General features: G+C 57.2%; 113 protein-coding genes, 1 tRNA gene and 1 pseudogene (1 of these 115 cut by a window edge). 59 read left to right on the top strand and 56 right to left on the bottom strand.

Translation table 11 applies throughout. The features are described from left to right. Window positions 1-78: the 3' portion of a DUF484 family protein gene (locus HKX44_RS00575; protein WP_276149361.1), read on the top strand. Its footprint begins 630 nt before the window's first position; only the last 78 of its 708 coding nucleotides appear in the window; its start codon lies beyond the left edge, outside the window; it ends in the stop codon at window positions 76-78. A 23-nt stretch (window positions 79-101) separates the two neighbouring features. Continuing rightward, window positions 102-1,025, top strand: a complete 924-nt coding sequence (locus HKX44_RS00570; RefSeq protein ID WP_276150768.1) for a tyrosine recombinase XerC — start codon at window positions 102-104, stop codon at window positions 1,023-1,025. 54 nt (window positions 1,026-1,079) lie between these two features. Here the strand turns inward: HKX44_RS00570 and meaB are convergent, their stop codons facing one another. Continuing rightward, window positions 1,080-2,051: a methylmalonyl Co-A mutase-associated GTPase MeaB gene (gene meaB / locus HKX44_RS00565; protein ID WP_276149359.1), complete on the bottom strand. Its 972-nt coding sequence runs from the start codon at window positions 2,049-2,051 to the stop codon at window positions 1,080-1,082. A gap of 82 nt (window positions 2,052-2,133) precedes the next feature. Between meaB and hrpB the strand changes: the two genes are divergently transcribed. After that, on the top strand, window positions 2,134-4,548 hold the full coding sequence (hrpB, locus tag HKX44_RS00560; protein WP_276149358.1) for an ATP-dependent helicase HrpB: 2,415 nt from the start codon (window positions 2,134-2,136) through the stop codon (window positions 4,546-4,548). 131 nt (window positions 4,549-4,679) lie between these two features. Here the strand turns inward: hrpB and HKX44_RS00555 are convergent, their stop codons facing one another. Both HKX44_RS00555 and HKX44_RS00550 read right to left on the bottom strand, forming a co-directional pair. Further along, complete coding sequence (locus HKX44_RS00555) at window positions 4,680-5,369, bottom strand: anti-sigma factor (protein WP_276149357.1); 690 nt, start codon at window positions 5,367-5,369, stop codon at window positions 4,680-4,682. Then, complete coding sequence (locus HKX44_RS00550; RefSeq protein WP_276149356.1) at window positions 5,366-5,911, bottom strand: sigma-70 family RNA polymerase sigma factor; 546 nt, start codon at window positions 5,909-5,911, stop codon at window positions 5,366-5,368. The genes HKX44_RS00555 and HKX44_RS00550 overlap by 4 nt, the downstream gene beginning before the upstream one ends. Before the next feature lie 213 nt (window positions 5,912-6,124). On the opposite strand from HKX44_RS00550, the gene HKX44_RS00545 reads away from it, so the two are divergent. The 7 genes from HKX44_RS00545 (at window position 6,125) to HKX44_RS00515 (ending at window position 12,358) form a co-directional block, all read left to right on the top strand. Continuing rightward, window positions 6,125-7,327: an FAD-binding oxidoreductase gene (locus HKX44_RS00545; protein WP_276149355.1), complete on the top strand. Its 1,203-nt coding sequence runs from the start codon at window positions 6,125-6,127 to the stop codon at window positions 7,325-7,327. Window positions 7,328-7,354: 27 nt separating this feature from the next. Beyond that, window positions 7,355-8,191, top strand: coding sequence for an NAD(P)-dependent oxidoreductase (locus HKX44_RS00540; RefSeq protein WP_276150767.1), 837 nt, complete (start codon window positions 7,355-7,357; stop codon window positions 8,189-8,191). A 229-nt stretch (window positions 8,192-8,420) separates the two neighbouring features. Beyond that, window positions 8,421-8,996 (top strand): deaminase, encoded by a 576-nt coding sequence (locus HKX44_RS00535; protein WP_276149354.1) that lies wholly within the window; start codon window positions 8,421-8,423, stop codon window positions 8,994-8,996. Next, window positions 8,993-9,430: a hypothetical protein gene (locus tag HKX44_RS00530; protein ID WP_276149353.1), complete on the top strand. Its 438-nt coding sequence runs from the start codon at window positions 8,993-8,995 to the stop codon at window positions 9,428-9,430. The genes HKX44_RS00535 and HKX44_RS00530 overlap by 4 nt, the downstream gene beginning before the upstream one ends. A 261-nt stretch (window positions 9,431-9,691) precedes the next feature. Then, complete coding sequence (locus tag HKX44_RS00525; protein ID WP_276149352.1) at window positions 9,692-10,711, top strand: ABC transporter substrate-binding protein; 1,020 nt, start codon at window positions 9,692-9,694, stop codon at window positions 10,709-10,711. Window positions 10,712-10,782: 71 nt separating this feature from the next. Then, window positions 10,783-11,550, top strand: coding sequence for an ABC transporter ATP-binding protein (locus HKX44_RS00520; RefSeq protein WP_276149351.1), 768 nt, complete (start codon window positions 10,783-10,785; stop codon window positions 11,548-11,550). Further along, window positions 11,543-12,358, top strand: a complete 816-nt coding sequence (locus HKX44_RS00515) for an ABC transporter permease (RefSeq protein WP_276149350.1) — start codon at window positions 11,543-11,545, stop codon at window positions 12,356-12,358. Before HKX44_RS00520 ends, HKX44_RS00515 begins: the two co-directional genes overlap by 8 nt. Here the strand turns inward: HKX44_RS00515 and HKX44_RS00510 are convergent. The 7 genes from HKX44_RS00510 to HKX44_RS00480 are packed head-to-tail and all read right to left on the bottom strand — an operon-like array spanning window position 12,355 to window position 18,941. Continuing rightward, window positions 12,355-13,110 (bottom strand): tyrosine-protein phosphatase, encoded by a 756-nt coding sequence (locus HKX44_RS00510; protein ID WP_276149349.1) that lies wholly within the window; start codon window positions 13,108-13,110, stop codon window positions 12,355-12,357. The two genes, HKX44_RS00515 and HKX44_RS00510, sit on opposite strands and share 4 nt — an antisense overlap. Next, window positions 13,107-13,913: a metallophosphoesterase gene (locus HKX44_RS00505; RefSeq protein WP_276149348.1), complete on the bottom strand. Its 807-nt coding sequence runs from the start codon at window positions 13,911-13,913 to the stop codon at window positions 13,107-13,109. Before HKX44_RS00505 ends, HKX44_RS00510 begins: the two co-directional genes overlap by 4 nt. Further along, on the bottom strand, window positions 13,910-14,683 hold the full coding sequence (locus HKX44_RS00500) for an ATP-binding cassette domain-containing protein (protein ID WP_276149347.1): 774 nt from the start codon (window positions 14,681-14,683) through the stop codon (window positions 13,910-13,912). The genes HKX44_RS00505 and HKX44_RS00500 overlap by 4 nt, the downstream gene beginning before the upstream one ends. Beyond that, window positions 14,680-15,645: an ABC transporter ATP-binding protein gene (locus tag HKX44_RS00495; protein ID WP_276149346.1), complete on the bottom strand. Its 966-nt coding sequence runs from the start codon at window positions 15,643-15,645 to the stop codon at window positions 14,680-14,682. Before HKX44_RS00495 ends, HKX44_RS00500 begins: the two co-directional genes overlap by 4 nt. A gap of 1 nt (window position 15,646) precedes the next feature. Beyond that, window positions 15,647-16,465, bottom strand: a complete 819-nt coding sequence (locus HKX44_RS00490; protein WP_276149345.1) for an ABC transporter permease — start codon at window positions 16,463-16,465, stop codon at window positions 15,647-15,649. Next, window positions 16,462-17,406, bottom strand: a complete 945-nt coding sequence (locus HKX44_RS00485; RefSeq protein ID WP_276149344.1) for an ABC transporter permease — start codon at window positions 17,404-17,406, stop codon at window positions 16,462-16,464. The genes HKX44_RS00490 and HKX44_RS00485 overlap by 4 nt, the downstream gene beginning before the upstream one ends. Before the next feature lie 53 nt (window positions 17,407-17,459). Continuing rightward, a complete protein-coding gene (locus HKX44_RS00480; protein ID WP_276149343.1) occupies window positions 17,460-18,941 on the bottom strand; it encodes an ABC transporter substrate-binding protein in 1,482 nt (493 codons plus the stop codon). 391 nt (window positions 18,942-19,332) lie between these two features. On the opposite strand from HKX44_RS00480, the gene HKX44_RS00475 reads away from it, so the two are divergent. Beyond that, a tRNA-Ser gene (locus HKX44_RS00475) sits at window positions 19,333-19,422 on the top strand. Window positions 19,423-19,776: 354 nt separating this feature from the next. On the opposite strand, the gene HKX44_RS00470 is transcribed toward HKX44_RS00475, so the two are convergent. The 4 genes from HKX44_RS00470 to ychF all read right to left on the bottom strand — a co-directional run bounded on the left by HKX44_RS00470 (window position 19,777) and on the right by ychF (window position 24,049). Continuing rightward, window positions 19,777-20,274: a peptide-methionine (S)-S-oxide reductase gene (locus tag HKX44_RS00470; RefSeq protein ID WP_276149342.1), complete on the bottom strand. Its 498-nt coding sequence runs from the start codon at window positions 20,272-20,274 to the stop codon at window positions 19,777-19,779. A 103-nt stretch (window positions 20,275-20,377) separates the two neighbouring features. Beyond that, window positions 20,378-21,337: a nitronate monooxygenase gene (locus HKX44_RS00465; protein ID WP_276149341.1), complete on the bottom strand. Its 960-nt coding sequence runs from the start codon at window positions 21,335-21,337 to the stop codon at window positions 20,378-20,380. 182 nt (window positions 21,338-21,519) lie between these two features. Next, window positions 21,520-22,722, bottom strand: a complete 1,203-nt coding sequence (locus HKX44_RS00460) for a GAF domain-containing sensor histidine kinase (RefSeq protein ID WP_276155913.1) — start codon at window positions 22,720-22,722, stop codon at window positions 21,520-21,522. A 229-nt stretch (window positions 22,723-22,951) separates the two neighbouring features. Next, window positions 22,952-24,049: a redox-regulated ATPase YchF gene (gene ychF, locus HKX44_RS00455; RefSeq protein ID WP_276149339.1), complete on the bottom strand. Its 1,098-nt coding sequence runs from the start codon at window positions 24,047-24,049 to the stop codon at window positions 22,952-22,954. Window positions 24,050-24,267: 218 nt separating this feature from the next. Between ychF and trpA the strand changes: the two genes are divergently transcribed. The 3 genes from trpA to HKX44_RS00440 all read left to right on the top strand — a co-directional run bounded on the left by trpA (window position 24,268) and on the right by HKX44_RS00440 (window position 26,955). Then, window positions 24,268-25,059: a tryptophan synthase subunit alpha gene (gene trpA / locus HKX44_RS00450; RefSeq protein ID WP_276149338.1), complete on the top strand. Its 792-nt coding sequence runs from the start codon at window positions 24,268-24,270 to the stop codon at window positions 25,057-25,059. An 84-nt stretch (window positions 25,060-25,143) separates the two neighbouring features. Continuing rightward, window positions 25,144-26,313 (top strand): alpha-hydroxy acid oxidase, encoded by a 1,170-nt coding sequence (locus tag HKX44_RS00445; protein WP_276149337.1) that lies wholly within the window; start codon window positions 25,144-25,146, stop codon window positions 26,311-26,313. A gap of 21 nt (window positions 26,314-26,334) precedes the next feature. After that, a complete protein-coding gene (locus HKX44_RS00440; protein WP_276149336.1) occupies window positions 26,335-26,955 on the top strand; it encodes a hypothetical protein in 621 nt (206 codons plus the stop codon). 162 nt (window positions 26,956-27,117) lie between these two features. Here HKX44_RS00440 and HKX44_RS00435 read toward each other — a convergent pair whose 3' ends face one another. Further along, the gene (locus tag HKX44_RS00435; RefSeq protein WP_276149335.1) at window positions 27,118-28,239 is read right to left on the bottom strand and encodes a Hint domain-containing protein; all 1,122 of its coding nucleotides are present in this window, start codon (window positions 28,237-28,239) and stop codon (window positions 27,118-27,120) included. A gap of 134 nt (window positions 28,240-28,373) precedes the next feature. Beyond that, window positions 28,374-29,519, bottom strand: coding sequence for an MFS transporter (locus HKX44_RS00430; RefSeq protein ID WP_276149334.1), 1,146 nt, complete (start codon window positions 29,517-29,519; stop codon window positions 28,374-28,376). Window positions 29,520-29,668: 149 nt separating this feature from the next. Between HKX44_RS00430 and HKX44_RS00425 the strand changes: the two genes are divergently transcribed. From HKX44_RS00425 to HKX44_RS00405, 5 genes are all read left to right on the top strand, one after another. Continuing rightward, window positions 29,669-30,307 (top strand): 50S ribosomal protein L25/general stress protein Ctc, encoded by a 639-nt coding sequence (locus tag HKX44_RS00425; RefSeq protein WP_276149333.1) that lies wholly within the window; start codon window positions 29,669-29,671, stop codon window positions 30,305-30,307. Window positions 30,308-30,445: 138 nt separating this feature from the next. Beyond that, a complete protein-coding gene (gene pth / locus HKX44_RS00420; protein ID WP_276149332.1) occupies window positions 30,446-31,144 on the top strand; it encodes an aminoacyl-tRNA hydrolase in 699 nt (232 codons plus the stop codon). Next, on the top strand, window positions 31,141-32,181 hold the full coding sequence (locus tag HKX44_RS00415) for a DUF2332 family protein (protein ID WP_276149331.1): 1,041 nt from the start codon (window positions 31,141-31,143) through the stop codon (window positions 32,179-32,181). Before pth ends, HKX44_RS00415 begins: the two co-directional genes overlap by 4 nt. Before the next feature lie 51 nt (window positions 32,182-32,232). After that, entirely contained in the window at window positions 32,233-33,396 is a 1,164-nt protein-coding gene (locus tag HKX44_RS00410; protein WP_276149330.1) for a serine hydrolase, read from the top strand. Window positions 33,397-33,401: 5 nt separating this feature from the next. Then, the gene (locus HKX44_RS00405; RefSeq protein ID WP_276149329.1) at window positions 33,402-33,779 is read left to right on the top strand and encodes a DUF2237 domain-containing protein; all 378 of its coding nucleotides are present in this window, start codon (window positions 33,402-33,404) and stop codon (window positions 33,777-33,779) included. A gap of 259 nt (window positions 33,780-34,038) precedes the next feature. On the opposite strand, the gene trpB is transcribed toward HKX44_RS00405, so the two are convergent. Together trpB and HKX44_RS00395 are read right to left on the bottom strand one after the other, a co-directional pair. Then, window positions 34,039-35,271, bottom strand: coding sequence for a tryptophan synthase subunit beta (gene trpB / locus HKX44_RS00400; protein WP_276149328.1), 1,233 nt, complete (start codon window positions 35,269-35,271; stop codon window positions 34,039-34,041). 225 nt (window positions 35,272-35,496) lie between these two features. After that, complete coding sequence (locus HKX44_RS00395) at window positions 35,497-37,428, bottom strand: AsmA family protein (RefSeq protein ID WP_276149327.1); 1,932 nt, start codon at window positions 37,426-37,428, stop codon at window positions 35,497-35,499. Between the two features lie 61 nt (window positions 37,429-37,489). On the opposite strand from HKX44_RS00395, the gene rimO reads away from it, so the two are divergent. The 4 genes from rimO to HKX44_RS00375 all read left to right on the top strand — a co-directional run bounded on the left by rimO (window position 37,490) and on the right by HKX44_RS00375 (window position 41,620). After that, a complete protein-coding gene (gene rimO / locus HKX44_RS00390; RefSeq protein WP_276149326.1) occupies window positions 37,490-38,860 on the top strand; it encodes a 30S ribosomal protein S12 methylthiotransferase RimO in 1,371 nt (456 codons plus the stop codon). A 69-nt stretch (window positions 38,861-38,929) separates the two neighbouring features. Next, window positions 38,930-40,276: a hypothetical protein gene (locus HKX44_RS00385; protein ID WP_276149325.1), complete on the top strand. Its 1,347-nt coding sequence runs from the start codon at window positions 38,930-38,932 to the stop codon at window positions 40,274-40,276. 270 nt (window positions 40,277-40,546) lie between these two features. Beyond that, a complete protein-coding gene (locus tag HKX44_RS00380; protein WP_276149324.1) occupies window positions 40,547-40,903 on the top strand; it encodes a hypothetical protein in 357 nt (118 codons plus the stop codon). Between the two features lie 93 nt (window positions 40,904-40,996). Then, the gene (locus HKX44_RS00375; protein WP_276149323.1) at window positions 40,997-41,620 is read left to right on the top strand and encodes a hemolysin III family protein; all 624 of its coding nucleotides are present in this window, start codon (window positions 40,997-40,999) and stop codon (window positions 41,618-41,620) included. Between the two features lie 11 nt (window positions 41,621-41,631). On the opposite strand, the gene HKX44_RS00370 is transcribed toward HKX44_RS00375, so the two are convergent. Further along, complete coding sequence (locus HKX44_RS00370) at window positions 41,632-42,009, bottom strand: YigZ family protein (RefSeq protein WP_276149322.1); 378 nt, start codon at window positions 42,007-42,009, stop codon at window positions 41,632-41,634. Window positions 42,010-42,054: 45 nt separating this feature from the next. After that, a complete protein-coding gene (locus HKX44_RS00365) occupies window positions 42,055-42,768 on the bottom strand; it encodes a M48 family metallopeptidase (RefSeq protein WP_276149321.1) in 714 nt (237 codons plus the stop codon). Between the two features lie 124 nt (window positions 42,769-42,892). Between HKX44_RS00365 and HKX44_RS00360 the strand changes: the two genes are divergently transcribed. From HKX44_RS00360 to HKX44_RS00305, 12 genes are all read left to right on the top strand, one after another. Further along, window positions 42,893-43,126 carry a hypothetical protein gene (locus HKX44_RS00360; protein ID WP_276149320.1) on the top strand — a complete coding sequence of 78 codons (234 nt, stop codon included), beginning with the start codon at window positions 42,893-42,895 and terminating at the stop codon, window positions 43,124-43,126. A 12-nt stretch (window positions 43,127-43,138) separates the two neighbouring features. Further along, entirely contained in the window at window positions 43,139-44,014 is an 876-nt protein-coding gene (locus tag HKX44_RS00355; protein ID WP_276149319.1) for a branched-chain amino acid aminotransferase, read from the top strand. 92 nt (window positions 44,015-44,106) lie between these two features. Then, window positions 44,107-44,565 carry a universal stress protein gene (locus tag HKX44_RS00350; protein WP_276149318.1) on the top strand — a complete coding sequence of 153 codons (459 nt, stop codon included), beginning with the start codon at window positions 44,107-44,109 and terminating at the stop codon, window positions 44,563-44,565. 100 nt (window positions 44,566-44,665) lie between these two features. Beyond that, complete coding sequence (locus HKX44_RS00345; protein ID WP_276149317.1) at window positions 44,666-45,226, top strand: NifU family protein; 561 nt, start codon at window positions 44,666-44,668, stop codon at window positions 45,224-45,226. A 12-nt stretch (window positions 45,227-45,238) separates the two neighbouring features. Then, window positions 45,239-45,844: a tRNA (adenosine(37)-N6)-threonylcarbamoyltransferase complex dimerization subunit type 1 TsaB gene (tsaB, locus tag HKX44_RS00340; protein ID WP_276149316.1), complete on the top strand. Its 606-nt coding sequence runs from the start codon at window positions 45,239-45,241 to the stop codon at window positions 45,842-45,844. Then, window positions 45,841-46,287, top strand: coding sequence for a GNAT family N-acetyltransferase (locus HKX44_RS00335; RefSeq protein WP_276149315.1), 447 nt, complete (start codon window positions 45,841-45,843; stop codon window positions 46,285-46,287). The genes tsaB and HKX44_RS00335 overlap by 4 nt, the downstream gene beginning before the upstream one ends. Before the next feature lie 101 nt (window positions 46,288-46,388). After that, window positions 46,389-47,390: a BMP family ABC transporter substrate-binding protein gene (locus tag HKX44_RS00330; RefSeq protein WP_276149314.1), complete on the top strand. Its 1,002-nt coding sequence runs from the start codon at window positions 46,389-46,391 to the stop codon at window positions 47,388-47,390. Beyond that, window positions 47,391-48,983, top strand: a complete 1,593-nt coding sequence (locus tag HKX44_RS00325; RefSeq protein ID WP_276149313.1) for an ABC transporter ATP-binding protein — start codon at window positions 47,391-47,393, stop codon at window positions 48,981-48,983. A gap of 1 nt (window position 48,984) precedes the next feature. Then, window positions 48,985-50,100, top strand: a complete 1,116-nt coding sequence (locus HKX44_RS00320) for an ABC transporter permease (protein WP_276149312.1) — start codon at window positions 48,985-48,987, stop codon at window positions 50,098-50,100. Continuing rightward, entirely contained in the window at window positions 50,100-51,068 is a 969-nt protein-coding gene (locus HKX44_RS00315; protein WP_276149311.1) for an ABC transporter permease, read from the top strand. The genes HKX44_RS00320 and HKX44_RS00315 overlap by 1 nt, the downstream gene beginning before the upstream one ends. A gap of 100 nt (window positions 51,069-51,168) precedes the next feature. Next, window positions 51,169-52,083: a sulfite exporter TauE/SafE family protein gene (locus tag HKX44_RS00310; protein WP_276149310.1), complete on the top strand. Its 915-nt coding sequence runs from the start codon at window positions 51,169-51,171 to the stop codon at window positions 52,081-52,083. Further along, the gene (locus HKX44_RS00305; RefSeq protein WP_276149309.1) at window positions 52,083-52,841 is read left to right on the top strand and encodes a TIGR02186 family protein; all 759 of its coding nucleotides are present in this window, start codon (window positions 52,083-52,085) and stop codon (window positions 52,839-52,841) included. Before HKX44_RS00310 ends, HKX44_RS00305 begins: the two co-directional genes overlap by 1 nt. A 13-nt stretch (window positions 52,842-52,854) precedes the next feature. Here the strand turns inward: HKX44_RS00305 and HKX44_RS00300 are convergent, their stop codons facing one another. The 4 genes from HKX44_RS00300 to HKX44_RS00285 all read right to left on the bottom strand — a co-directional run bounded on the left by HKX44_RS00300 (window position 52,855) and on the right by HKX44_RS00285 (window position 58,501). Then, a complete protein-coding gene (locus HKX44_RS00300; protein WP_276149308.1) occupies window positions 52,855-54,393 on the bottom strand; it encodes an AAA family ATPase in 1,539 nt (512 codons plus the stop codon). Window positions 54,394-54,619: 226 nt separating this feature from the next. Continuing rightward, window positions 54,620-55,339 (bottom strand): LuxR family transcriptional regulator, encoded by a 720-nt coding sequence (locus HKX44_RS00295; protein WP_276149307.1) that lies wholly within the window; start codon window positions 55,337-55,339, stop codon window positions 54,620-54,622. Between the two features lie 369 nt (window positions 55,340-55,708). Next, window positions 55,709-56,989: a crotonyl-CoA carboxylase/reductase gene (gene ccrA / locus HKX44_RS00290; protein ID WP_276149306.1), complete on the bottom strand. Its 1,281-nt coding sequence runs from the start codon at window positions 56,987-56,989 to the stop codon at window positions 55,709-55,711. A gap of 144 nt (window positions 56,990-57,133) precedes the next feature. Beyond that, window positions 57,134-58,501 carry a 1-acyl-sn-glycerol-3-phosphate acyltransferase gene (locus HKX44_RS00285; RefSeq protein WP_276149305.1) on the bottom strand — a complete coding sequence of 456 codons (1,368 nt, stop codon included), beginning with the start codon at window positions 58,499-58,501 and terminating at the stop codon, window positions 57,134-57,136. A gap of 66 nt (window positions 58,502-58,567) precedes the next feature. Between HKX44_RS00285 and HKX44_RS00280 the strand changes: the two genes are divergently transcribed. The 4 genes from HKX44_RS00280 to deoD all read left to right on the top strand — a co-directional run bounded on the left by HKX44_RS00280 (window position 58,568) and on the right by deoD (window position 62,762). Then, window positions 58,568-59,179, top strand: a complete 612-nt coding sequence (locus tag HKX44_RS00280; protein ID WP_276149304.1) for a GNAT family N-acetyltransferase — start codon at window positions 58,568-58,570, stop codon at window positions 59,177-59,179. Window positions 59,180-59,431: 252 nt separating this feature from the next. After that, entirely contained in the window at window positions 59,432-61,399 is a 1,968-nt protein-coding gene (locus HKX44_RS00275; protein ID WP_276149303.1) for a protein meaA, read from the top strand. 82 nt (window positions 61,400-61,481) lie between these two features. Beyond that, a complete protein-coding gene (locus HKX44_RS00270; RefSeq protein WP_276149302.1) occupies window positions 61,482-61,826 on the top strand; it encodes an H-NS histone family protein in 345 nt (114 codons plus the stop codon). 231 nt (window positions 61,827-62,057) lie between these two features. After that, the gene (gene deoD / locus HKX44_RS00265; protein ID WP_276149301.1) at window positions 62,058-62,762 is read left to right on the top strand and encodes a purine-nucleoside phosphorylase; all 705 of its coding nucleotides are present in this window, start codon (window positions 62,058-62,060) and stop codon (window positions 62,760-62,762) included. A gap of 9 nt (window positions 62,763-62,771) precedes the next feature. Here deoD and HKX44_RS00260 read toward each other — a convergent pair whose 3' ends face one another. The 12 genes from HKX44_RS00260 to HKX44_RS00205 form a co-directional block, all read right to left on the bottom strand. After that, on the bottom strand, window positions 62,772-63,620 hold the full coding sequence (locus HKX44_RS00260; RefSeq protein WP_276149300.1) for a DUF1989 domain-containing protein: 849 nt from the start codon (window positions 63,618-63,620) through the stop codon (window positions 62,772-62,774). Beyond that, entirely contained in the window at window positions 63,617-65,263 is a 1,647-nt protein-coding gene (locus tag HKX44_RS00255; protein WP_276149299.1) for an FAD-binding dehydrogenase, read from the bottom strand. Before HKX44_RS00255 ends, HKX44_RS00260 begins: the two co-directional genes overlap by 4 nt. Window positions 65,264-65,424: 161 nt before the next feature. Continuing rightward, a complete protein-coding gene (locus HKX44_RS00250) occupies window positions 65,425-65,640 on the bottom strand; it encodes a hypothetical protein (protein WP_276149298.1) in 216 nt (71 codons plus the stop codon). 72 nt (window positions 65,641-65,712) lie between these two features. Continuing rightward, window positions 65,713-66,492, bottom strand: a complete 780-nt coding sequence (locus tag HKX44_RS00245) for a succinate dehydrogenase iron-sulfur subunit (protein ID WP_276149297.1) — start codon at window positions 66,490-66,492, stop codon at window positions 65,713-65,715. 81 nt (window positions 66,493-66,573) lie between these two features. After that, on the bottom strand, window positions 66,574-67,374 hold the full coding sequence (locus HKX44_RS00240) for an FkbM family methyltransferase (protein WP_276149296.1): 801 nt from the start codon (window positions 67,372-67,374) through the stop codon (window positions 66,574-66,576). 3 nt (window positions 67,375-67,377) lie between these two features. Continuing rightward, complete coding sequence (locus tag HKX44_RS00235; RefSeq protein WP_276149295.1) at window positions 67,378-67,764, bottom strand: hypothetical protein; 387 nt, start codon at window positions 67,762-67,764, stop codon at window positions 67,378-67,380. Then, on the bottom strand, window positions 67,724-68,017 hold the full coding sequence (locus tag HKX44_RS00230) for a hypothetical protein (protein ID WP_276149294.1): 294 nt from the start codon (window positions 68,015-68,017) through the stop codon (window positions 67,724-67,726). Before HKX44_RS00230 ends, HKX44_RS00235 begins: the two co-directional genes overlap by 41 nt. Then, a complete protein-coding gene (gene sdhA / locus HKX44_RS00225) occupies window positions 68,017-69,822 on the bottom strand; it encodes a succinate dehydrogenase flavoprotein subunit (protein ID WP_276149293.1) in 1,806 nt (601 codons plus the stop codon). Before sdhA ends, HKX44_RS00230 begins: the two co-directional genes overlap by 1 nt. A 41-nt stretch (window positions 69,823-69,863) precedes the next feature. Next, window positions 69,864-70,235, bottom strand: coding sequence for a succinate dehydrogenase, hydrophobic membrane anchor protein (gene sdhD, locus HKX44_RS00220; RefSeq protein WP_276149292.1), 372 nt, complete (start codon window positions 70,233-70,235; stop codon window positions 69,864-69,866). 12 nt (window positions 70,236-70,247) lie between these two features. After that, on the bottom strand, window positions 70,248-70,631 hold the full coding sequence (gene sdhC, locus HKX44_RS00215) for a succinate dehydrogenase, cytochrome b556 subunit (RefSeq protein ID WP_276149291.1): 384 nt from the start codon (window positions 70,629-70,631) through the stop codon (window positions 70,248-70,250). Window positions 70,632-71,046: 415 nt separating this feature from the next. After that, on the bottom strand, window positions 71,047-72,009 hold the full coding sequence (gene mdh / locus HKX44_RS00210; protein ID WP_276149290.1) for a malate dehydrogenase: 963 nt from the start codon (window positions 72,007-72,009) through the stop codon (window positions 71,047-71,049). 177 nt (window positions 72,010-72,186) lie between these two features. Then, on the bottom strand, window positions 72,187-73,017 hold the full coding sequence (locus HKX44_RS00205) for a PRC-barrel domain-containing protein (RefSeq protein WP_276149289.1): 831 nt from the start codon (window positions 73,015-73,017) through the stop codon (window positions 72,187-72,189). 135 nt (window positions 73,018-73,152) lie between these two features. Between HKX44_RS00205 and HKX44_RS00200 the strand changes: the two genes are divergently transcribed. After that, window positions 73,153-73,908 carry a sulfite exporter TauE/SafE family protein gene (locus HKX44_RS00200; protein WP_276149288.1) on the top strand — a complete coding sequence of 252 codons (756 nt, stop codon included), beginning with the start codon at window positions 73,153-73,155 and terminating at the stop codon, window positions 73,906-73,908. A gap of 213 nt (window positions 73,909-74,121) precedes the next feature. Here the strand turns inward: HKX44_RS00200 and HKX44_RS00195 are convergent, their stop codons facing one another. Further along, a complete protein-coding gene (locus HKX44_RS00195) occupies window positions 74,122-74,454 on the bottom strand; it encodes a hypothetical protein (protein WP_276149287.1) in 333 nt (110 codons plus the stop codon). Window positions 74,455-74,785: 331 nt separating this feature from the next. On the opposite strand from HKX44_RS00195, the gene HKX44_RS00190 reads away from it, so the two are divergent. The 12 genes from HKX44_RS00190 (at window position 74,786) to lpdA (ending at window position 87,755) form a co-directional block, all read left to right on the top strand. After that, window positions 74,786-75,643, top strand: coding sequence for a CoA ester lyase (locus tag HKX44_RS00190; protein WP_276149286.1), 858 nt, complete (start codon window positions 74,786-74,788; stop codon window positions 75,641-75,643). A 4-nt stretch (window positions 75,644-75,647) separates the two neighbouring features. After that, window positions 75,648-76,205 carry an NnrU family protein gene (locus tag HKX44_RS00185; RefSeq protein ID WP_276149285.1) on the top strand — a complete coding sequence of 186 codons (558 nt, stop codon included), beginning with the start codon at window positions 75,648-75,650 and terminating at the stop codon, window positions 76,203-76,205. Window positions 76,206-76,215: 10 nt separating this feature from the next. Then, window positions 76,216-76,419, top strand: a complete 204-nt coding sequence (locus HKX44_RS00180; RefSeq protein WP_276149283.1) for a DUF1737 domain-containing protein — start codon at window positions 76,216-76,218, stop codon at window positions 76,417-76,419. Beyond that, window positions 76,419-77,450, top strand: coding sequence for a MaoC family dehydratase (locus HKX44_RS00175; RefSeq protein ID WP_276149282.1), 1,032 nt, complete (start codon window positions 76,419-76,421; stop codon window positions 77,448-77,450). Before HKX44_RS00180 ends, HKX44_RS00175 begins: the two co-directional genes overlap by 1 nt. Window positions 77,451-77,809: 359 nt before the next feature. Then, window positions 77,810-79,003, top strand: coding sequence for an ADP-forming succinate--CoA ligase subunit beta (gene sucC / locus HKX44_RS00170; protein ID WP_276149281.1), 1,194 nt, complete (start codon window positions 77,810-77,812; stop codon window positions 79,001-79,003). Window positions 79,004-79,025: 22 nt separating this feature from the next. Next, window positions 79,026-79,562, top strand: coding sequence for a hypothetical protein (locus HKX44_RS00165; RefSeq protein WP_276149280.1), 537 nt, complete (start codon window positions 79,026-79,028; stop codon window positions 79,560-79,562). Between the two features lie 332 nt (window positions 79,563-79,894). After that, complete coding sequence (gene sucD / locus HKX44_RS00160; RefSeq protein ID WP_276149279.1) at window positions 79,895-80,782, top strand: succinate--CoA ligase subunit alpha; 888 nt, start codon at window positions 79,895-79,897, stop codon at window positions 80,780-80,782. A gap of 58 nt (window positions 80,783-80,840) precedes the next feature. Further along, window positions 80,841-81,305, top strand: a complete 465-nt coding sequence (locus tag HKX44_RS00155) for a DUF805 domain-containing protein (RefSeq protein ID WP_276149278.1) — start codon at window positions 80,841-80,843, stop codon at window positions 81,303-81,305. Window positions 81,306-81,354: 49 nt separating this feature from the next. Beyond that, window positions 81,355-84,321, top strand: a complete 2,967-nt coding sequence (locus HKX44_RS00150; RefSeq protein ID WP_276149277.1) for a 2-oxoglutarate dehydrogenase E1 component — start codon at window positions 81,355-81,357, stop codon at window positions 84,319-84,321. Beyond that, window positions 84,318-85,841, top strand: a complete 1,524-nt coding sequence (gene odhB, locus HKX44_RS00145) for a 2-oxoglutarate dehydrogenase complex dihydrolipoyllysine-residue succinyltransferase (RefSeq protein ID WP_276149275.1) — start codon at window positions 84,318-84,320, stop codon at window positions 85,839-85,841. Before HKX44_RS00150 ends, odhB begins: the two co-directional genes overlap by 4 nt. 111 nt (window positions 85,842-85,952) lie before the next feature. Then, on the top strand, window positions 85,953-86,348 hold the full coding sequence (locus tag HKX44_RS00140; protein ID WP_276149274.1) for an MAPEG family protein: 396 nt from the start codon (window positions 85,953-85,955) through the stop codon (window positions 86,346-86,348). Window positions 86,349-86,366: 18 nt separating this feature from the next. Further along, window positions 86,367-87,755: a dihydrolipoyl dehydrogenase gene (lpdA, locus tag HKX44_RS00135; RefSeq protein WP_276149273.1), complete on the top strand. Its 1,389-nt coding sequence runs from the start codon at window positions 86,367-86,369 to the stop codon at window positions 87,753-87,755. Between the two features lie 118 nt (window positions 87,756-87,873). Here the strand turns inward: lpdA and HKX44_RS00130 are convergent, their stop codons facing one another. The 4 genes from HKX44_RS00130 to HKX44_RS00115 are packed head-to-tail and all read right to left on the bottom strand — an operon-like array spanning window position 87,874 to window position 90,776. Next, window positions 87,874-88,479 (bottom strand): pyridoxamine 5'-phosphate oxidase family protein, encoded by a 606-nt coding sequence (locus HKX44_RS00130; protein ID WP_276149272.1) that lies wholly within the window; start codon window positions 88,477-88,479, stop codon window positions 87,874-87,876. Next, window positions 88,472-89,197 (bottom strand): lysophospholipid acyltransferase family protein, encoded by a 726-nt coding sequence (locus HKX44_RS00125; protein WP_276149271.1) that lies wholly within the window; start codon window positions 89,195-89,197, stop codon window positions 88,472-88,474. The genes HKX44_RS00130 and HKX44_RS00125 overlap by 8 nt, the downstream gene beginning before the upstream one ends. Continuing rightward, a complete protein-coding gene (locus HKX44_RS00120; protein ID WP_276149270.1) occupies window positions 89,197-90,102 on the bottom strand; it encodes an FtsX-like permease family protein in 906 nt (301 codons plus the stop codon). The genes HKX44_RS00125 and HKX44_RS00120 overlap by 1 nt, the downstream gene beginning before the upstream one ends. Then, a complete protein-coding gene (locus HKX44_RS00115) occupies window positions 90,099-90,776 on the bottom strand; it encodes an ATP-binding cassette domain-containing protein (protein WP_276149269.1) in 678 nt (225 codons plus the stop codon). The genes HKX44_RS00120 and HKX44_RS00115 overlap by 4 nt, the downstream gene beginning before the upstream one ends. Before the next feature lie 164 nt (window positions 90,777-90,940). On the opposite strand from HKX44_RS00115, the gene HKX44_RS00110 reads away from it, so the two are divergent. After that, on the top strand, window positions 90,941-91,792 hold the full coding sequence (locus HKX44_RS00110; protein ID WP_276149268.1) for a zinc-ribbon domain-containing protein: 852 nt from the start codon (window positions 90,941-90,943) through the stop codon (window positions 91,790-91,792). 135 nt (window positions 91,793-91,927) lie between these two features. Here HKX44_RS00110 and HKX44_RS00105 read toward each other — a convergent pair whose 3' ends face one another. From HKX44_RS00105 to argH, 5 genes are read right to left on the bottom strand one after another with little or no spacing between them, the layout of a single operon-like run. Next, a complete protein-coding gene (locus tag HKX44_RS00105) occupies window positions 91,928-94,534 on the bottom strand; it encodes a DUF4175 domain-containing protein (RefSeq protein ID WP_276149267.1) in 2,607 nt (868 codons plus the stop codon). A gap of 36 nt (window positions 94,535-94,570) precedes the next feature. Next, the gene (gene lysA, locus HKX44_RS00100; RefSeq protein WP_276149266.1) at window positions 94,571-95,836 is read right to left on the bottom strand and encodes a diaminopimelate decarboxylase; all 1,266 of its coding nucleotides are present in this window, start codon (window positions 95,834-95,836) and stop codon (window positions 94,571-94,573) included. Between the two features lie 31 nt (window positions 95,837-95,867). Then, window positions 95,868-96,185 (bottom strand): DUF2834 domain-containing protein, encoded by a 318-nt coding sequence (locus tag HKX44_RS00095; RefSeq protein WP_276149265.1) that lies wholly within the window; start codon window positions 96,183-96,185, stop codon window positions 95,868-95,870. Window position 96,186: 1 nt separating this feature from the next. Beyond that, on the bottom strand, window positions 96,187-96,372 hold the full coding sequence (locus HKX44_RS00090; protein WP_276149264.1) for a hypothetical protein: 186 nt from the start codon (window positions 96,370-96,372) through the stop codon (window positions 96,187-96,189). Then, complete coding sequence (gene argH / locus HKX44_RS00085) at window positions 96,369-97,760, bottom strand: argininosuccinate lyase (RefSeq protein WP_276149263.1); 1,392 nt, start codon at window positions 97,758-97,760, stop codon at window positions 96,369-96,371. Before argH ends, HKX44_RS00090 begins: the two co-directional genes overlap by 4 nt. A 22-nt stretch (window positions 97,761-97,782) precedes the next feature. Between argH and HKX44_RS00080 the strand changes: the two genes are divergently transcribed. Then, complete coding sequence (locus HKX44_RS00080) at window positions 97,783-98,352, top strand: TlpA disulfide reductase family protein (RefSeq protein WP_276149262.1); 570 nt, start codon at window positions 97,783-97,785, stop codon at window positions 98,350-98,352. 49 nt (window positions 98,353-98,401) lie between these two features. Here the strand turns inward: HKX44_RS00080 and HKX44_RS00075 are convergent, their stop codons facing one another. Continuing rightward, complete coding sequence (locus HKX44_RS00075) at window positions 98,402-99,481, bottom strand: Hint domain-containing protein (RefSeq protein WP_276149261.1); 1,080 nt, start codon at window positions 99,479-99,481, stop codon at window positions 98,402-98,404. 373 nt (window positions 99,482-99,854) lie between these two features. Here HKX44_RS00075 and HKX44_RS00070 point away from each other — a divergent pair, with 373 nt between their 5' ends. From HKX44_RS00070 to nagA, 3 genes are all read left to right on the top strand, one after another. Next, complete coding sequence (locus tag HKX44_RS00070; protein ID WP_276149260.1) at window positions 99,855-100,382, top strand: winged helix DNA-binding protein; 528 nt, start codon at window positions 99,855-99,857, stop codon at window positions 100,380-100,382. A 108-nt stretch (window positions 100,383-100,490) separates the two neighbouring features. After that, window positions 100,491-101,363 carry a BadF/BadG/BcrA/BcrD ATPase family protein gene (locus tag HKX44_RS00065; protein WP_276149259.1) on the top strand — a complete coding sequence of 291 codons (873 nt, stop codon included), beginning with the start codon at window positions 100,491-100,493 and terminating at the stop codon, window positions 101,361-101,363. After that, entirely contained in the window at window positions 101,360-102,511 is a 1,152-nt protein-coding gene (gene nagA / locus HKX44_RS00060) for an N-acetylglucosamine-6-phosphate deacetylase (protein ID WP_276149258.1), read from the top strand. The genes HKX44_RS00065 and nagA overlap by 4 nt, the downstream gene beginning before the upstream one ends. A 283-nt stretch (window positions 102,512-102,794) precedes the next feature. Here nagA and HKX44_RS00055 read toward each other — a convergent pair. The 6 genes and pseudogenes from HKX44_RS00055 to HKX44_RS00030 form a co-directional block, all read right to left on the bottom strand. Beyond that, window positions 102,795-103,437 (bottom strand): annotated as a pseudogene (locus tag HKX44_RS00055) (transposase). Between the two features lie 485 nt (window positions 103,438-103,922). Beyond that, window positions 103,923-104,852, bottom strand: coding sequence for a carbohydrate kinase (locus HKX44_RS00050; RefSeq protein ID WP_276149257.1), 930 nt, complete (start codon window positions 104,850-104,852; stop codon window positions 103,923-103,925). A 63-nt stretch (window positions 104,853-104,915) separates the two neighbouring features. Further along, complete coding sequence (gene ugpC, locus HKX44_RS00045) at window positions 104,916-106,028, bottom strand: sn-glycerol-3-phosphate ABC transporter ATP-binding protein UgpC (protein WP_276149256.1); 1,113 nt, start codon at window positions 106,026-106,028, stop codon at window positions 104,916-104,918. A gap of 4 nt (window positions 106,029-106,032) precedes the next feature. After that, on the bottom strand, window positions 106,033-106,911 hold the full coding sequence (locus HKX44_RS00040) for a carbohydrate ABC transporter permease (protein WP_276149255.1): 879 nt from the start codon (window positions 106,909-106,911) through the stop codon (window positions 106,033-106,035). Continuing rightward, on the bottom strand, window positions 106,911-107,807 hold the full coding sequence (locus tag HKX44_RS00035) for a sugar ABC transporter permease (protein ID WP_276149254.1): 897 nt from the start codon (window positions 107,805-107,807) through the stop codon (window positions 106,911-106,913). Before HKX44_RS00035 ends, HKX44_RS00040 begins: the two co-directional genes overlap by 1 nt. 111 nt (window positions 107,808-107,918) lie before the next feature. Beyond that, window positions 107,919-109,157 (bottom strand): ABC transporter substrate-binding protein, encoded by a 1,239-nt coding sequence (locus HKX44_RS00030; protein WP_276149253.1) that lies wholly within the window; start codon window positions 109,155-109,157, stop codon window positions 107,919-107,921. 212 nt (window positions 109,158-109,369) lie between these two features. Between HKX44_RS00030 and HKX44_RS00025 the strand changes: the two genes are divergently transcribed. After that, window positions 109,370-110,386: a LacI family transcriptional regulator gene (locus HKX44_RS00025; RefSeq protein ID WP_276149252.1), complete on the top strand. Its 1,017-nt coding sequence runs from the start codon at window positions 109,370-109,372 to the stop codon at window positions 110,384-110,386. A 51-nt stretch (window positions 110,387-110,437) separates the two neighbouring features. Then, window positions 110,438-111,673 (top strand): AGE family epimerase/isomerase, encoded by a 1,236-nt coding sequence (locus HKX44_RS00020; RefSeq protein ID WP_276149251.1) that lies wholly within the window; start codon window positions 110,438-110,440, stop codon window positions 111,671-111,673. A gap of 123 nt (window positions 111,674-111,796) precedes the next feature. On the opposite strand, the gene HKX44_RS00015 is transcribed toward HKX44_RS00020, so the two are convergent. From HKX44_RS00015 to HKX44_RS00005, 3 genes are all read right to left on the bottom strand, one after another. Beyond that, on the bottom strand, window positions 111,797-112,084 hold the full coding sequence (locus tag HKX44_RS00015; protein ID WP_276149250.1) for a TOBE domain-containing protein: 288 nt from the start codon (window positions 112,082-112,084) through the stop codon (window positions 111,797-111,799). Window positions 112,085-112,343: 259 nt separating this feature from the next. Further along, on the bottom strand, window positions 112,344-113,534 hold the full coding sequence (locus HKX44_RS00010) for a hypothetical protein (protein WP_276149249.1): 1,191 nt from the start codon (window positions 113,532-113,534) through the stop codon (window positions 112,344-112,346). Between the two features lie 192 nt (window positions 113,535-113,726). Beyond that, window positions 113,727-114,113, bottom strand: a complete 387-nt coding sequence (locus tag HKX44_RS00005; RefSeq protein WP_276149248.1) for a hypothetical protein — start codon at window positions 114,111-114,113, stop codon at window positions 113,727-113,729. Between the last annotated feature and the right edge of the window lie 275 nt (window positions 114,114-114,388).

Genomic DNA, 114,388 nt, shown 5'->3' with positions numbered 1-114,388 from the left:
GGGCCACAGCAAGGCACCGATTTGCTTACGTTTTTCACCGGTGTCTTTGAGCGGGCCATGCGCCGCTGGCTGTCTTGAACCGCGCGCAACAGGCCGCAGATATTGGGCTGATCAGCCCCGCCGCGCGTGACGCGTTACAAACCTGGCTTGATCATCAACGGGCCCTGAAAGGTGCCGCTGAAAACACCATCACCGCCTATCAAAGTGATGTCGCTGATTTCCTGTCCTTTATGACCACCTACAAGGCGCAATCCCAAGGATTGAACGCGTTGGCACAGATCACCATCACCGATATGCGGGCCTGGATGGCGCGCACACGCGGGCCGGATGTGGGGCCGCGCTCGATGGCGCGCAAGCTTTCTGCGGTCAAGGCATTCTATCGCTGGCTGGCAGAGCGCGAAGGATTTGAACCAACCGCTGTGCTGTCAACACGCGCGCCAAAATATCAAAAGAAACTGCCCCGCCCGCTGGCCGTTGATGCCGCGAAGGCGATGATCGACTGTGTTGAAATCCAATCGGAACGGCCCTGGGTGTCAGCCCGCGATGTCGCGGTGCTGACGTTGCTTTGGGGTTGCGGATTGCGCATTTCAGAGGCTTTGGGCCTATTGGCGCGGGATGCCCCCCTGCCCGAAACCCTGCGGATTGTCGGAAAGGGCAGCAAGGAACGGGTGGTGCCGGTTCTGCCTGCCGCGCGCGATGCGGTGGACGCCTATGTGCGCCTGTGCCCGCACCCATCAACGCCTGACGATCCACTGTTCCGGGCCATTCGGGGCGGTGCTTTGTCAGCCCGTTCGATTGCCAAGGTTATGGCCGATGCGCGGATGCAACTGGGCCTGCCAGCCACCGCCACGCCGCACGCCATGCGCCACAGCTTTGCAACCCATCTACTGGATGCGGGGGGTGATCTGCGGGCGATTCAAGAGCTGCTGGGCCATGCCTCCCTGTCGACCACACAGGCCTATACAGCGGTAGATACAGCGCGTCTCATGGAAGTCTACAACCGGGCACATCCAAAGGCGGGGTGATCGTTTTCTTTAAATGAGAACGGTCGGAAACTTTGAAAGTTTCCGCTTTCCCCGTTACCGTCCCAGCCCTTCAACAAAGGCTTGCGCTGCCGCTGACGGATCCGCAGTCCCCGACGCCACCCTGTCGCTCAACTCGGCCAAAGCCGCCCGCGCCTCGGTCCCCTGAAGCTGGGCCAGCAAACGCTGTTTCACGTCTTCCTCGAACCAATAGCGGGCCTGCGCTGCGCGCGTGCGTTCCCAAAAACTTTCCGAACGCCGCCAGTCCACCAGTGTTTTCATGCTCTTCCAGGCATCCTCTAACCCGTTCTCTTGCAAGGCAGAAACCGCCATTGCGCAAGGGTAGCCATCGGGGTCTTGCGGCCTTTTGCGCAGCAAGCGCAGCGCGCCGGCATAATCCGCCTGCGTGCGCACCGCTGCCGGTTTCAGATCACCATCGGCCTTGTTGACCAGAATAATATCCGCCATTTCCATGATGCCCCGCTTTACGCCCTGCAATTCATCCCCGCCCGCCGGTGCCAGCAGCAATAAAAACAGATCGGACATTTCCGCAACCACGGTTTCGGACTGCCCCACGCCAACGGTTTCGATCAATACCACGTCAAACCCCGCTGCCTCGCACAGGCGCACGGCCTCGCGGCTGCGGCGTGCCACACCGCCCAAATGGGTCTGGCTGGGGGACGGACGGATAAAGGCATTCGCCTCGCGGCTTAACAAATCCATCCGGGTTTTGTCGCCCAGAATGGAGCCGCCCGAGCGCGACGAAGAGGGATCAACCGCCAACACAGCCACCCGTAATCCCTGCCGGATCAGCATCATGCCAAAGCTCTCGATAAAGGTCGATTTGCCCACACCCGGTGTGCCCGACAATCCGATGCGCAGGGCCTGCCGGTCATTTGGCAGTGCCGCCAGCAACTCTCCGGCCTGCGCGCGGTGATCTGCACGCCCCGATTCAACCAACGTGATGGCACGCGCCAAAGCCCGCCGCTCGCCTGCGCTGACGCGCTGTGCTATATCTTTGATGTCCATGGCGCATCTTTTGCGGCAGCACAGCCGATTGTCCAGACCCAAGGCTCTTGGCCTCGCCGCTACTTTCCCCGATAACCCCCTCATGTCCGATACTTTACCCATAGATGCCGTCCTGCCGCAGGTTATTGCCGCCCTGCGCAGCCATACCCGTGTCGTTTTGCAGGCTCCGCCGGGTGCCGGTAAGACCACGCGCGTGCCCCTCGCGATGTTAGAGGCAAGCCTGACAAAGGGGCGAATTCTGATGCTGGAACCACGCCGGCTTGCTGCCCGCGCAGCAGCAGAACGTATGGCGCAGACCCGCGGCGAAAAAGTGGGGGAAACTGTCGGCTACCGTGTGCGCGGGGCATCAGCGATCGGTAAGGACACGCAGATCGAAGTTGTGACTGAAGGTATCCTGACACGGATGCTGCAAGCTGATCCTGATTTGCCGGGTGTCGGTGCGGTAATATTTGACGAATTTCATGAGCGTTCGCTCAACGCGGATCTCGGCCTTGCCCTGTGTCTTGAGGTCGCAGAGGCCCTGCGCGATGATCTAATGCTGGTGGTGATGTCTGCCACGCTGGATGCCGCTCCAGTGGCGGATTTGATTGCTGCACCGGTGATCACATCGCAAGGCCGCAGCTTTGATGTGACGCCGGTTTGGTTGGACAAACCCGTCGGCAAGCAACGGCTTGAACAGGCTACTGCTGATCTGGTGTTGAAAGCGCTTGAGCAATCCCCCGGTTCGGCGCTTGTTTTCCTGCCCGGCGAGGGTGAAATTCGGCGGGTTGAAAACCTGTTGCGACCGCTGCTTCCTGCGGATTGTGCGCTGGCCCCGTTGTTCGGTGCCATGGATTTCAAAGCCCAACGCACCGCTATCGCCCCCGCCCTGCAAGGACGTAAGGTGGTGCTTGCAACTTCCATCGCCGAAACATCACTGACCATCGAAGGTATTCGCATTGTCGTCGACGCGGGCCGTGCCCGACGGGCGCGGTTCGACCCGGCCTCGGGCATGTCCCAACTTGTCACCGAAAAGGTCAGCCGTGCCGAAGCCACGCAACGCGCAGGCCGCGCGGGGCGGATGTCGACCGGGGTGGCCTACAAGTTGTGGACCAGAGGCGAGGAAGGGGCATTAGCTGCGTTTCCACCGGCAGAGATCGAAGTCGGGGATTTAAGTGGTTTTGCCTTGGAACTGGCTGTTTGGGGGGCTGACGCATCAGACTTGACCTTTGTTACCCCTCCGCATGAGGGCCGTCTGGCCGAGGCACGTTCAGTTTTACACATGCTCGGCGCGCTGGATGCTGCGGGCCGGATCACCGTGCATGGCCGCGCCTTGTCGCGGTTGCCGTTGCATCCGCGGCTTGCCCATATGGTGGGGCGTGGTGGGCCGCGTGGTGCCACATTTGCAGCCCTGCTGGCGGAACGTGATCCCTTGCGCGGTGTCGGGGTTGACCTGTCATTGCGCATGGATGTGATCGAGGGCGGTCAGAGCCGCAGTGAGGCGCATGCTCCGACCATCGCCCGCATCCGTCAGGAGGCCAAGCGGTTGAAAAAGGGCCATGAAGCGGGTGGCCCCGATGCAATTGGCCCCTTAGCGGCATTGGCCTATCCGGACCGGATCGCCCTGCGCCGCAAGGGCGACGCGCCGCGCTATGTTTTGTCCGGCGGCAAGGGGGCCCTGTTGCCAGAGGGGGACCCGCTGGCAGGCGACCGATTGATTGTCGCGACCGACCTTGACGGGGACCCGCGCGAAGCAAAGGTGCGCCAAGCGGCACGGCTAAGCGAGGCAGAGCTGCGCGCCCTTTATGGGGATCAGATTACTTGGCAGGATGTTTGCATGTGGTCACGCCGGGACGGACGGGTTCTGACGCGTCGACAGGAACGGTTTGGCGCGTTGGTTCTGGATGACCGCACATGGTCGGATGCGCCGGATGGCGATGTGGCCCGCGCGATGCTGGATGGCGTACGACAGTTGGGACTGAACCCTGCCCCGTCGGCGGCGCGTTTTCTGGCCCGCGCACGATTAATGTCGGACAGCTTCCCGACCTTTGACGAAGACAGTTTGATGCAGGAGTTGGACACATGGTTGCTGCCGCACCTGTCAGGCGTGCGCACCGCCGATCAATGGAAAGGGTTTGATCTGTTGCCTGCCCTACGCGGCCGTCTGGACTGGGATCAGCAACAGGCACTGGACCGCGCCGTCCCTGCGCATTTCACCACGCCTTTGGGCCGGAAGGTGCCGATTGATTATGATGGCGAGGCCCCGCAAATCGCCCTGCGCCTGCAAGAGCTGTTTGGCGTCACCCAGCATCCGAAGGTGGCGGGTAACCCTTTGCAGATCACCCTGCTTTCGCCCGGTCAGCGCCCCGTGCAGGTTACCATGGATTTGCCGGGGTTTTGGTCCAGTTCCTATGCCGATGTGCGCAAGGACATGCGTGGCCGCTATCCACGTCATCCATGGCCAGAGGACCCGACGCAAGCAGACCCAACCGTGCGGGCAAAAAAACGCGGCACCTGAGGGCGGTCCGCTGTGGCCTCGCATTTGCGCGCCGGTCGCAAATCGTGCCGGTTGTGTTTGTCGGGACGTTTCCTGCACCCCTTACAAGGTTCCCCGGAAACCAAGGAGGAACACAGTAAAGGCTTCAGCGCTCAAAGCGCGCTGATCGTACCCACCGCCATAATCTGGCCACTCGCGACACCACCCGGCGCACCGCCCGGTGGTTCGTCTGTTACCGCTAGGGTCATCGTTGGAATTTGTTCCATCAGGGTGCGGGGCAACGGAATGCGCACGGTTTCAGCCACAGGCAGTACGCCCAGCGAGATCGGGGATTGATCCGGCAGAATCGCCCATAGTTCCAACACACGATCCGGCGGAGCCTGACCGGCAAGGCGACGCAGGGCGATACTGTTGTCGGTATCAACAACGGCAATCAGTTGCAGATCGAAATCCGGGCTGCTGAGATGTGTTGCATGGACAGTGCCGGGCACGGCCTGCGGATCGGGCTGCAACAGCGGTGTGGCAAGATAAGCCGCCAAGACCAGCGCGCCCAGCGCGATGCCCTGCCAAATCCAGAGCCGCCGCATCAAGGGTATGACCGCCTTGGGAAACAGCCGTGCCAACAGTACCCGCCTGAGTTTTTTCGGCGGCGTAACTGGATCAATGTCATCGGTCAACCTGACCAGACGTTCTTGCCAGACAGCAACCTGTTGGGCGAATGCCGCGTCATGAGCGCTGCGGGTTTGCGCCTGTGCCAATGCCTCATCTGTCGCAAGCCCTAGGACATATTCTGCGGCCATGGCATCGTCTTCATCGCGGGGGGTGAATTCAATCTCGCTCATGTGCGCATACACTCGCGCAACGCGATCAGCCCCCGGCGCAACCACGTGCGCATGGTGTTCAAGGGTACATCAAATTTGGCCGCAAGATCAGCATAGGTTAACCCCTCAAGGTAAGCGCCACGGATTGCCGCACCGCGGTCCTCGGCCAATGTATCCAGACAGCCGGCCAGCTTTGCCGCCTCAGACGCGGCAATCGCCGCCTGCTCTGGCGAGGGACCGGGCGCAATCAATTCCAACCCCGGAGTATCAATATCCTGTTGGCCTTTCTTACGAGCGCGCAGCCGATCAATAGATGTATTGCGTGCAATCGTGATGAGCCACGTCATCGGGGACAAACCGTTTGCCCGATAGCGATCCGCATTGTTCCAGATTTTAACAAAACTGTCCTGCAAGGCGTCCTCCGCCGCTGCCCGCTTGGACAAGACACGCAGGCAGACACCAAATAGTTTCGCACTGACCCGGTCATAAAGCGCCTCAAAGGCCGCGCGATCCTTGAGGGCCACGCGCGCAATCAGCTCTTCAATCTCCTCGCGCTCCGTCACTTGGCCCTGCCCCTTACAGTCGGTACCGCTGCTCTTGGTCAGATTTGATGCGGCGGTTTGTGAAGTCAATGATTGTTTCACCGCAGGGCGCGCCCCGTTCTGCCCGACGCGCAAATGCGCATTATATAGCCGCCCCGTTCACAGAGCTTTACGCGGATCACATCGGCGCGTTAGACGGATTCAGGTAGGGGTGCAGAATCGGGAGGGACGCACATGGGGAACGCCGCACACAAAAACTATGACGTGGTGATCATTGGTGGGGCCATCTATGGTTCCTCTGTTGCATGGTGGTTGACGCAAATGCAGGGTTTTGATGGTCGGATACTGGTGGTCGAACGTGATCCCACCTATGAATTCGCCTCGACCAGCCATACCAATTCCTGCATCCGGCAACAGTTTTCCAATCCGCTGAACATCCAGATTTCACGATTTGGGGCAGAATTCATCAAGGGTTTTCGCGGCTTCATCGGCGATGACCCTGAAGTGCCGGAATTGGTCTTGCAAAGCTATGGTTATCTTTATCTGGCCGACACGCCAGCATTTGCGCAGACCTTGCGCGAAAGTCAGGTCATTCAGGCCACAGAGGGTGCCCACACCCGCCATATGACCCGCGATGAGATTGCCGCAGAATACCCTTTTTATCAGTTGGATGACATTCTCGCCGCCAACCACAACCTTGTTGACGAGGGCTATTTTGACGGCGGCACCATGTTTGACTGGTTCAAACGCATGGCGCGGCGTAACGGGGTCGAATACATCCATGACGAAGTTGTCGACCTAAGCCTGAACAGCGCCGGCACCGCTGTGGATGGGGTAACGCTGAAATCTGGCGATGTGATCACCTGCGGCACGGTCGTGAATGCCAGCGGCCCGCGGGCAGTTGCGACAGCGCGTATGGCCGGGATCGACCTGCCCGTGCAGCCGCGCAAACGCTACACGTTCATCTTTGACGCCGCCACTCCGCTGGACCGCGACCTGCCGCTTACGATTGATCCATCAGGGGTGCATATGCGCTCGGAAGGGAAATACTATCTGGCGGGGTGCCCGCCGGACGAGGACCCGGATGTGGCCTTTGACGATTTCGGGTTCGATCACAACCTCTGGCAAGAGAAGGTCTGGCCGATCATTGCCACTCGCGTGCCAGCCTTTGAACAGGTCAAGGTGATCAACGAATGGGTGGGGCATTACGCCTACAACACTTTTGACCAGAACGCAGTGATCGGACGCCATAGCAAGGTTGCCAACTTTATCTTTGCCAACGGGTTTTCCGGTCATGGATTGCAGCAATCCCCCGCATTGGGGCGTGGCATCGCCGAGCAGATCGCCTTTGGCGAATACCGGTCGCTTGATCTTGCACCCTTCGGTTTCGCCCGTCTGGAAAACCAGCAAAAATTCATGGAAAAAGCGGTAATCTGACCGCGCAAACGAGGAAAAATTATGAAACTGAAGAAACTTGTCCTGACAGGTGCCGCTGGCCGGCTTGGCTCTTATCTGCGCGAGCCGCTTAGTAAAATATGTGACGAACTGGTTAGCACCGACATCGTTGACGACATTGGCACGCTTTACCCCGGTGAACGGTTTGTGCAGGCGGATGTCGCCAAATTCGACGAGGTTCATGCGATCCTTGAAGGGGCCGATATGGTCGTACATTTCGGGGCCATCGTGGACGAACGCCCCTTTGAGGAAATGCTGGGGCCGAATTTCGTCGGCAGCTATAACATCTGGGAAGCGGGTTTTCAGCATGGTGTAAAACGGGTCGTTTACGCCAGCTCGATCCATGCGGTCGGCATGTATCCCAAGACCGAGTTCATTGATACCGAAGTGCCCCACCGCCCCGATACTTTCTACGGTCTGGCCAAGTGTTTCACCGAAGATCTGGGCCGGATGTACTGGGAAAAACGCCAGATGGAATCTGTGCATCTGCGCATCCTGTCCGCAGCCCAGGTTACCAATCCGCGCGCTCTGGGATCGTGGCTGTCTTATGACGATCTGATCCAGCTGGTCACCCGCGCGATTGATACGCCCGTTGTCGGGTTTAGTGTGGTTTACGGTGTGTCCAACAACGACCGCGCGCCGGTCGACAACGCCAAAGCCTCGTTTCTGGGGTATCGCCCAAAGGACAACGCCGAGCAGTTTGCCGACACCATTCTGGCCGAGGCAGATACCGCCGACCCTACCGATCCCGGCACCATGTTGCAGGGCGGACCCTTTGCCGCCTTTGAACTGGGCCAAAGCGATATGTCCCTGATGAAAATCGTGGATGATCGCAAGAAAAGCTAAAACACAGGGGCGGGAACCGGCGGTTTTACCCGGCTCCCGCCCCTATACGACTGTTCCAGGGCATTTCGATTTAAGTTGTTTTTTCCCGCAGAGCCAGTAACCTGAGGTTGTTGTCAGCAGGGCATGTATTTCCGCCCCCTCAGCGACACAAGTTTTATTGCGCGGCTGGTCCCATTCTGACCGGCGTCCCAAGCCCTTTTGACCCGGTGGATTTAAGCAAGGCCCATTCATGTCCGACACGCCTGATCCGCCCACTGTAACGCCCGATGTCCGCAGCTGGATCACCCGCTTTTTTGATGCCATAGGCTGGACAGAGCAGATCGCCGACGACATCGCACAGGGGCAGGAAAATGCCGCAGCTGAAGCTGCCTTTGACGCCATCGCGGATATCAGAGCGAACCAGCGCATCACGGATTCCCGAGGCGGACGCGGCACGGTTTCAATCACCGAGGTGAACGGGCAGACCTATGTTGGTGTGAATTCAACGAACTTCACAGAAGAGGATCGCGCGCTTGCCCAATCATGGGAGAACGCGCTTGAAATTCCTGCGGGGCCGGCGGGCCGCTTTGCGCGACAGGTTTTGTATCACGCAGAGGCTCATACTTTGATGCAAATCCATCGCGACAGCGGTGGGCAAATGCCGGCGGAAATGACAATCTACGTCGACCGGATCGCTTGTAGCGCCTGCCAGAACACTTTACCCGATCTGGTACGGGTGATGGGCATTGAAACACTAACGGTACGTCTGGATGATGGGCGTATCGCAACCGTGACACGCGACGGATTTTTCGGAGACTGGCAATGAATGACGGCACCTTCACCCTGAACTTTCTTGGCCAAGGGACAAAACACGCGGCGGATGCCGACGAATACCGCCCCTATTTCCTGGAATACGATCCCGCAAAATGGGCTGGTGAAACCAGCGGCGGTGCTTTCAAATTCGTTGATCCCGAGGGGGCAAGCCATAACTGCCTTATCCTCCACAGCGCAGAGCATGGAATTTGCCTGTTCTTCGACAAATGGGATAAGAAATTTATCGCCGGCGTGGCCACTCTGGGTGATGAAAACCGGCTTCAGGAAACCGTCGATATCGGCAGTGACGAGATTTACCCTGTTGGCTGTTTCATTTCTCCGCAACAGGCATGGCCATTGGTCGAAAGCTATCTGAACACCCCGACAGCGTTTCCTCAATCTCCCCTGCTGAAAGACGTGAACGACATCGACTGGCCCGCCGAATAGCACTTGTTCCGACGACCTTCATGCCCGCCGCCCTCCCTCCTGTCGGGAAGCTTGAAAGACAGCACCCGGCATTGATGTGGCGCACAGTGTCACCTGTGCCAAAATTGAATTTCCACGCCAGACTAAAGAACGCTGACGCAGAATTTTCTGGCCCTAGACAAGACGCTGTGGCCCTGCCAAGCCAAGGCCGTTACACTAAGATACAAAGTACAGCGGGCACGTGCCGCCGGCACAAAACGCCCCGATCAAACGGGAGACAACATGACCAACTTCAACAGACGCCACACACTGGGCCTGATGGGGGCCGCGGCGGCCACCGGGCTTGCTGCCCCTGCCATCGCGAAAAACAAAAAGATCGTCATTGGCGCACTGCGCTTTACCTCGCATTCCGGCAGTTTCATTGCCGTTGAACGCAACTATTTTGCCGAGGCCGGCCTTGACGTTGAACTGCGGTTTTTCCAAGCTGCACAGCCCATGGCCGTTGCAATTGCATCGGGCGATGTGGACTATGCCGTCACGGCTATTTCAGGTGGCCTTGTGTCGTTGGCTGACAAGGGCGCGATCAAGGTTATCGGCGGCGCACTCAGCGAGGAACCCGGCATTGACGGCCAGAAAATCCTTGCCTCGGATGCAGCTTTCAAAGCCGGGCTGACAACACCTGCGGGTCTGGCGGGCAAGTCATTTGGCATTTCCACAGCCGGTTCGTCGTTCCATTACATGGGATCGAAAGTCGCACAGGCCGAGGGCATCGAAATGTCCTTTAAGCCGCTGCAAAAAGTCGGTGCAATCATCGGTGCCCTGAAGTCAGGCCAGATCGACGCGTGGTCGATTGTTCCCCATATCGCCAAACCTTTGGCCGGTTCCGGGGCGGTGCATATCATTGGTAATGTCTCGGATTACCTGCCGAACTATCAGGTCACAACGGTCTTTACCTCGACCAAAAATGCGACCGGCGAACGTGACCAGACCGTCGCTTTCCTGAACGGTTTCAGCAAAGGTGTGGCCGATTACAATGCCACGATGATCGACAAGGCCGACGGCGAGGATGGCGTAAACGCGATGGTCGATCTGATCCATAAATACGTCTACACAGACCGCCCCCGTGAAAAGGCCGCACCGTCCATCATCAACGGAACCATGCGTTTGAACGAAGGGGCCAAGCTGAACATCGCTTCTGTTCAGGACCAGTTGAGCTGGTTCCAATCCGAAGGATTGGTCGATGCTGACATCACACTGGACACACTGGTCGACAGCAGCTTTGTGGACACCTTCGAAGCCTAAGACAGCCTTTGCGCTGGCCGTTCCCCATGAACGGCCAGCCTGTTTTCCTTTATGAGTAGGTCAGTAATCCAATGGACATCCGTTTGGATGGTATCAGCCATTATTATGGCGATACCGAAGTTTTGCGCGACATCTCCCTTGATATTCCGGCGGGGCAAATCGTTTGTCTGGTCGGGCCATCCGGTTGCGGGAAGTCTACACTTTTACGCCTGATCGGCGGGCTGGAACGGGCCACCTCTGGGCGAGTGTTACAGCTTGGCACGCCGCCAAGTGGCTGTTTGAACCCGCTCACCTATGTATTTCAGGACTTTGCCCTGCTGCCCTGGCGCAGTGTATGGGGTAACATCTCGCTGGTGCTTGAGGACCACGGGATCAAGGGCGCGGAGGCCGAAACCATAATCTCGGATGTGTTGGCCCGTACCAAATTAAGCGATTTTCGCGACGCCCTGCCCCGCCAGTTGTCCGGCGGTATGAAACAGCGGGTGGCGATTGCGCGGGCGCTGGCCGTGAACCCTGCGGTTATGTTGATGGATGAACCCCTGTCCGCTCTCGACAGCCAGACCCGTGAATTGCTGATGGATGACCTGATTGCGCTTTGGACACGCCAGCCGTTTACCGCGGCCTATGTCACCCATAATCTGGCCGAGGCGGTGCGCCTTGGTCACCGCATTGTCGTACTGTCGCGCCGCCCCGGTCAAATCCGCGAGGTTGTCGAGATCGACATGCCACTTGCCGCGCGCAGCCACGGGGATCCCAGCCTTGAGAAGACCCAGAAACACCTCTGGGAGTTAATGCGCGAGGAAGCCCGCGCTGCGGATGAGGAATTGTTGGATGTCTGATATTGCAACCGACCAAGCCACCACCGAAGTCCGGTTTCGCGGTGGTGGTTTCGCCCCAAAGCCACGCCGGTTTGCAGGGCTCGCAGTTTTTGCCGTGCTGATCATTCTTGCCGAATGGGGCACCCGCAGCGGCTGGATTTCACAACTCACCCTGCCGCGTCCCTCGGACGTGCTGGCCACCTTCGGGGAGCTTTGGACCAGCGGATTATTGTTTAAACACATGGTACCATCTTTGACGCGGCTGGCTGTCGGGGCCGCCATCGGTGCCGGCCTTGGCATTTGTGTGGGCGTTTTGATTGGGCTGTTTTCTTATGTTCGGGCCGGGCTGATCCCCTTGGTCGCTGCGATATTCCCAATCCCGAAAATCGCGCTATTGCCCCTGTTTGTGATCTGGTTCGGCATTGACGAGGCGTCTAAATATGCGCTGATCGCTTTCGGTACTTTTACCCCCACGGTTGTGGCAACTTACGGCGCTGTCGACAATGTGGACCGTTCCCTGATCCGCATGGGCCAAAGCTTTGGTCTGTCGTGGATTTCAATCGTGCGCAAAATCGTGTTGCCGGGGGCGATGCCTGGTATCCTGTCGGGTTTGCGCATTTCCCTTTCGATCGCGATTATCCTTCTGGTGGCCGCAGAAATGTTGGGCGCCGAATACGGCATCGGGGCCTATATTCTTGAGGCCGGGTCGCTTTATGATCTGGAGCGCCTGTTTGCCGGTGTCGCTATTCTGTCGATCCTCGGTGTTACCCTAAGTGTGGCCATCGGACTGATTGAAAAGCGTCTTCTGGGTTGGCGGTCGCAGGGCTAGCTGCGTCCACCGCACAGGCGATCTTGCAAGCGTATCAGATCGGTGGCATCAACGCCGGTCTGCAACACATAGTCCCGTACGCCGCCATATTGTGTCGCGATATGGAGCAGCATTTTCTCCATCGTATCTGCCGGGCTTTCCAGCAGGGTTGCGTAGCGTACAACATCCCCCCCATTGGCACGTGACAGGGACAGAAATTCCGCCACAAGATCGGGGATCAACTGTTCGGTCAGCACATAGTCCTGAATGATATCCGCATCGGACACACCTGCCAGCCCAAGCAGCAGCGCCGCGATGATGCCGGTGCGGTCCTTGCCAGCCGTGCAATTGAACAGGACTGCCCCGTCCTGCACCGATGCGATACGGGTCAGGATAGCACGTACCGCGGCGGCCCGGGTATCCAGCGCAGTTATATAGAAAGGCACCAAGGGATGCAGATGCGCCGCGCCCGCGTAGGCAAGTGCTGCCGGTGACAAATCGTCAAACAATGGCAGGTTGACGTAGTCCACCCCCTCCAACCCGTTGAATTGGCTAGGAGCCTGTGTCACTTCGCGACGCGTACGCAGGTCGATGACACATCGCAAGCCTTCGGCCAACAGGTGATCAGTGCCACCGGGTTCAAGCCGATGCAGACAGTCAGCGCGCAAAAACCGACGTGGCGGAATGGCCGTGCCCCGCGCGGTGATATACCCGCCCAAGTCGCGGATGTTATAGGTGCCCCCGATGGCAATGTGACGCGGCATGTCTTTCATGTGAACGCCAGTAACCTTGCCCGGTCGATGATGCCCAGATCTTCCTGTTCCGGGCTGAGCGGCACAAAGCTGACCGAAAGGCCAGAGGCGCGATGCGTACAGATCGCCATTGTCGTGCCCTCAAGCAGACGCAGATCACGGCGTTCCAACAGGTCGATGGTGTAATCAAGCCCGGAATTTATGCAGATCGGAATGCCATGCCAGTGATGTATCTGGTTGATGTGAATATGCCCCGACAGAATGCCGGCAATCTGATGCCCTTTCAGCGCCTCAGCCAACCGTGTTGTTGAGGCCAGATCAATTGTACCCCAAGGCAGGCCGCTATCATCGACCCGTGGCGGATGGTGCATAACGATCAGTTTGGGCAGATCGCCGTGACGCTGCAAGGCGTCGTTCAGAAAGCCGAATTGCGCCTCGCAAATTGCGCCGGCTACCCGTTCGGGCACTTTTGTGTCCAGGGTAATCACATGCAATCCGCCCTGCACCGTGTCGTGAAAATAGGGTGCGTCGCCGCCTTCTCCGCCGAACACAGCGCGAAACCCCGCCCGCAGATCATGGTTGCCCAACGCCATCACCAGCGGCACCTTCAGAGGGGCCAGCAATTCTTGCACCAAGCTATAGCTGGGCTCATCCCCCATATTTGTCAGATCACCGCTGGCCACCACAAACGCCGGCTGCGGATCCATCGCGTTGATAATTCCAACGACCCTTGCGAGGGCTGCGCGGCTGGTGCCGCGGTCCTTGGGGTCATCTGCATCCGGGTGCGAGATGTGAAGGTCGGTTAGATGGACAAAGCTGGTCAATGTGTCTCTCCGGCAGCAGTTAACAGGGAACGGGTATAGGCGTGGCTGGGGGTGTTCAGGATATCTGTGGCCGCGCCGTATTCCACCGCTTGTCCGCGTTGCATCACCAACAGATTGTCGCAAACCGACGCGACCACAGCAAGATCATGACTGATGAACAGAATGCCGAGGCCCAATGTCTCTTGCAGATCCATCAACAGATTCAGGATTTGCGCCTGTACCGACACATCCAGCGCGGACACGGCTTCATCCGCAATCAACAGCTTGGGCCGTGTGATGATGGCGCGGGCGATGGCGATGCGCTGGCGCTGTCCACCCGAGAATTCATGCGGATATTTATCACCGTCCGCAGGATGCAGCCCGACCTGCTCAAAGGCCTCGGCCACACGATCGGGTGCGCTGACACCCATCGCACGCAGCGGTTCCGCAATTGACCACCCCACCTTGCGGCGCGGATCAAGCGAGCTGAACGGATCCTGGAATACCATCTGGAAATCGGGGCGCAGGCGGCGTAATTGCGCTGCCCCAAGCGCGTGAATATCCTGCCCCTCGAACAGAATGCGCCCCGCATCAGGCGCTTCGAATGCCATTGCCATGCGGGCAAGTGTGGATTTGCCAGAGCCGCTTTCGCCCACAATCCCAAGGGTTTGGCCCGCAGCAATCTCAAAGCTGATGTTCTCGACCGCAGTCAGCACCGGTGGCGTGCCAAATACGGTCCTGCGCGGCAATTTGTATCGGCGGGTAAGGCCCTGCGCCTGTAACAGGGTCATGGTGTCTCCTCATGCAAAAGGGCATGACAGGTTGTGTGACGCGGGCCGGTCGGAACCGGTTTGACGCTAGCGCATTCGCTGCGTTCCACCGCACAACGCCCTGTGAAACGGCACCCCTTGGCCATGGCTTGCAAAGGCGGCACACTGCCCGGAATTGTTGGCAGGCGACGACGGCTTCCGTCAGCCTCGCGGGGCATGGCCCGCGGGTCTGGGCGTGCCGCAAGCAACCCTTGGGTATAGGGATGTGCGGGGGTGCCCAACACCGCCGCCGTCGGCCCCCGCTCCACGATATCACCGCCATACATCACCGCAATCTCGGTGGTCGCGCGGGCCACGGCGGCAAGGTCATGGCTGATAAAGACCAGAGCCATGTTGCGCGACTGGCTGAGATGCACCAGCAGATCGGTGATCTTGAGCGCCACATTGGCGTCAAGGGCGGTTGTCGGCTCGTCCGCAATCAGTAATTCGGGGTCACAAGCCAGCGCAAGGGCGATCAACACCCGCTGACGCTGCCCCCCGGACAGTTCATGCGGAAACATCCGAAGCCGCGCCGACGGATCGGGGATCCCGACTTCTTCGAACAATGCCTGAACCCGCGCGCGCGCCTGCGCCTTGCCCAACCCCAAATGCACCCGCATCGGTTCGGCCACAGTGTCGCCAACGCGGCGCAGGGGGTTAAGCGCCGACATGGGTTCTTGAAAAATCATCGCCGCGCGCCGGGCGCGGATGGTTTGCCACAGATCTTCCGCAGCATGGGTCATGTCGGTACCATCAATCGTCAAACGCCCCGACAGGGTTGCCGATTGCGGCACCATCCCCATCAGGCAGGCCGCCAGCATAGACTTTCCGGAACCACTTTCGCCGACGATGCCCAGCCGGTCCCCCGGTGCGATACGCAAGGACGCATCGCGCAAGGCATCACCGATGGAAAACCGCACTGTCATTTCATGCATCTCAAACATATCAGCGCGCCCTTGCCAGTCGCGGATCCGTCATGTCACGCAGACCATCGCCCAGCAGGCCGAACCCCAGCACCGCAGTCACGATGCACAGACCGGGATAAATCGCCAACTCGGGTGCCAGATACATCAGCGTCTGCGCCTCAGACAACATACGCCCCCAGCTTGACGCAGGCGGCTGCGCCCCCAGCCCCAAATAGGACAAAGCCGCCTCGGCCAGTATCGCCACGGCAAATTCTATCGTGGCCTGAACGATCACTGCCGCTGCAATGTTCGGCAGAATATGGTCAAGGGTGATGGTAAACTTGTTCATCCCTGCCGCGCGCGCCGCCAGCACATATTCACGGGTCCATATCTGGTTGCCGGAGGCCCGCGCGACACGGGCAAAGATCGGAATGTTGATAAAGGCAATAGCAAGCACTGCATTGGTCAGCGACGGCCCAAAAACAGCCGCCAGCATGATCGCAAACAACAGGGCCGGAAAGGCAAAGCCAAGGTCGGCCAGTCGCATCACGATGTCCTCGACCCAGCCGCCAATCGCCGATGCCAGCAAACCAAGGGCCACCCCAATGGATCCCCCCAGCAGCACCGCAACAAGGGCAACAGTCATCGAATTGCGCGCCGCCGCCATCAACTGGCTGACGAGATCCCGTCCCAGCTGATCGGTGCCTAGCCAGTTCACGTGGCTGGGGGCACCAAACTTGGCACGAATGTTCAGATCGGTCGGGTCATGTGGTGTCCAGATCAATGATAAGGCCGCGACACCAACCACGAATGCAACCAATACTGCTCCGATGATAAAATTTGCCGGAAGCTGTTTCATGTGCGGGCTTTCAGGCGTGGATCAATCAGCACATAGAGCAGATCAACGACAAAATTGGCCGTCACCACGATGACCGCAAACAGCATTACCAACGCCTGCACAGTCGGCAGATCACGGTTGGCGATAGACTGAAAAATCAACCGCCCCAGACCGGGAAGGTAAAAGACATTTTCAATAACAATTGTACCCGTGACAAGGGCGGCAAACTGCATCCCCACAATTGTGACAATCGGCACCAAGGCGTTGGGCAGCACATGTCGCCACAGGATACGACGTTGCGAAAAGCCAGAGGCACGCGCCGTGCGGGTAAAATCCTGTCGCATCACCTCAAGCGCCGAGGATCGGGTGACCCGCGCCAGCACCGCCGATTGAACAAGCGCCAGCGCCACTGTCGGCAGCACAAGTGAGCGCATAGCAGCAACCGGGTCAGACCAGCCCGCAAAACCGCCAGGCGGCAGCCAGCGCAGATTCACAGCGAAGAGTAGAACCAAAAGGATCGACAGCCAGAAGGCCGGTATTGCAATCCCCAGCTGGCTGAGGAACATCGTGATCCAATCCCCCGGCTTTCCATGGTGTGACGCGGCATAAATGCCGACCGTCAGCGCGATGATCAAAGTCAGGATCATGCCGGCAACCGCCAGCGACAGGGTCATTGGCAGGCGTTCTGCAATCAATTCCGCCACTGGCACACGGAACGAATGGCTGGTGCCAAAATCCCCGACCAGCGCCCCGGCAACCCAGCCAAAATAGCGCGCCAGCAGCGGATCGTTAAGGCCAAGGTCATCACGCAACGCTGCCAAAGCATCATCTGTGGCATCCAGCCCAAGAATGGTCAGCGCCGGATCGCCCGGCAGCACATTCATCACGGCAAACACGACAACCGACACAGCCACAAGCGTGGCAAGGAACCCAATGGTGCGGCGCAACAGAAAATAACTCATACCGGATACCGCCTAGCGGGAGGGGAATGCCCCTCCCCATGTTGCCTGGTGATTCAGTTCTTTGAAACACCCTTGAGCGGCGTATAAAGCACCGGCGCGGACGACCAGTAGCCCTGTACCTCGTTGCGGAAAACGCCCAACAGCGGCAGTTGGAACAAGAAGCCATGGACCGCCTGATCCGACAGGTATTTCTGGCCTTCTTTCAACAGCATATCACGCTTGTCCGCATCTACCTCGGTAGAAATTTCTTCCCAGAGGGCGGTCATTTTGGGATCATCATATCCGTAGAAATATTTCGGTCCACGGGCAAAGTTGCCCATGTCGTTCGGGCTGGTATGGGCGATGATGGTCATGTCGTAATTCTGTTTCTTGTAGATCTCGTCGATCCAGAACCCCCATTCGACATTCTCGACTTTTGCATCAATACCGGCATCCGACAACTGCGCCTGAATGATCTCGGCAGAGCGCGTCGCATAGGGGAATGGCGGCACGCGCAGGGTCATCGTGGTGCCCACAACGCCAGCCGCTTCGAACATCTCCTTCGCCTTGGCCGTATCGGTAGGATAGGCATCCGTCAGATCAACATAGGCCTTGCCATGCGGTGGATAAAAACTGCCGATCGGGGTCGCCTTGCCATACATGGCACCGTCAATAATCTCGTCACGGTTGATCGCGGTGGAAATTGCGCGCCGCACCTCGATATTGTCAAACGGCGGCTTGGCGTTGTTCATCGCAAGGATCACTTCGCCCTCAGTGCTGCCCAGATTGACCCGGAAACGCGGATCGGCTTCGAACTGCTCCAGCAACTCTGGCGCGGGAAACCCCGGAAAGGCGTCCAGCTCTTCCGCCATCATTGCCGCCGTGGCCGCAGCGGGGTCAGAGATAAACCGGTAGGTCACCTTGTCCAGCGCGACCATTGCGGCATCACGGTGGTCGGGGTTTTTGACCAGCGTCAAACGGTCGCCGCGTGTCCAGCTGTCGAATTTGAACGGGCCGGTCCCCACCGGCTTGGCATTATTGGTATCCACCGTTTCCGACGCGACAATGGCGCTGTCGCCCTGCCCCATATTGAACAGGAAAAAGGCATCCTTGTTCTTAAGCTTGATTTGCACCGTTCGCGCATCCAGCGCCGTAACACTGTCGATCGGTTTGAAAATACCTTTCGAGGGGTTCACGCTGTCCTCGGCCATGGCACGGTTGAAGGAAAAGATGACATCTTGGGCGTCGAACGCGGTGCCGTCATGGAACTGCGCTGCATCTGTCAGGGCAAAAGTATAGGTCAGCCCATCCTCGGAAACCTCCCAGCTGGTTGCGAGGTTAGGCTGTACCTCACCGTTTTCCGAAACGATGGTCAGGGATTCATAGACGTTCTGGGTCATCATCCCGTCGATCGAGGCAGTCGCATCGGACGTAGGATCAAGCGATGTCGGCTCCTGCTGCATACCGATCACAAGGTCCGCTGCCGCAGCGGTTGTCACGCTCAGGCCAAAGGCCAACGCAAAAGCGGTGAATTGGATTGATTTTTGAATATGCATTTTTGAACCCCCAGGTCGAATGCGTGTGTCAACGCGCGCCATTCTACGCGTGCTTTGTAACAAGCTAGAAACAGACAGCGGTGCGGGTCAACTGTTATCCCCTTTTTCTACTCAACTCCAAGCTGTATCTTCTGTATGAGTTGGCAACGCAACCCTGCACTTTCCCGCGCCTGCCCCCCTGCTGCACAAGCCTGTTACCCAACAAGCGCGCCAGCCGCTAAAGCCACGGTTCAGCCCCGCAAACTCCAAAGAAACACCCACCAACCTTCGACGACGACGCGCGCAAACAGCGGTTGGTTCGCGTCAGGTTTGCGATGCCGAATGCGGTTTTTTCAGTTTCTGTCGGTTTTGCCCTTGTTCAAGGGTAAAATCCCCTTGTATAGCGGTCAGCGGAGACGTGGCCGAGTGGTCGAAGGCGCTCCCCTGCTAAGGGAGTAGGCCCGGAAGGGTCTCGAGGGTTCGAATCCCTTCGTCTCCGCCACCCACCCAATGATTTTAAACAGAAATTCAAAGGGCGCGGTGAGGAATAGGCTTTAACCCTCAATTATGAATTAGTTCAATTTGATTTGAATTGCCCCGGACTGCACAGAAAAACCGTGCAAAATCCGTGCAGGACGTTCCGCAATCGTTCCGCTCAGCCGTGCCGGGCGCAGGCATCAGATACGTATCCACCACGATCGGCTTCGTTGACCTAGATGGCGACTAGGGGCAGTGTTTCCGATGAAAACGTGGCACCAGGCATGGCGTTGCAGGTGGAAATTCTGGATAGGTTCCATGACGCTGAAGTGTTAGGGGGGCCGATCTATGATCCCAAATGCGCTGTTGACGATAGAGCTTACTGCCCCGGCGCGCCATCCGGCTTGAGCAGGCCGCTGAATTTACGGCGCAGCTTTGCAAGCTTGGGGTCGATGTAAGTCTGGCAAAACGGCTTCTCGGGGCCAGATTTATAATAGTCATGAAACCGCACGTCCGATGGTTTGAACCCGCGATGAATTAGCGCGCGGGTAACAAACGGGGTATCCACTTCGATGCTCAGCGCCGCGATCAGTTCCCCGACGAAGGTTTGTCCGTCGGAGTCCTGCACATAGACCGCGCTGCGATATTTGCCCCGCATTTTGTGATCAGAGGCACTGGCATGGGTCGCCAAGTGAACCGTCACGAGATCCTTAAGCGTAATTCTGTCAGGGTCAAACTCGACTTCGACCGCTTCGGACCAAGTGTCGTCCGGCGGGTCCGACAGGACAAAACCCTGACGCACCTGTGAAAGCCCCCTAAGACTCTGAAATACGGCCTCGGTACACCAATGGCACCCCCCTCCAAACCCAATCCGCATCTTTGTCCTTCTCTTAAAAGCCTTGCTGGGAAAGCACCCGCATGGACGCTACCGTCCTTGAACATCGCCACGCTGCAAACCGGGTCGCCCCTGACGCCAATGCCTAGCTGCCCGCCTTTAACAAAAGCGCAGCCGCCTGCTCCACAATTTGCGCGGCGATCCCTTCGGCTGGTGATGCGTTATGGATCAACCCAAGCCCCTCGCCCACAAACGCCGCGGCGATGGATGGGTCCCCCTGCGTGTTGGCCTTGTCCCATAGTGCCGTCTGTGGCCCTAAATCGCGGCGCAATCCAGCCTCTGCGTCATGCCATTTCTCAACAAATTCATTCTTCCGCGCCCGCACAGAATAGCGCTGCGGCCAGTCATAACCTCTGACAATATCCAGAACACGGGTCCGAATGGTGTCATCCCCACTGGCATGTAGGGAATCCGCAAGGATGCGTGGATGCACCAGCGCCTCGCCAGAGGCCCAATACCGCGTTCCCACAACAACCCCATCAGCCCCCAACATCACCGAGGCCGCCAGACCGCGCCCGTCCGCGATCCCGCCCGCCGCCACCAAAGCGATATCAGTGTTGCGTCTGGCGATCTCATCCGCGATTTCAGGAACCAAGGTGAGCGTGCCCCGCCCCTCTCCGTGGCCGCCCGCCTCGCCGCCTTGTGCCACGATGATCTGCGCGCCGACGTCCATTGCGTGGCGGGCATCCTTTAACGTCTGAACTTGACAGATCAACGCAGCCCCCGCGCCCAAAATTCGGTCGACATAGGGTGCTGGGTTACCAAAGGACAGGAAAACTGCAGCTGGCTGACGCTCCAACACCCGATCCAGCACAGTCGGCTGTTCTGCCAGTCTCCATGTGATGAAACCGCATCCGATCCGCGCCGCGCCGGCGATATTGAACTGTGCGTCTATCCATTCCGGGTCACCATACCCGCCTCCGATCATGCCCAGCGCCCCGCCCTTTGTTGCCGCCGCGGCCAATGCCCCGCCAGCCGCAAAAGCCATTGGGGCCTGTATCACAGGATGTTTGATGCCGAGCATCTCGGTCAGACGCGTTTTCATTTGCAGGCCTTTCTATGGTTTCCCACAGGCAACGCGCCAAAGCGGTTGTTTGTCAAGCCAACAGCCCTGGGGTCTCGACCAAGTCAGAAGCAGGGTTTTGCCCTGTTCCTGATAGAGCGCGCTGCAAGCCCCTTCATTTTGCAACGCATCGGGGCAGAAGTGCCTCTACCCCGGGCTCATCACTATTGCGCGAGGCGCCAACGGGGCAGGCGAATGCAGGCTTCGGTGTTACTGGGGTTTGCTCTGACTTCAAACTCGCCGCCATGCAGCTCGACCAACTTGCGCGTCATTGGAAGGCCAAGACCAAGGCCACCCTTTGTGTCGCGCTGCTCCACGTTGCCGCCAACGATGAAGGGGCGGTAAAGCTCGGCCAGATCCAGGTTCTCGTCAATGTTGCCATCATCCGTGACCATAATTTCAATGTCGCCGTTTGGATCAAGCTTGCAGGACAGATCAATCACATTGCCGCCATGCAAAAACGAATTCAGCAAGAGCGAGGCGACGCAGATATTCATATGTTCGGGATCAAGCAGGACCGTCTCTGTCATCTGCGGTTCAAACGAACGCAGTGTTTTGCCACCGTCCGCAATTGTGGGGGCGTGCGCTTCCCCGATCTCTTGCAATAGGTTGCTAAGGTCTATGGCCTGTTCGTTCAGCTGCAATTCACCGGTTGCCATGTTGCTGAATTTCAGAATGGATTCGACCAGCTTGGCAAGGTGGTCCGTTGAATTGATCGAACTACGCGCCAAGCGTTTGGTCAGGTTATCTTCCAGCTTGTTTTCAAGTAGGCGCAGGCCGCCATTCACGATGGTCAGTGGTGTGCGCAGTTCATGCCCCACCAGTGTAAGAAAGGTTGCATGCCCTTGATCGGTTTCCTCTGCCGCAGGCTCCGCCGGTGCTTTTTCAAGAGCGGCAACCACTGATTTCCCAAGGTGTTCAAGGACCTTAAGCGTTTTGCCATCTGGCATGTCATGGGGCACCACATCCAGCGCGCAAAGACTGCCGAAACGGTATCCTGACGACAGAACGAGTGGTACGCCCGCATAAAACCGTGCCTGTGGCCCGCCTTCGCGCACCATCGGATGTTCTTTGAACTTCGGATCCAAGCTGAGGTCTGTGACGACCATCGGTGCCTCCGACATGATCGTGTGGGTGCAGAATGAATTGCACTTGGGCATATCTGCCAGTTCGATACCAATGACACTCTTGTACCATTGCATATCTTCTTCAATGACACTTATGTGCGCTATAGGACAATCCAGCAGGGCCGCGGTGGCGTAGCACAGACTGTCAAATACCTCTTGATTGTCTCTTGTGAGACCGGGAACGTTTTGCACGGCTGCCACGCGCGCTTCTTCATTGAACGGAATGGGATAGGTTCTCATCATTGCCTCTTCACTAGCTAAAAACAACACTGGTTGCTTTGAATTGGCCCCTTTTTCCTTTCGTTTTGGGGTCAAATCGTGACGATGCAATCCACGATTGAGGCAATTTGGAGATAGATGGTTAACCTCTAGTTAACGCATTTCCACATCTGTGAACAAAAAAACGACCTGAACACATGCATGGTGCTCAGGTCGCTTGCAAAGATGTATTAGATCGGTTTGGTCGCTCTTATGTGTTAAACAGGAAGTGCAACACATCCCCGTCTTTCACCACATAAGCCTTACCTTCGGCGCGCATCTTACCGGCTTCTTTTGCGGGGCCTTCACCGCCTAGCGCGACAAAATCATCATAGGCAATTGTCTCCGCCCGGATGAACCCTTTTTCAAAATCACCATGGATCACCCCGGCAGCCTTGGGTGCGGATGTGCCTGCTTTGATGGTCCAGGCCCGGGCTTCTTTCGGGCCGACGGTGAAATAGGTTTCAAGGTGCAGCAATTCGTATCCAGCACGGATAAGACGATCAAGGCCGGCCTCTTCCAGACCCATTTCGCCAAGGAACATTTCGGCTTCGTCATCTTCAAGCTGGCTGATCTCCTCCTCGATCTGCGCCGAGATAATGACATGGGAATTGCCCTGCGCCGCCGCCATCTCACCAACCGCCGCCGAGAATGCGTTGCCTTCGGCCGCTTCGGATTCGCCAACGTTGCAAACATAAAGCACCGGCTTGGTCGTCAGCAGTTGCAGCATACGCCAGGCCTTGGCGTCATCTTCATCCACTTCGACCGTGCGGGCGGGCTTACCTGCTTCGATCGCGTCCTGCGCCATGCCCAGCAGACGGTCCTGTTGCACCGCATCCTTGTCGTTGCCTTTGATCTTACGCACCAGACCCGCGCGGCGTTTTTCGATGCTTTCCAGATCCGCCAGCATCAATTCGGTATCAATCGTTTCCGCATCTGCAACCGGATCGACGCGCCCTTCGACGTGAGTCACATCGCCGTCCTCAAAACAGCGCAACACATGGGCGATGGCGTCCGTTTCGCGGATGTTGGCCAGAAACTGATTGCCAAGCCCCTCCCCTTTAGAGGCCCCTTTGACCAGACCCGCAATATCGACGAAGGTCATCCGTGTCGGAATGATCGACTTTGACGTGGCAATTGCGGCCAGTTTATCCAGACGCGCATCCGGTACGGCGACTTCGCCCACATTGGGCTCGATGGTGCAGAATGGAAAATTCGCAGCCTGTGCGGCAGCGGTGCGAGTTAGCGCGTTAAACAAGGTCGATTTGCCGACGTTCGGCAGACCCACGATACCCATTTTGAAACCCATGATCTTGATCCTTGCGTCAGCAGATTTTGCGCTGTCCTATGGCCTGACAGGGCGCGGTGCAAGGGTTTGGCACCATCCGACAGGCCCCCAGCCGTGAATATTCCGGGTTTGCGCCCCGCAAATTTGCAAAATTCCCGCCCCCATAGCGCAGGTGACAGATTGATTTCCGGCGCAAGGTTCGCCATTGAACGGGGATACAAAACGCAAAGGCCCGCCCCATGACCCGTATCGATGCCAAATTCGCCGACCTCAAAGCGCAAGGGAAAAAAGCCTTTGTGTCATACATCATGGCCGGTGATCCTGACATGGAAACCTCGCTGGAGGTCATGCGCGGCCTGCCTGCAGCTGGCGTCGACGTTATCGAACTGGGCTTGCCTTTCACCGATCCGATGGCCGATGGCCCCACGATCCAGCTTGCCGGCCAGCGGGCGCTTGAGGGCGGGATGACCTTGCTCAAGACCTTGGATATGGCCAGCGCCTTCCGCAAGGAAGATGACACTACACCGATTGTCCTGATGGGATATTATAACCCGATCTATTCAATGGGTGTCGAAAAATTCCTGAAAGCCGCAAAAGACGCAGGCATCGACGGGCTGATCATTGTAGACCTCCCGCCCGAAGAAGACAGCGAATTGTGTCTGCCCGCCCAAGAGGCCGGGTTGAACTTTATCCGCCTTGCCACGCCGACTACAGATGACGACCGGCTGCCTCGTGTGGTGCAAAACACCTCCGGCTTTGTCTATTACGTGTCGATCACCGGCATCACTGGGTCTGCCGAGGCGGAAGCCGGCGATGTGGCCCCGGAGGTTGTCCGCATCCGTGAAGCCAGCGGGTTGCCAGTTATTGTCGGTTTCGGTGTGAACACGCCTGCCAAGTCACAAGCGATTGCCGACGTGGCGGATGGCGTCGTTGTCGGCTCTGCCATCGTGGCGCGCATTGCTGCGGGTGACAGCGTGGCGGATGTTCTGGCTTTTGTAAAAACGCTGGCGGATGGCGCACACGCCGCCTGAACGGCAAAACCAGCAAGCGAAAACCCGGAATTGACCGCCCCGCCCCAAATTGGTAAGTAAAGATTACCAATTTGGAGCATTCCCATGTCTGTCATCACAAATATCGGTGATCTAAAACGTATTTATGAACGTCGCGTGCCGCGCATGTTCTATGATTATTGTGAATCCGGCAGTTGGACGGAACAGACTTTCCGCGAGAACACAACCGATTTTGACAAATTGCGCCTGCGCCAGCGGGTGGCCGTGGACATGTCAGGGCGCAGCACCGCCAGCCAGATGATCGGGCAAGACGTGGCCATGCCCGTGGCCCTTGCGCCTGTCGGATTGACCGGGATGCAACACGCGGACGGAGAGATCAAGGCGGCCAAAGCGGCCAAGGCCTTTGGCGTGCCCTTCACCCTGTCCACCATGTCGATCAACTCGATCGAGGACGTGGCCGAAGCGACAAACGCGCCCTTCTGGTTCCAGCTTTATACTATGCGCGATGCAGATTACGTCAGCCGCCTGATTCAACGGGCCAAGGACGCAAACTGTTCTGCCTTGGTGATAACGCTGGATTTGCAAATTCTGGGACAACGACACAAAGACCTAAAAAACGGTTTGTCCGCCCCGCCCAAGCTGACGCCAAAAACCATCGCCAACCTGATAACCAAATGGGCTTGGGGCATTGAAATGCTGCAAGCCAAACGGCGCGAATTCGGCAATATTGTCGGTCATGTCGATGGGATATCAGATGCCTCCAGCCTTGGTGCCTGGACTGCCGAGCAGTTTGACCTGACGCTGGATTGGTCCAAAATTGCCAAGCTGAAAGAGCAATGGGGCGGCAAGGTGATCCTTAAGGGTATTCTGGATGCCGAAGACGCCAAAATGGCGCTTAAAGTCGGAGCGGATGCAATTGTCGTCTCCAACCACGGCGGGCGGCAACTTGACGGCGCGGTAAGCTCAATCAGCGCCCTGCCGTCCATTCTGGACGCGGTGGGTGACCAGATCGAAGTGCATCTTGATAGCGGTATCCGCTCTGGTCAGGACGTGTTGAAAGCGCTGGCGATGGGGGCAAAGGGCACGATGATCGGGCGGGCCTTTGTTTACGGGCTGGGTGCCATGGGCCAAAAGGGCGTGCAAACCGCGCTGGAGGTGATCCACAAAGAGTTGGACACAACCATGGCGCTATGTGGCGAAACCAGCGTTGCCAATCTGGGCCGGCATAACCTGTTGATCCCCGAAGATTTCGGCGGACGCTGGCAGAAACCCTAAGACTGGGTTAAGTCTTGCTTTATGCTTGTTTTCCTGCGTCATAAGATCACTTTTCTGGCCACCCCCAAGACCGGCACAACAGCGGTGGAAATGGCGTTAAAGCCACGTGCAGAGATCGTGTTTTCCAAGAACCGCAAACACATCACTGCACTACGCTATACCAACAAGATCGCGCCCTTCCTTGAAGACACCTTTGGCGTGCGCCCCGCCTCTGTTGCGGTGATGCGCGAACCGGTTGATCAGATCCGCAGCTGGTACAAATACCGCAGCCAAAAGCGGCTGGATGGCACCAAGGTCAGCACCAAGGGCATCAGTTTCGACCAATTTGTGCGCGAAGTTGTGTCCAACGAACCGCCCGAGCGGGCGCAGATCGGACGTCAGTTCAATTTTCTGACCGATGGCAAAACGCAGATCATGGCGGATCATATCTTTGCTTATGAAGCACAAGAGACGTTCTTGATGTTCATGTCCGAACATCTGCAACATCCGGTCGAGATTGCGCAAAAAAACGTTTCTCCCGTCATCGAAACCCATCTTGGCGATGACACCATGGCATTGCTACGCGAAGCCCGGGCCGAGGATTTTCTATTGTATGAGTCCGTCCTTGCCGCCAATGGGCATTTGGTGTCACCGGACGACTAAAGCATTTGGGCGCGAACCTGATATTCTAAGCGCTGCACCTTATCTGATGCCACGCAGATCAGCGCTGCCCCTTAGGCTCAGGCCCCATCAATCTTGCACCGTCAGTTTGTCAGGTCTTATTCCTGACGAGAAGCGCCTGCGCAAAACCAATGGATCCTGAGGCTAAGGGCCACCTGACACCATAGTGTTCCAATTGCTTTGACCGCTTTGTGACTGCCAGACAGCACATTGCGTGCCGGCCTTGGTCGAACGCTCAAGCGCCCGCCTTGCAGCCCCCGCGGTCAGGCACGGCAGCGCCGCCTTATCTCTGGTCCGGCGTGTGACGCGACGGTTCAACGCTACAGAGAGCGCAGCCAGATGCGTTCTGTCCATTTGGTGCAGGATAGCCGGCCCCAAAAGCAGGCTTTCCGACGCCAGCCCATTGGCGAAGATCACGCTATGCCTATCACATAGGAAATGGTGCCAGATGATGGACCGTTTGCCCGCCATGAAACGGACGCCGCGCAGACCGGTAAGTGCTTTGGCCGGAACAAAAGCAGGCGCATGGAAGCCGCCCTCGCATTGGCCCATGCCCCCAACCACGATCCGGTGCTGCCCGGACACAATCAGATCCTGTTGCGGCAGATTTGCCCCCAAGGCACCTGCACGGATCAGAACCGGCTTATGGTCTGCAGACACCCCATCAAGGGGCTGCTGCCCCGACCAGACCCATCGCACCATCTGCGCTTTGCCATGCTGTCCCAGAACACAATCGCCCACCGCCAGCTGTTCAACCGGACAGGGGCCGGACGGCGTGGCAATCAGGCTACCAGCGGCATAGCAGGCCGGAATTGTTCCGGGGTTGGGCGTGTCTTGGGTGTAGTAGGTCTGTCCCTGGTCATCCGACTGGAGGGACTGCCCTGCGCTCGCAGTCCCGACATCGCGGCTGGTCATGCCGCTGGCCGCCCCACCATTGGCCGTGACCGTATTGTCCCAATAGGACAGGAATTGCTCGACATTGCCCTGCCCATCCACCAGCGCAACCGCATCATCGGGATAGAAGTTACCGGTTGAGCCGGTATCGCTGGTGTGAAACCCGGGGGCCGAGGCGTCAACGACATAAACGTCGTATCCGCCCGCTGTTTCCGTCGGTGCCGCAAGCGGGAAGCCAAAAACCAGATCGCCACTCGCATTGTAAATCTCAACCGTATATCCGGATGGATCGGTGCCGGCAGGAAGTGCAACTTCGATGAACTCTTGGGTTGCATCGCCATAGTATTGAAATTCGGAAATATATCCGGGCATTTCGTGTCTCCGAGGTTATCCTCAGGGCACCTTGGCCTTGCAGGCCTTAAAATCCCGCCAATTCCAAAGGGAAGTTGTCTAAACTTCTGCCTATCAGGCATTTTCCCCGCCCAGCGGATACAGCACGGAATGACTTACGCCGAGGTTCGCCGGGCCAAAGCGGGAACCAGCAGAACCGCCGTGATGGCCAGCAGCCCGGCAATCATGACAAAAGCAATGCGCAAACCAAACCCTTCCGCCACCAGCCCCATCAGCGGCGGCCCGAAAAAGAACGCCCCATAGCCAATAACAGACACCCGGCTGATTGCGGTCAGGCGCTGTGCCTCTGGTACAACACGCCCGATCAATGCCATAGCCAGCGGCGCAACGACAGAAATGCCAAGCCCCGCAATGGCGAACCCCGCAAGCGCGGTTGCCACGCCCGGGGCAATCGCTGCGATGGCAATGCCACAGGCCGACACCAGCGCGGCAGCGATCATCACTGTTGTGTCGCGCAACCGCGCCGCCAACAGGTGCCCCCCCAGACGGCCCAGCCCCATCATCAGCCCAAGGGCTGCGGGCCCCATCGCGCCCTGCCCCGGACCACCGCCAAGGGTGCGTTCAAGGTGCAGCGCTGACCACCCTTCCGTCGCAGCTTCGGTCAGGAAGGCCATCAGCACAATGCCACCGGTCAGCAGAACCAGCGTACGCGCAGCCGGTTGCAACGCGCCTTGCGTCTCGGCCTGAACCGGTGGAGCGATGTCACGCGCCTGTCCGGCAAGCACCAACAGCACAACCAACAATACCAAGAAAGATACCACAGGTCCCACACCAGCCTGCCGCAGGGCACCGGTTGCCAGCGCCCCGCCCGCATAGGCAAAAGCGTAAAGCGCGTGATTGAGGTTCATCAGCGACCGCCCGCTGCTTTCCTCGATCTCGGACACCCGTGCGTTAACCAGAACGTCGACCACACCCGATCCTGTTGACGCCAGCAACATCGCACAGGTCAGCCCGACAAGCGTGCCCGACATCCCCGCAGCCAGCATCCCCACACCAATCGCCACAATTCCCAAAGGAACAGCAAATCCGCCCGCAATCCGCCGGCACAAAGGCGCAAGCCACATGGCGGCAATCGCTCCAAATGCTGCCAGTAGCAATGCAAGGCCATATTGCGCATCACTCGCCCCTACATGCGCCTTGACCACCGGGACCTGGGCAAAATAGGTGGCCCAGGCCACACCGATCGCGGCAAATCCGGCCAGAGGTTTTCGCGACAGCGCAAGGTCCAGTTTAAAGGTCATGTGCTGACTTGCCACGGGTGTAAATCATTGCCAAGACAGGAACCGATCTTTTTGCCCTTTCCCCGCATTGGAAACCGTTCTATACGCGCGGCTTCACGCGGGGATACAGCCTTGGAGGATTCCCGCCCTTACATATTGGAGATTACAAAATGGCCGGAGAGATTCCAGATCTTATCGCCCAGGAACGGACGGGGACAGGCAAGGGCGCCGCTCGTCAGGCACGCCGTGACGGCTTGGTACCGGGAATTGTTTTTGGTGGCGATGTTGACCCGCTGCCGATCACCCTTGATTTCAACAAGCTGCTGACCATGCTGCGCAAGGGCCGGTTCAAATCCACCCTGTTCAACCTGAAGGTTGAAGGCCATGATGACGTCCGCGTGATCTGCCGCGACGTCCAGCGCCATGTTGTTAAAGACCTGCCAACGCACGTCGACTTCATGCGCCTGAAGCGCACAACTAAAATCAACCTGTTCATCAACGTCGAAGTGGTCGGCGAAGAAGAATGTGTTGGTCTGAAAAAGGGCGGCACACTGAACGTGCTGCGCCCTGAAATCGAACTGGTTGTGACAGCTGCGGATATTCCCGAGAGCATCGAGATCGACATCACCGCGCTTGAGATTGGTGACAATCTGACAATTTCCGACGTGAAATTGCCAGAAGGTGCCAAGCCGACAATCGACCGTGATTTTGTAATCGCTCAGGTTTCCGCACCTTCCGGTCTGGCATCCTCTGACGATGACGAAGAAGGTGAAGATGGCGACGCAGCAGAAGCAGAAGCCACAGAATAAGAATCCTGCCCTTCGGGATGGATTGAAACGGGGTCGCATTTTGCGGCCCCGTTTTTCGTTTCAACCGCGTTTCATTGCAGGCATTTAGCTCATGGGTTCGTCCTGCTAGTATGCGGCAAAAGCGAACGGAGTACTCCCATGAAACTGATCGTCGGCCTTGGCAATCCGGGTGCCAAATATGCCCGTAACCGTCACAACATCGGCTTTATGGCACTGGACAGAATTGCATCGGACCACGGGTTTGGCCCGTGGAAGGGTAAACATCAGGGCAGCATCAGCGAAGGCCGGTTCGGGTCAGCACGAGCTGTCTTGCTTAAACCCGAGACCTTTATGAACCTATCGGGGCAATCCGTGCAGGCCGCAATGCGGTTTTACAAACTGGAGCCGGCAGATGTGGTGGTGCTGCACGACGAAATTGATCTGGCCCCGGCAAAGGTCAAATGCAAAACTGGCGGTGGCCACGCGGGGCACAACGGGCTGCGCTCGATTCATGCGCATATCGGCCCCGACTATGACCGTGTGCGGCTGGGCGTTGGCCATCCCGGTCACAAGGATGCGGTTCCGGGGTTTGTGCTGCGCGATTTCCCCAAGGCGGACGAGGTCTGGCTTGACGATGTGCTGCGCGGGATCAGCGACGGGGCCGCGGATCTGGCAGGGGGCGATACCTCCAAGTTCCTGAATGCCGTGGCAATGCGCGTAAACCCGCCCCGTTCTGGCACCGGTGCCAAGGGGCCGAAACCTGCTCCCAAACCGGCCACTTCTGCAAAGCCTGACGAAACCAGCGCCGCCGAGCCTGAAAAATCCCCTATGCAAAAGCTGATGGAGCGATTTAAATGAGCCTGCCCGATGCCTTTGCCGCCCAAGCGGATACCTGCACCCGCATGGGCTCTCCTTTCATGGGGCAACTGCTTTCTCTGCTTGCCGCTGACTGGCCAGCCGACAGCGCGCTGGGGCGCAAGTTTGCGGCGTTCAATGGGGACATCGGCCCTGCCGGTCACTCCCTGCCCCTGCGGATCGCCGGTGGATTGCACGCGCTGGTGCTGAGTAACGCGGCCCCTGAACTTGCGGCGCTCTATCCTCCGCATAGCGCGACAGACGATGCCCTGCGCGCCGGTGTTCTGGCAGCCTTGCGGACGCATGAGGATTTCCTGCTGGAATGGACAGAAAGCCCACCACAGACCAACGAGGTGCGCCGCTCTGCAGCACTGATTGCGGGCGCGCATGTGGCGTTGCAACATTTTGATCTACCAATCCACCTGTCAGAATTGGGAGCCAGTGGCGGGTTGAATCTGCTCTGGGACCAATATGCGCTTGAGGTCGGTGGCGCCCGGTTCGGTGCCCACAAGCCCGCCGTCGTACTCTCGCCTGACTGGACGGGCGCACCGCCCCCAACCGCGCGGCCTGTGATCGTGGACCGTGCCGGCGTGGACCTTAACCCGCTTGATCCCACACACCCCGACCACCTGTTGCGCCTGACGGCCTACCTCTGGGCGGACCAGCCCGAGCGCCTCGCCATGACCCGCGCTGCCGCCTCGCGCGCCAAGACACCACCACAGAAAGGCGATGCCATTGATTGGCTCGCCCCGCGCCTTGCAGACGCGCCACAGGGCCGGTTGCACCTGATCCAGCACACCGTGGCATGGCAGTATTTCCCTGAAGAGGTGCAGGCCCGGGGCACCGCCCTGATCGAAGCGGCGGGCGCGCAGGCCACATCGCAACGGCCGCTGGCATGGCTGTCGATGGAGACCGACGGCGATACAACCGGCAAGATCGGCGCGGCCCTGACCCTGCGCCTGTGGCCTGGCGATTTAACCTATGATCTGGGGCGCGCCGATTTTCATGGCCGTTGGGTAAATTGGGCCCACACTGGTTAATCCCTTAGCGCTGTGGTTGAGTGGCCGCAAACAGATCAGGAAGGGTGAGAAATGCGCAGGTTTGGGAAATGGCTGGGACGGGTTTTGTTGGTTCTGGCGCTGGTTGCTGCCGCCGTTGGCCTGTGGAAACGCGAAGAGCTGACCCGCTTACTCGCTGTGAACTCCCTGTTCTCGCAGGACAAGATCGTTCACAATTTCAGCAACATGAGCGCGGCCTTCCTGCATACGCCTGTGGACCGCGGCACCGGCCCGACCAGTGAGTTGCCCTATGGAGATGAGTACGCCCCGCCCGCCTCGGTCGAGACCTGGATCAAGGAGCGTAACGTCACCGCCCTTGTCGTCCTGAAAGACGGTGAAATCACCTATGAGAACTACTTTCATGGCACCCAACCCGAAGACCTGCGGATCAGTTGGTCCGTCGCCAAAAGCTATCTTTCCGCGCTGGTCGGTATTCTGCTTGAGGAAGGGGCAATCGCCTCTCTTGACGATCCGGTGGCAAAATACGCCCCGCGCCTGACCGGCACCGCCTATGACGGTGCCAGCCTGCGCAACGTGCTGAACATGGCCAGCGGCGTCACCTTCGACGAGGATTATCTGGACAAAAACTCCGACATCAATCGCATGGGCCGTGTTCTGGCTTTGGGTGGAAAAATGGACGACTTCACCGCCGAGCTGACCGAGACCTTTGCCGCCCCCGGCGAAAAGTGGCAATATGTGTCGATCGACACCCATGTGGTCGGCATGGTGGTACGGGGGGCAACAGGCCGGCCCATCGCCGATCTGCTCAGTGAAAAGCTGATCGCGCCAATGGGCTTGGAACAGGCACCCTATTACCTGACCGACGGGGTTGGTACGGCCTTTGTCTTGGGCGGACTGAACCTGACAACGCGCGATTACGCCCGCTTAGGCCAGATGTTCCTGCAAGGCGGCAAATGGAACGGGACCCAGATCGTCCCGGCAGAATGGGTCGAGATGTCGACACAGCCCAGTGCCCCAACAGCAGCAGGCGACATCGGCTATGGCCATCAATGGTGGATCCCCGTGGGTGCGGCCCCCGGCGAATACATGGCCCGCGGCATCTACGGCCAGTACATCTATATCGACACAGCACGCAATGTCGTCATCGCCAGCAACGCAGCAGACCGCAAGTTCCGCGAGGCCGGCGTGTCGCAACAGAATATAGATATCTTCCGCCAGATTGCACAGGGCCTCTAGAGATCATGACACCTGACGACAGCATCAATGTTCTTGGCGGCCCGCTGGTCACCTGCGGCACCGACCCGCTGACCGGTTTCTTTCGCGACGGGCTGTGCAACACCTGCGATGCAGATCAAGGCAGCCACACGGTCTGCGCCGTGATGACCGCCGAATTTCTGGCCTATTCTAAATACGTCGGCAACGACCTCAGTACGCCGCGCCCTGAATTCGGCTTCGCCGGTCTGCAACCCGGCGACCCGTGGTGCCTGTGTGCCGGTCGCTTCCTGCAAGCCGCTGATGAGGGATGCGGCCCTGATGTCCACCTTGAGGCAACACATCAACGCGCTCTCGAAATCGTACCACTTGAGATCTTGCAAAAATACGGCCTGCCTAACCGCTGACACGGCAAAAAGGGCGCGGGTTTTACCCCACGCCCCCTCTTTTTGGCCTTAAATACTGTAGCGTAAAGGCCAACCGGAAAACCCGCCAGCTGTTATGAACGCTGGCGGTCGCCAAACAACTCCGCTCCGGCCTCAAGCGTCCGGCCTTTACCCTGAACAATGATTTATCGTTTTCGCGTCGACCAAAGGGGGAAGCCGCGAAAGCGCGTCATGTTAAGGCGGGACGCTCTAAAGATTCCCGGGTGAGCCTCGAAACGCTTTAGGCAAACTCGCCCATCTCAAAGCCCAGCGCCTTGGCCACGGTAAAGATGTCCTTGTCGCCACGCCCGCACATGTTCATGCAGATGATGTGATCTTTGGGCAATTCCGGCGCAATCTTCATCACATGGGCCAAAGCGTGTGACGGTTCCAGCGCGGGAATGATCCCTTCCAGCTCGCAAGACACCTGAAACGCCGCCAATGCTTCTTTATCCGTGATCGAAACATACTTTGCGCGGCCAATCTCATGCAGCCATGCGTGTTCCGGCCCGATGCCCGGATAATCAAGGCCCGCTGAAATGGAGAACCCCTCAAGGATCTGGCCGTCATCGTCCTGCAACAGATAGGTCCGGTTGCCGTGCAACACGCCTGGGCGCCCGCCGGTCAGTGATGCACAATGCTCCATCTTGGCATTCACCCCCTTACCGCCGGCCTCAACGCCAATAATATTCACGTCCTTGTCGTCCAGAAACGGGAAAAACAGGCCCATCGCGTTGGAACCACCACCAATTGCGGCGATTACCGTGTCAGGCAAACGCCCTTCCGCAGCGTTCATCTGCTCGCGTACTTCCTTACCAATGATGCTTTGGAAATCCCGTACCATCGCCGGATAGGGGTGTGGACCGGCAACTGTGCCGATGCAATAAAACGTATCCCGCACATTGGTGACCCAGTCACGCAACGCATCATTCATCGCGTCTTTCAACGTGCCGCGCCCCGATGTCACCGGCACAACCTCTGCGCCGAGCAAACGCATACGGAACACGTTGGGGGCCTGACGTTCAACGTCATGGGCCCCCATATAGACCACACATTTCAAACCGAATTTTGCACAAACCGTCGCCGTTGCTACGCCGTGCTGGCCTGCTCCTGTTTCCGCGATGATGCGCTTTTTGCCCATGCGGCGAGCAAGAATGATCTGGCCCAGAACATTGTTAATCTTATGCGCGCCTGTATGGTTCAGCTCGTCCCGCTTCATGTAAACCTTAGCACCGCCCAGCTTTTCAGTCAGCCGCTCAGCAAAATACAGCGGGCTGGGGCGGCCAACATAATGCGTCCACAGGTCGTGCATTTCCGCCCAAAAGCTCTCGTCCGTCTTGGCGTTCTCATATTGCTGTTCCAGCTCAAGGATCAGGGGCATCAGCGTTTCGGAAACAAACCGCCCCCCGAAATCGCCAAAACGGCCGTTTTCGTCCGGGCCGGTCATGAAGCTGTTAAAAAGATCGTTGGCCATGGGGCGTCTCCTGTCGCGCATTCAGGTCAGACATCTAGCGCAGCCTTACCCCGTGCGAAACCCCAAGACTTTTGCAAACGTCTTGGGGTTTCGGTGCAGGGGCGTGCCCTCTTCAATCAACTGTCCTTGCACATGATTGCAGAACACAACATACATCTTCCCGTTTTGGGCGACGCAAGATGAATGATGCTTGGGCCTAGGGTCTGTGAATAATCATCGCGTGCCCTAGTCGAAAATCTTGAACAGTTCCTTCTTCAGTTTGTCCTCAAGCTTGTCTTTCACCGCCTCCTCGACCGATTGGCCCTCTTGCCGCGTAAGCCCCAACTCGTCGTCCAGCTTCTGTTCCAGCTTTTGCTTGGCCTTGTCTTCGGCCCGCTTCACCTCTTCCCGGAAATTCAGATCAATCACGGCCTTCACATCAGCCGTGATTTTGGGATCACGCCAAGGACCGGCAATCCGTACCGGCACCGCAAGCCCACGTTCTTTGTTCACGCGCAGGGCTTTCGGCGTCACCGTATAATCCAGCGACTGCGCGCCCAAGTTCACCTTGCCCGCACCCGTCGCTTCGAAATTCGGCAACAGCATTTTGAGATTAGAGTTGCTCAACACCCCCTTGTCGATAGAGAAGGTCGCCGTAAGTGCATCAAACACCGTGGTCCCGCCTTTGACATCAAAGGAACCAAGCAGATCGTCCAGATCAATCCCTTCAATCGAACCGCGCCCGATATTGACTGCGCCCTTGCCTGACAGGGACCGCATGATCGCATCCACCGTCTGCCCGACCCCAAGGAAAGACACCTCTGCGTCCCCGCGCCCGCTGAACCGGGTCAACCCGGCAAGATCCGTCAGCAGCCCGCGCATTTCGACACCCGCCGCACGCAGCTTACCACCAACCGACAGGCCGTTGCGGTTGTTCATCACAAATTCGCCGGTGAACAGCCCGCCATAGGCCGCCACTTCGCGCAGTTCAAACACCATACGCGCGCGGTCATTGGTCAAAAGACTGCGGGTCCGGCCCAGTTTCAATGCGCCTAGGTCAATGCTGTCGGCATTCAGAGCAATCCCGCCGTTAAATGTGGCAAGGCCCGAGGCATCAATCGGCACGCGTGACCATCCGGTATCTGCCGCTCCACCATCTGCGTTTTCGCCGCCCGCCAATCCGGCAAGGTTCAGCGCCCCCGCTTGCAGTTGCGCGTTAATCTGCGGTTTGCCGTTCAATTCGATATCCGCCGCACCGCGCAGGGTATTTCCGCCAAGGTCCGCGACCAGGTCCCGCAGCGATAACCTGCGGTCCGGAGTCAGGGTGATATCCGCACGGGTATGCATGTTTTGGCCCAGTCCCTTGGGCAGGGAGACCGACCCTGCCCCCAAGGCAGCCAGAAATGCCCCCGTGTCCGTTGTCTTTAGGTCAAACGCGCCGGCAACAGCCCCCGCGATCGAGGCCCGCCCGTTGAGGGTCAGACCACCACCGTTGCTTGCCACGGAAAGATTGATTGGTTGTACCTGCCCATCCAGAAATCCGGCAAAACGATCAATCTTAGCGGCGATTTTCACTACCTGACCCGCGGGGCGCAAGGCGGCGTCGATCTGCGCAGCACCGCCTTGCTCTGGCCAATCCAACGTCAAATCAACGCCAGAATATGAGACAAGATCAGCCCCCTCCGCATCATAGATCAACGCCGCATCACGGATCACCAGACGTTCGATGGTCAGCGGCGTATTTCCAGCATCATCGGGTGCATTCTCGGCTGTGATCTCGGCTGCGCCGTCAGCATCTGTGAATATCCAGTTGGCCCGCCCATCCTTGCGGCTTTGCAGGCGGATCGTCGGACTGTTGGCTTCGACATTGGTGATCCTGATCTCACCGCGCAGCAAGGCAGCCGCGTCCACTCCGATGGCGGCCTGTGCCGTGGTGAACATCGCGCCTTCCTTGGCCCAATCGGCATTTCCAACTTCAAGCCCACCAGCACTAACCCCCAGCACGGGCCAGAATGTCATCGACACATCGCCGCTTACTGTCACCATGCGCCCTGTCAGCCGCGTCAACTGCTCTGATGCGATTCGCGCAATCCGGTCAGCAGGCAGCATCAGCACGCCCACCACCGCAATCACGGCGACAAGCACCACAATTCCGAAACCCCTAATGATCCATTTCATCGCTCACACCTCTTATACCTTGGGCTTTCCCAGCCGCTTTGCATCGACTATAGGCACATTCATGAGCACAAACCCACCCAATCTGCGCCCTGATCTGGCCCCCAAAGCCAAAATCAGCAATCCCTCCCGCCCCGGCCAGCCGACCATCGGCATGGTCTCCTTGGGCTGTCCCAAAGCATTGGTCGACAGTGAACGGATTTTGACACGCCTGCGCGCCGAAGGGTACGGCGTATCGCCCGACTATTCCGGCGCTGATGCGGTGATCGTAAACACCTGCGGGTTTCTGGATTCGGCCAAGGCGGAATCCCTTGATGCCATCGGCGAGGCGCTGACTGAAAACGGTCGGGTGATCGTCACCGGCTGTCTGGGTGCGGAACCGGATTACATCCGCGAACACCACCCCAAAATCCTTGCTGTGACCGGGCCGCACCAATACGAACAGGTGCTGGACGCGGTGCATGGTGCCGTACCGCCCAGCCCCGATCCCTTTATTGACCTGCTGCCCGCACAACAGGTGTCGCTGACCCCGCGCCATTATAGCTATCTGAAAATCTCGGAAGGCTGTAACCACAAGTGCAAGTTCTGCATCATTCCCGACATGCGTGGCCGGCTGCAATCGCGCCCCGCCCATGCGGTGATGCGCGAGGCCGAACGTCTGGTGGACAACGGCGTCAAGGAACTGCTGGTGATCTCGCAAGATACCTCTGCCTATGGCGTCGATATCAAACATGCCGAGGATCGCGGACATCGCGCCCATATCACCGACCTCGCACGTGATCTTGGTTCACTTGGCGCTTGGGTGCGGCTGCACTACGTCTACCCCTACCCGCATGTGCGCCAACTGATCCCGCTGATGGCAGAGGGCCTTGTGCTGCCCTATATGGACATCCCGTTCCAGCACGCGCACCCGGATGTGTTGAAGCGCATGGCCCGCCCTGCCGCGGCGGCGAAAACGCTGGATGAAATTGCGGCCTGGCGCGCCGTTTGCCCCGATCTGACCCTGCGCTCGACCTTTATCGTTGGGTATCCGGGTGAGACAGAGGCAGAATTCCAGACCCTGCTGGATTGGCTGGACGAAGCGCAGTTGGACCGTGTCGGGTGCTTTCAATACGAAAACGTCGAAGGCGCGCGCTCAAACGCCTTGCCCAATCATGTGGAGGCGGATGTGAAGCAGGACCGCTGGGACCGGTTTATGGCCAAAGCACAGGCGATTTCCGAGGCGAAGCTGGAGGCGAAGGTTGGTCGTCGGATTGATGTGATCGTGGACGAGATCGACGAGGACGCCGCGACGTGCAGGACCAAGGCGGATGCGCCGGAGATCGACGGAAACCTGTTCATCGATGAAGATTTTGCAGGGTTGTCGGTGGGCGATATCGTGACTGTCGAGGTGGAGGAAGCCGGCGAGTATGATTTGTGGGGGCGGATTGTTTGAGGAGGCACTCGCCTATTGCATGAAAACAGAAAACAATTCTATCTTGAGTTGTCCAACTTAGGAATAATCATGAATAGACCCGACTATCTTGCCCAAGGAGAAGAAGCACGACTCTTCCCGGTTCTATCAACCACCTCAAAAGAAGGCCGCACAGCATCGATCGTCTTGGCTTGTATGTCCCGTGTTGATGAGTTCGGTGCCAGATTACTTCAGTCGGTAGGGAAAAAGATCGGCAAAAGGTCCGAGCTTTCTACTTTTACAGAAGTTGTTTTCAAAGGCCAAAAAGATAAGCCTCGTGACCGACCCGATGGGTTGATAGTCGTAAAGAACGGCAGCTCCGAATGGCGTGCATTGGTTGAAGCCAAGATTGGTGGAGAGGTTCTTAAACCTGAGCAAATAGAGAAATACCGTGCGATTGCAAAAGATCAGAAGATTGATTGTGTAATTACGATCTCAAACCAATTTGCCACCACACCGTCTCACCATCCTTTAGAGGAAGTAACTAAGAGCAGATCAAAGATTCCGGTATTTCACTGGTCATGGATGTCAATGCTAACGACTGCTGACCTTCTAATTTCGAATGGCGAGATACTAGATGGAGATCAAGAAGTTATTCTCTATGAACTTTGCCGTTTTCTCACACATGAAAGCGCCGGAGTAAAAGGCTTCAATAAGATGCCGAAGGAATGGACCGATCTCAACAAGCTTGTTTCAGCGGGAGGAAAAATTCCCGCTAAGTCCGCAGAAGCCGAACAAGTTGTAAGAGCCTGGTTTCAAGAGACCAAAGACCTCTCTCTCATCCTTAGCAGGAAGACAGAAACGCTTGTCACCGAAAAACTTCCTACTAAGCACCGCAAAGACGGCCTTTCCAGATTGAAAGACGAATTTCAAAACCTCCGGGAAACAAACAGCCTTGAAGTAGTACTTGCGGTTCCGGATGCTGCAGCGCCTCTTTCAATACTCGCTGACCTAGGGCGTAGAACAGTTGAGGTTGGAATGTTGCTTAGAGCGCCAGAAGATAAGGTTTCAAACAAGGCACGGCTCAACTGGCTTCTTCGGCAAGTAAACTCTGATAAGATAGATGACATCTTTGTACGTCTAAACTGGCCGGGAAGGAGCGAAGAAACCGTTTTCCCGCTACACGAGTTGCTTGGCGACCCTGCAATTTGCGAGTTAGGGAAAGAAGGGCTTCAGGTCATTAGCTTCCATTTATTTATAGCTAAACGCTTAGGGACGAAATTTACCCAGCAAACTAATTTCATTTCAGAACTCGAAGCGGTAGTGCCTTGGTTTTATCAAGAGTTTGGACAAAATCTTGCGACCTGGGTTAAACCAGCACCAAAAATTGACAAGCATACAAATGACAATAACAAGATTGATTTAGCCCGCTTAGAGTCTGAACTAGACGACGATTGATGCACCCAGCACGGCACCAAGGCGTAGCTGCCGTGCTGCGTCAGACCGCTCCACCGATCTGACGCTTTTGCGCCCTAAGCGTGACCTCCAACGCATAGCCATTTCGCCGTACAGACAGTCGATGCACCACCCTGCGGCCCGCTGCACAGCGCATTTTGCGGATGTCGTGTGGGCGCGAAAGGCGGACAAACAGCGAACACTTGATTTGTTCCCTTTATGTTCTATACCTTAACCAATCGTTAAGACCAGCCGTTAAGAGAGGAGCATCCAATGTCCTTCCAACCCACATTCCCCGGTCTGTTCTCCCCTTCCCACGGGGCAACACCGGTCCAGCCTGACACGCCGCACCCCCTGCCGGCGACAGAGAAACAGCTGGCTTATGCAAAAACACTGGCCGCAAAGACCAAGCAACCGCTGCCTGAAAACCTCGACCGCGCCGCCCTGTCCAAATGGATCGACGCGCATAAAGCACCCGCGCCGCAAGGGCGGTTCTCGGATTATCCGTCCTCCAAACAGGTCGGATTTGCCGAACGCATTGCGCGGCTGAAGCGTAGCGAGGTGCCGCCGGAGTGTTTTCGGGATCGCACCCTGATGTCGCGCTGGATCGACAGCAACAAACCACGCTGACGGCCAGATAGGTCCGGGTTTCGATTAAAAATTGCCACAGTATCAGCACCCTGGCGCCATAAAACCTTTACAGCGCGGTGCTAGCCCTATGGTATGGCGTATCCTTATTCAAAATACGAGACGCTCGCAGATGGGGCGGTACATGCAGCGGGGCTGCTGTTGGCCATACCCGCCAGCACGATTTTGATGGGATATGCGGCAGAGAAATCACAGACCGCCCTCACGGCAACCGCTCTTTATGTTGCCTGCCTGATCCTCGCTTTCGGGGCCTCGGCGCTTTATCACATGTGCCCGCTTGACCGCATTCGTCCGATATTGCACCGGATTGATCACGCGGCGATTTACCTCAAGATTGCAGGTTCTTACACGCCGATTGTTGTCGTGATCGGGTCCAGTTTTGCATACGGCATTCTGGGTCTGGTCTGGGCGCTGGCGGTGTTGGGGGCCTTTGCGAAACTGTCTTTCTGGCGCACCGATGCCAAAGGCTCGCTTGCGCTTTACCTTTTGATGGGCTGGCTGTCGGCCCTGTTGATCTGGCCCATGTGGCAACAGCTGGACGGGGCGGTTGTGGCGCTGGTGGTGATTGGCGGGTTGACATATTCTGCCGGCACACGGGTCTATGCCCATCCCGGTATGCCCTATCAGAACGCGATCTGGCACAGCTTTGTATTGGTCGCATCGACCTGCTTGTTTGGTGCCATTACCCTAAGCCTCTGAGGCGCTTCCCCCTATTTCACGGCTTTCATGTGAGGCGCATCCAGATAGGCGCTGACGCAGGTTTGGACGTGGCGAAACCGGTCACCGCCCAGATGTTTGCCGCCGTACCACCGGGTTACAATGATGACATGCCCCTCCAAGCCTTCGCGCTCCAGCATCCGCAGGATGACCATGCCGGCACCAGATTCACCATCATCCCCTTTAAGCGGCACACCATCCGGCAGCAAAACACCCCAGGTATTATGTGTCGCTTTGGCATAGGATTTATCCCGTTTGAGGGCTTTCAACACGCTGTCGACCTCGCCACGATCCACAACCGCAGCTCCTGACACGGCGTATTTTGAGCCGCGGTCGGTCAAGATGTTCCCCTGTTTGATCAGCTGCGCCATCAGGTCAGCCCTGTGATATAGGACATCCGCCCGCACCCCAATTTATCAAAGGCCTGCAACCGTCCGGCGCACCACGTCAATGCGCGAAGCATTCGGCGGGTGTGTCCCAAGAAACTTGTCGCCGGGATCGGGAATGCGGGTAAAGAATTGCGCCCCGCGCAGCGGATCATATCCGGCGCGTTTGGTGATGATGGTGCCCAGCGCATCCGCCTCAAGTTCAAAGTCTTTTGAATAGCTGCGCGCACCCACCTGAGCCCCCAGCTTCTGCGCGCTGCGCACCGCTTCGGCACCACCGCCCGACAGGGTGGCAAGCCCGGCAAAAATCACAGCACCGGCAACGGCGTTTTGTTGCTGGCGCGCAATATGTCCACCGATGTGATGCGCGGCTTCATGCCCCAGAACAAAGGCCAACTCGTCTTCGTTGCGGGCATCCGCAATCAGCGCCATTGTAAAGGCAACCACAGGGCGTCCGTTTTTATCCAGTGTTTGAAAGGCGTTGGCCGGTTGCCCGGGCCGATCGTCCACAACGATGTTGAAATCGCAATTCACCCCGGAGGTGCGGGCGCGGCACTCGCGTTCGGCGACAGGTTCAAGTGTTTGCACAACCCGGACAAAGCTGCGGGCTGCTTGATTTGGGGACATCGCGGGCGCGCCGGACGGCGCGGGCACAGGGGTCGTCGGGGACTGTCCGACAGGGGCCACATCACAGGCCGCAAGCGATCCTGCGGCAATCACGGCCCATAGGGTCTGTTTGATCATTTTGATGTCCTTTTCCTGTCCGGCCGTTCTGTATAGTAGCATGGCAAAAGCAAGCGACCAGCCCGAAGATATATCTTTGCAAAGCAACCTTGCAATGGCCCGCCGAAAAGCACAGTTTCACAGAATGTTTACCATTGAACACGAATTTGACGCCTCAGTGATCACACTTGTCGACGAGGGCACGACGGCCCTGCGTGAAGATGTGGTCGTGCAGGCTTTTGCAGCGCAGATCACTTTCGAACAATGGGATCCGCGCACGGACACCGTGTCCCGGATCACCCTCTCCCCAGAACAATTGCGCGACCTGACGGCGGCCTTGAACCTGCCCGAAGGCATCTATCGCAGCGCACCCGACTAATAAGGAAACTCCATGGCCACTGGCATCAACATCAAAACTTACTACGACGGTGCTTGGCACGATGGCGACCGCATGGTGATCAATGCCGCCGATCATGGGGCATGGCTGGGCACAACCGTTTTTGACGGGGCGCGGCTTTTTGACGGGCTGTCCCCTGATCTTGAGAAACACTGCGCACGGGTGAACCGGTCTGCCGAAGCGCTGATGATCACCCCAACGGTCAGCACTGATGACATGGTCGCAATGGTGCGGGACGGGTTGGCCAGCTATGCCCGCAACCAACCGGTTTACATCCGTCCGATGTATTGGGCACTGGCGGGGGATGAACTGGGTATTGTGCCGCGCGCAGATGCCACCGGGTTCGCCATTTCACTAGAGGAAATTCCGATGGCCCCGCCCGAGGCGGCAACCACCCTGACCCGCACGCGCTTTCGCCGTCCGGTGCTGGAGGACAATGTGGTCAATGCCAAGGCGGGCTGCCTTTATCCCAACAACGCCCGCATGATGGCCGAAGCGCGATCCAAAGGCTTTGGCAATGCGCTGGTCGCTGATGCGGTTGGCAATGTCGCTGAAACCGCTTCGGCAAATGTGTTCATGGTCAAGGACGGCGAAGTGTTTACACCGGTGCCAAACGGCACGTTTCTGGCCGGCATCACCCGTGAACGCCATATGATCAACATGAAGGCTGACGGCATCAAGGTGCATGAAGCGGTCCTGTCGTTCGACGATTTCCATGCCGCGGACGAGGTGTTCCTCTCCGGTAACATGATGAAAGTCACGCCAGTCGCGGCCTTCGAGGATACCAAGTACGAAACCGGCGCAAATGCCAACCCTGTCACACGGCGGGTGCGAGAAATGTATTGGGACTGGGCGGCCTCTGAGCGGTAACGCCAGAGCATCCGCAACAACCGCGCCAGACCCAGTTAAACATTGCGCGCCGCCCGTACAGTCGCCATGATCGGCGTCCAAGGAGAAAGACAATGCGTAAGTTCCTCGTTGTGCTGGATGACAGCACCGAATGCCTGAATGCCATGCGCTTTGCCGCACTCAGGGCCAACCATACCGGCGGCGGCGTCGAGGTTCTGTCGGTCATTCCACCGGACGAGTTCAATCACTGGATCGGTGTCGGTGACATCATGCGCGAAGAAGCCCGCGAACGTATCGAGGTGCATTTTGAAGTTTTCGCCAAATGGATGCGCGACAAACAGGGTGTTGATCCGGAACTGGTGATCCGCGAAGGCGAACCGGTCGATCAGATCATCGCCCAAATCGCCGAAGACCCGGAAATCGGGGTTTTGGTGCTGGGGGCGTCCTCGGATAAGAAGCAAGGGCCCGGCCCCTTGGTGACCCAGCTCAGCCGGTCCGCAGGTACCCTGCCAGTGCCGATCACCATCGTGCCCGGCGACCTCAGCAAGGAACGGCTTGAGGCCATTACCTGAGGTCTGGACCTGTCACCTCAAGCAGTTTAGAATGATTCCAAGACTTGAAAAAGCGCGGTCTGACCCGCATATCAGTCTCAGACATCAAAGGACGCCCAGCATGTTTATCCAAACCGAATCGACGCCAAACCCTGCCACTCTCAAGTTTCTGCCCGGCCAGGCCGTGCTGGACATGGGCACGGCTGATTTTCCGACACCGGACACGGCGGGCGGCTCGCCGCTGGCGCTGCGTCTGTTTGCGGTCGACGGGGTGACGGGCGTATTTTTCGGTACCGATTTTGTGACCGTGACCAAAGCCGAATCGATTGAATGGGATCACATCAAGCCCGCCCTGTTGGGGGCGATTATGGAGCATTACCAATCCGGTCAGCCAGTAATGGGCGCGGATCACCAAGCGTCATCCGGCCATGCTGAGCATACCGGTGATGATGGAGAGATTGTCGGCCAGATCAAAGAGCTGCTCGACAGCCGGGTGCGTCCCGCCGTGGCGCAGGATGGCGGCGATATCACGTTCCATGGCTTCGAACGCGGCGTGGTCTACCTGCACATGCAGGGCGCTTGTGCCGGTTGCCCCTCGTCCACTTTGACGCTGAAGATGGGCATTGAAAACCTGCTGCGCCACTACATCCCCGAAGTAACCGAAGTGCGGCCCGTCGCCTAAAGTCTTTGTGCGATGTCCCCTTTGATCCTTGCATTTGACACCTCGGCTGCGCATTGCGCGGCCGCTGTGCTGTGCGGCGACACGGTATTGCAAAGCGCAACAGAACCGATGGCAAAAGGACAGGCAGAACGGCTTCTTGGCCTGTGTCAGGACCTTCTGGCGCAGGCTGGCGCAGAACTGGGCGACCTAAGCGCGATCGGTGTTGGCATCGGGCCCGGCAACTTCACGGGTATCCGCATTTCTGTCTCCGCGGCGCGCGGTCTGGCGCTGGGGTTGGGCATCAAGGCCGTTGGCGTCAGCGCCTTTGACGCCTTGCAACTGGGCGCAAGCGGTCCTTGCGCCTGCACAGTGGATGGCCGGCGCGATCAGGTCTTTTTCAAATCATACGGCCAGACCGAAGCAAGCGCCCCCGGACTGCATGATCTGACTGCCCTACCGCCGTTTTCGGGCCCTTTGATTGGCCACGCAGGCCAAGCGCCAGCCTATCCCGTGGCCGAAGCCATCGCGCGGATCACAGCAGCGCGTTTCACCACGGAAACCGCGCGCCCTGCGCCGCTCTATCTGCGCCCTGCCGATGCTGCGCCAGCCCGTGACAAAGCACCGGCAATTCTGACGTGACCCCGCAACAGCTGGCGGCGCTGCACCAATCGGCCTTTACCGCAGAGCGACCATGGTCCGCGGCAGAATTTGAGGCGCTTTTGGACGGCCCTCATGTGGGCCTTTTTACGGCGGCCCATGGTTTTGCCCTTACCCGCACAGTGGCGGGCGAATCCGAATTGTTGACCCTTGCAGTGGACCCTGCCCATCAACGGCAGGGGATCGGACGCGCCCTGACCCACGACTGGCTGAGTGCAATTACCCCTTATGCGGACACAGCATTCCTTGAGGTCGCTCAGGATAATTCTGCCGCCAATGCGCTGTATCTCTCGCTTGGATTCGCCGAAATTGGCCGTCGCCCTGCCTATTACAAGCGCAATAACGCAGCATCTGCTGACGCAATTGTCCTGCGCCGCAGCCTAACTCTGACGGATTCCACGCTGTCCCAACCAGAAAGCGGTTGACCCTCCCCCCCCGCTGCGCCCTAAATTGTCCTGATCGTTTGATCTCGGGCAAGGGGCCACAGCTGGCACCGCCCCAACATTGAAAAACTGGGAGACATAAAATGACCCTTATGACCAAATTCATGGGTGCTGCTGCCGCAATGGCGCTGAGCGCCGGTGCCGCACTGGCCGAACCCGCATTGATCTTTGACCTTGGCGGCAAGTTCGACAAATCTTTCAACGAAGCCGCGTTTAATGGTGCCACACGTTGGGCAGAAGAAACCGGCGGTACTTTCCGTGAGATCGAAATGCAGTCCGAAGCACAGCGCGAGCAAGCGTTGCGCCGTTTTGCCGAAACCGGTGCCAACCCGATCATCACAATGGGTTTCGGCATGGCCGACCCCCTGTCCGCTGTTGCACCGGATTACCCCGATACAAAGTTCGCGGTGATCGACGTAAGCTGGCTTGATTTCCCCAACGTCCGTCAGGTGGCCTTTGCCGAGCATGAAGGATCTTACCTTGTTGGCATGATGGCCGCGATGGCCTCCAAAAGCGGAACCGTGGGCTTTGTCGGTGGCATGGATGTGCCGCTGATCCGTCACTTTGGCTGCGGCTTTGCCCAAGGCGTAAAAGCTGCAAACCCCGACGCCAAAGTTATTGCCAACATGACAGGCACCACACCTGCCGCTTGGAATGACCCGGTAAAGGGGTCTGAAATCACCAAGGCCCAGATCAGCCAAGGCGCGGATGTTGTCTATGCGGCGGCGGGGGGCACAGGTGTTGGTGTTCTGCAAACAGCAGCAGACGAAGGTATCCTTTCCATCGGGGTGGACAGTAATCAGAACCACCTGCACCCGGGCAAAGTTCTGACATCAATGCTGAAACGCGTTGATGTTGCGGTTTATGAAGCGATGAAGGCGGGCGAAGACCTTGAGACCGGCCTTGTTGTCACAATGGGCCTTGCCGAGGAAGGTGTTGGCGTTGCCATGGATGACAACAATGCCGCTCTGGTCACCGACGAAATGGAAACCGCTGTAAACGCTGCACGCGACGATATCATCGCCGGCAAAGTCAACGTAGTGTCCTACTACGAGAACGACAGCTGCCCAGCGCTGGACTTCTAAGTGAGCGACGAGACAACAGTGAAGCGGCAGGCAATTGCCGCTTCCACCTCCCCCGCGATCGAGCTGAAAGGCATCTCCAAGGCTTTCGGTCCGGTTCAGGCCAACAAGGATATTTCGATCCGCGTGATGCCCGGCACGATCCACGGGATCATCGGGGAAAACGGCGCGGGCAAATCAACGCTGATGTCGATCCTTTATGGCTTTTACAAAGCAGACAAAGGCGAAGTTTGGATCAACGGGTCCAAAACCGAAATCCCCGACAGTCAGGCGGCCATTGCCGCGGGCATCGGGATGGTGTTCCAGCACTTTAAACTGGTCGAAAATTTCACGGTGCTTGAGAATATCATTCTGGGTGCCGAAGACGGGCGGTTGTTAAAACCGTCGCTGGCCAAGGCCCGGCGCACGCTGGTGGAACTGGCCAATGATTACGGGCTGAATGTCGATCCGGACGCATTGATCCAAGACATCGGCGTGGGTATGCAGCAACGCGTTGAAATCCTCAAGGCGCTGTACCGACAGGCCGATATCCTGATTCTGGATGAACCGACCGGCGTGCTAACCCCAGCCGAGGCTGACCAGCTGTTTCGGATTCTCGACCGACTGAAATCCGAAGGTAAGACGATCATCCTGATCACCCATAAGCTGCGCGAAATCATGGAAACCACAGATACGGTTTCGGTGATGCGACGCGGTGAAATGACCGCAACGGTTAAGACCGCCGAGACCTCTCCGGCAGAGCTGGCCGAGCTTATGGTGGGCCGCAAGGTATTGTTGCGGGTGGATAAGAAGCCGGCGACGCTTGGCGAGGTGGTGCTTGATATCAAGGGCCTCAAGGTGGTTGACGACAAAGGCGTGGAACGTTTGCGTGGCATTGACCTGCAAGTGCGCGCCGGCGAAGTGCTGGGCATTGCGGGCGTTGCTGGCAACGGCCAGTCCGAACTGCTTGAGGTGCTTGGCGGGTATGCGGACGGCACCGGTGAAGTGCGCTTGAATGGTGCCCCACTTGACCTGACGGGGCGTCTGTCAGACGGACAGTCCCGCCGCAACCGGGGCATCGCCCATGTGCCCGAGGACCGTCAGCGCGAGGGGCTGATCATGGAATATCAGGCCTGGGAAAATACCGCCTTTGGCTATCACCATGATTCAGAGTATCGCGCCGGTTTGCTGATGAACAACGCCGCGATCCGCGAAGATACTGCCGAAAAGATGGAACGTTTCGACGTGCGTCCGCCAAACCCGAAACTGGCGGCCAAGAACTTTTCCGGCGGCAACCAGCAGAAAATCGTGCTGGCGCGAGAGATCGAGCGAAACCCGGACCTGTTGCTGATCGGCCAGCCGACGCGCGGCGTCGACATCGGCGCAATTGAATTCATTCACCAACAAATCGTCGCCCTGCGCGATCAGGGCAAAGCGATCCTGCTGGTCTCAGTCGAGCTGGAAGAAATTCTGGCGCTGAGCGACCGGATTGCCGTGATGTTTGACGGTCAGGTCATGGGCGAACGCCAGCCGGATCAGACGGATGAGAAAGAACTGGGCCTGCTTATGGCAGGGATCACCGATACAGGCGCGGCAACTGCCGCCAAGGGGACATAGCATGGATGTGATGCCAAAATGGGCCGAAGTTGTCCTTGTGCCGCTGATCTCGCTTTTGCTGGCCGGGATTATCTCGGCCTTGGTTGTCCTGGCGATTGGCGAAGATCCGGTCGCCGCGGCCAAGCTGATGGTGTCAGGCGCGCTCGGCTCGACCTACGGCTGGGGCTATACGCTCTATTACGCCACGAACTTTATGTTTACCGGGCTGGCCGTTGCCATCGCCTTTCATGCACGGCTGTTTAATATTGGTGGTGAAGGTCAGGCAATGTTGGGCGGTTTGGGCGTGGCGCTTGCCTGTCTTTACATTCCATGGCCGCATTGGTCCTTGGCCTTGGTCGGGGCGGCGGTGATGGCGGGGCTGTTTGGCGCGATTTGGGCCGCGATCCCTGCATGGCTGCAAGCAAAACGCGGCAGTCACATTGTGATCACGACAATCATGTTCAACTTTATTGCCGCCGCATTGCTGAACTATACGCTGGTCAACATGTTGCGCCCCAAGGGCAGCATGGATCCGGCGACGGCGCGGTTCTCCGAAGCAACCAACCTGCCCACGCTACATGATCTGCTGTCGCCTCTGGGCATCGCGTTTTCCAAGGCTGCCCCTGCGAATATATCGCTTCTGGTCGCAATCGCTGCCTGTTTCGGCCTGTGGCTGCTGATCTGGCGCACTCGGCTGGGGTATGAGATCCGCGCCTATGGCTATTCGGAATCCGCAGCCAAATACGCGGGCATCTCACCGGTGAAAATCACCATGGTTGCGATGATCATTTCCGGCGCTCTGGCCGGGTTGATGGCGATCAACAATGTTATGGGCGAAGCTGAACGTCTGGTTCTGAACTCGACCGAGGGGGCCGGTTTTATCGGCATCGCGGTCGCCTTAATGGGGCGGTCCCATCCGCTGGGCGTGTTCATCGCGGCGATCCTGTTCGGGTTCCTATATCAGGGCGGTGCCGAACTGGCCCTGTGGACCTCGATTCCACGTGAATTGATCGTGGTCATTCAGGCCCTGGTCATCCTGTTTACTGGTGCGCTGGACAATATGGTGCGTATGCCACTTGAAAAGCTGTTCCTTGCCCGCAGACGGGCGCGGGTTGCCAAAGAAGGGGCGGCAAACTGATGGATTATCTCACACTTATCCAGTTGCTCGATTCCACCCTGCGCCTTGCGACGCCTTTGCTGCTTGCCTGTCTTGCAGGACTGTTCAGTGAACGCGCAGGCATTTTTGACATCGGACTTGAGGGCAAGATGCTGGCAGCGGCATTCTTCTCCGCCGCGGTGGCCTCACTGACTGGGAATGTCTGGGTGGGTCTGCTGGCGGGCATCGGCGCTTCGCTTGCCCTATCCGCCCTGCACGGCGTTGCCTCGATCACCTTTCGCGGCAACCAGTTGATCTCCGGTGTGGCGATTAACTTTCTAGCGGCTGGGATGACGGTTCTCATCGCGCAAAGCTGGTTCAAACAAGGCGGGCGCACACCCTCTCTGATGGGCGGCGCGCGGTTTGAGGGGATCACCCTGCCCGGTGCCGAGGCCCTTGCTGATGTGCCCTTCATTGGACCTCTCTATGCTGAGCTGATTTCGGGTCATTCGATCCTTGTTTATATGGCCTTGGCCGCGGTGCCTCTGACATGGTGGCTGCTTTATCGGACCCGCTTTGGCCTGCGGCTGCGGGCCGTCGGCGAGAACCCGGCTTCCGTGGATACGGCTGGGGTTTCCGTCGTCGGGTTGCGCTATGCGGCGGTGGCGATTTGCGGCGTTCTCTGCGGCATCGCTGGTGCTTACCTTAGCACCGCCTTGCAGGCCGGCTTTGTCAAAGACATGTCAGCGGGGCGCGGATTTATCGCGCTGGCGGCACTGATTTTCGCCAAATGGCGGCCTTGGTACGCGCTTTGGGCGACGCTGTTGTTCGGTCTGTTCGGCGCGCTTGAGACCCGCCCCGATGTGATCGAATCAGTGATCGGCATGAAGGTCCAGTCTCAGTTTTTGGGGGCTTTGCCCTATATAATGACAGTGGTTATTCTTGCCGGTTTTGTCGGCAAGGCCATCCCGCCCAGAGCGGGGGGGGAGCCCTATGTAAAAGAACGCTAGGCTGGCCGCCATAAGGCCAGTTTACCAGACCCGTTGGTCCGCCATCACGCCTAGCGGCAAGGACCGTTGATTTGATGCAACCATCGCGCTAAGGGACTTTATGCAAATCTACCTTCCTATCGCCGAAGTATCGGTCAATGCCTTCCTACTGCTGGGCCTTGGTGGGCTGGTGGGCGTCCTTTCGGGCATGTTCGGGGTTGGGGGCGGCTTTCTGATGACGCCGCTGTTGTTCTTTATCGGCATCCCGCCTGCCGTTGCCGTTGCCACCGAAGCCAACCAGATTGTCGCCTCTTCGTTCTCTGGCGTGTTGGCGCATTTCAAACGAAAGACGGTGGACCTCAGGATGGGCACCGTGTTGCTGATCGGTGGTCTGGCCGGTGCGGCCTTGGGTGTTCTGGTCTTTAACTATCTCAAGGCGCAGGGTCAGGTCGATCTGCTGGTCAAGCTTTGTTATGTGGTCTTTCTGGGTATCATCGGCGGGCTGATGTTTCTGGAATCGCTGAATGCGATCCGCAACACCAAAAAGGGCAAAGCCCCGCCGCGCAAGAAACACAACTGGATTCACGGGCTGCCGTTCAAGATGCGCTTTCGGGTGTCCGGTCTGTATATCTCTGTCATACCGCCGCTGCTGGTAGGTGTTGCCGTCGGCATTTTGGCCGCCATCATGGGTGTTGGCGGTGGTTTCATTATGGTGCCGGCGATGATCTATCTGTTGGGGATGCCAACCAAAGTGGTTGTTGGTACCTCGCTGTTCCAGATCATTTTCGTGACCGCCTTTACCACCATGTTGCACGCGACCACCAACTTTACCGTTGATATTGTTCTGGCGGTTCTTTTGCTGGTCGGCGGCGTAATCGGGGCGCAAATCGGCGCGCGGATTGGCGTTAAGATGAAAGCGGAACAACTGCGCATTCTGCTGGCGATGATGGTGCTGGGTGTCTGTGGCAAGCTGGCATTAGACTTGCTGCTGCAACCTGGAGAACTTTATTCACTTGGCGCGGCGGGGGGCCACTGATGCGCGCCCTCCTATTTGCCTTTGTCCTGCTCTTTGCCCTGCCCTTGCGGGCCGAAGAAATCGTGCTGGGCCTAAGCAGTGATCAAGTGTCGATCGACACAAATTTCGACGGGTCTGAAATTCTGATCTTCGGGGCCGTCAAACGTGATGCGCCGACACCTGACGAACCACGCTTGCAAGTGATCGTGACCGTCGCCGGCCCCTCCGAACCCGTAACAGTGCGGCGCAAGGAGAAACGGTTTGGCATCTGGGTCAACGTGGACGCTGTTGAGGTTGATCAGGCCCCCAGTTTCTATGCAGTGTCCACAAGCACCGTTCTGGGCCTGTCGCTAAGCGAAACCGAAGACCAGCGCCATGGTGTCTCTATCCCGCGCGCAGTCCGCTCGGTTGGGGCTCCGATGAACATCACCGACAGCGAAAGTTTTTCGCAGGCGCTGATCCGTATCAAATCGGCCTCCAACCAGTACCAGTTGAACGAAGGCACCGTCAGCGTCGACGAACAGACCCTGTTTCGCACCGCGATCAAATTACCTGCGGCCCTGACCGAAGGCGATTATAAAACACGGATATTCCTGACCCGTGGCGGCGATGTCGTGGCGAAATACGAGACCAGCATTTTTGTGCGTAAGGTTGGCATGGAACGCTGGTTGTTCCGCTTGTCCCGCGAAAATGCGTTTCTCTACGGGCTGATGTCACTGGCGATTGCCATTGCCGCCGGCTGGGGCGCTTCTGCGGTCTTTACCGCCTTCCGCCGCTGATCCTGCCCTCTTGCTAGAGAAACTGTTCTGGCTCGGGCGCATCCAGCGTCAACGGCGCTGCCGGCACCGCTTTCAAATCATCCACCACCAAGGGCCCGCTCGGCTTGGACAAACGGTTACGTACCACCCAGATCAGACGCTCCTGCGCCCGGGTGATAGCGACATAGGCCAGTCGCTTCCACAGGGGCTGTCCCGCCTCTACCCGGCCCATACGGGCTGCGGCATATAGATCGGGGGCAAAGACCTGCACAGTTTCCCACTGACTGCCCTGCGCCTTGTGGATGGTTACAGCCGCACCATGCAAAAACGTCGCCCCCATGCGGGCGGCAAAAGGGATAAAGGGCTCTTCCTCATCCGGCTTTTCGATTTTCACAATCGAGGCGGCACTGACCTGCGGATCTTCAGCCCCCATCACATGCAGGCGGCTGAACCCGGGCTTGCGCCCATCACCCAACCAGATCACCTGTGCGCCCTTGATCAACCCGCGCGCTTCAAGGTCGAGCCGTTTCTTGCGGTGTTTCAATGGCAATTCGATCCCGTCGCAAATCAGCGGCTCGCCCGCCAACAACGCGTCCTCGGGCGCACCATGTACGGCGCGAAAGGCGTTAATCAACCGAATGCGCGTGGCATTGCGCCAAACCAGCACCGGCGAGCGCGCCATCAGATCCACTTCGACCCGCTGGCCCCAGACAACACGGTCGTCCTTTTTGGCCGCCTCCTCGATCATCCGTTCAAATTGCTCGAAGCCCAGATCAGGATCAGCCAGCGCATGGGCCAGATCAAGGATCGGGTTGCCTGCATCCTGACGGAAAATACGGTTCAGGTTCATCACCCGTTTTTCAGGCAGTTTTTCGAACACCATTGTGCCCGATTGGTTCACCGGTGCCAGCTGCGCCGGATCCCCGAACAACAGCAAGGTTGGGAAAATTTCCTTGAGGTCTTCGAACTGCTTATCGTCCAGCATAGAGGATTCATCTATGAACCCGATGTCCAGAGGCTCCTCGCGCCGCTTCCAGCCCGTGATAAAATCTGACCCGCGCAGTCCGGCCGCCGCCAGAGCGCCGGGGATGGATTTGTTGTTTGCATAAAACGCGGCTGCGCGATCCAGTGAAATCTCGGTCAGCCCGTCAATTTCCGGACGTTCGCCATTGCCCGCCAGCCATTCCGCGATACGTTCGTATTCTGGATCATAGACCGGCGTGTAGAGAATGCGGTGGATCGTTGTAGCCGGCACGCCACGCAGGCGCAGCACAGAGGCCGCTTTGTTGGTTGGGGCAAGGATCGCCAATGTGCGTTTGTCTTTACGCTTTTTGCTTTCGTAGTCACCTGAAATCACCTCGACGCCGGCGGCCTCAAGTGCTTTGTAAAGCTCAGCCAGCAGCAAGGTTTTGCCCGATCCCGCTTTGCCAGTCACCGCCATCACCTGATCCGCGCCCCCGGCAGGCGGCATCAGCAGGCTGTCGTCAAGATCAATGCCCGCGCCACGCAGCATCTCTGCAACAGCGTCAAAAGCGGCGGCCTGATCGTCGGAATAGGTGAGTGCAGAAGTCATGCCCCCTGTCTACGCAAGGCAGGTCGGCGGGACCAGCAGGATTGCAGCATTTCAGCCGTTTTTCCGAGCGTCTAAAGCGTCCCGCCTTTAACCCGAGCCATCATATATCGCGTTTCGCGTTCGACCAAAGGAAGAGGCCGCGAAAGCAATGCATGTTTAAGGCGCGACGCTCTGGGTGCCGCGCATCTGGCTGAGCCATATCGCAACAGCCCCGCAAGCACCTGCGTTACACAACAATCAATCCCTGACTCAAGGCGCGGGCAACAGCATGTGTGGTGTTCAACGCCCCCAGTTTGAAACGGGCACTTTCGATGTAGACGCGCAAGGTATGTTCGGAAATCGACAGCGATGCGGCAACCTGCGCGCGGCTGTATCCGATGGCCAGCAAGGTCATCGCATCCACTTCGCGCGGGCTAAGCGGCTGGGCAATCTCGCGGGTACGCTCGGGCTCCAGCTCAAGCGCTTTTTCGTTCAGGAAATGGGCAATCAGGATCAGGTCGCGCCGATATTCACGGGCAAAGGCCGCCCAGCTGTCATCGTCACAACTGTGGTTCACTGTAAACAGTGCAAATTGCCCGCTCGGGCCGCGCACGGGGATGGAATACCCCTGATTGCCCAAACCATATTCCAATGTCTCAAGTTGAAAGGCACGCGCCGCTTTAGAGGACCAATCCAACTGCTTCCAATCCACAGGCTGGAACCGTTGGAAACAACCGATGACAACAGGATCAATGCGCAGGTAGTTCTGCTCAAGATAGCGTTGCAACCATGCGCGCGGATAGGTGCCGCAGCCAAATTGATCCCCAGCGGAATCAACCCAAGTATAGGCAATGTGATCCACAGCAAACCTGCACTTCAGCGCCTCCGCCGCGGCCTGAAGGCCGGCCAGCGTGTCAGCCTGCTCCAAACTCTCCAGTATGAACTCCAGTTGCAGTGTCTTGCCCATGCGCGTGCGCCTGCGTCCTCTCTTCAAGCGATGCGATTTCGGCCAAGGCAATCAGCGCGGTGTCGTCCAATTGTTCCGCCAGAGCGGTTAGATCAACCGAAAGCGCGAAGGTCTTCAAATCTGCCAATACGTCCAAAATCCAGTCGCTTCGCATAGGTAGACTCCCCCATAAACGGTTAACAGGCCATTAACACAACCCTAACATGTGCTTGTAAGTGGGTGATACTCACCGGTTTCCACTCCCCACAAATAGGGAGGTCCGGTTTCTCAACCCCTTGTTCTACTTACCCTAGGGGCAAGAACACAAAAGCCCGCGAAGCACCAGAGTGATTCGCGGGCCAGCGTTTCCAGATCTGAAACAGTCAGCTATCAGCCGCGGGCGTCCAACGCGTCTTCCAAAGTGCGCAGGCCAGTTTTTGGCGACTGGACCAGAACGGACATGTTGCCGGGCTTGTGCTCGTTGCGCAGCATTTTCATATGCGCTTCGGGCAGGTCGTTCCAAGTGAACACCTCAGACATGCAAGGATCAAGACGACGCTCGAGCATCAGCTTGTTGGCCGAGGCCGCCTGCTTGAGGTGAGCAAAGTGGCTGCCCTGCAAACGCTTCTGGTGCATCCACATGTAGCGCACGTCGAAAGTCAGGTTAAACCCGGAGGTGCCCGCACAGATCACAACCATGCCGCCCTTTTTCACCACAAAGGTGGAAACAGGGAAGGTCGCTTCGCCGGGGTGTTCGAACACCATATCGACGTTCACACCTTTGCCGGTGATGTCCCAGATGGCCTTACCGAACTTGCGGGCCTCTTTGAACCATTCGGCATATTCTGGTGTGTTCACCTTGGGCAACTGGCCCCAGCAGTTGAAGTCTTTGCGGTTCAAAACGCCCTTGGCACCCAGATCCATCACAAAGTCACGTTTGCTTTCATCCGAGATTACACCAATGGCGTTTGCCCCTGCGGTGTTGATCAGCTGGATCGCATAAGACCCCAGACCGCCCGACGCACCCCAAACCAGAACATTCTGGCCCGGCTTCAGGTCGTGCGGCTCGTGGCCGAACAACATGCGGTAGGCCGTGGCAAGCGTCAGCGTGTAGCAGGCCGCCTCTTCCCAGGTCAGGTGCTTGGGGCGAGGCATAAGCTGCTGCGCCTGGACATTGGTAAACTGGGCGAAAGAACCGTCCGGCGTTTCATAGCCCCAGATGCGCTGGGAGGGTGAATACATCGGATCGCCGCCGTTACATTCCTCGTCGTCGCCATCATCCTGGTTGCAGTGGATAACAACCTCGTCACCGACTTTCCAACGCTTGACCTTGTCACCAACCGCCCAAACGATCCCCGAGGCATCAGAGCCGGCAATGTGAAACGGCTGTTTGTGGCCATCAAACGGGCTGATCGGCTCACCCAGTGATGCCCAGACACCATTATAGTTCACACCAGCCGCCATAACGAGAACCAGCACGTCGTGGCTGTCCAGCTCTGGCACATCTACAACCTCTTGCAGCATTGCCGTATTGGGTTCCCCGTGACGCTCGCGACGGATGGTCCAAGCATACATCTGTTTCGGGACATGACCCATTGGGGGCATTTCACCAACCTCATAGAGGTCCTTTTCAGGTGCGTCATACTGCGCAACGTTTGAATCGAGTGCCATGGGCGGCCTCCTATGGGAAAAACAACTGAATTGCCGCGATGCAGAATCGCGCCGTGTCCATTTGGAATATGAGCGGACACGCAATAATGCAACACCAGAACTGGCTTTTTTGTAACTTTATGACCCCGCAGTCGCAGAAATTCTTTATGCGCCCGCAGCATCACCTTCGAAAAAATGAGCAATCGAGTTGGCATAAAAGGTCAGCACCGCCTCTTTACCCGCGACGACATACCAGTACCCATTCCGCTGCTCGATCAGGCCACGCTTGGCCACCCCCTCAATGGCCCGCGAAACCTCTAGCGCACGGTCCGGCACATCCAGCCCCCGGTTGCCCTCGGGCACGATGTCAAACAAGGCCGCCGCCTGCCCTCGCAGTCCAGCATCCTCTATGCCGTCCTGCTTCAGCAGAACATGACAGACCGCTGGCACCGCAAGAACCGGCATCACACCGGCGATCTGGTCCATCAATTCCGCCGACAGGGTCTCCACCTGCACCGTGGACCCAGCCGCACGCAACGACAGGGGGGTGCCAAAGGCCACAACCGCCCGACCAAAACGGGTTTCCTGAAAGGTCAGCCGCTGCCAGAGCTTGCGCAGGACAAACCGCACCACAACCGAGATACGTGCGCCAAACCGCCGGTCGCCGCGTTCATGGGCGGCGATCAACACAACGTCCTCCAGCACCCGGTCATAGTTGATGGCCACCGGCACAAAAACCACATCGCGCGCACCCTGCGGATCGAACCCTTCCACCAGATAGGACATTAACCCCATCTTAGGCGGCTGAAGTTTGCCGGTCAGGCTCAGCCCGCCCTCAGGATAAAACGCCTGATTTACACCGCCCTCTGTTGCCATCTGCACATAACGCGCCAGCACCTTGCGATAAAGCGCCCCGCGCGAACGGCGGCGGATAAAGTAGGCACCCAGCGATTTGATCAACCAGCTGAGTGGCCAGACACGGGCCCATTCCCCCACCGCATAGGACAACGCAGAGTCACGCGCCGCCAAATAGGTCACCAACACGTAATCCATATTGCTGCGGTGGTTCATGACAAAAACCACCGTGGCATCCTTGGGAATGCTGCTGAATATGCGATCATTCGTTTCGGACCGTTCGATCCGGTAGACAAAATTCGCAAGGAGGCGGGCCAACCTGATGGCAAAGCTGAAATAGGCAAAGGCCGAAAAGCTTGGCACGATCTCGCGCGCGTAATCACGTGCTTTTTCAAAGGCGACATTTTCAGGCACGCCGTTCTGCCGGGCGTAATTAACAATCTCGCGGGTGACCTCTGGATCATAGATCAAGCGCTGGATCATGTCATAACGCCGCGCCAGTTTGAACGGCTCAATCGGGCGTTTCAGCCGTTTATTAAGCCGTTTCACCGCTTTTTCCAGCCGCCGCCGAAAGAACCAGCGCACAGAGGGCAACAAAAAATGGCTTAGGGCTGTGACCGCTGCAAAAAGCATGATCAGTACAAAAAGCCAAAGCGGGAGTTGCACGGTTTGCGTCATAGGCGCACCCTTGCAGGGTCAGGAGACAAGGACAATATGTGAAGTGCCACACAGGGGATACCGTAAATGAAATTCACAATCACCAAAGGGTTTTCAGACCCTGAGCGCAGAGAGATTGCCGCCCTGTATTGGGATGCCTTCGCCCAAAAGCTGCACTACGTTCTGGGGCCGCAGACCAAAGCCGTGTCCTTCATCGCGGCACATCTGAACCCACAGTTTGCCCTTGTGGCACGGGGGCCGGAGAACACGATCCTTGGGGTGGCTGGCTTTAAGACACGGCAAGGGGCGCTGATCGATGGTTCCTTGCGCGACATTGCGAAAACCTACGGCTGGCTTGCCGCTTGCTGGCGTGCCCCGCTTCTGGCGATGGTTGAACGGGAACTGGCCGAGGGTGTTCTGCTGATGGATGGCATATGCGTGGCGGCGCAGGCCCGCGGTATGGGCCTTGGCACGGCGCTGTTGAATGCGATCAAACAAGAGGCTGCATCCCAAGGGCTGACCTCGGTGCGGCTGGATGTGATCAGTACCAATCCCCGCGCGCATGCGCTTTATCAACGCGAAGGGTTCAAAGATATCGGGCAGGAAGCCCTTGGCCCCTTCAAATATGTCTTTGGCTTTGAAAGCAGCACCAAGATGCTTTGCCCTGTCACGCCGGACACCGCCGCCCCCACCCTCTGAAGGCCGGATGAAGCCCGGCCCTAGCCCCTGCACCGTATCCAAGCCATAGAGCCAGCGCGGGCGCAGACCGCTTGCATTTTTCCAAGGTGAATCATTTCGCCTTATGCTGGCAGCGGAATGCCGGCCCCTTTGATTTGCCGGCGTCAAACTCCCCATAAAATGCCGCAACGCAGCGAATTGACATTGGCACAAAGTGTCGCGTACACAGAAATTCACGCAAGATTATTGCCCACACATTTCAGGGAGCCCCCCATGTCCGAGCAAACCAAAGACCGTCCATGGCTGATCCGTACCTATGCAGGTCACTCCACCGCCGAGGCGTCGAATGCGCTGTATCGGTCCAATCTTGCCAAAGGACAAACCGGCCTGTCGGTCGCGTTCGATTTGCCCACGCAAACCGGATACGACAGTGACCATATCCTGTCGCGCGGCGAAGTCGGAAAGGTTGGCGTACCGGTCAGCCATCTGGGCGACATGCGCATGTTGTTCCGCGATATCCCGCTGGAGCAGATGAACACATCCATGACCATCAATGCGACGGCACCTTGGTTATTGTCGCTCTATATCGCCGTCGCCGAGGAACAGGGCGCAGATATTACCGCCCTGAACGGTACCGTTCAGAACGACCTGATCAAGGAATACCTATCGCGCGGCACCTACATCTGCCCGCCTGCCCCGTCGCTCAAAATGATCGCGGATGTGGCCGAATACTGCTATACGAACGTGCCGAAATGGAACCCGATGAACGTGTGTTCCTATCACCTGCAAGAGGCAGGCGCGACGCCGGAACAGGAGCTGGCTTTTGCCTTGGCCACAGCCACAGCTGTGTTGGATCAATTGCGCCCCCGCGTGGATGAAAAGGACTTTCCAGCGCTGGTCGGGCGTATTTCATTCTTTGTAAATGCCGGTATCCGTTTCGTTACCGAAATGTGCAAAATGCGTGCCTTTGTCGATCTGTGGGATGAAATCTGTCTTGAACGTTACGGCGTACAGGATTCGAAATACCGGCGTTTCCGCTATGGGGTGCAGGTCAACTCGCTGGGCCTGACCGAACAACAACCCGAAAATAACGTTTACCGTATTTTGATTGAAATGCTGGCCGTAACATTGTCCAAAAAAGCCCGTGCGCGCGCGGTGCAATTGCCCGCATGGAACGAGGCCCTTGGCCTGCCACGCCCATGGGATCAGCAATGGTCAATGCGGATGCAGCAAATCCTGGCGTATGAAACCGATCTGCTTGAATTCGACGACCTGTTCGAAGGTAACCCCGCAGTCGACAAAAAAGTCGAGGAATTGAAAGAAGGCGCGCGTGCCGAATTGGCGCTGCTTGACGGCATGGGCGGCGCAATCGACGCGATCGACTATATGAAAGGGCGCCTCGTCGAGAGTAATTCCGATCGGCTGGGCCGAATTGAGGCGGGCGAAACCGTGGTTGTCGGTGTGAATAAATGGCAGCAGGGAGAACCCTCCCCGTTGATGACCGGCGACGGCGGCATCATGGTTGTCGATCCGGCGGTCGAGGCCGAGCAAATTGGCCGACTGAATGCATGGCGCGCTGAGCGCAACGAAGGCGAGGTCAATGCCGCGCTGAAAGACTTGCGTGCCGCCGCAGCGGAAGGGCGCAATGTGATGCCCGCCTCCATCGCGGCTGCAAAAGCCGGTGTGACGACAGGCGAATGGGCAGCGCAGATGCGGGCCGTTCACGGCGAATACCGCGGGCCGACGGGTGTCGCGAAAGGGCAGTCAAACAAGACCGAAGGCCTTGATGATTTGCGCGACGCCGTGAATGCCGTCAGTGATAAACTGGGCCGGCGGTTGAAATTCCTTGTTGGTAAACCCGGTCTTGACGGCCATTCTAACGGTGCCGAACAGATTGCAGTACGGGCCCGCGATTGTGGCATGGATATCGCTTATGAGGGGATCAGGCTGACGCCATCCGAGATCATTGCCGCCGCCCGCGAAGGCGCAGCCCATGTTGTAGGCCTTTCGATCCTGTCAGGATCGCATATCCCACTGGTCGAAGACTTGATGAACGAAATGAGATCCGCCGGGCTGAGCCATATCCCGGTTATTGTCGGAGGGATCATTCCGGATGACGATGCCGCACGGCTTAAATCAATGGGTGTCGCGCGGGTCTATACGCCCAAGGATTTCGAACTGAATGTCATTATGCAGGATATCATCGTTCTGGCCGACCCCGAGGCCGTCGCAGCCGAGTAAAAACTGACACAAATTCGGCCTTTTCTTTAGGTATCGTTTGGTTAACTCCTTTTCTTCTATTGTGTTGAAAAGGGGTTTTCCTGTGCATATCGAACTAAAATCAATGACTCGTAAAGAGTTGGAAAAACATCTTAAAGATGTACAGAAAGCATTGAACGCGGCCAAGGCCCGCGACTATCGCGAGGCCCGCAAAGCGGCCGAAAAAGCGGCTGCCGAATTCGGTTTCTCACTCGACCAATTGGCCGACGACACGGCGAAACCGCGAAAGACCGAAAAGGCCAAAACCAAGAAAACAAAGGTGAAATCCAAGCCGATGTTTGCCAATCCGGACGATGCAAGCCAAACTTGGACCGGCAAGGGTCGCCAACCCAACTGGTTCCGTGAAGCGGTGGCGAACGGTGCCTCGCCCGATATGATGAAAATTTGAGACTAAACGACCCAATTATTGAGACCTCACCGATGGTTGTAGTCGCTGAGGTCTCAATACGGCGAAAATTTCCCAAAAACTGATTCGAATTCACGTCCGACTTGAGTGGCGCGCACGCGCATTGCGAGCATCAAAAACGCACCACACACGCCACGCGGGTCTATCTGCATTTCCTATTGCCCTAGACCTCTGCAAATGCACTTAATTGGCAAACAAAAACAGGAGCTTCCAATGACCGTTCATATCGGTGCCGCCCCCGGAGAAATTGCACAAACTGTCCTGATGCCGGGCGATCCATATCGCGCCAAATGGGCCGCAGAGACGTTTTTGAAAGACGCCAAACTGGTTAACGAAGTGCGCGGGATGCTGGGCTTTACCGGCACATGGAATGGCAATCCGGTAACCATTCAGGGTTCGGGGATGGGCATGCCATCGCTGTCTATTTATGCAAACGAGTTGATCAGCAGTTATGATGTGCAAACGCTTGTGCGCATCGGGTCTTGCGGTGGGATGCAACCGCATGTCGGTATTCGGGATGTAATTGTTGCAATGAGCGCCAGCACTATCACCTCCCCTTCTTCCGGTATTTTTCGCGAATTGAATTTTGCGCCGACGGCGGATTGGTCTTTGTTACAAGCCGCCGTCAAAGCAGCCGAGGCGCGGGGCACAAAAACCCATGTGGGCGGAATCTATTCGTCAGATGTCTTTTATGCCGAACGCCCCGATCTGGATGAACAGATGGTGCGTCATGGTATTCTGGGCGTCGAGATGGAAGCCGCAGAACTTTACACCTTGGCGGCCCGTCATGGCCGGCGCGCATTAGCCGTGCTGACCGTTTCCGACCATTTGCAAACCGGTGAAGCCCTGCCGTCAGAAGACCGCGAAAAGACCTTTGGCGATATGGTAGAAATCGCGCTGGAAGCCGCATTTTCCTAAGCGTCAATGTCAAGGCCCGTGCGTGCGATCATATCCATTCACAGGATTGGTCGCGCGGGCCTTGATCACCTCCGTTTCAGGAGCGAACACCTCGACCAGCAGCGGGTAACAACGGGCGACATCCGATGAATGCTCTGCCGAGCAATCACCACCCGGGCAGGCACTCAGTGCGCCCAGCACATCAATTTCAGCAAAGAATTCAAGGTAATCACCCGGGCGCACCGGGCTGGCCTTCATAAAATACTGGCCGGTATCGCGGGTGAATCCGGTACACATAAAGACATTCAAAACGTCATGTACATATGGTTCGGCCTCGCTCAGGGGCACCTCCAGATGGGCGGCCAAGGCGCGGGTCAAATTGGAGTGGCAGCAATGATGGTAGTGCCCGCCTTTCAGCAAATGATGGGTATAGGGGTCACAGCGGGTGCCAATCACGTCATGCACCGATCCACCAAAGGCATCTATCCCGTACCAATCGAGCGTATCGCGGGTAATCGTCGCCATCGGGCGCAGATAGGGAAAACTCGACCACATCTGCTGACCCGAGGTGATATGCGTGCCATGCAGGGCCCGGGTCTTGCCGGAATAAAACCGTTCGTTCAGGTCGGTGGCATTCCAAAGGTTCAAATCGCCCACCTGCGGCCCCTCAACCGAAGAGATACGAAAGAAATGTCCAGCAGGCACGCTAAAGGTGGCCGCATCACGCGGGGCCACCAGCACCTCGTCTGTCTTACGCAAGCCGCTGCGGGCGCTTTCGTACGGTGCCATATCAGGCTGCGGCAAGGTCTCTACAGGATAGCAGATGACCGGCTGGACCGCGCGGCGCGCCTCGGCGTCTTGTGGTGTGTTGTCTCTCATGCGTTTTGTCCCGCGATACGGCCTGAAAACAGGCATCCCCCTAAAAATGTCCCCTCAAGCGCGTTATACCCATGATATCCGCCCCCGCCAAAACCGCAGACTTCGCCGGCGGCATAGAGCCCCGGCAAAACCCTGCCCTCTGGAGTCAGTACACGCCCCTTGATATCAGTATGCAAGCCGCCCAAGGATTTGCGTGTGAGAATGTTCAGGCGCACCGCAATCAGCGGACCGTTTTGCGCATCCAAGATCGCATGTGGTTTGGCCGTGCGGATCAGCCTGTCACCACGATAAGCACGTGCCCCCCGTAGGGCGGTGACTTGCGCATCCTTGCTAAACGGGTTGGTCAATTGCGCATCGCGGCTGATGATCTGTTGGCGCAAGCTTTCCAGATCAAGCGGTTGATCCGGGGTTAGACGGTTCATCCCCGCCACCAGTGTTTCCAGATCATCCGCAACGACAAAATCCGCGCCCTTGTTCTTGAACGCCTCGACCGCCGGCATGGCCCCCTTGCCAAGCCGCGCCTTTAGCACATCCATCCAGCCGCCATCGGTCAAATCGGGGTTTTGCTCCGATCCGGACAGGGCAAACTCTTTTTCTATGATTTTTTGTGTTAGGATGAACCACGAGTGTTCACCGGCCTGAAGGATACGTTTGAGGGTTCCCAAAGTGTCAAACCCCGGCAGAAACGGTGCCTCCATCCGCTGGCCCTTGGCGTCAAACCACATTGAGGATGGACCGGGGAGAATGCGAATACCGTGGTTCGGCCAGATCGGGTTCCAGTTTTGCACCCCTTCACAGTAGTGCCACATGCGGTCCTCATTGATCAGCCCCGCCCCCGCCGCTCGGGCAATGCCCTGCATCTTGCCATCGACATAATCCGGCACACCGGCCACCATCATATTGGGCGGTTTGCCCAGCCGCGCCACTGGCCAGTTTTCCCGCACCCGCGCGTGATCACCACCGATCCCGCCCGTGGTCAAAACAACTGCCGCGGCATGATGCTCAAAACTGCCAATAACCTCGCGCGATGTGCTTTGCCCCCGCGCCGCTGTTGTGTCTTCCAGCACGTCACCGTGCAGGCCTGTGACCGCGCCGTCGGTGGTAACCAACCCCGTCACGCGATGGCGGAAACCCAGTTTGAGCTGTCCGGCGGCGGCATATTCGGTCATCCGTTTGACAAACGGTGCAATGACGCCCGTGCCAGTGCCCCAGGTAATGTGAAACCGTGGCACCGAATTGCCGTGCCCATGGGCCAGCGCCCCACCCCGTTCGGCCCAACCCACGACAGGAAACCATCGCATCCCCAGATCGAAACACCATTGCCGCATCGGGCCTGCCGCCCAGTCGACAAATTGTTCTGCATAAAGGCGCGGATTGACGTCTTCGAGGCGGTCAAACTGTGCCGACCCCATCCAGTCATTCAGGGCCAGTTCCGGACTGTCCTTGATCCCCATGCGCCGCTGTTCAGGCGTGTCGACCATGAACAAGCCCCCTAAAGACCAGAACGCTTGCCCGCCAAGGGATTGCGGTGCCTCCTGATCCAGCATCAGCACCTTACGCCCGCGCGAAACCGCCTCATGTGCGGCCACCATGCCGGCAAGCCCCGCCCCTACGATGATTACATCTGCCTGAAAATCGCCCATGGTCTCTCCCCGCTTTGGAAGAGCTTATAGCGTTTCGAGTAAAACTTGAATCACTTGTTCGCCGCCTCTCCTGCTGGTCGAGCGCGAAAAGTGCTGCGGGATGCCTCAAACTCAAATAGCTTTGGTGTCGTTACGCCCCCGTTGTTGAGGCGAACGCAGTGTTACAGCTTGGCCCGTCCCAGCTGCGCCAGACACTCGCGGGGCGCGCCGGTGCTGCGAAAGGCCTCCTGCCCGCAGGTAATGCAATTGTAACGGATTAAAGCGCCATCGCTCTCGTGCCGGTTCTGGCGCCACCGGCAGCGACGCCGGTCCTTATTGCGGTTGGCGTAGATGGCCACAGCAATCACAACGATGATCAGGAAGGGAAGGAAAAGCACCGGCAGCCCTTGTCGGCCACTGGCGGTCCCGACACAGAGACAGGACCGCCGGAGGCAAGCATATGGTTCAGGTTAAACCGTGCGCTCAACCATCAGTTTCTTGATCTTGGAAATGGCTAGCGCTGGGTTCAACCCTTTGGGGCATGTTTTGGCGCAGTTCATAATCGTGTGGCAGCGGTACAGCTTGAACGGATCTTCAAGCTCGTCCAGACGTTCGCCAGTCGCTTCGTCGCGGCTGTCAATGATCCAGCGATAGGCGTGCAACAAGGCGGCTGGCCCAAGGTAGCGGTCGCCGTTCCACCAGTAGCTGGGGCAGGATGTTGAACAGCAGGCACACATGATGCACTCGTAAAGCCCGTCCAGCTTGGAGCGGTCATCCACCGACTGCTTCCATTCCTTCACAGGTGCCGGCGTTTCGGTCTCAAGCCACGGCTGAATGCTGGCATGCTGGGCGTAAAAATGCGTCAGGTCGGGGATCAAATCCTTGACCACGGGCATATGTGGCAGCGGGTAAACCTTAACCGCGCCTTTCACTTCCTCCACGCCGTAAGTACAGGCCAGCGTGTTGATGCCATCGATGTTCATCGCACAGGACCCACAAATCCCCTCGCGACACGACCGGCGGAAGGTCAATGTCGGGTCGATCTCGTTCTTGATCTTGATCAACGCGTCCAAAATCATCGGGCCGCAGGTGTCCATATCTACAAAATATGTATCGACTGCCGGGTTCTTGCCGTCATCCGGGTTCCACCGGTAGATGTGGAATTCCTTAACGTTTGTCGCCCCGGACGGCTTTGGCCATGTCTTGCCGGTTGTCATCCGCGAGTTCTTGGGGAGTGTCAGCTGAACCATGTCGCGTCTCCATTTTTCTGGGCAGGCTTGCCCGTTTCATCCGTTTTGCCACCTGCGGCGGCGTTTCATCAGGCTGTTTTCCTATTGGCGGACAAACAGCGTATTTTGTTCGGCTTGCAGGGTGATTTCAAAACCCAACCCCTTGATCTGTGCCACCAGATCGACGTTCCATTCGTCCGCATGTGCGGTTTCAACCAGCATCACATCGGGCAGCCAGCCGCCCGCATCCAACAGCGGCCCAAGGGCCGCAACCTCGGCCCCCTCCACGTCAATTTTCAGTACAGAAACATCATAGTTTTCCGCGCCATTAACAAAATCTAGCAAAGGACGAACCGGTACCAATGTGGCACCGTCCTGCCCCGCCTTAATGGGCATCAGTGAAGCCTGTCCAAAGTTGCGCTCGCGAAAGTTCAACATCGCTTCGCCGTCACCGCTGCCAAGTGCGCAGCCTTCAATCCGCACAACTGTCCCGAGATTGTTCAGCCGCACGTTATGTCCCAGCCGGCCAATCATTGTTGGGTTCGGTTCAAATGCGATGACGCGGCTGTCCGGACCGGCGGCATAGGCCAGAGGAATAGTGTAAGCTCCTGAATTTGCGCCGATATCCAGCACAAAGGTGTTCTTGCCCTCAACGATCTCAGTCAAGGCCATCAGGGATTTAACTTCGGGCGGATGGCCATCGCGCCAGATCATCCTGTCGGTGAAATTGTCGCGCGGATCAACATACATGCGCACGCCCGCAAATTCGATTTCCTCGGGCGGCAGGATCGGCACCAGTTTGCGCCGTGTCGGGCGGTCGGCGCTGCGAAACAACGCCCGCAATCTTTCGGACATCAGGCCCGCATCAATCGGGTTGGGAGTTGTATGTGCTGGCGTGTTCATAGGTCAGATGATCCCGCTGCTCAGGGCCGAAGCCTGAAGACATTTAACGGTCTCTGGCCGCGCAAGAACCGTGCGCACCGTCTCCGCTGTTTGATCATCAACACCCAACACAGCTGCCTTGGCAAAATCACGAATTTCCAGGGCTGAAGAGTTGTCGATAATGCAATCTGTGAACGGGGTGATCAGCTGCTTGGGGACTTGCGGAAAACGTGTCGCCAGCGTTTCGGTAACAACGCTTTTGGCCCCCTGTCGCGCGGTCGAGTCAACGGCCTGCTGCACGGGGGCGCAGGCTGTGACGGTCATCAGAAATGCAGCTGCTGCAATTGCCTTCATGATCACTGCGCAATCATCAGTCAATCGGCCTGCCGTCGACACAATAAAGCGTGCCACGGTACATGCCGTTGAATTTTGGCGGGCAGCCGGGAACAGTATAGCGCACTGTGCTGCGCACCCGCTTGGGCTGGCTTCCGTTGGTTCTGTCCTTGGCGCGGTATTGCTTGGCCGGACGTGCGTTCACCTCGCCGACATAACCTTTTGCCCCGACATATGTGTCGCTGTGACCCTCGGCTTGCACGGCCAGCGGCATGGTAATGGCGAGGGCAACCGCCCCCGCAAGTGCCCGTAGTTTGAACGCGATCCCCATCAATATACCCTCGCCTTTGGTGCGATCTTTTTCAGGTCGATCCCACCCTCGTCTTCTTGGGTCAGCGGGTTCAACTGAACACCGCGATAGCCAAGCGTGGCATCGTTGCCTTTGAACCATGTAAGCGAGTGCTTGCGCCAGTTCTTGTCATCACGGTCCGGATAATCCTCGTGGGCATGGGCACCACGGCTTTCCTTACGTGCGGCGGCGGCAGTAATCGTTGCCGTTGCGTTGGGCATAAGGTTTGTCAGCTCAAGCGTTTCCATCAGATCCGAGTTCCAGACCAGTGACGTGTCGGTGACATGCAGATCGTTCAGCTTGGCTGCAACACCTTTCATCTTTTCTTCACCTTCCGCCAAGGTTTTGTCGGTACGGAAAACGGCGGCATCTGCCTGCATAGTTTTCTGCATCTCAAGGCGCAGGTCCGCGGTTGGGATTTGTCCCTTGGCGTAACGCAGCCCGTCAAACCGATCAAACGCCGCCTCGACAGAAGCTTTGTTCGGCGTTGGCACGGCGGTTTTCGGATCGACAATCTCCGCCGCGCGGATAGCGGCAGCCCGGCCAAAGACCACAAGGTCGATCAAGCTGTTCGAGCCTAAACGGTTTGCACCATGCACAGAGGCACAGCCTGCTTCCCCCACTGCCATCAGGCCGGGGGCAACTTTGTCAGGGTTGTCGTCCGTTGGTGCCAGAACCTCGCCCCAATAGTTGGTTGGAATGCCGCCCATGTTATAGTGAACCGTTGGCAGAACCGGGATCGGTTCTTTGGTCAGATCAACACCGGCAAAGATACGCGCAGATTCCGAGATACCGGGCAAACGCAGGTCCAGCGTTTCCGGCGGCAAGTGGTTCAGGTGTAGGTGAATGTGGTCGCCGTTTTCGCCAACACCCCGCCCTTCGCGGATTTCCATCGTCATACAGCGCGAAACCACATCACGCGATGCCAGGTCCTTATAGGTCGGGGCATAGCGCTCCATGAAGCGTTCGCCTTCTGAGTTGGTCAGGTACCCGCCTTCGCCACGCGCCCCTTCCGTGATCAGACAGCCCGCGCCGTAAATGCCGGTTGGGTGGAACTGCACGAACTCCATGTCCTGCAAAGGCAGGCCCGCACGTGCCGCCATCCCGCCACCATCGCCGGTACAAGTATGCGCAGACGTGGCCGAGAAGTAAGCGCGGCCATAACCGCCTGTGGCCAGCACAACCATCTTGGCGCTGAACAGGTGCATGGTGCCGTCATCCAGTTTCCAGCACAGAACACCCTGACAGACACCGTCATCCGACATGATCAAATCAATGGCGAAGTATTCGATAAAGAATTCCGCGTTCTGCTTAAGCGACTGACCGTAAAGAGTGTGCAAAATGGCGTGGCCGGTACGGTCCGCCGCGGCACAGGTGCGCTGTACCGGCGGGCCTTCGCCAAATTCAGTGGTGTGGCCGCCAAAGGGACGCTGATAAATCTTGCCCTCTTCGGTCCGTGAGAACGGCACCCCGTAGTGTTCCAACTCATAAACCGCTTTGGGGGCCTCGCGCGCCAGATACTCCATCGCATCCGTATCACCCAACCAGTCAGACCCCTTAACAGTGTCATACATATGCCACTGCCAGCTGTCGGGGCCCATGTTGCTCAGGCTGGCGGCGATGCCACCCTGTGCCGCAACGGTGTGCGAGCGGGTCGGGAAAACTTTGGACACACAGGCGGTACGCAACCCCTGCTCTGCCATGCCCAATGTCGCGCGCAAGCCAGCCCCGCCAGCGCCCACAACAACCACGTCATATTCGTGGGTTTCATACTCATATGCGGCCATATCGGTCTTCCTTCGGGAAATAGGTGGTCAGTGCGCCAGAATTACAATGCGAGACGGGCGATGGCGAAAATGCCAACCGCCGCCGCGCCATAGCTCAGGCAGGTCACCAGAATAAGCGCGACTTTCTGTGCGGTGCCATGCACATAGTCTTCGATCATGGTTTGCGCACCGTCGTTAAAGTGCTTAAAGCCGACGACCAATGTCAGCGCCGCGATGATCGCAGGGGCCGGGCGGCTGTAATAGGTGGTGATTTCCTCATAGGTGCCACCAAGGGCCGCCCCAAAGGTGAATACGAACAGCGGGATCAGGATCAGCAATGCCACTGCGCTGACCTTCATGGACCAGAAATGTGCGGTACCGGTTTTCGCGGAACCAAGGCCCTGCGCGCGCTTGCGGTCTGTCAGATATGCCATGTGAACTCTCCCTTACACGATCAAGGCGGTGAGGATGGTCAGAACCACCGAACCAATCAGACAGGCCAAACCCAGCTTTTCTGCGGTCTTGATGTCCATCCCATGCCCGTTGTCCCAGATCAGATGCCGAATGCCCGCCAGCGTGTGATACCACAGGCCCAGCAGGGACAGGAACATGATCAGATCACCGAACCAGCTGGTGACAAACCCGTTCGCAATCGCAAAGTACTCAGGCGAACTGGCTGCGGCCAGAAACCACCAGACAATCATAAGGGCCGCGACAAGCATCGCATTTCCAGTGATCCGCGTCAGGATCGAGGTCATCGAGGTGAGTTGCGGACGGTAAATCGTCAGATGTGGCGACAGGGGACGATTGCCCCGGTTTACATCGGCCATGGCACAGGTCCTTTAAGGTGGCTACAGAAAGAGTGGCTGTATAATTTCATTCATTGGCACAAGTCATAACGGATTTTAGAGCGGTGTCACGGGGGTCGATGCATTTGCAGCGCGGTTTCACCGACAATTGCAGTTAAAAACCAGCACAATACCATTATGTCACAGCATTTGTGATCACACCTGAAACCACTGTGATCACAAACACGGTAACATTTCTACCGACTCAACCTTCTTGCGGCCCCGACCGATAGCAGATGTCAGATTTGCACAGGCTTTGCCACATCGCCACGGCAGAGTGATCACAAAACCGCCCACCCTGCCAAGAGGTGCTTTCACTTCTGTATCCGCCACTGTATCGGCCACAAAAAACGCGCCCTAAAGGGGCGCGTTTCAATCTTGCAAACATTTTGGCGGCTTAGCTCAGGCTGTCGTCGATACCTTTACACGCATCAACCAGACCTTTGACCGCGTTTACGGAATTGTCGAACATGGACTGCTCGTCCTTGTTCATCTGGATTTCGACAACACGCTCAACACCGCCGGCACCGATCACTGTGGGGACGCCAACATAGAACCCGTCCAGACCATAGGAGCCATTTACATAGGCCGCACATGGCAGAACGCGCTTTTGGTCTTTCAAATAGCTTTCCGCCATTTCAATTGCGGATGTTGCAGGCGCATAGAAGGCAGAGCCGGTCTTGAGCAGACCAACAATTTCGGCACCGCCGTCACGGGTGCGCTGAACAATCGCGTCCAGTTTCTCTTGTGAGGTCCAGCCCATTTTCACCAGATCCGGCAGCGGGATACCGGCAACAGTTGAATAACGCACCAGCGGCACCATCGTGTCGCCGTGGCCACCCAGAACAAACGCGGTGACGTCTTTCATGGACACTTTGAATTCATCCGCAAGGAAGTGGCGGAAGCGTGCGGAGTCAAGAACGCCCGCCATGCCGCAGACCTTTTCATGTGGCAGGCCGGAGAATTCGCGCAGCGCCCAAACCATCGCGTCCAGCGGGTTGGTGATGCAAATCACAAACGCGTTTGGCGCATGTGCGGCGATGCCCTCGCCCACTGATTTCATAACCTTCAGGTTGATGCCCAAAAGATCGTCGCGGCTCATCCCCGGTTTACGGGCGACACCAGCAGTCACGATACAGACGTCAGCACCGGCGATATCAGCGTAATCCTGCGTGCCGGACATATTGGCGTCGAACTTGGCGGATGGGCCCGATTCGGCGATGTCGAGGGCTTTGCCCTGCGGCACACCATCAGCGATGTCGAACATTACAACGTCGCCAAGTTCCTTGAGAGCTGCGAGATGCGCAAGCGTGCCACCGATTTGCCCGGCGCCGATTAACGCGATTTTGGCTCTGGCCATGATAAGTCTCCGTGAGGGTTAATTTGTCGTCGAGATAACGAAATGCGCGGCAGCCTGCAAGTTGCGTGGTTTTCCTACCATGATGCAATGCAGGGAACTTGGCGGATTAGCCCCGCCCAGACGTGTCAAAGGCTACCAAAACCGGTAGCCTTTGACGTGCATAAATGCACTTGCATATTAGCTCTGGTATTCTGGCAGCGCTTCCAGTTTTTCCTCAGTGCTGTCGATGTAAAAGCGGTATTCATCGCCATCTACACCTTTCAGGATCTGGATTTTCTCAAAGCTCACTGCAACCGGCTTTTCACCAAGGCCAAGGAAACCGCCGACGTTGATCACAGCCTGAGAAACCTTGCCATCGTCATCCATAAGCAGCTGGCCGATCTCGCCCACGGTTTCATCGTTCGCGCCATAGACATAGGCACCCTGCAATTTTTCCGCGGTCAGCTGCTTTACCTCGACCGGATCAATCTCTGCATAACCTTCACGTTTCATCATCGGGCGGGTCAGCGCGTGATCAGCAGACTTTTCCATGTCATTGTGCGCCATGTCTTTGTTGTGCGCCATCTCTTTGCTGTGGTCCATGTCGGCGTCAAATACCGGCGCATTTTCAAGCACTTCTTTGGATGTGGTCACAACCAGAAAGCGGTCATCGGCATCGTCTTTCTCCTGGACGACCTTGATCGCATCCATGGAGACGGTCACGTCACGCTCGCCAAGGCCCAGAAAACCGCCGACCCCAAGGACAACCGCGCGGATTTTGCCGTCTTGGCTGACGATGATGTCATTGATTTCGCCGATGTCGTCCCACTCGGTCTCGCCACCGTCGTTGATCATGTAACCGTTGGCGATTTCGGTTTCGCTGTTATAAATCCGCATACCAATCAGATCAGACGCAAAGAAGTCGCCGTTTTCAAATTCTACCGTTCCAAAGTTCGCGGCATGACCGTCCGCATATGCGGTACCGGAAAGGGCAAAAAGAACTGCGGTGGTGCTCAGAAAGCGTTTCATATTTGTTACTCCATTTTGTCTTGGATGATTATCATCCGTCTGCCCTACCAACGCGCCCTCCTGAAATTCGTTCCGATAAATTTCAATTAATTCCTCTTGCTATAAACTTTGACATAACAGCCTATAATCTATGACATGTTTGAGCTTGATTTACTGTTTTTCTGCGTCGCCGGTCCCGCTGTTGTTTTCGCTGGTATCTCCAAGGCAGGGTTCGGATCGGGCGCTGCTTTTGCCGCGGCTTCGGTCCTGGCACTGGTCGTCCCACCAGAGCTGGCCTTGGGTATCATGTTGCCGCTGTTGATGTTGATCGACGTCTCGTCACTAAAACCCTATTGGCGCAAATGGAGCGCGGCGGATGCGAAACTTTTGATCATCGGCGGCCTTCCGGGGGTGTTGGCCGGTATTCTGTTGTACCGCGTAGCCTCGGCAGATTTACTGCGGTTGATGATCGGTTTGGTTTCGGTGGCTTTCGTGCTTTGGCACCTTGCCCTTTCGACAGGCTTGATACGTTTGGCAAAAAACCGGATGCCGGATGGCGCAGGATTGTTTTTCGGGGCGCTGACCGGGTTCACCACGTTCATAAGCCACGCCGGCGGACCACCGGCAGCTTTTTTCCTGCTCAGCCGTGGCTTGAATAAAACCCAGTTCCAAGCGACGACCGTCATCGTTTTCTGGGTTCTCAATATTGTGAAGTTCTTACCTTACGCCGTGCTGGGCATGTTCACGACCCAGACGTTTCTGGCCAATCTTGTCTTGGCACCCTTTGCGTTTTTGGGAACATGGCTGGGCGTACGCGCTCATTTACTGGTGCCGGAGCGGCTGTTTTTTGCGGCGACTTATATTCTTCTGTTGCTAACCGGCGGAAAACTGATCTGGGACGGGCTGTCTTAGGGTGACCAAAGTGTCCGGCCTTTAACCTGAAGCGTTTCGTATCACCGATGTCCCGAGAACACGCAGCGCGGCAGGGTATTGGGGATTCATGTTTAAGGTCGGGCGCTGTAGGATCTCAAATCCGAGGTCACAAAAAAGGCGGGTGCCATGCCCCGCCTCTGCTCCAAATGTGCCAGATCAGCTGTCCATCATAAATGCCGTATGTTCATGCGTTCACGCGTCGTTGCCCTTCGCCGGCATGACCTCGGCCACGGTTTCAAAAGACTGCCCCGATGCCACCAGACAGGTTAGTCCCCCCGGTGAGGTTACGGTGATCGTCCAACTGCCCGTCTCAGCCGAGGCATAAACCTCGACCATGGCATTGTTGGACCCCAAACCGACGGATTGCCGTGTCTCGCCATAGCCGTCGGCCAATCGGTCCATCACGGCCTGTCTCGGTGCGCAGTTCCTTGTGCCTTGGGCCGCAACATCTGTGGTGGTTACCAGATACAAGACCGCTGCCGCCGTCAGCCCGCCCAAATTGAGTAGTTTTCCAATACTGTTCATCCTATGTGCCTTCATTCGAAAGGCCGCACCCAAAGGTCCTCGGACCAAATCCGGATTTTTCCGGCGGGACCCGGGTGGCCCAGGTTATGATATCCGTGCGCGCGCCCTTCGCCGCTGTTTTCTGACGGCCTTGCCAGAACGGCGCTCCCCATAGAGTGCGATGGCGTCACATTGCCGCGGATGGCTGAACTATTGGTTAATGCGGCGTCCCGGATCAGGGGAAACTCCTGCAAAATTTGATCCTTGCTGCATTGCGGCACGATTCCGGTTGAACTATTTCGAAAAAAATGGCCCTTTGCGCGCAACTTTATGACCCAACCGGAGTTCACCCATGTCAAAGATCACCCGCCCGCTGCGCTCTGTCCTCTATATCCCCGGTTCAAAAGACCGGGCTTTGGATAAGGCACGCGGCCTTGCCTGCGACGCAATCATCTTTGATCTGGAAGACGCAGTTACCCCTGAAGAAAAGCCCGCCGCCCGCGCGACACTGGCCGCAGCCCTTGAAACCGGCGGCTATGGCAACCGGTTCAAGGTGATCCGGATCAACGGTCTGGATACCCCCTGGGGCGCGGAAGATGCGGCAGCCGCAGCCAAAATGGGGGCCGATGCGATTCTGCTGCCTAAGGTCGGCAGCCCCGCAGATCTTGACGCACTGGCGAAAATCGTTGGCGATATCCCCCTCTGGGCGATGATGGAAACCCCCGGTGCGATGTTGAATGCGGCTGCTATCGGGGCACACGGCCAATTACAGGCCATGGTGATGGGCACCAACGATCTGGCAAAGGATTTGCAAACCCGGTTCCGCGCTGACCGCCTGCCGATGATGGCCGGGCTTGGTCTGTGCTTGCTGGCTGCCAAGGCCCATGGCTGCGCTATCATCGACGGTGTCTATAACGCCTTTAAAGATGACGAAGGCCTGCGGACCGAATGTGATCAAGGTCGCGACATGGGTTTTGACGGCAAAACCTTGATCCATCCGGCCCAGCTGGACGTGGCAAATGCTGCTTTCTCCCCGTCTGAGGAAGAAATTGATCTGGCCCGTCGTCAGATTGCCGCCTTTGACGAAACCGAAGCGGCTGGCCAAGGGGTTGCAGTGGTGGACGGCAAGATCGTTGAAAACCTGCATGTTGCAACAGCACGAGAAACTCTGGCAAAGGTTGATGCAATTGCATCCCTGAACGCGGAGTGAAACTATGTTATTGTTGATCATCGGCCTGATCCTATGGGTCGGCGCACATTGGTTCAAACGGCTTAAGCCTGACGCCCGGTCTGCATTGGGCACACCGGGCAAGGGCATTATCGCCCTGCTGATCATTGCTGCTTTGGCGCTGATGGTCATCGGTTACCGGATGGCGGATTTCATCCCCGTCTGGCACCCACCGCTTTTCCTGACCCATGTGAACAATCTGGCGATGCTGCTGGCCTTCTGGGTTTACGGATCATCCGCCGCCAAGGGGGCCAAGGCGTGGCCGGCCTATAAAACCCGCCATCCACAGTTGTTGGCGGTGAAAATCTGGGCCACTGCGCATTTGCTGGTGAATGGCGATCTTGCCTCGATCATCCTGTTCGGCGGATTGCTGGCCTGGGCCGTGGGCAGCGTGATCCTGATCAACCGCGCCGAACCGGAATGGACCGCCCCCGCCCCAGCCGGACGTGCTACCTATATACGCCTTACAGTCATCAGCCTGGTGATGTTTGTCCTCGTTGCGGCGATCCACTTTTGGCTCGGCGTTTCGCCGTTTCCGTCCTGAGGAGACAGCCATGAAACTTTACCGCTTTCTGTCGGAAGAAGACACATCCGCCTTTTGCCACAAGGTCACGGATGCATTGAACAAGGGCTGGGAGCTGTACGGTTCCCCGACCCAGACATGGGACCACAAAGCAGGCGTGATGCGCTGCGGACAGTCGGTCGTGAAAGAAGTCGAGGGCACCTATTCGCCCGATACAAAATTAGGAGCCCACTAATGGCCAAGACAAACTCGGGTCGTTTCTTTGAAGATTACAGAGTCGGGCAGACCCTGCATCATGCAGTGCCCCGCACCGTAAAAATGGGCGAGCGGGCACTTTACCACATGCTCTATCCGGCGCGACATGCGCTTTATTCCTCGGATCAGTTTGCGCAATCCTGCGGCCTGCCGTTCAGCCCGATGGATGATCTGATTGCCTTCCATATCGTGTTTGGCAAAACCGTCCCTGATGTGTCGCTGAACGCCGTGGCCAACCTCGGCTATGCTCAGGGCCGTTGGCTGGCCCCTGTCTGGCCCGGCGACACCCTGCGCAGCCAGTCCGAAGTGATCGGATTGAAACAAAATTCAAACGGCAAGACTGGCGTTGTTTATGTCCGCACCACCGGTTTGAACCAGAACGACGAAGCGGTAATGGAATATGTCCGCTGGGTGATGGTGCGCAAACGCGATGTGGACGCGCCGGCCCCTGAGACGGTTGTGCCCGATCTGCCAAAGGCATTGGATGCCGGTCAACTGGTCATTCCCGAAGGCCTCGATTTCACAAACTATGACTTCACCCTTGCCGGAGAACCTCACCGCTGGGGAGATTACGAGATCGGCGAGAAAATCGACCACGTCGATGGGGTCACTGTCGAAGAAGCCGAACATATGATGGCCACCCGCCTGTGGCAAAACACTGCCAAGGTGCATTTTGACACCTCTGCCCGCCCTGACGGCACACGGCTGATCTATGGTGGCCACGTGATTTCCATGGCCCGCGCCCTGTCCTTCAACGGACTGGCAAATGCACAGATGATTGCCGGGCTGAATGGCGGCGCACATGCCAACCCCTGTTTGGCCGGTGACACAATCCGGGCATGGTCAGAAGTGCTGGACAAGGCCGAAACAGATGCGCCGGGTGTTGGTGCCATCCGTCTGCGGCTGGTCGCGACCAAGGGCGGCGATGCCTTTGCCCTACGTGGCGAGGATGGTAAATATCTGCCCGAGGTCCTGCTTGACCTCGACTATTGGGCGCTCATGCCTCTGTGACGATACGAACCGGTTGTCGGGGCCACAGCGCCCCGATGCCCTGACGGGGAATTGCACCTGCCCCGCCGCCTCGCCTAGGACAGCTTTGTGTTTCGCAAATCAGGCACGGTTTCGCCTGTCGGCCCACACAGCTATTCCGCGAAATACCCGTTAGGGGGTGGAAATTGGCCTTCTAAATACAGCCAGATCGTTTACCCGAAATTAATTTTCCCGCATTTGTGATCACACGTTTTTCTACTGTGATCACAAATGTCGCTTTCTACTGGCAATGTACTAGAAACTGCACAAGGCTGAACCGGAACCATAAGACTCACTGGCGCACCTGCCTGTGACTTGAACAAGAACGGGACCGTTTTTTCATGAACATCCACGAATATCAGGCGAAAGCCCTTCTGCGCAGCTACGGCGCACCTGTCTCTGATGGCCGCGTGGTCCTCAAGGCCGAGGACGCGAAAACCGCAGCTGGCGAAATGGACGGCCCGCTTTGGGTCGTAAAAGCGCAGATCCACGCGGGCGGACGCGGCAAGGGCAAGTTCAAGGAAGCGGATGCCGGCGAGGCTGGCGGCGTACGCCTTGCCAAATCGGTTGAGGAAGCGGCGCAAGAAGCCAAAAAAATGCTGGGGCGGACACTGGTCACGCATCAGACCGGCCCTGCCGGCAAGCAAGTGAATCGGATCTACATCGAAGACGGCTCCGGCATTGAAACCGAACTCTACCTTGCCTTGCTCGTCGATCGTCAGACGTCACGCGTGTCTTTCGTCTGCTCCACAGAGGGTGGCATGGACATCGAAGAAGTTGCTGCCAACACACCGGATAAAATCCTGTCTTTCTCTGTTGATCCGGCCACCGGTTACCAGGCGTTCCATGGCCGTCGCATCGCATTTGCGTTGGGTCTGGAAGGCAAACAAGTCAAACAATGTGTCGGCCTGATGGGCCTGCTGTACAAAGCGTTCATCGAAAAAGACATGGAGATGCTGGAAATCAACCCGCTGATCGTATCAGACAGCGGCGACCTCAAGGTGCTGGACGCCAAGGTCGCATTTGACGGCAACGCCATTTATCGCCACGCCGACATAAACGAGTTGCGCGACGAAACCGAAGAAGACGCCAAAGAACTTGAGGCCTCAAAATACGACCTCAACTACATCACGCTGGACGGCGAAATCGGGTGTATGGTGAACGGCGCGGGTCTAGCCATGGCGACCATGGACATTATCAAGCTCTATGGCTCCGAGCCTGCCAACTTTTTGGACGTAGGCGGCGGCGCGACCAAAGAGAAAGTGACCGAAGCCTTCAAGATCATCACCTCCGACCCCAAGGTCAAAGGCATTCTGGTGAACATCTTCGGCGGTATCATGCGCTGTGATGTGATTGCCGAAGGCGTTGTTGCCGCGGTGAAAGAAGTTGGCCTGAAAGTGCCGTTGGTTGTCCGTCTGGAAGGTACAAACGTGCAGCAAGGCAAAGACATCATCAACAATTCCGGTCTCGACGTGATCGCGGCGGAAGACCTGAAAGACGGCGCACAAAAGATTGTGGCGGCGGTTAAGGGCTAGGTCCGGAACGGAGAACGCTCGAATGCCTTTGGCTGTGACCACCGCTCAAGCACTTGGCCTGACTGCCCTTATCGGGGTGGCAGGCGATGCTGTCGCGGATCAGGCCAATGAGGCAATTCGGGCGTTTAATTCCTGGTGTTTTAAAGCAGGCCAAACCGAGGCAGATGCGCGGCGTAACATGAAAGCCAATGTCGCTTCGTTTACGCTGACCTTTTGGGATGACAGCCTTGCACCGCGTCCAATGGATGCACCGCAGGGTATAGAACGGCGGTGTGAGGTTGCCTTTGACGGGAACCACACCGCCCGCACCATCCCTGCCCTGCGCAAGCAGATGCGGACACCACCTGTTTTTGGTCGCAAAATACTTCTGCCAGACACGCACAGGCATCTGGAAAACACAGCACTGATCGAAGGGCGCGAACTTTTGCACGGGCGGGTTGCCGTGGTGCATGTGGGGACTCGCCGCAATTCGGGCAGAGTTACAACATTTATCTCAGTCTACCGTCTTTATGACGGCCTTGGCATTACGAAAAAAGCAGACGAAGGGACGACAGAATGAAACCAATGCGTATGACAGCAGGTGCTGCACTGATCGCAACTTTGTCTGCTTGCGCCGGCGGTGAAACGGTTGTCCGCAACGGGCCACAGGCAGTTCACCCCAGCCCGTCACATCTGGCAAACCGGCCCCAAAAGGCCGCGGCACCACGGATTCATAGCATTCAGCAAATCACCATTGTGAATGTGATAAGCCCTTGCCGCCAGACACGTTCTTGCGGCCACCACACAGCGCGCCCGCGCGCGAATGACGGGTCCACCCCCATCATCGATTGATCCTAATCCGGCGCGTTGCGCCACACTGAAACAAGACCGAATACCCAGCAAGGAAATACCATGGCCGTACTCGTCGACGAAAACACCAAAGTCATCTGTCAGGGCCTTACCGGCTCGCAGGGGACGTTCCACACAGAGCAAGCCATTGCATATGGCACCAAAATGGTCGGCGGCGTGACCCCCGGCAAAGGCGGTCAATCCCATCTGGATTTGCCGGTTTTCAACTCTGTCCACGAGGCGATGCATGTTACCGAAGCAAACGCATCGGTAATCTATGTACCTCCTCCCTTTGCTGCGGATTCCATCCTTGAAGCCATTGATGCAGAAATGCCGCTGATCGTTTGCATCACCGAAGGTATTCCGGTGCTGGACATGATGCGCGTCCAGCGCGCGTTGGAAGGCTCCAAATCCCGGCTGATCGGCCCCAACTGCCCCGGCATTATCACACCTGACGCCTGCAAAATCGGCATCATGCCGGGCCACATTCACAAGCGCGGCTCTTGCGGCGTGGTTTCACGCTCGGGGACGCTGACCTATGAAGCGGTGAAACAGACCTCTGATCTGGGCTACGGCCAGTCCTCTGCGGTGGGCATCGGCGGTGACCCGATCAAAGGCACTGAACACATCGACGTGCTGGAAATGTTCCTTGCGGATGACGAAACCCAGTCCATCATCATGATCGGTGAAATCGGTGGTTCCGCAGAAGAAGAAGCGGCACAGTTCCTTGCTGATGAGAAAAAGAAGGGCCGCTGGAAACCCACGGCTGGCTTCATCGCGGGCCGCACGGCCCCTCCGGGCCGCCGCATGGGCCACGCTGGCGCGATTGTCGCAGGCGGCAAAGGTGGTGCAGAAGACAAGATCGAAGCGATGAAAGCCGCCGGCATCGTTGTCGCCGACAGCCCCGCAACGCTGGGCGAGGCCGTTAAGGAAGCGATTGAAAAAGGCTGATACCTCGGGTCGGGCAGTTTCCCCGTCCGACCCCCACACATCTGAATGGGAGCGCAAGATGACCATGGATTTTCCCACCGCAGTACGCACCTGCCTGACGCAAAAATACGCGACCTTTCAGGGGCGTGCATCCCGTTCGGAATATTGGTGGTTTTTTCTGGTGGTTTTGATCGGCGCAGTTGTTACTCAACTCATCTGGGGCCTGCTCTATCTGATCTACACGCTTGCTATTATCTGCCCCGCGCTTGCCGCGGGTTTCCGCCGTTTGCAAGATACCGGACGTCCGGGCTGGTACATCGTCATTCCATTCGGCATCAGCCTGCTTGCAAGCTTGATGGCCCCTGACGTTCCAACTGAAGAGGCCATGGCCGCAGGGCAGATGCCCGATTTTGCAAATCTGGCATTGTTTTCAATCCTCGCCATTGTGCAATTGATAATCAGTCTTGTGTTCCTGTGGTGGCTCACCCGCCCGTCACAACCTGAAACCAATGCCTACGGCCCGCCCCCGACACCACAAACCTGACCGTCTTTGACCTTCGACAGTTCCGACCTCTTACTTGCTAGGTAACGCAATGACCGAAAAACCTGCCAACGATCACTTCCACGCTTCCTCGTTTATGGAAGGTGACAATGCTGCATATCTGGAACAGCTTTATGCACAATATGCCGCGAACCCGGCCTCGGTCGACGAAGCCTGGCATGTGTTTTTCGACGCCATGGGCGACGAACGCAAGGCTGTTGAGGCCGAGGCTGCTGGCCCGTCATGGGCGCGCAACGACTGGCCACCCGCCCCTGCTGGCGACACCATGGGCGCATTGACCGGCGTCTGGCCCGAACCCGTTGAAGCAAAGGCAGCTGGCGACAAGATCAAGGCAAAAGCAGCCGAAAAAGGCATCTCGGTAAGTGACGATCAGATCAAACAAGCGGTACTGGATTCAATCCGCGCCCTGATGTTGATCCGCGCCTACCGCATCCGTGGCCATCTGGCCGCCGATCTTGATCCGCTGAACATGCGCGACATGGGCGAACATCCCGAACTGGACCCTAAGGCCTATGGCTTTAGCGATGCCGACATGGATCGTCCGATCTTTATCGACAATGTTCTGGGCCTTGAAGTTGCGACAATGAAGCAGATCGTTGCAATTGTGAAATCCACCTATTGCGGCACATTTGCCCTGCAATACATGCATATTTCGAACCCTGAAGAGGCCGGTTGGCTGAAAGAGCGGATCGAAGGATACGGCAAGGAAATCGCCTTTACCAAAAACGGGCGCAAGGCAATCCTGAGCAAACTTGTCGAAGCCGAAGGTTTCGAAAAGTTCTTGCATGTTAAGTACATGGGCACCAAACGATTTGGTCTGGACGGCGGTGAAAGCCTTGTTCCCGCAATGGAGCAAGTCATCAAACGCGGTGGCCAGCTGGGTGTGAAGGAAATCGTTATCGGGATGCCGCACCGGGGGCGTCTGTCCGTCCTCGCCAATGTGATGCAGAAACCCTATCGCGCGATCTTCAACGAATTTCAGGGCGGCAGCTTCAAACCCGAGGATGTCGACGGTTCCGGCGATGTGAAATACCACCTTGGGGCCTCTTCGGACCGCGAATTTGACGACAACACCGTACACCTGTCGTTGACGGCGAACCCGTCCCACCTTGAGGCGGTGAACCCTGTGGTCATCGGCAAGGTCCGCGCCAAACAGGACCAGCGTAACGACCCCACTCGGATCTCGGTAATGCCGGTTCTGTTACACGGCGATGCCGCTTTTGCCGGTCAGGGTGTTGTGGCGGAATGTTTCGCCCTCTCCGGGCTGCGCGGTCACAAGACCGGCGGCACCATGCATATTGTAGTGAACAACCAGATCGGTTTCACCACTGCGCCGCATTTCTCGCGTTCTTCGCCCTACCCCACCGACAATGCGCTGGTGGTTGAAGCGCCAATTTTCCACGTTAATGGTGATGATCCCGAGGCCGTGGTGCATGCAGCCCGTGTAGCGACCGAGTTCCGCCAAAAATTCCACAAGGATGTGGTGATCGATCTGATCTGTTACCGGCGCTTTGGTCACAATGAAGGTGATGAGCCGATGTTCACCAACCCGGTGATGTACAAAAAGATCAAAGGCCATAAAACCACTCTCAGCCTCTATGCCGAGCGTCTGGTCAAAGACGGTCTTGTCCCCGAGGGCGAGATCGAGGACATGAAGGCCGATTTCCAGAAATACATGAATGATGAGTTTGAGGCCGGCAAAGAATATCGCCCGAACAAGGCCGACTGGCTGGATGGGAAATGGTCTCATCTGGATAAACGCGGCGAAAAATACCAGCGCGGCAAGACTGCAATCTCCAAAGAAACACTTGCCGCGGTTGGCAAGGCAATCAGTTCCGCGCCGGATGGGTTCCCCCTGCATAAAACCGTTGGTCGTTTGCTGGATACAAAGGCCGAGATGTTTAAAAGCGGCAAGGGCTTTGACTGGGCCACAGCCGAGGCCATCGCTTTCGGCTCTTTGTTGACCGAGGGCTACAAAGTTCGCCTTGCCGGTCAGGATTCAACGCGCGGTACATTCTCGCAACGCCACTCTGGCTTGATCAATCAGGAAACCGAAGACCGCTATTATCCTTTGAACCACATTCGCGAGGGTCAGGCCGAATACGAGGTCATCGACTCCATGTTGTCAGAATATGCGGTTCTTGGTTTCGAATACGGCTACTCGCTGGCCGAACCTAATGCGCTGACCCTGTGGGAAGCCCAGTTTGGCGATTTCGCCAATGGCGCGCAGATCATGTTCGACCAGTTCATCAGTTCCGGCGAAAGCAAATGGCTGCGCATGTCTGGCCTCGTCTGCCTGATGCCACATGGTTACGAGGGGCAAGGACCGGAACACTCCAGCGCGCGTCTGGAGCGGTTTCTGACCATGTGTGGCGGTGACAACTGGATCGTGGCCAACTGTACAACGCCGGCGAACTACTTCCACATTCTGCGCCGCCAGCTGCACCGCAGCTACCGCAAGCCACTGATGCTGATGACACCGAAGTCGTTGCTGCGCCATAAAACTGCGGTAAGTACCGCCGATGAATTCACCACCGGTTCCTCATTCCACCGCGTGTTGTGGGATGACGCCCAGCAAGGCAATTCCAAAACAAATCTGGTGGCGGACGACAAAATCAAACGTGTCGTGATGTGTTCCGGCAAAGTCTATTACGACCTGCTGGAAGAACGCGACGCACGCGGCATCGACGATGTGTATCTGCTGCGTTTCGAACAGTTCTATCCGTTCCCCGCACAATCCGCGGTCAAGGAACTGGAGCGGTTTAAGAACGCCGATATGGTCTGGTGTCAGGAAGAGCCCAAGAACCAAGGCGCATGGTCGTTCATCGAACCGAATATCGAATGGGTCCTGACCCGTATCAACGCCAAACATTCGCGTCCAAGCTATGCCGGACGCGCCGCTGCTGCCTCACCTGCCACAGGTTTGGCCAGCATGCATAAATCACAGCAAGCCGCCCTGATCGACGAGGCGCTGACACTTGAAGGATCAAAGAAATGACCGACGTACGCGTGCCCACATTGGGCGAATCCGTGACCGAAGCCACTGTAGCAACGTGGTTTAAAAAGCCCGGCGATACCGTGGCTGTTGATGAAATGCTCTGCGAGCTGGAAACCGACAAAGTAACCGTCGAAGTGCCAAGCCCGGTTGCCGGCACCCTGTCCGAGATCATTGCCGCCGAAGGAGAAACCGTCGGGGTTGATGCGCTTTTGGCGAATATCTCAGAAGGGGCCGCCGGATCAGACGCTGCGCCCAAGGCAAAAGAAGCCGCCCAAGACGCCGGCGCAGCAAGCCAGTCCCCGGCCAGCGCAGGCGGTGCATCCGTTGACGTCATGGTGCCGACCCTTGGCGAAAGCGTGACCGAAGCCACCGTCAGCACATGGTTCAAGAAGGTCGGCGACAGCGTCGCGCAGGACGAAATGCTTTGCGAACTGGAAACCGATAAGGTCAGCGTCGAAGTGCCCGCCCCAGCCGCTGGTGTACTGAGCGAGATCCTTGCCGAAGAAGGCAGCACAGTCGAAGCATCCGCGAAACTTGCGGTGATTGCATCCGGTGCCGGCGCTGCAGTGGCCGCTCCCGCACAGGCTGCGGCCTCGGACGTGCCCGCAGCTGCTACATCAGGCGGCAAGGACGTCGAAGATGCGCCATCCGCCAAGAAAGCCATGGCCGAAACGGGCTTGAACCGTGATGCGGTGACCGGCACAGGCCGCGACGGCCGGGTGATGAAAGAGGACGTTGCCAAGGCGATTGCCGCAGGCACCACCGCAGCGGCACCAGCTGCTGCGGCCCCTGCCCGCGCCCCTTCAACGGCAGATGACGCCGCCCGTGAAGAGCGGGTAAAGATGACCCGCCTGAAACAAACCATGGCGCGCCGTTTGAAAGAGGCCCAGAACACCGCCGCGATCCTGACCACCTTCAACGAGGTCGACATGACCGAAGTGATGGCGATCCGGAACGCTTACAAGGCGGATTTTGAGAAGAAGCACGGTGTGCGCATGGGCTTTATGTCCTTCTTCACCAAGGCCTGCTGCCATGCGCTGAAAGAGATCCCAGAGGTTAACGCCGAAATCGACGGCACTGATGTGATCTACAAGAACTACGTGCATATGGGGGTCGCTGCGGGCACACCCACAGGCCTTGTGGTGCCGGTGATCCGTGACGTGGATACGATGTCTTTTGCCGAAATTGAAAAAGGCATCAACACCATGGGCAAGAAGGCCCGCGACGGCAAGCTGAGCATGGCAGACATGACCGGCGGTACCTTCACCATTTCAAACGGCGGTGTCTATGGCTCGCTGATGACCGCACCAATCCTGAACCCACCACAGTCAGGCATCCTGGGCATGGCGAAAATTCAGGACCGTCCGATGGCCATTGGCGGCGAGGTGGTGATCCGTCCGATGATGTATATCTCGCTGTCCTATGACCACCGGATCATCGATGGCAAAGGCGCGGTGACCTTCCTTGTGCGCGTCAAAGAGATGCTGGAAGATCCCCGTCGCCTGTTGATGGATCTGTGACAGATTAGGCGGGGAGAACCCCGCCCTACGGGTCAACTGTAGGGCGGGGTTCTCCCCGCCATTGCCGCATTGCCAAAGCACTGCGGTTGTCCCCACCCAAAAGGACTTCACGTGACACCCGAACTTACCGTCCTTACCCTCGCGGCCATTCTGCAAATCGTACAGTTCGCGCTGTACGCTGTGCCGGCAAACAAGGAGCTTGGCATGGGGTATACCATGTCCGCACGTGACACCGCCCCCACCCGCCAGATATCCGAACAAACCGCCCGTCTGGGCCGCGCCTTTGACAATCATTTTCAGGGGTTGATCCTGTTTACGATTGCCGTCGGCGTGATCGAGATGTCTGGCCAGAACTCAGGCTTTACAGCGCTTTGCGCATGGGTCTACCTCGCTGCGCGCACTGCTTATATTCCCGCCTATGCCAAAGGCCTCAGCCCTGCCCGCTCCTACATCTGGTTTGCAGGATTGCTTGCCACCTTTTTTATGCTGCTTGCAGCACTCATATAACTCCCAAGGAGATCCCCCATGTCCAGCTATGATGTTATTGTGATCGGCTCCGGCCCTGGCGGCTATGTTGCCGCCATCCGCTGCGCGCAACTGGGTCTGAAAACCGCCTGTGTCGAGGGCCGCGAAACTTTGGGCGGCACCTGCCTGAATGTTGGCTGTATCCCGTCCAAGGCCCTGCTACACGCCTCCCATATGCTGCACGAGGCCGAGCATAATTTTGCCGAGATGGGCCTGAAGGGCAAAAGCCCCTCTGTCGATTGGAAACAGATGCTGTCCTACAAACAAGGCACCATCGACACCAACACAAAGGGCATTGAGTTCCTGTTTAAGAAGAACAAGATCGACTGGTTGAAAGGCTGGGGATCAGTGCCGGAGGCTGGCAAGGTCAAGGTCGGTGACGAGGTTCACGAGGCTAAGAACATCATCATCGCCACAGGCTCTGAACCGGCCTCCTTGCCGGGTGTTGACGTTGACGAAAAGGTTGTGGTGACTTCTACCGGTGCGCTGGAGTTGGGCAAAGTACCCAAGAAAATGGTGGTGATCGGGGCCGGTGTGATCGGGCTGGAACTGGGCAGCGTCTATGCGCGTCTGGGCACGGAAGTTACCGTTGTCGAGTTCCTTGACGCCATCACCCCGGGGATGGACCCCGAGGTGCAGAAGGTCTTTCAGCGGATGCTGAAAAAGCAAGGGCTGAAGTTCGTCATGGGGGCCGCGGTACAAAAGACCGAGGCGAGCAAGACCAAGGCCAAGGTGCATTACAAACTGCGCAAAGATGACAGCGAACATGTGCTGGATGCGGATGTGGTACTGGTCGCCACCGGGCGCAAGCCAGTGCATGACGGTTTGGGCATCGAGGCGCTTGGCGTGGAGCTGACCAAACGCGGCCAGATCGCGGTCGACAAGAACTGGCAGACTGCGGCCAAGGGCATCTATGCCATCGGTGACGTGATCGAAGGGCCAATGTTGGCCCATAAGGCCGAGGACGAGGGAATGGCCGTCGCCGAGGTGATTGCCGGAAAACATGGTCACGTAAACTATGGCGTGATCCCCGGTGTGATCTATACCCACCCCGAGGTGGCTAATGTAGGCGAGACTGAAGCAACCCTGAAAGAGGCCGGTCGCGCCTATAAAGTGGGCAAGTTCAGTTTTATGGGCAACGCCCGGGCCAAGGCGGTTTTTGCCGGTGACGGCTTTGTCAAAATCCTTGCGGATAAGGAAACCGACCGCATTCTGGGTGCCCATATCATTGGCCCCGGCGCAGGTGATCTGATCCACGAGGTCTGTGTTGCAATGGAGTTTGGCGCGTCAGCCCAAGATCTTGCCATGACCTGCCATGCACATCCGACCTATTCGGAAGCTGTCCGCGAGGCCGCACTTGCCTGCGGCGATGGCCCGATCCACATGTAAACAGCGAAGGTGGGCATCACGCCCACCTTATGCCACCGACCAGCGTTTCCAGCCGCGCCGGATATGCAAAACACAAGGCAGCCACGCGCTGCCTCGCCCCCTACCACATTGTCCCCCGCTACCACATTGTCGACGCAGCCCGGGCCCCCCATGCATCATCATAGGGCGCACCACCTTCTTCCCCGCTGGTCATCTCGGCCAGAATATCTCCGGCACTGGGTAAACCACCACTTTCATCCGTCCCCGCCCAAGTCCCGGCGCGCATCAGGGCGCGGGCACATTGGGTGTAGATTTCACCGATATGGATAACGATCACCGTCGCCGGGACCCGGCCCTGTTTCAAAAAGCTTTCGCGCAGTGTTAGATCATCGGTCAGAAAAGCCAGCCCATTCACCCGCACCACATTGTTTGATCCCGGCACGACAAACATCAGCGACACGCGCCCGTCATCCACAATATTGCGCAGTGAATCCAGCCGGTTGTTGCCGCGCCAATCCGGCATTGCAAGCCTATGAGCATCCAGCTCCCTGACCACCGGACCATCGTCGCCGCGTGGACTGCCGTCGGTGCCATCCGCCCCAACTGTACTTAGAACACAGAGGCGCGAGGCCATGATCCACTTGCGATAGAGCGGTGTAAGCTGTGTCGCGACCTTGCGCGTTGCCGGTGCCCCGACAGAACCATAAAGCGCTTCTAACGCGGCACGATCCGTAATCTTATGCATCTTTTCGCCACCCCGCTTCGTGCAGCAACGCGTCCGATGCAGTTTCAACGGTTGCTTCCAGTTGCTTCATGAACGCGTCCTTCTCAAGGCCGGGGGCAATGGGTGGCAAAAACTCAACAACGGCCAGACCTGGCCGCCGGTATAACCCGCGCCGGGGCCAGAAATAGCCGGCATTGGTCGCGACGGGTATGCAAGGTTGCTTCAACTGCCGGTACAGGACCGACGTGCCCACCTTATAGGGCACATGCGCACCAGGCGCGACGCGTGTGCCTTGCGAATAGATCACGATCTGCCCAGGTTCGATCCGGCCCGCATTCACGTCTTCCATCATCTTGGAAATCGCCTGTCCGCGTTTGCCACGGTTCACTGAAATCATCTGCATCCGCTTGGTGTATTGCCCGATCACTGGCGTCCAGAGTATCTCGCGTTTCATGATGAACTTGGCCCGGGGCAAGGCATGGAAAATCATCAAAATATCGAGAAACGACTGGTGTTTCGCGGCGATCAACACCTCGCCATCTGGGACTTGTCCACGTACTTCACAGCGCAGCCCGATCAGCCAGCGCGCCGACCACATGCACCACCCCGCGTAGGTCTTGCAGGCGGTATAGGCCCCCGTCTTGGAAAACATTGCCCAAGGCGCGAACAACAGGCCAATCACCGGCATGGCGATGGTGGCCTGAACAATATACACGATTGACCGGATCCATTGTAACATCAGGCAAGCTCCCTCAGGGTGCGGCGGGCGGCAGAACCTGTGGCAACAAAGGCCACACCAGCCGCCAGAACCGGTATGAAAAACGGCCATAGCCAATGCGCGCCCTGAAAGCCGAGGCCGGTCAGAAAGCCACCGTTTTCCGATGCGGAGGGCAACAGCAAGACCGCAACCATCCCCAGCACAGCACCCACCGCCGCGCCAGACAAGGCCCGCAGAGTAAAGCGACGGATAAACGCCAGCGCAATGTAATCATCGGTTGCGCCGACCAGCCGCAGCACCGCAATCACCTGCGCATTTGCAGCCAGCGCCGCATTGGCCGCCAGCGTAATCATTGCCGCAACTGCGGCCGCAATCAGAACAATCGACACCAGCCCCAGCAAGCGCAAGCGAGACGCCGCTTGAACCAAGGGCGCACGCCACCGGCTGTGATCATCCAGCACCGCGCCGGGCACTTCAGCCGCAAGGCGCAGGCGCAGGCCGGCTGGATCCATGCCGTCTGTATCCTCGATCACTTCGATCAGGCGGGGCACCGGCAGTGTCTCCAGCGCCAGTTCCGGCCCAAACCACGGGGCCATCAGCGCTTGTTGTTCGGCATCCGTCAATGCCCGCGCCGCAGCAACACCTTTGGTGGTTTCCAGAATCCGCAGCGCGGCGTCGGTCTGGGCGGCACGTTGATCCATCGGGGCAACAATACGGATGGTCGCCGAGCGGGCCAGCTCTTCGCCCCAACGGTCCGCCAGCCGGCCCGCTGCCAAAGAAAGGGCCAGCGCGAAAACCGCCAAAAACGCCATCGCCGCAGCTGCAAAAACCGTCAGCTGCGCCGTGAACCCCGACGGGGGCACCACGCGATCGGCATGGTGGTCGCCGGCGATAAGGGCGCGCAATGTCGCAAGATCAAATTTCACAAATCAGCCCCCGCCAGTTGAATGCGCCGGTTGGCGATACGCAACACCCGTGCCTGCACATGGGCCTTTGTCGCACGGATCAGGCTCAGGTCGTGGGTGGCAATCAGCACCGTCTTGCCCATCTTGTTCAGCTCGATCAACAGTCGCAGGAGGCGCTGCGACATTTCCCAATCCACATTCCCCGTCGGCTCATCCGCAAGCACCACATCCGGGGACACAATCACAGCCCGCGCAAGAGCCGCCCGTTGGCGTTCCCCCCCAGACAATTCAGGAGGCATCGCATTCGCACGGTTGGTCAGTCCAACCCAGGACATCAATTCATCCAGATCACCGCCGGCCGCAGCGGCATGTCTGCCGGATACGGTCAGCGGCAGACCAATATTCTCGGTCACCGTTAGATGGTTGAGAAACTGCACATCCTGATGCACCACCCCAACCCGTCGGCGTACAACGGCAATGTCGTCCCGGTTCAGCCCCCGCACATCAGCGCCAAACAGGCGCACATGCCCCGCCGTCGGCAACAAGGCCCCGTAACACAAGCGCATCAGCGTGGTTTTGCCCGCACCAGACGGACCCGTCAGAAAATGGAAGGACCCGGGTGCAAGTTTCAGCGAGATATCAGACAGCAGTTCACCACCACCATAGCTGTACGCCACATTTTCCAGCTCGATCACAATATTATCCTTGCCACACGAACCTGTTGTGCCTCAGCACCGCTGGGGATTCAATCCGTCCCTTCTGGACTTTGGCGCAAGTTAACGCTTTTACTAAGGAATTGTTGATCTTATGGTACGTGAAAACGCGCAAGTGTAGTTATCAGTGAGTAGCGGAACACCAGATGAGGCTGACCTGTCCAAATTGTGATGCCCAATACGAGGTACCTGACGAGGTCGTTCCGACCGCCGGGCGCGACGTTCAATGCTCAAATTGCGGCACAACATGGTTTCAGCATCACCCGGATCATTTGCCGGATGACAACGCGGTCGATACCGCCCCGCTTGGCCTGGATACCCCCGATCCGGACGAGGAAGTTTCCCCTCCGCCGCCCCCGACGCCAGCCACATCAAAGGACCCCGTACGCAAGCAACTGGACCCGGCGGTGGCCGATATTTTACGACAAGAAGCCGAAGCCGAGTTCGAGGCCCGTAAGCGTCGCCAGTCAACTTCGCTGGAAAGCCAGCCGGATTTGGGGCTGGACAGCGGAACGGAGCCGCAAGCCCTCGCCACACCGGAACAGGACGACAGCGATGAACGCCGCGCGCAGGACGCGAAACGGCGGATGGCACGTTTGCGCGGTGAGCCAGAGCCAACAGCCGAGGCAGCAGCAACGGCGGCAGCCATTTCATCACGACGCGAATTACTGCCCGATATCGAGGAAATCAATTCCACCCTGCGCCATGATCAAACCCCCAGCGGCGTTGATGCAGATGCCCGGCAAGAACTCGGCGCAGGTGGCTCGCACAAACAGGCGCGTAGCTTTCGCAACGGTTTTCTAAGTATGCTGTTGCTGTTTGCCCTGCTGGTGCTGCTCTATGTCTATGCGGCACAAATAGCGACAGCAGTGCCTTTCCTTAAGGACGCGCTTGGCAATTATGTTGCCGGTGTCGACCACCTGCGCGTTCTACTGGATCAGCAGATCACATCCCTGCTCAGCTGGCTGGACACGATGGCAACGGAATCAAACAGCTGATCTTCCGATTACCGCAGGGTTTGTGGCCCTAGAGCGTCCCGCCTTAAACATGAATCGCGCGCGGCCTCTCCCTTTGGTCGAATTGGTCGAACGCGAAAAGCGACATATGATGGCTCAGGTTGACTGCAAGACGCTTTAGAAACGCTCCAGCAAACGGTTCAGATAATCTCGCTCGGCGTCTGATCGTTCAGCCTCACCAGATCTGCGCCGTATCTCATCCAACAGGGCACGTGCGCGGTCTCGGGCCTCACCCTGTTGCAGATTCAACCGCCCGTCAGAACTGTCTGACCCGTCTCTATTGTCGCCGCGGCGCAACGGATCACGGTTGTCGGCGCGACGGTCGGCTTCCGCCTGCCCTTGGCCGGGTTGCTGGTTTCGTTGTTCCTGCGCGATGGCCTCGCCCAGTGATCGCATCCCCTCGCGCAAGGCTTCCATTGCCTGTGCCTGATTGTCGATCGCCTCGGCCAGATCATCATTGCGCAAGGCTTGTTCCGCCTGATCCATGGCCCGCCCAGCCCGGTCTAACGCATCTCGGGCCGCTTCCCCTTCTGGCGTGCCCTGACCGGGCAAACGCCCCCGCTGACGCTCCAGTTCATCGCGGAGGGCTTGCTGACGTTCGGCAAGACCACTTTCATCCTGACCGCCCTGTCCTTGATCCCCCCCTTGGCCGCTCCGGCCCTGCTGTTCGCCACGGCCCTCGCCCTGACCGTTTTGACCTTCATGGCTTTCACCGCGGCCCTGACCGCCATTGCGGCCCTCGTTTTCGCCGTTTTCTCCGGTTTGCGCATTCGGATTAAACTGTTCCTGCAGGTCGCGAAACGCCTGATCGCTCAGCCCTTGCTGTTCGTTCAATGTCTCGGCCAAACCTTCCATCGCCTGTTCACCCGGCGATTTGCCGCCCTCTCCTGGCTGGCCTTCGGTTACGCGCATGTTCTCCATCATTTCCTGAAGCTGCTGCAAAGCTTCGGCGGCTTCGGCCATACGGCCCTGTTCCATCAGCTCCTGAATGCGGTCCATCATGCGTTGCAGGTCATCCTGCGTCATCTGCATGTTTTCGCCCTGTTGCTGCTCTTCGCCGTCTTCCTCCTGCGCGCGCTCTTGGGCTTGCTGGCGCTGAAGCTGTTGCAGGTAATCTTCAGTGGCGCGGCGCAGCTCTTCCATCAGTTCTGCGATTTCCTCATCCGAGGCCCCGTTCTTCATCGCCTCTTGCAGACGTTCTTGCGCACGGCGCAGGCGCTCTAACGCATCGGCCAGCTCTCCCTCTTCCAGTTCAAGCGCAAGTCCCCACAGGTCTTCTGCCAGACGATCGACGATCTCGTCGTCCAGACCAAAACGGGTTCGGATTTCCAGTTTCTCAATGGTCCGCTTCAAGCGCAGCGCCGACGTCGCGCTGCTAAACACATCATCAGGGCGATAGGACACGGTCCGCAAGACCTGCGCCACCCGCGGTGCATTATCGGTTGACCACAGCAGATCGCGGCGCATTTCGATCAAGGCCGCCGCTGTCGGGTTAAAGAAACGCCGGCCCGGCAAGACCATATCCTGTGGCGGTGTTGCACCAGCCTGTTCTGCCGCGTCGAGAACATTCAGCGTCAGCTTCACCGGCAGATTGGCCCAAGGGTGTTTCGAAAAATCCTCGATCATGTTCTCTTGGAAGGCGGCCCGGTCGCCGGCAACTGGCGTGGGCAGGGCCACAACAATTTGTGCCCGTGGATCAGGCTCTGCTTGCAAACCAAAGCGGCGGTTAACCGCGGCAAGGTCAAGAATGATCCGCGCCTCACCCGCTTCAACTCCATAATCGTCACGGGCCGCAAAAGGCAGTCGCATCTCGCCCAAAGCAGCCACTTTCACCTCTCCGGCAAAATCGACCTGTGGCGGCATATCCGGGCGAACGGCCACATCCCAAGCCCTGCCTCCGGGGCCCTCAATCGCAATACTGCCGCCTTGCATTACCGCGAAATCCTGCGCCGCATCAGCGGTTGCCGCCACATCGACCGCCCGCCCTGAAACGGTCTCGGCCAGAGACAGCGCACCGGTTTCGCCGTAAAAGCGCAGGGTGATCAATGTTCCCTCTGGCAGGTCAAGCGCGCCAGCCGGCAGATCATTCAGATAAAGGGTTGGACGGTCGGTATAGCGTGGCGGCTCTGCCCAGCCTTCCCAGACCGAACCCGACGCCAAACCGGTTGTCGGGGCCATGCCCGCAACTGATCCGACCCGCCAAATCGAGCCAAAAATCAGCGCAACCGCAAATGCCAATACGGCCACATAGCGCAGGGCATATGGGTCGCGGTCTGAGACCCGCAAGTCAGCAGGGACAGGCGTTGCTGCCGCTGCGCGCGCGGCCATGCGCGCCTTATGCGCCTGCCAGACCGCCATCGATGCATCGTCACCACTCCCGACCGCCGCCTGATCCAGCAGCGCCTGAATGGGCCGCCCCTGCAGGCTGGCATCCAGCCGTGCCATTGCGGCGGATCGGGATGGGATGCGGAACCGGCGCAGCGCAAAGATAAAGGCCCATGCCGTTGCGCCCGCTACAATAATGCCTGCGATCCAGACACTTTCGACCGGCACCGCGTCCTGTAGCCCCAGCATCAGCGCCGCCAAGACCAGCAAAACCACCGCCACCAAAGGCCAGACTGCCCGCACCAATGCTTCGGCAAACATCCCCGCCCAAGTCAGAAGAACCGGCCAGCGCAATCTGGCCAGACTTTGCCGCAGATCGTCAGCGGTGAAACTGCTCATTGCTTTGTCTCCCTTAGGGGGCGGGGCGGGATATCCCTACAACCATTCAGGAATGGTATCGCGATTTATCATTTCGTCAAAGGTTGGACGTGCGCGAATAACCGCAAATTGATCTCCATGCACCAAAACCTCGGGGATCAGAGGACGCGAATTATATTCGCTGCTCATCACCGCCCCGTAAGCACCGGCAGAACGGAAAGCGACCAGATCACCCGCAGCCAGCGGCGGCATCAGGCGTTGCTTTGCAAATGTGTCACCGGATTCACACACTGGTCCAACGATATCAATCGGCTGCGGCTCGACGCCAACAGCAGGTTCCACCACCGGAATGATGTCGTGATGCGCCTCATACATGGCCGGACGGATCAAATCGTTCATTGCTCCGTCAAGGATCAGGAACTCACGCCCCTCCCCTTCTTTGACATAAATCACTTCACTGACCATCAAACCGGCATTGCCGGCAATCAGCCGCCCCGGTTCAATCTCAATCTCACAGCCCAAATGCCCCAGCGTGCGCTTGACCAACGCCCCATAGTCCGACGGCAAAGGCGGATCGGCATTGCTGCGCTCATAAGGAATGCCAAGGCCGCCGCCCAAATCCAGACGGGTAATCTTATGCCCATCTTCGCGCAGGGTCTGCGTCAACTCGGCAACCTTCTGATAGGCCAGCTCGTATGGGGTCAAGTCCGTCAGCTGTGATCCGATGTGAACGTCGATCCCGATCACATCCAACCCCGACATCGACGCCGCCATCGCATAAACCTCGCGCGCCTTGGCAATCGGAATGCCAAACTTGTTCTCGGATTTCCCGGTGGCAATCTTGGCGTGAGTCTTGGCATCCACATCCGGATTAACACGTATGGTAATCGGGGCGACCACCCCCAATTCACGGGCCACAGCATCCAGCACAACCATCTCGGGCTCGCTCTCGACATTGAACTGTCGAATGCCACCTTCCAGCGCCAGACGGATTTCATCTCGGGTCTTGCCCACACCAGAAAACACAATCTTGTCACCCGGCACGCCCGCTGCACGCGCGCGGCGGTATTCGCCGCCGGACACAACATCCATGCCCGCCCCGGCCTGCGCCAAAGTCTGCAACACCGCCTGATTGGAATTCGCCTTCATGGCGTAGCACACCAAATGCTCCATCCCTTCCAACGCCTCATCAAACAGGCGGAAGTGTCGCAACAAGGTCGCCGTAGAATACACATAGAACGGCGTGCCAACAGCGGCCGCAATCTGTGAAATCGCAACATCCTCTGCGTAAAGCGTGCCGTCACGATATAAGAAATGGTCCATGCTTCATCTTGCCCTTAAACTCAACTCCACCCTATTTAACAGGCGCAGTCCTTAGAAATAGATAGAGCGGCAACCCGCAGCTCACCCCGATACAGAACGTGGCGGGAATCGCGAGGAGAGCGCGCCAGTTACGCCGTACAGCAACCTCCGCAATGATCCAGACAGTCAGCGCCACCGCCGCGATGGTCAGATCCCAAACCAACCCGCTGGCAGCCGCGTTTGCATGCCATGCGGCCATCATCCCCATGATATCAAATCCGTTTTCACGAAACCATGTGATGAAGTAATACATCGGATGCACAGTGCCCCAGACCGCAAGTCCAAGGTAGATCATGCGCAGTGGTGACATGTCAGATCCCCTTTGCGACACCGATATTTACATGCCCCGAGACATGTACACCGGGCTGGTAGGTGCTGGGCTGCTGATGTGTGCCGGACAGGGGCACCGTTGCATTGCGGGTAGGCTGTACCGGCTCGCCGTCTGCACCACATCCTGCCAAGGCCCCGCCCAATGCCATACCCAAAAACCACTTCATGCCAACAGACCTTTCCAGCGCGCAACCTGGGCACGCACCTGTGCCGGTGCGGTCCCCCCATAAGACGTCCGGGAATTCACCGAATTCTCAACCGTTAGCACATCAAACACCCCGTCGGTGATACCCTCATGCACAGATTGCATCTGCGCCAGCGTAAGGTCCGGCAAATCACAGCCCTGCTGTTCCGCCATCCCCACCAGCGCACCGGTAATGTGGTGTGCATCGCGAAACGGCAGGCCCAGCACACGCACCAGCCAGTCGGCCAGATCAGTTGCGGTCGAGAACCCGCTGCCCGCTGCGGCAGCCAGTTCAGCACGGTTGCCGGTCATGTCGCGCACCATGCCCTCCATGGCAGCAAGGGCCAGCACCAGATTGTCAGCCGCATCAAAGACCTGTTCCTTGTCTTCCTGCATGTCCTTGGAATAGGCCAGCGGCAGCCCCTTCATCACCATCAGCAATCCAGTATTGGCCCCGAAAATGCGGCCCACCTTGGCACGGATCAATTCAGCCGCATCCGGGTTCTTCTTTTGCGGCATAATCGACGATCCGGTTGAAAACCGGTCGCTTAATGTCACGAAACGGAACTGCGCCGAGGACCAGATCACCAGCTCCTCGGCAAATCGGCTGAGGTGCATCGCGGCGATGCTGGCACAGGACAGGAACTCCAGCGCGAAATCACGGTCGGCCACGGCATCCAGCGAATTGGCGGCAGGTCGGTCAAACCCCAGAGCTTCTGCTGTCATCTCGCGGTCAATGGGAAAGGAGGTGCCGGCAAGGGCCGCAGCACCCAAGGGGCTTTCATTCATCCGCGCCCGTGCATCGCGCACACGGCTGAGGTCACGACCAAACATTTCCACATAGGCCATCATGTGATGCCCCCATGTCACCGGCTGTGCCGTTTGCAGATGGGTGAACCCCGGCATGACCCAATCGGCGCCCGCCTCGGCTTGCCCCAACAGTGCCTGAATAAGCGCAACAAGCCCGCCCTCAAAGGCGTCCAGCTGATCGCGCACCCAAAGTTTGAAATCCGTCGCCACCTGGTCATTGCGCGAACGCCCTGTGTGCAAACGCCCCGCAGGTTCGCCAATCACGTCCTTCAGCCGCGCCTCCACATTCATGTGGATGTCTTCCAAGGCGGTGGAATATTCAAATGTCCCGCCCTCGATCTCTGACAAGATCGTGAGCAGCCCTTCCCGAATTGCAGCAGCATCGTTATCGGTAATGATACCTGTTGCAGCCAACATCGCAGCATGGGCACGCGAGCCCGCAATATCCTGCGCAGCCATACGCTTGTCAAAGCTGATGGAAGCATTAATTGCTTCCATGATGGCATCGGGACCAGCGGCAAAGCGGCCGCCCCACATTTTGTTGGAGCTGTTATCAGTCATGGCAAAACCCTCGGAGGGACAAATGAGAAAATTAGTGTTCGGCCTCGTGTATACGGCCCTTATGGCAGGTGCAAATACTGCATGGGCTGCCGGCCCCGACATTTTGTCGATGCGCACGGGCGACATGAAAAAGCTGATAGTGCATGAAACACCACAGGCAACATCAGACGCGACCTTTATTCTGGCAGATGACGCGGGTACCGGATCACTGGCGGACTACCGCGGGAAATATGTCCTGGTGAATTTTTGGGCCACATGGTGCGCGCCCTGCCGCAAGGAAATGCCGCAGCTGAACGCGCTACAGAAGGAATTCGGCGGCGACCATTTCGAGGTACTTACCATCGCGGCGGGGCGCAATTCCCCTGCTGGCATCTCTAAGTTCTTTAAAGAGGCCGGCATCGACAGCCTGCCGCGCCATCAGGATCCGAAACAGGCGCTGGCCTCGCAGATGGGGGTTTTCGGGTTGCCGATCACCGTCCTCATTGACCCTAAAGGCCGCGAGATTGCCCGTCTGCGCGGGGATGCCAAATGGGACAGCGACAGCGCCAAGGCGATCGTCAAGGCGCTGATTACATCCCAAACGGAAGAGTAACTCGGAGGCCGGGCTTTGCAAAAGTCCGGCCTTATTTTGTCGAAAAAGATCAGGCCGCGTGGGCCAGAATGGCGGCTTCCGACGCCGACAGGTTGCGCCGTGCAAAGCTGCCATAGGTGTGGGGATCAAACTCCAGCTCGGGATGTGTGGCCAGCAGGCGCGCCCGATCCGCTTCATCCAAAGTGCTAAGAGCAGCCGACGCAGGGTGGAAACTCTCGGTTTCCACACCATTGGCCCACATCACCTGATGTCGGTCAAACAGCAGATGCACATAGGTCACCTCGCGCAGCTTCAGATCGACGGTGATGGTTTCGCCATTGATCAGGTCCTTGGCCGCGACCAGCACCTCTGAGGTATTGAACAAGTCTTGAGCAACCGCACCTTTCATCAAGATCCGGTGTTCAGGCGAAACGATCAAATCCTCATCCGGCACGTCCTCCCCGAACACGCTGGCATTGATCCGCACCGGGCGTAACTTCGGCATAGCAAACAACCGCGCGCCACTCATCCGCCGGCTGCCGATCCACTGGATAGGCTGGGTGCCGTTGTCCTTGGTCTGAACCTGATCCCCTTCGCGCAGATCCTCGATACGCACCAGACCTGTCGGCGTCACGATTTTTGTCCCGAGGGTAAAACAAATGACACCGCCACTGCCCTGCCCGTCGGATTCATTTGGCGTCGATCCCAAGGTGTGATGCACAATCCAAAGGTCACAATCGCGCGGCGGAATTTCGTCCATGAACATCAGTAGGGGCTGGCTGCCGCCGCCTACCTCGATCAAAGTTACCGTGTAGCTTTTGCCGCCGTCGGTCACGACAAAACTGTTGTCCATCAAGGGTGTTGTTTCCAACATCTCTTTTTCACGCGGCGACAGGGTTGGCAGGTCTTTCTTCTCCAGCGCGGCCCCAACCAACCGATGCACCATACGTGCGGCTCTTTTTCTAAGTTTCTCTGCACCGTCTGCCTGATCCAGTCGCAACACGTCATTCGGGCCATCGACCCGCACCGCGTCCCCGCGCCACGCCCATGCTGCACCCACTGTAAGGGACTGCACCGGAGCGGCCTCAAGGCCGTCAATTTCTGTTTGCGACCAGCTGATGACAAACGTGCCACGAAAGCCCGTTCTCATTACTCGTACTACCTACCTCAGTTTTTTTATTAACAACAGGTTAACAAAATTCGAATCAGCTGGGAAGTTTCTTTTTGGGGCACGGGCGATAGACAGGCGAAATAGGCGCGCCACCGCCAGATGCAACAGGAAACCCACTACATATAGACAATCAAAACCCAATACACCCCATATAAAGGAACATACGGATCGGCCATTTTACCTCACATCATGCGTCAAAGCAGGCGAAAGAAACACATAAAAAACAACCCAAGGGGGTAACTCCCTGCTGAAAACTTTACCGTTGCCGAAAGCGGCGGGCTCGATCCCTCCGCCTACGCTTGTATTTCGCGTATAAATTGTTAGCGTTTAACACCCAAACCAGCGAGGCCCCATGTCCGATCCCGAAAACCCACTGCCCGAGCGGCGCATTGTCTCTTCACGCCACCTTGCCGAAGGAGACGGCTGGGAGGCATCCGAGCTTGAGTTTGGCATGATCGTCGCCTTCAACGCCTTTACCCGCTGGACGACGCGGTGCATGGCGGCGGCTGGCAATCCGAACCTAACGCCGCTGGAGATCCTTGTCTTGCACAACGTCAACCACCGGGGCCGTGAAAAACGCCTGACGGACATCTGTTTCCTGCTCAATATCGAGGATACCCATACCGTCAATTATGCCCTGCGCAAGCTGTTGAAATCGGAACTTCTTGAGACAGACAAACGGGGCAAGGAAGTCTTCTATCGCACGTCGGAAACCGGTGCAGGCCTGTGCGAAGCCTACCGCGCCATTCGCAAAAGCTGCTTTCTGGACGGGCTGTCACGGCTGGATAACAAGGGCGAAGACCTGCGTGTGATCGCAGCGCAACTGCGCACCATGTCCGGACAATATGATCAGGCCAGCCGTGCTGCTGCCTCACTCTGACCAATCCGCAAACGGCGACAGGCGCACCGCAGGACATTTCTGGTCTGATCCCAATTTCGCAGGGCCTTGCTATAGGCTTTGCCCCGATTGCTAAACTATAGAGTGAGCATGAGCATTTCAGACCCCCAGATAATCGTCGCGGCGGATGGCGGCGGCAGTGGCTCGCGCGCGGTGGCGGGCACATCCACGCAAGGCATCCTTGGTCAGGCCAGCAGCGGCCCGGGCAACATTCACAGCGACTTTGACGCTGCGGTTGCCAATCTGACAGGTGCCATTGCTCAGGCCCTCGAAAATGCCGGACTGGGGCACACGCCACCTGAACGGATCACCGCCCATCTAGGGGTGGCTGGAGCCCATTCAGAGGTTGAAGAGCAGGCCCTGCTAAACGCTCTGCCTTATGGCTGCAGTACCGTTTCCGGTGACCGCGCTACTTCGGTACGGGGGGCTTTGGGCGACACGGACGGCTATGTTGTGGCCCTTGGTACCGGCACAATTGTGGCCCGCCAGCGCGCGTTGGAGATGACCACGGTTGGCGGCTGGGGCTTTCATTTGTCCGATCATGCCTCGGGTGCTTGGCTGGGTCGCAGGTTGCTGGAAGAGGTGCTGCTTGCCGAAGACGGTTTGCGTCCGCATAGCCCGCACAGCCGGACAACCTGCGCGGCCATGGGCGGGTTGATGGGCATTGTCCTGTTCAGCACCACAGCCGCCCCGTCGGATTTTGCCAAGCTTGCGCGGAGTTTGATCACCGCGGCCAAGGGCGGGGATGAGATCGGATTGACGCTCGTTGCGGAAGGGGCCGCCTATCTAGAGACGGCGCTGAAAACATTGGGCTTCCAAGCGGGTGATCACCTGACACTGGCCGGCGGGGTTGGCCCGCATTATGCCCCCTACCTGCCGGATAGCTTGGCCCGCAATCTCCATCCCCCTAAAGGGTCGGCACTGGAAGGGGCTTTTGCAATGGCGCGGCAGTCTCTGCCATGAGCGCCGCCGGGCATTTACGGGCCTACGTAGGGGCGGATATCTTCGACGGCAAACAGGTGTTGAAAGGTCACGCGCTGGTTATCGAACAGAACCGCCCTGCCCTGATGGAAAGTCGCAATATCCCAGCCGGGACATTGATCACCACGCTGAAAGGCGGCACATTCATGCCGGGTTTTGTTGATCTTCAGGTTAACGGCGGCGGTGGTGTGCTGTTCAACGACGCACCAGATCTGGCCACTCTCAACAGGATCGCGCAGGCCCATAACGCTCTAGGGACACGCCACTTCCTGCCCACATTGATCACTGACACGCCGGCGCAGACCTCAGCGGCAATAACGGCGGCAGTCGCGGCCATTGCCGCAGGTGTCCCCGGCATTGCCGGTCTGCACCTTGAAGGCCCGCATCTGTCGGTCGCGCGCAAAGGGGCGCATGACGGCACGTTGATCCGTCCGATGGAGGACGCCGATTGCGCCGAACTGGTTGCCGCGGCGGATAAGTTGCCCAATCTATTGCTCACCGTTGCGCCGGAATCTGTGACCGCAGCGCAAATCACGGCCTTGTCGCAAGCCGGGGCAATTGTGTTTCTTGGGCACAGCAACGCGGATTACGAGACGGCCAAATCGGCTTTTGCCGCGGGTGCGCGCGGCAGCACCCATTTGTTCAACGCCATGAGCCAGTTCACCTCGCGCGAACCGGGCCTTGTTGGGGCAACGCTGGAGAGCGCCGACGCCGCGGCCGGGGTGATTGCCGACGGAATCCATGTGCATCCTGCCACCATCCGCATCGCCCTTGCCGCAAAAGAAGGCCCCGCTGATGTTTTCCTTGTCAGCGATGCGATGGCCTGTGCCGGCTCTGACATCACCAGCTTTAAACTGGGCGGGCGCGACATTTACCGAAACAAGGGTCGGTTGACCCTTGCGGATGGCACACTTGCCGGTGCCGATCTTTCGCTGGCGCAGGCGCTTGGCGTGATGATCCGCGAGGTCGGAGACGATCCGGCGCGGGCGTTCGCACGGGCAACCTCGCTTCCTGCCAGCCTGCTGCGCAATCCCGATGGAGCCGGTTCATGGCCAGCGGATGTCGACGGTTTGATTTACCTGACTGCCAATTTTGATTTGCACCCGATTGCGGAACTGAATCCGGTGTAGGTTTTCTTCAGGCCGGTGTGATTACCTCTTCAGTTCCTGAAAAACCAACGGTCACCCTTATTGCCGACAGGAACCTGAGCTGAATAGAAAAGACAGAAGTTTCCAAAGTCAGATCATGTCGCATGACACGCCACAACACCTGTCAGGGCATCCATTTGATGGCTTTCTGCAACGTCGCCCACTTGAAGGGGGTAAAATTCAGCCGCCAAATGTCCTTCACCAAGAAGGCAGCTTTGTTGCACAAATCAGGCGAAGAACGCGCTTCCCCTTACGCCATAGGGACTCAGCCTAGAGGCTCAGTGACGGATATGCCAAGCGCCGTGTAGCGGTTGAGGACGGCGATGCGGACATGGATTTTTGCAACCTGTCGATCAAAACCCCTCTGCATCAACGATTGGCCAAGTCGTTTCACACAATGCATTTTCGTTTTGACGCGGGTTCGGCGGTGGTATCTGCTCCAACCTCTCCACAAGGTGCGGCCCAGATATTGCTGCGCACTGACCGCTTCGTTTCAGGCAATCGCTCCGGCGCTCGTCCACTGCCTGGCAGTGCATGGCAGCATCTCCGACGGTGCCGCTGGTGACCTCGCCCGTTCGAACCTCCAGTGTTTCTTCGTCAATTCCAATATGTATTTTTCGCCAGATGCGGCGTTTGGGGCCGCCATGCTTGCGGGCGTTCCGCTCGCCTTCACCTTCGGCCTTGATACCTGTGCTGCCGAAGCGGCATGCCAAACAGGATCTTTAACGTCAGACACGTCTGAATGCAGCATCCCTGAATTGCTGTTGCCGACCTCGCTTGCCGTTTGGCGGTCGCGTCCAGACCATCTCCGGATCAAACCAAATCGACCACGATCCGCGCTGCTAAAAGCTGTCATTGTAAGACGACCAGTTCTTGGTCTTGTACTTCGAAGGGGCCCAACTGCTCATGACTTCAGCTATCATGCTGGATTCATACAGTGAATCCCTTCAGACGATTTGTGCGACAAAGCCTAGCGGTTTAGAAAATCCCAAAGTAACTCGCAAAATGGAAATTTTCCATTGTTAGGATGCGTTGAACGGCCAGAACACTGAGCCAAGATTGTTGACAATACATCCAAAAAGACAGCCCATACCTGCTGTTGCTCATGTATTTTCAATGTTCGAAAATAAGATGTTCGCTGCGGAGCTGCCGACTTTAGCGACAGTACCGGTGCAAACTTCGACAGGACAGTTTCCTTGGTGTTCGAGGCATCGCCTGCGTTTACGCCTGTCATCTCAACACCCCCACAAGTGAGTCGTCGATTGCACCTGAACACAGAGAACTTTGCGATACACCCAAAGCGCAAAACAGGTCTGCACGGTTTGGCTTACCGTTGCTTCATGGGCTCAGACTGCGGAGAACCGTCACTGGCACCAACCCAAAATCACCAGACCTAAGAAAGCTCTTCAGCCCAAGGGGGCTGTGCTCCGGCGCGTGAAACCGTGACCGCAGCAACTTTGGCCCCAAATGCGAGCGCCTGCGCAATGGTTTCCGCGCTGACAGATCGTAAATCCTGCTTGCTCAATGCGCCCTGTTGGGAAAGCTCTGCAAGAAAGCCAGCATTAAAAGTGTCACCCGCGCCCACGGTATCCACAACACAAACGGGTTTGCTGGGTACGCGGACCTCTTGCCCTGTGCCAAAATAGGCCGAAGCACCTTCTGCGCCCCGTGTCAGGATCACAACAGCGGGTCCGTTTGCTCGCAACTGAGTGACTTTTTTCGCAATCGTATCTTGTTCAGGGTATATCCAATCCAAATCTTCATCCGAGATTTTGACAATATCTGATATTGAGATCATTTGCTCCAACCGCTTTCTAAAACGTGCGACATTCTGAATAAAGTCGGGGCGAATATTTGGATCCAGAGCGATAACGCGTTTATCGCATTCTCTGACTGCCAACTCTACGTGCGTATCGGCACAAGGCTCACAGGCGAGACTGATACCGCCGAAAAAGAGCGTTGAAACCTCTGGTGAAATGGTGGGAAGGGCGTCCGGGTCAAGCATGCGACTGGCTGAATTTTCATCATAAAATGAATACGTTGCGTGACCATCCACCAATTCGACAAATGCCAAGGTCGTTGGCCGGCCTGAGAAAGCCAATGCCGTAGTATCAACTTTGCTCTCTTTCAGCGCCTGAACAAGTTGTGCCCCAAACATGTCATGAGATACCCCTGTGAACAGTCCAGCCTTCACCCCAAGGCGCCCCAGCGCGATCGCAGTGTTAAACACCGCCCCACCCGTGTGCGGGACAAAGCCATTGGGACCCGCCCTTGTTGGGGACGGGATCATATCAATCAGAGCTTCTCCGCAACAAAGGATCATTTCTTGGGCCTTTTGGGTCACACTAGGGGGATCAGGGTCAAACGAAACAGGTCTAAGACGCCTTTACGGCGCGATACGTTGCTCGGTCACTGGATCAAACGCCACGGCCTTATCCATGTTGACCGCGAATTCAAACATCTGACCAGAGGCGACATCTGTATCGGCGCGCATTCGGGCGATCACGTCGGCATCCCCAAGTGTAGTCGTGACAAATGTATCCGATCCCGCCGGTTCTGTGACATCAATCGCATTGTGGAACGTGGCGATATTGGTGGACTTTCTGTCCGCCCCTTCTGGGTCAGTCAGTGCCTCGGGGCGGATGCCCAGCAGGATGTCCTTGCCATCCCAATCTTCCATGTTTTCCTGACTAAAACGAAGACTTACAGGCTGTCCCTCACCATCAATGATTTGAGCGTAAGGCACCCCATCAACCATCGACACTTTGGCCGGCAAAACATTCATCGCTGGAGACCCCATAAAGGTCGCGACAAACAGGTTTGCAGGTGTGTCGTAAATCTCTTTCGGTGTGCCCAATTGCTGAACATAACCGCCGTTCATGACTGCAATCCGTGTCGACAGGGTCAAGGCTTCGATCTGATCATGCGTCACATAGACAATTGTGGTTTTCAGTTTCTCATGCAGCTTTTTGATCTCAGTCCGCATGTCGACGCGCAGCTTCGCATCGAGGTTTGAGAGAGGCTCGTCGAACAAAAACACATCCGGGTCACGCACCAGCGCGCGCCCCATTGCTACCCGTTGGCGTTGGCCACCGGACAACTGCCCCGGCTTGCGATCCAAAAGTTGATCCAGTTGCAACAGTTTGGCGACATCCTTCAGCGCCACATCACGTTTGGATTTTTCAACACCGTGCATTTCCAACCCAAAGGTCATGTTTTGCCCGACAGTCATATTCGGGTAAAGCGCATAGCTTTGGAACACCATCGCGATGTTGCGGTTTGATGGATGCACGCCGTTCATGACGCGACCTTTGATCGAAATATCACCGCTGGTGATGCCCTCAAGACCGGCAATCATATTCAAAAGCGTGGACTTGCCGCAGCCCGATGGGCCGACAAGTACAAGGAATTCACCCTCTTCGACTTTGATATCGACCTGATGCAGGACTTCGACGTTACCATAAGATTTGGTGACGTTTGAAATATCGAGAAAACCCATGAGTTTAGCCTTTCACGGAACCGGCCATCAAACCGCGGACAAAGTACCGGCCTGCGACGATGTAAACGAGAAGAGTGGGAAGAGCAGCGAGGATCGCGCCTGCGAAGTGAACGTTATATTCCTTCACACCCGTTGAAGATTGCACAAGATTGTTGAGCGCGACAGTCATCGGTTGGCTTTGCCCGCCGAACGAGGCACCAAACAAAAAGTCATTCCATACATTGGTAAACTGCCAGATGACGGACACCACCGTGATTGGCCCGGACACCGGCAACATAATCCGCCAGAAGATGCGGAAAAAACCGGCGCCATCCATCATGGCTGCGCGCACAAGCTCGGTTGGGAAGGCTGCATAATAGTTGCGATAGTAAAGGGTGGTAAAGCCAACCCCATACACGACATGCACCAATACCAAGCCAGGAATAGTGCCTGCCAAGCCTATTTTACCAAGGATCGTGGCCATCGGGATCAGAACAATCTGAAACGGGATAAAGCAGGAAAACAGCAGCAACCCAAACAGGATTGTATCCCCCCGGAAACGCCACTTTGTAAGCACATAGCCATTCAAAGCACCCAGAAATGTCGAAATGGCCACAGCGGGCACAACCATCAGGATTGAGTTTACAAAATAGGGTTTCAAACCCGTTGGTTCGACCCCGATCTGAGCAGAGGACCACGCGGAAAGCCAAGGTTGGATTGTCCATTTATCAGGCAGCGCCATCATATTTCCGCCGGTGATTTCATCCAGCGGTTTCAATGAGTTCACCACCATTACAAAAAATGGCAACAGATAGAAAAGCGCAAAGACCAGCAGCACCAGATAGATGAAGGTACGGGCAATTTTGCCGGTGTTGACGTCCGTGCCTTGCGTTGCGATCGACATCACTTCTTCTCCTTCAGCTCAGCATAAAGGTAAGGCATCATGATCGCCGCAATGGTCATCAACATGATGACGGCACTGGCCGCACCTGTTCCCATTTGATTTCGCGTGAAGGTGTAGGAATACATGAAGGTTGCGGGCAATTCGGTGGCTCGACCTGGTCCCCCACCCGTCAAGGCAATGACAAGGTCATAAGATTTTACCGCAAGATGCGCGAGGATCACAAAGGCCGACAAGAAAGCAGGTCGCAGCATTGGGATAACGATACGGCGATAGAGGCTCCAATTTGAGGCACCATCAATCTGGGCCGCTTTCAGAATTTCATTGTCGATGCCGCGCAGCCCAGCCAAAAACATGGCCATGACAAAGCCACTTGTTTGCCAAACCGCCGCGATAACAATCGTGTAAATCGCCATGTTGCGATCCTTGATCCAGCCGAAACTAAAGCTGTCCCACCCCCAAAGATGCATGGTGTTTTCCAGCCCAATTCCCGGGTCCAGAAACCACTTCCATGCGGTGCCGGTCACGATGAAAGACAGGGCCATTGGGTAAAGATAGATCGGGCGAAGCATGCCTTCACCGCGAATTTTCTGATCCAGTAAAATCGCGAGTGTCAGCCCAATCGCCGTGCAAATAAAGATGTAAAGGGACGCAAAGATGGCGAGGTTTGTAACCGCTGTCCACCACGCCGAAAGCCCCCAAAGACGGGCATAATTGTCAAACCCGACCAGATCGTATCTCGGCAACATCCGCGAGCCGGTGAAGCTGAGGTAGACTGTAAAAAGAATGAAACCATAAACAAAGATCAGCATCAGCGCGATCGACGGTGAAAGCACCAGTTTTGGGATCCATTCCTGAAGTTTTGTGCGAAAATCCGCATCGGTGGCATGACGTGCCATCTGTTCCCCCTTTGGTGACGCAACCGCGTCATTCGCTTCTTGTCGAAAGGACTAATAAGCGCGCTTAACCCATGTAAGGAAGGCCAGCAGGTGCCGACCTTCCAAACGAGATTATTGAGCAGATTCAACTGCGTTGACGAGTTCCTGTGCCGCAGTTTCGGCATCATATTCGCCATTGAAATGCGCGGTAACAACGTCATAAATCGCATTTTTCACAGAGGCCGGAACCGAGTGTCCATGCGCCATTGAGCCAAACAAGCGCCCTTTTCCGCCAGCATCCGCAAGATCTGCCATGCCTTTCTGGCCACAGGCGTCAAACGCCGTGTTTGGAACATCGGTACGCGCCGGAACAGAACCTTTCACCACGTTGAAAGCCGATTGGAACGCGGGGTCCATAACAGCTGACGCCATAGCAAGCTGAGCATCTTGGCCATTTTCAACGTCAAACATGACAAATTGGTCTGAGTTGAATGTCACCGCACCCTGAGTGCCGGGGAAGCGGATACAGACGAAATCTTCGCCCGGTGCCAGGTCTGCGCGCAGGAATTCACCCTTTGCCCAATCACCCATCATCTGCATGCCCGCTTCGCCATTGATCACCATGGTTGATGCAAGGTTCCAATCACGACCCGAGAAATTGTCATCCACGTAGCCACGCAAAGTGCCCATCCGTTCGAACGCCTCAACCATTGTTGCGCCGCCCAAGGCGTCGGTGTCGAGGTCAATCATTGAGGATTTATAGAAGTCATCGCCAAGGCTCAGGACAACCGCGTCAAAGATCGTGGCGTCCTGCCAAGCTTGTCCTCCATGCGCAAGTGGCGTGATGCCGTTTGCCTTCATTGCACCAAGAACGGCGACCAATTCATCCCAGCTGGTGGGCTGGCCCAAACCGGTTTTATCCAGAGCGGCTTTGTTGATCCAAACCCAGTTGGTGGAATGCACATTCACCGGGGCCGCGATCCATTTACCGTCATGTTTTGAGAAGAACTGAAGCGCCTCTGGAACAACGTCATCCCAACCTTCTGAGGTGGCGACGCTGTCGAGATTGCCAAGCACGTCTTCATTTGCCCAGTCAATGATGTCAAAGCCAAGCATTTGCACAGCTGTCGGTGCATTTCCTGCTGTTACGCGCGCGCGCAGTGTAGTCATCGCGGACTCGCCACCACCACCGGCGACGGGCATATCGACCCAGCCTATATCCTGTCCTGCCAGATTGTCTTTCAACACATTCAGCGCCGCAGCTTCACCGCCAGAGGTCCACCAGTGCAGAACCTCCACATCGTCTGAATGGGCTGCTCCGGCCATAAGAGCGATCAGAGCTGCGCTGGTCGTTAGATGTTTAAAATCCATGATTTCCTCCCAGAATCAATTTTGATATGTATTTATAACGTTAAAAATACAGAGCCTGTCAAGACATTCAAATTAGGCAATAACCTCTCTTAGCTCACATAAAGACCGTATTTTACAGGAAAATGTCTAAATTGACAGCAAGCAGAACCTATATGTTGCAAATTTAATCGTATTAAATTAGCTTGGAAGGATACCCATAGAAGTCATGCAACATGCCAAACTCGACACACAGTAAACGCCCCACCCAACGGACAATCGCCGCAAAAGTCGGAATATCTGTCGGTGCCGTTTCACGTGCTTTGGCCAATGACCCGCAAATGGCGGAAGAGACCCGTGCGTTGGTCCATAAAACCGCGCAAGAGCTTGGCTATTCCCCCGACCGTGCCGCCCAAAGATTGCGCACTGGGCGCACACAGGTCATCTATCTGATCCTTCCACCGCACGAAGAAATCCTTGGCTTTGGCACCCTGCTCATTGGGGGCATCAGCGCACGTTTGGAAGGCACGCCCTATCATCTCGTGGTGCTGCCTGACTTTGGGCACGATGAATCCGCTGAAAGGATCCGGCGGGTTGTCCGTGACAAGCTGGCGGATGGGATTATCTTCTCGCGCACCACGCCAGATGACGCACGCATTAAGTTCTTGTTGGAGGCGGATTTTCCGTTTGTTTCCCACGGTAGATCGGAACTGGCGACACCACATCCTTATGTAGACTTTGATAACTTTACCTTTGCCCGACAAGCTGCAGACATGTTGATCAAGCGTGGCGCAAGACGGATCGGTATTCTGTTGCCGCCAGAACGCTTTACTTTCCGCCAACACCTTCTTCATGGCTTTATGAAGGCCGTCCGCGCGTCGGGAATTGACCACGAAATCCTAGAGGGTGTTTCGCTCGATAGCGATGCAGACACAATTTCGGCACAAATTCACCAGCGCTTTGGTGAAAAGAATGCCCCTGACGGATTGATCCTGCCAGGGGATGTTTCTGGGTTGGCAGCCCTTGCCGCCATTCAAGATCGGGGATTGGTGGCCGGTCAGGACGTCCAGGTTGTGGTCAAACAAACCTCTGGTGTCTTTGACCTCGTGCGCCCTCGGGTCGCCAGCCTATACGAAGATCTTTCCGCAGCGGGTGAGACATTGGCCGACCTTCTGCTGAAACGGATCGAGGGCACGCCCGCGACAGACCTGCAATATATTCAACCCATCTCGGGCTTTCTTCGTGACGCCTAAGTTGCGAAAAATGCGCCCCCATACATGACGAGGTTTCCGTTGGAAAACGCAATGAAGACAGTCACATCTGACGCTGCACAATTCAGTTTTGGGGTGCCAGAACATCGCGCCCGCCTGGCCAAAGACGCCAAAGATCAATTTGATTTTTTCAATGCGAGTCTGCGGCCAGATGCCGGTTTTTACGTGTTGGGCTATGACGGGTCACCGTTGAATAGTTCAGTCCAAGAGCTTCACACAACAACCCGGCTGACGCATTCCTTTGCCTTAGGAAAGCTCGCAGGGCTTTCGCAATGTGACACCCTGATCGATCAGGGAATGTCCTATCTTTGGGAGTTCCACCGGGATCGTGAGCATGGGGGATATCTTTGGGCGCTGGATGGGAAAAACATCCATGATGACCGGAAACTGGCTTATGGCCATGCCTTTGTTTTATTGGCCGGGGCAAGCGCAAAATTGGCGGGCCATCCCGACGCGGACCGCCTAATTGAGGATGTCACCAGCACGTTAGATTCCCATTATTGGGAAGACGACCACGGGCTATTTTCGGATGAATACAACCGCAATTGGACCCCCTTCTCCACATATCGCGGAATGAATGCCAATATGCATGGGGTCGAAGCCCTGTTGACGGCTTATGAAGCAACAGGCCGCGAAGCCTATCTGCAAAAAGCGAAACGCATACTCGACTTCTTGGTCTATAAAAATGGTGCCTCGGAAAACTGGCGTTTGCCCGAACATTACACAGAAAATTGGCAAATCGACCGCAGCTATTCAGGCAACCCAATGTTTCGCCCTGCGGGCACCACGCCCGGACACTCCTTTGAATTGGGACGTTTATTGTTGCAATATTGGGATCTATCCGGTCGCCCCGATGGTACATCGATCCAGACCGCTTGGTCGTTGGTCGAACGCGCCCTTACGGATGCTTGGGATAATGAGCGTGGTGGGTTTTTCTATACGCTGAATTTTGATGGGACACCTGCAATCAGGGACCGGTATTGGTGGCCAGTTACCGAAGCGATTGGCGTGCTTGCGGCCTTTCTCAAACTTGGCGACAACGCCGAACAACATCAGTGGTATAGTCGGTTGTGGCAGTTTGCAGACGCGCATTACATTGACCATACCCATGGGGGCTGGTTTCCAGAGATTGACGAGAACGGCCAACCAACGGTCACTCAGTTCATGGGCAAACCAGATATCTATCATTCCATACAGGCCGCACTCTTTCCGCTGTCCACGCGCCTGTCACATATTGGGAAAGATCTTAACGGGGTTCTGTCGGCGTGACCCGGAGTTCGCCGAGGAAGCAGTGGAAAGTGCCATTTCAGAAGGCACCATGCCTCTACTGACCGCTTTTTCACCCAGAAAACAGCGCACCGTTAAATACTCCGGTGCGCTGCGTATTTTTGTCTAAGCCGCAAGGGCGCCTTCTGCCCTTAAACGTTGCCCATCGGTAGCAAACAGATGGATGTTCTCACGTTGCAACTTAAGTCCGACGCTGTCGCCTGGCTGCTTGGGAATATTTCCATGCACCCGCACCATCATCGGGCCAATACCTTCAATGCGCACAAACAGATTTGTGTCTGATCCCAGATGCTCCACGACATCGGCCACGGCATCGAAATCGCCGGTACCAAGGTCGACGACATCAATGTGCTCTGGGCGAATGCCAAGCTCCGCTGCATTGACCGGGTTCAAGGCTAAAGCGATGCCTATTTAAGTCTATACAAGACGAAGGTGCGACAACTCGACGCAGTGCGTCCGAAATTTGCTTGGCACTACTTTCGAAGTACATGACGGCCCATTGCTGCCGTTGACCACGGTCGCTCGATGTTGCGTCAGCAGCCCGAATTGCCGACATTCGTGCATCCCCGCAGCATTCTCGGTGCCTGGAGGACCGGGGCGCGGACGAAACCAGCCTTGAGATTCTTCCTTCGAATGGTCGCTTGAATGGCCATTATCGCCAATCGATATTCAATTCGTCATCGTACTTGAGCGGCATCACCATCATGACTTCATGCGACGGAAATAGACGCCCCGCACGTTCGTGCGAAATGTCATACCCAAACGTCGATTCCTCCATCATTAACTCGATCTCGGCTCTGGGTTTCTCCTCAAGGAGGCTCAGCACATAGCGAAGGAATGTGTGAACGTCGTGGTACCGAGCGAGCACACCGGCAACATCGAACACTGCTTCTTTGTTCCTGAACAATTCGAGGATCGGATCAGCGCCTCGTTCGTAAAGCGGTGTAAACTTGTCAAAATACACCGTTTCGATGGCGTCCTTTCCGGGATCAATGTTTCCATGGAGGTTATGGTTCCGGCGATCCATGACCCGCTTGAACGCCTTATACTCATCGCAGTCCGGATCGACCCCTGCTATGAAGTAATTGCATTTCAAGTGCAGGTCAAAGACCCGCGTATCAATTGGTTGTCGGATATAATGGTCATACTGCCTCGGATTGCGCTTTAGTTCGTCTTTCCGACCCATGAATATTACAAGGTTGATGAATGCCTCTGCCAGCACTGGCGTGATCAAATCGAGCGATAGCGATGCACTAAACACCCTGTCCGCCCGTTTCCCAATCTTCTCAACATGTCTGTTATAGCGCTTGATTCCCGCCGCAGACCTACGCTTTCCCGGCGTGAAGTCGGGAGGATCTTGCTCGTCCGTCAATACCTCATGGAAACCGGCACAGGTATCCGCGATCAAGGCAAATCGGTTCGAGACGATGCTCCATTTTTCGAGTGTCGCGCCGACTGATGCCATTCCGCAACCACAGCGGCCAAAATCACCCTTCAACGCTCTCGCGAATTTTACCCAGTTCTTGGAGGACATAGATTTCCCAAATATCGCGACATGAACGTCGCGGTTCCCTCCCTGTATGTGAAGCCAAGCATCGCCAGCTTTCAGCAGATAGTCCCAATGAAAAAGGTTGTCGCTGTCATGCGGTTTCTTCGCCATCGTTTGGAAACCATAGGGCTGGCCAAAACGGGCACCGAGATACTTGTAGACAGACAGCGGCGAAAGTTGCTTACGAAAAACGAGCATACTGCCACTAGGTTTCCCCGGCGTCTTCGGACGATCCATGAAATCAAGCATCTCACTTGGAGACGGCTTTTCCCAATGTTCAGGTTCAAAGATCATCGGTAATCATCATCTATTCATTCTCACTTTTCTCAACAGTGATAGCCTATATCTCACTTGCGAACAGCAGCCAGTACATACATGTGGGCTCGCAACCGCTATTAGATCGATCGCAGCATTTTAGCCCGTCCTATAGCTTTGGCCATCAAGGCTTGCCCCAGGCGGACTTTGGCTTTTTGAAGCTGGGTCTGCTCAAACTCTGCTGATAAGATCAGGATCGAGGAGGATGGCGACGCCCTGCTTTTCTGCCTGGTCCCGACCATAAGCTTTGAGGTCGTTTACACGCGTCCTGACGTCCAGTGCATCGAAACTTACAGAGCGAAATGTCAAAGGCTGATCCGGGCGACGTTTGAGTGTCACAAGAACGCTGTAGGTGATTTCAGCACCACCGAGCATGCAGGTGTTGAAATAGACGCCAGTTAGTTCGTCGTCTAAAGCCGCATCCTGGACATCAAACTCCAGGTACCCTCGGGGCTCAGCGTCGAGCATAAGGCCGACAGCCAGTTGGGCATCAAGATTTTCCTTTGCCTCAGCAATGTTAAAGCCACCCTTCGCGATTGTCCCTGCCTGGCGTACCAAACGTTGCCATCCCTCAAGGAAGTCCCGAAGCCGCGGTAAATCTTCGATATCCGGCCCGCAAAGTTCGTCGGAGACAGGGAAACTGGTCGCTTCGCCCGATCCTAAGGCGATCGATAGTTGGCCCCGACCGTCTGCGAGATGGGATAGTTGGACCTGTCACGGTTTGATGCCGCTCCTTTGATAGCATTTATTGCAGCAAAGGAGATGAACTATGGGACTGAAACGGACGGACGAATTCCGCCAAGATGCTGTGCGGATTGCATTGACAAGCGGGC

The sequence above is a fragment of the Sulfitobacter sp. M05 genome, assembly GCF_029285175.1.
Taxonomy (GTDB): domain Bacteria; phylum Pseudomonadota; class Alphaproteobacteria; order Rhodobacterales; family Rhodobacteraceae; genus Sulfitobacter.
This window is presented reverse-complemented; position numbering and strand designations above follow the sequence as displayed.

Excerpts from the sequence above, each read along its gene's own strand:
- meaB (WP_276149359.1), bottom strand. The coding sequence starts at position 2,051 with ATGGACATCAAAGATATAGCACAGCGCGTCAGCGCAGGCGAGCGGCGG.
- hrpB (WP_276149358.1), top strand. The coding sequence starts at position 2,134 with ATGTCCGATACTTTACCCATAGATGCCGTCCTGCCGCAGGTTATTGCC.
- HKX44_RS00555 (WP_276149357.1), bottom strand. The coding sequence starts at position 5,369 with ATGAGCGAGATTGAATTCACCCCCCGCGATGAAGACGATGCCATGGCC.
- HKX44_RS00545 (WP_276149355.1), top strand. The coding sequence starts at position 6,125 with ATGGGGAACGCCGCACACAAAAACTATGACGTGGTGATCATTGGTGGG.
- HKX44_RS00535 (WP_276149354.1), top strand. The coding sequence starts at position 8,421 with ATGTCCGACACGCCTGATCCGCCCACTGTAACGCCCGATGTCCGCAGC.
- HKX44_RS00530 (WP_276149353.1), top strand. The coding sequence starts at position 8,993 with ATGAATGACGGCACCTTCACCCTGAACTTTCTTGGCCAAGGGACAAAA.
- HKX44_RS00525 (WP_276149352.1), top strand. The coding sequence starts at position 9,692 with ATGACCAACTTCAACAGACGCCACACACTGGGCCTGATGGGGGCCGCG.
- HKX44_RS00520 (WP_276149351.1), top strand. The coding sequence starts at position 10,783 with ATGGACATCCGTTTGGATGGTATCAGCCATTATTATGGCGATACCGAA.
- HKX44_RS00515 (WP_276149350.1), top strand. The coding sequence starts at position 11,543 with ATGTCTGATATTGCAACCGACCAAGCCACCACCGAAGTCCGGTTTCGC.
- HKX44_RS00510 (WP_276149349.1), bottom strand. The coding sequence starts at position 13,110 with ATGAAAGACATGCCGCGTCACATTGCCATCGGGGGCACCTATAACATC.
- HKX44_RS00500 (WP_276149347.1), bottom strand. The coding sequence starts at position 14,683 with ATGACCCTGTTACAGGCGCAGGGCCTTACCCGCCGATACAAATTGCCG.
- HKX44_RS00495 (WP_276149346.1), bottom strand. The coding sequence starts at position 15,645 with ATGTTTGAGATGCATGAAATGACAGTGCGGTTTTCCATCGGTGATGCC.
- HKX44_RS00490 (WP_276149345.1), bottom strand. The coding sequence starts at position 16,465 with ATGAAACAGCTTCCGGCAAATTTTATCATCGGAGCAGTATTGGTTGCA.
- HKX44_RS00485 (WP_276149344.1), bottom strand. The coding sequence starts at position 17,406 with ATGAGTTATTTTCTGTTGCGCCGCACCATTGGGTTCCTTGCCACGCTT.
- HKX44_RS00480 (WP_276149343.1), bottom strand. The coding sequence starts at position 18,941 with ATGCATATTCAAAAATCAATCCAATTCACCGCTTTTGCGTTGGCCTTT.
- HKX44_RS00470 (WP_276149342.1), bottom strand. The coding sequence starts at position 20,274 with ATGCGGATTGGGTTTGGAGGGGGGTGCCATTGGTGTACCGAGGCCGTA.
- HKX44_RS00465 (WP_276149341.1), bottom strand. The coding sequence starts at position 21,337 with ATGAAAACGCGTCTGACCGAGATGCTCGGCATCAAACATCCTGTGATA.
- HKX44_RS00460 (WP_276155913.1), bottom strand. The coding sequence starts at position 22,722 with ATGAGAACCTATCCCATTCCGTTCAATGAAGAAGCGCGCGTGGCAGCC.
- ychF (WP_276149339.1), bottom strand. The coding sequence starts at position 24,049 with ATGGGTTTCAAAATGGGTATCGTGGGTCTGCCGAACGTCGGCAAATCG.
- trpA (WP_276149338.1), top strand. The coding sequence starts at position 24,268 with ATGACCCGTATCGATGCCAAATTCGCCGACCTCAAAGCGCAAGGGAAA.
- HKX44_RS00445 (WP_276149337.1), top strand. The coding sequence starts at position 25,144 with ATGTCTGTCATCACAAATATCGGTGATCTAAAACGTATTTATGAACGT.
- HKX44_RS00440 (WP_276149336.1), top strand. The coding sequence starts at position 26,335 with ATGCTTGTTTTCCTGCGTCATAAGATCACTTTTCTGGCCACCCCCAAG.
- HKX44_RS00435 (WP_276149335.1), bottom strand. The coding sequence starts at position 28,239 with ATGCCCGGATATATTTCCGAATTTCAATACTATGGCGATGCAACCCAA.
- HKX44_RS00430 (WP_276149334.1), bottom strand. The coding sequence starts at position 29,519 with ATGACCTTTAAACTGGACCTTGCGCTGTCGCGAAAACCTCTGGCCGGA.
- HKX44_RS00425 (WP_276149333.1), top strand. The coding sequence starts at position 29,669 with ATGGCCGGAGAGATTCCAGATCTTATCGCCCAGGAACGGACGGGGACA.
- pth (WP_276149332.1), top strand. The coding sequence starts at position 30,446 with ATGAAACTGATCGTCGGCCTTGGCAATCCGGGTGCCAAATATGCCCGT.
- HKX44_RS00415 (WP_276149331.1), top strand. The coding sequence starts at position 31,141 with ATGAGCCTGCCCGATGCCTTTGCCGCCCAAGCGGATACCTGCACCCGC.
- HKX44_RS00410 (WP_276149330.1), top strand. The coding sequence starts at position 32,233 with ATGCGCAGGTTTGGGAAATGGCTGGGACGGGTTTTGTTGGTTCTGGCG.
- HKX44_RS00405 (WP_276149329.1), top strand. The coding sequence starts at position 33,402 with ATGACACCTGACGACAGCATCAATGTTCTTGGCGGCCCGCTGGTCACC.
- trpB (WP_276149328.1), bottom strand. The coding sequence starts at position 35,271 with ATGGCCAACGATCTTTTTAACAGCTTCATGACCGGCCCGGACGAAAAC.
- HKX44_RS00395 (WP_276149327.1), bottom strand. The coding sequence starts at position 37,428 with ATGAAATGGATCATTAGGGGTTTCGGAATTGTGGTGCTTGTCGCCGTG.
- rimO (WP_276149326.1), top strand. The coding sequence starts at position 37,490 with ATGAGCACAAACCCACCCAATCTGCGCCCTGATCTGGCCCCCAAAGCC.
- HKX44_RS00385 (WP_276149325.1), top strand. The coding sequence starts at position 38,930 with ATGAATAGACCCGACTATCTTGCCCAAGGAGAAGAAGCACGACTCTTC.
- HKX44_RS00380 (WP_276149324.1), top strand. The coding sequence starts at position 40,547 with ATGTCCTTCCAACCCACATTCCCCGGTCTGTTCTCCCCTTCCCACGGG.
- HKX44_RS00375 (WP_276149323.1), top strand. The coding sequence starts at position 40,997 with ATGGCGTATCCTTATTCAAAATACGAGACGCTCGCAGATGGGGCGGTA.
- HKX44_RS00370 (WP_276149322.1), bottom strand. The coding sequence starts at position 42,009 with ATGGCGCAGCTGATCAAACAGGGGAACATCTTGACCGACCGCGGCTCA.
- HKX44_RS00365 (WP_276149321.1), bottom strand. The coding sequence starts at position 42,768 with ATGATCAAACAGACCCTATGGGCCGTGATTGCCGCAGGATCGCTTGCG.
- HKX44_RS00360 (WP_276149320.1), top strand. The coding sequence starts at position 42,893 with ATGTTTACCATTGAACACGAATTTGACGCCTCAGTGATCACACTTGTC.
- HKX44_RS00355 (WP_276149319.1), top strand. The coding sequence starts at position 43,139 with ATGGCCACTGGCATCAACATCAAAACTTACTACGACGGTGCTTGGCAC.
- HKX44_RS00350 (WP_276149318.1), top strand. The coding sequence starts at position 44,107 with ATGCGTAAGTTCCTCGTTGTGCTGGATGACAGCACCGAATGCCTGAAT.
- HKX44_RS00345 (WP_276149317.1), top strand. The coding sequence starts at position 44,666 with ATGTTTATCCAAACCGAATCGACGCCAAACCCTGCCACTCTCAAGTTT.
- tsaB (WP_276149316.1), top strand. The coding sequence starts at position 45,239 with ATGTCCCCTTTGATCCTTGCATTTGACACCTCGGCTGCGCATTGCGCG.
- HKX44_RS00330 (WP_276149314.1), top strand. The coding sequence starts at position 46,389 with ATGACCCTTATGACCAAATTCATGGGTGCTGCTGCCGCAATGGCGCTG.
- HKX44_RS00320 (WP_276149312.1), top strand. The coding sequence starts at position 48,985 with ATGGATGTGATGCCAAAATGGGCCGAAGTTGTCCTTGTGCCGCTGATC.
- HKX44_RS00315 (WP_276149311.1), top strand. The coding sequence starts at position 50,100 with ATGGATTATCTCACACTTATCCAGTTGCTCGATTCCACCCTGCGCCTT.
- HKX44_RS00310 (WP_276149310.1), top strand. The coding sequence starts at position 51,169 with ATGCAAATCTACCTTCCTATCGCCGAAGTATCGGTCAATGCCTTCCTA.
- HKX44_RS00305 (WP_276149309.1), top strand. The coding sequence starts at position 52,083 with ATGCGCGCCCTCCTATTTGCCTTTGTCCTGCTCTTTGCCCTGCCCTTG.
- HKX44_RS00300 (WP_276149308.1), bottom strand. The coding sequence starts at position 54,393 with ATGACTTCTGCACTCACCTATTCCGACGATCAGGCCGCCGCTTTTGAC.
- HKX44_RS00295 (WP_276149307.1), bottom strand. The coding sequence starts at position 55,339 with ATGGGCAAGACACTGCAACTGGAGTTCATACTGGAGAGTTTGGAGCAG.
- ccrA (WP_276149306.1), bottom strand. The coding sequence starts at position 56,989 with ATGGCACTCGATTCAAACGTTGCGCAGTATGACGCACCTGAAAAGGAC.
- HKX44_RS00285 (WP_276149305.1), bottom strand. The coding sequence starts at position 58,501 with ATGACGCAAACCGTGCAACTCCCGCTTTGGCTTTTTGTACTGATCATG.
- HKX44_RS00280 (WP_276149304.1), top strand. The coding sequence starts at position 58,568 with ATGAAATTCACAATCACCAAAGGGTTTTCAGACCCTGAGCGCAGAGAG.
- HKX44_RS00275 (WP_276149303.1), top strand. The coding sequence starts at position 59,432 with ATGTCCGAGCAAACCAAAGACCGTCCATGGCTGATCCGTACCTATGCA.
- deoD (WP_276149301.1), top strand. The coding sequence starts at position 62,058 with ATGACCGTTCATATCGGTGCCGCCCCCGGAGAAATTGCACAAACTGTC.
- HKX44_RS00260 (WP_276149300.1), bottom strand. The coding sequence starts at position 63,620 with ATGAGAGACAACACACCACAAGACGCCGAGGCGCGCCGCGCGGTCCAG.
- HKX44_RS00255 (WP_276149299.1), bottom strand. The coding sequence starts at position 65,263 with ATGGGCGATTTTCAGGCAGATGTAATCATCGTAGGGGCGGGGCTTGCC.
- HKX44_RS00245 (WP_276149297.1), bottom strand. The coding sequence starts at position 66,492 with ATGGTTCAGCTGACACTCCCCAAGAACTCGCGGATGACAACCGGCAAG.
- HKX44_RS00240 (WP_276149296.1), bottom strand. The coding sequence starts at position 67,374 with ATGAACACGCCAGCACATACAACTCCCAACCCGATTGATGCGGGCCTG.
- HKX44_RS00230 (WP_276149294.1), bottom strand. The coding sequence starts at position 68,017 with ATGGGGATCGCGTTCAAACTACGGGCACTTGCGGGGGCGGTTGCCCTC.
- sdhA (WP_276149293.1), bottom strand. The coding sequence starts at position 69,822 with ATGGCCGCATATGAGTATGAAACCCACGAATATGACGTGGTTGTTGTG.
- sdhD (WP_276149292.1), bottom strand. The coding sequence starts at position 70,235 with ATGGCATATCTGACAGACCGCAAGCGCGCGCAGGGCCTTGGTTCCGCG.
- sdhC (WP_276149291.1), bottom strand. The coding sequence starts at position 70,631 with ATGGCCGATGTAAACCGGGGCAATCGTCCCCTGTCGCCACATCTGACG.
- mdh (WP_276149290.1), bottom strand. The coding sequence starts at position 72,009 with ATGGCCAGAGCCAAAATCGCGTTAATCGGCGCCGGGCAAATCGGTGGC.
- HKX44_RS00205 (WP_276149289.1), bottom strand. The coding sequence starts at position 73,017 with ATGAAACGCTTTCTGAGCACCACCGCAGTTCTTTTTGCCCTTTCCGGT.
- HKX44_RS00200 (WP_276149288.1), top strand. The coding sequence starts at position 73,153 with ATGTTTGAGCTTGATTTACTGTTTTTCTGCGTCGCCGGTCCCGCTGTT.
- HKX44_RS00195 (WP_276149287.1), bottom strand. The coding sequence starts at position 74,454 with ATGAACAGTATTGGAAAACTACTCAATTTGGGCGGGCTGACGGCGGCA.
- HKX44_RS00190 (WP_276149286.1), top strand. The coding sequence starts at position 74,786 with ATGTCAAAGATCACCCGCCCGCTGCGCTCTGTCCTCTATATCCCCGGT.
- HKX44_RS00185 (WP_276149285.1), top strand. The coding sequence starts at position 75,648 with ATGTTATTGTTGATCATCGGCCTGATCCTATGGGTCGGCGCACATTGG.
- HKX44_RS00180 (WP_276149283.1), top strand. The coding sequence starts at position 76,216 with ATGAAACTTTACCGCTTTCTGTCGGAAGAAGACACATCCGCCTTTTGC.
- HKX44_RS00175 (WP_276149282.1), top strand. The coding sequence starts at position 76,419 with ATGGCCAAGACAAACTCGGGTCGTTTCTTTGAAGATTACAGAGTCGGG.
- sucC (WP_276149281.1), top strand. The coding sequence starts at position 77,810 with ATGAACATCCACGAATATCAGGCGAAAGCCCTTCTGCGCAGCTACGGC.
- HKX44_RS00165 (WP_276149280.1), top strand. The coding sequence starts at position 79,026 with ATGCCTTTGGCTGTGACCACCGCTCAAGCACTTGGCCTGACTGCCCTT.
- sucD (WP_276149279.1), top strand. The coding sequence starts at position 79,895 with ATGGCCGTACTCGTCGACGAAAACACCAAAGTCATCTGTCAGGGCCTT.
- HKX44_RS00155 (WP_276149278.1), top strand. The coding sequence starts at position 80,841 with ATGACCATGGATTTTCCCACCGCAGTACGCACCTGCCTGACGCAAAAA.
- HKX44_RS00150 (WP_276149277.1), top strand. The coding sequence starts at position 81,355 with ATGACCGAAAAACCTGCCAACGATCACTTCCACGCTTCCTCGTTTATG.
- odhB (WP_276149275.1), top strand. The coding sequence starts at position 84,318 with ATGACCGACGTACGCGTGCCCACATTGGGCGAATCCGTGACCGAAGCC.
- lpdA (WP_276149273.1), top strand. The coding sequence starts at position 86,367 with ATGTCCAGCTATGATGTTATTGTGATCGGCTCCGGCCCTGGCGGCTAT.
- HKX44_RS00130 (WP_276149272.1), bottom strand. The coding sequence starts at position 88,479 with ATGCATAAGATTACGGATCGTGCCGCGTTAGAAGCGCTTTATGGTTCT.
- HKX44_RS00125 (WP_276149271.1), bottom strand. The coding sequence starts at position 89,197 with ATGTTACAATGGATCCGGTCAATCGTGTATATTGTTCAGGCCACCATC.
- HKX44_RS00110 (WP_276149268.1), top strand. The coding sequence starts at position 90,941 with ATGAGGCTGACCTGTCCAAATTGTGATGCCCAATACGAGGTACCTGAC.
- HKX44_RS00105 (WP_276149267.1), bottom strand. The coding sequence starts at position 94,534 with ATGAGCAGTTTCACCGCTGACGATCTGCGGCAAAGTCTGGCCAGATTG.
- lysA (WP_276149266.1), bottom strand. The coding sequence starts at position 95,836 with ATGGACCATTTCTTATATCGTGACGGCACGCTTTACGCAGAGGATGTT.
- HKX44_RS00095 (WP_276149265.1), bottom strand. The coding sequence starts at position 96,185 with ATGTCACCACTGCGCATGATCTACCTTGGACTTGCGGTCTGGGGCACT.
- HKX44_RS00090 (WP_276149264.1), bottom strand. The coding sequence starts at position 96,372 with ATGAAGTGGTTTTTGGGTATGGCATTGGGCGGGGCCTTGGCAGGATGT.
- argH (WP_276149263.1), bottom strand. The coding sequence starts at position 97,760 with ATGACTGATAACAGCTCCAACAAAATGTGGGGCGGCCGCTTTGCCGCT.
- HKX44_RS00080 (WP_276149262.1), top strand. The coding sequence starts at position 97,783 with ATGAGAAAATTAGTGTTCGGCCTCGTGTATACGGCCCTTATGGCAGGT.
- HKX44_RS00075 (WP_276149261.1), bottom strand. The coding sequence starts at position 99,481 with ATGAGAACGGGCTTTCGTGGCACGTTTGTCATCAGCTGGTCGCAAACA.
- HKX44_RS00070 (WP_276149260.1), top strand. The coding sequence starts at position 99,855 with ATGTCCGATCCCGAAAACCCACTGCCCGAGCGGCGCATTGTCTCTTCA.
- HKX44_RS00065 (WP_276149259.1), top strand. The coding sequence starts at position 100,491 with ATGAGCATTTCAGACCCCCAGATAATCGTCGCGGCGGATGGCGGCGGC.
- nagA (WP_276149258.1), top strand. The coding sequence starts at position 101,360 with ATGAGCGCCGCCGGGCATTTACGGGCCTACGTAGGGGCGGATATCTTC.
- HKX44_RS00050 (WP_276149257.1), bottom strand. The coding sequence starts at position 104,852 with ATGATCCTTTGTTGCGGAGAAGCTCTGATTGATATGATCCCGTCCCCA.
- ugpC (WP_276149256.1), bottom strand. The coding sequence starts at position 106,028 with ATGGGTTTTCTCGATATTTCAAACGTCACCAAATCTTATGGTAACGTC.
- HKX44_RS00040 (WP_276149255.1), bottom strand. The coding sequence starts at position 106,911 with ATGTCGATCGCAACGCAAGGCACGGACGTCAACACCGGCAAAATTGCC.
- HKX44_RS00035 (WP_276149254.1), bottom strand. The coding sequence starts at position 107,807 with ATGGCACGTCATGCCACCGATGCGGATTTTCGCACAAAACTTCAGGAA.
- HKX44_RS00030 (WP_276149253.1), bottom strand. The coding sequence starts at position 109,157 with ATGGATTTTAAACATCTAACGACCAGCGCAGCTCTGATCGCTCTTATG.
- HKX44_RS00025 (WP_276149252.1), top strand. The coding sequence starts at position 109,370 with ATGCCAAACTCGACACACAGTAAACGCCCCACCCAACGGACAATCGCC.
- HKX44_RS00020 (WP_276149251.1), top strand. The coding sequence starts at position 110,438 with ATGAAGACAGTCACATCTGACGCTGCACAATTCAGTTTTGGGGTGCCA.
- HKX44_RS00010 (WP_276149249.1), bottom strand. The coding sequence starts at position 113,534 with ATGATCTTTGAACCTGAACATTGGGAAAAGCCGTCTCCAAGTGAGATG.